Origin of the sequence: Maritimibacter alkaliphilus HTCC2654 (genome assembly GCF_000152805.1) — a bacterium.
GTDB classification, from domain to species: domain Bacteria; phylum Pseudomonadota; class Alphaproteobacteria; order Rhodobacterales; family Rhodobacteraceae; genus Maritimibacter; species Maritimibacter alkaliphilus.
The window spans coordinates 156,674-261,072 of record NZ_CH902578.1; the positions used below are offsets into that span (position 1 = coordinate 156,674).

Consider the following 104,399-nt stretch of genomic DNA (forward strand, 5'->3'; position numbering starts at 1 on the left):
CCTCCCCCGGGGATATTTCGGGACCGGAAAGACGGGGCGGGCGGAGTCAGCTGTTGCCGCCGCGGGTGAACAGGCCAGCCTCGGCCGCCGCGCGGGCGATGGCTTTGGACTTGTTCACGGTTTCCTGGAATTCGGCCTCCGGGTCGCTGTCGTAGACGACGCCGCCGCCGGATTGGATATAGAGCTTGCGGTCCTTCAGGACGGCAGTGCGCAGCGCGATGCACATATCCATGTCGCCCATCGCCGAGAAATAGCCCACGCCGCCGCCGTAGACGCCGCGCTTTTCCGGCTCGAGCTCGTCGATGATCTCCATCGCGCGCACTTTCGGCGCGCCGGACACGGTGCCTGCGGGCATCCCGGCGAGGAAGGCCGAGAGCGCATCGTGGTCTTCGCTGAGTTCGCCCACCACGTTCGAGACGATGTGCATGACGTGGCTGTAGCGTTCGACGATGAATTCCTCGGTCGGGCGCACGGTGCCGATCTTGGCGACCCGGCCCACGTCGTTGCGCCCCAGGTCGAGCAGCATGAGGTGTTCGGCCAGTTCCTTTTGATCGGCGAGCAGGTCTTCCTCCAGCGCCTTATCCTCTTCCGGCGTGGCGCCGCGGGGCCGGGTGCCTGCGATCGGGCGGATCGTCACCCCGCGCCCGAAGACGCGGACGAGGATTTCGGGGCTGGCGCCGATGACCTGAAAGCCGCCGAAGTTGAAGAAGAACATGAAGGGCGAGGGGTTCATGCGGCGAAGCGAGCGGTAGAGCGCGAAGGGGGGCAGGGGGAAATCCTGCGTCCAGCGCTGCGAGGGGACGACCTGAAAGATGTCGCCTGCGCGGATGTATTCCTTGGCCGTTTCGACCGCCGCGAGGTATGCGTCATGGGCGAAGTTCGACACAGGCTCGCCGATGTCCGCGGTCTCACCCAGATCGTGTGACGTGGCGGGCTGGCGTTCGAGGTCACGCAGCGCGTCCTGCACCCGTTCGGCGGCCTGCGCATAGGCGGCGCGCGCCGACAGGCCCGACGACTGGAACACCGGCGAGACGAGGATCACCTCGCCCTTCACACCGTCCAGAACCGCCACGACCGAGGGGCGGATCATCACCGCGTCGGGCAGGCCGATGGGGTCGGGGTTCACGTTCGGCAGGTGTTCGACCAGCCGGATCATGTCGTAGCCCAAATAGCCGAAGAGGCCCGCCGAGGCGGCGGGCAGGTCGTCGGGCAGGTCGATCCGGCTTTCGGCCAGCACGGCGCGCAGCGAGGTCAGGGGATCGTCGGCCGCGTCCTGAAACGCGTCGGGGTCAAAGCGGGCCTGACGGTTGATCCGGGCCTTGGTGCCGTCGCATTGCCACACGAGGTCCGGCTTCATCCCGATGATCGAATAGCGCCCGCGCACTTCACCGCCCGTCACCGATTCCAGCATGAAGCTGTCGGTGCGTGCCTCGGTCAGCTTCAGCATGAGCGAGACGGGTGTGTCGAGGTCGGCGGCGAGGCGGGTGTAGACGATCTGATTCGCGCCAGCGTTCCAGCCAGCCTCGAAGGCGTCGTAGGACGGGATCAGGGCCATCGGTCAGCTCACGGGAAGTTGGCGTGGACGGCGTTTATCATCGCCTGATCCAGCGTGACGCCCGCATCCGCTTCCAGTGCGGCGGCGAAGGCATCCTGCACGTCGGCGGCGATCTGCTGCGACACGCGGGCACCGAAGGTGGTCTTGATCTCCTGTGCCTCGGCGCTGTCCTGATCGGGCGCGTTGACGTCGGTGAGGCCGAGGACCACGACCTGACCATCGCCCGAGACGACCTGCCACGTGCCTTCTTCCATCTCGAAGGCGGTTTCGATCATCGTGGACGGCGTGCCCTGAATGAAGCTGGTGCGCGCGATGTCCTCTTCCAGCACCTCGGTCAGTCCGACGGTGGAGGGGGCTTCGGCGCCGCTTTCGAATTGCGGGATCAGGGCTTCGGCGCGGGCGACCAGCGCCTCGGTCAGCGTTTGCGCTTCCCAACCCGCGACGACCGCATCGCGCACCTCGTCGAGCGGCTGCAGTGCGGGCGGTGTGATCTCGTCGAGCCGCAGCGCGAAGACCGAGCCGTCTTCCAGTTCCGTGACCTCGGGGAAGTCGCTTTCGCTGGCCTCGGAAGCCGCTTCGCGGAACGGGGCGTAGGCGGCGATGCCGTCCTGGTTCCCGTCGAAATAGCCGATGGTGTCGACGGTGATGAGGCCTTCGGCCGCGAGTTCTTCGAGCGTCGCGCCCCCGGCCATCATCTCGTCGATCTCGGTCGCGCGGGTGCGCACGAGGCGGCGCGCGGCATCGGCCGCATATTCCTCGAACAACTGATCGCGCACCTCTTCGAAGCTGGTTTCCTGCGCCGAAAGGATCGCGTTCATGCGGAACAGGGCGGGGCCGAGGTCGGTTTCGATGGGGCCCACGACGCCGGGCGCGTCGAGCGCGAAGATCGGCTCCCCCGCCTGACCGAGGGCGCGGCGGGTCACGTCGCCCATATCCACGTCGGACAGCGAGAGACCGCGTGCCTGAACCTCCTGGTCGAAGGTCGTCTCACCCGCTTCGATCCGGTCCGCGGCGGCCTGCGCCTCGTCCGCCGAGCCGAACACGAGACGTTCGACGAGGCGGCGTTCGGGCACCTGAAATTCGTCGATGCGCTGGTCGTAGAGGGCCTGAAGCTGGGTGTCGTCCATCGGAATCTCGTCCAGCACGTCCTCGGGCTTGAGCCAGCCATAGGTGATCTGGCGGGTTTCCGGCGTGGTGAAATCGTCCGGGTTCGCCTCGTAATAGGCTTCGAGATCGGCCTCGGTCGGTTCCGGCAGCGGCTCTTCGAGGGCCGAGCGGGTCACCGGGGCCCATGTGAAGTCGCGGGTTTCGCGCGCCCAGCCGAACAGCGTGTCGGTGTAGACATCGGGCATTTCCAGATCGCTGGTCACGGCGCCGGCAAGGATGGTGCGCGCCACTTCGAGCCGCAGCGTCTCTTCGAACTCGCGGGCGGTCAGGCCGGATTGTTCGAGAACGAAATCGTAGGTGTCGCGGTCGAACTGGCCGTTCGGGCCCTGGAACGCCGGGATCTCGGTCACGCGGGAGGCGAGGTTCTGATCGCCCACCGACAGCCCCAGGCGGTCGGTTTCGTTCTCGACCGCCGTGATCGCGACCACGCGCGACAGAACGCGCTGGTCGAGACCGATTTCCTGCGCCTCGGCCATGGTCAGGTTCTGGCCGGTCTGCTGCTGCCAGCCCTGAAATTCGGCGTTAAGTTCGCGGAAGTAGGCGGAGGCGTCGATTTCGGTGTCGCCGACCTTGCCGATCGACTGTCCTGAACCGCCGAAATTGACCGAGCCGAAGCCGATCAGTCCGACCATGACGAGCGCCATGATGATCCAGACGAAAAAGCGCGAAATGTTCGAGAACATGCCCGTTTGCCTCCGGTTGGGTCAGTGGGTTGTAACGGTGCGATTGGGGAATGCCAACAGGGGTTTTGGGCGTTTGGAGGGCCTTGCGAAATCGGGCGGGCTGGCGCCCGCGCAGGATTTGCGCCGTCCCGGCTTTCGCCGGGTCGTCGTGGTGGAACGCGGCCGGGGGCCGCGTCCGGAGGGCCAGCCCTCCGGACCTCCCGAGGTATTTGGAGACCGAAGAAGATCAGGACAGGGTTGCGAGGCGATCCATGAGGGTCGCGATCCCGGTCGTGTCAATGTTCGCGAAGGCGATGCGCAGGTGCGCGGCGCCAGACGGGTCGCCTTCGGGCGTGAACATCGAGCCGGGGAGGGCGAGGACGGCGATGTCGTCGACCATACGGCGGGCGAGGGTGCCACTTGACTCGTCGAACGGGTGGCGGACATAGGCGAAATAGGCGCCTGCGCCGGAGAGGTGCCAGTCCGGCAGTTTTACAAAGCCTTCTTCGATCGCGCCGCGTCGTGCGAGGATTTCCGCACGTTCGCCGGCGAGCCATTGGTCGAGGTTCATCAGGCCCCAGAGGGCGGCGTGCTGGCCGAGCTGGCTGGGGCAGATCGCGACTGTGTCGAGGAATTTCTCGACCGAGACGAGGCGTTCGGGGCTGGCCACGAGCGCGCCGACGCGGTGTCCGGTCAGGCGGTAGGCCTTGGAAAAGGAGTAGAGCTGGATCAGCGTGTCCGACCATGCCGGGTCGGAGAAGAGGTCGTGCGGCGCGGAGGGGCGGCTGTCGAAGTCACGGTAGGTTTCATCGAGGATCAGGGCCAGGCCGTTGGCTCGGGCGAGGTCGGCGAAGGCGTGGACGAGGTCGGCGGGGTATTCGACCCCCGCCGGGTTGTTCGGCGTGACCAGCACGATGGCGCGGGTGCGGTCGGTGAGGCGCGCCTCGGCCTCGGCCACGGTCGGCAGAAGCTCGTCGCCCGTCGGCAGCGGCACGGTCCGGACGCCGGACAAGGAGAGCCACATCTGGTGGTTGAAATACCACGGGGTCGGCAGGATCACCTCGTCACCGGGGCCGGCGAGGGTCGAAAGCGCCGCGCAAAACGCCTGATTGCACCCCTGCGTGATCGCGACGTTGCCGGGCGTGATCGGGCCGCCGTAGGCCTGCGAAAAGCGGGCGGCGAGGGCTTCGCGCAGGGAGGGCAGGCCCAGCACGGGGCCGTAGACATGGGCTGCGGGCAGGGTGAGGGCCACATCAGCCATCGCTTCGCGCAAGGCGAGGGGCGGCGGGTCGACGGGGGCGGCCTGACTGACGTTCAGGAGCGGCAGATCAGGCGAAAACGTCTTGTCCGCGATCCATCGCTTCGCCTCGACCACCGGCGAGGGGCGGGTCGCGGCCATGTTCGGGTTCAGGATCATGCGGCTTTCTGGGTGACGGCGGCGAGGGCTTCGATCTTGGCCTTGGCGGCACCGGAATCGATGGACTCGCGTGCGATTTCAACGCCTTCCGGCAGGTTCGCCGCCTTGTCCGCGACCACGAGACCTGCGGCGGCGTTCAGAAGCACCGCGTCGCGATAGGCGCCTTCGGCCCCGGACAGAAGGGCCGCGAAGGCCTTGCCGTTCTCTTCGGGCGTGCCGCCGAGGATGTCTTCGAACGGGTGAACGGAAAGGCCCGCGTCTTCGGGATGCACTTCGCGTTCGGTGATCGTGCCGTCTTCGAGGGCCGCGAGCCAGGACACGCCCGCGATCGACAGTTCATCGGTGCCGTCGCCGCCGTGGACGAGCCAGGCCTTCTCGGAGCCCAGCGTTTGCAGCACTTCGGCCATCGGACGAATCATCGCCTTGGAGAAGGCGCCGGTGAGTTGCCGGGTGACGCCCGCCGGGTTGGTGAGCGGTCCGAGGATGTTGAACATGGTGCGGGTGCCGAGCTCGGCGCGGATCGGGCCGACATGGGCCATGGCCGGGTGATGCAGGGGGGCCATCATGAAGGCGATGCCGGTTTCGGCCAGCGCCGCCTCGACCACCTTGGGGCCGACCATGACGTTCACGCCCATCGCCCCGAGCGCGTCGGCGGACCCGGATTTCGACGACAGGTTGCGGTTGCCGTGCTTGGCCACCGGCACGCCCGCGCCCGCGACCACGAAGGCGGTGGCGGTCGAAATGTTCAGCGTGCCCTTGCCGTCGCCCCCGGTGCCGACGATGTCGATGGCGCCTTCGGGCGCGCGCACCTTGTTCATCTTGGCGCGCATCACGGCGGCGGCGGCGGCGTATTCGTCGACGGTTTCGCCGCGCGTGCGCATGGCCATCAGAAGCCCGCCGATCTGGCCCGGCGTCGCCTCGCCCGTCATGATGATGTTGAAGGCCGCCTCGGCCTCGTCACGGGTCAGGGCACGCTCGGCGGCGGCCCCGATCAACGGCTTGATCGCATCGCTCATGCAGGGACTTTCACGGAATTCAGGAAGGTGCGGATCATGGCGTGGCCATGTTCGGACCGGATGCTTTCGGGGTGGAACTGGACGCCTTCGATGGGCAGGCTCTTGTGGCGAAGACCCATGATGGTGCCGTCTTCGAGCCACGCGGTGACTTCAAGGCTGTCGGGAAGGCTGTCACGTTCCACGACGAGCGAGTGATAGCGCGTGCCCTTGAGGGGCGAGGGCAGGCCGGAAAAGACGCCCGCGCCCTCGTGATGGATTTCGCCCAACTTGCCGTGCACGATTTCGGAATGGCGCACGACCTTGCCGCCGAAGGCCTGACCGATGGTCTGGTGTCCGAGGCAGACGCCCATCAGCGGCAGCTTCGCCTCGGCGGCGGCCAGCGTGAGCGGCAGACAGATGCCCGCCTGATCCGGGTCGCAGGGGCCGGGCGACAGGATGATCGCCTCGGGGCGCATTCCCATCGCCTCCTGCACGTTCACCGCGTCGTTGCGCACGACTTTGATCTCGGCACCCAATTCGCCGAAGTAATGGACGAGGTTGTAGGTGAAGCTGTCGTAATTATCGATGAGCAGGATCATGGGCTTGCCTTGGGGCTTTCACTGAAGCTTGGTCGCGGTATACATGGTCAGAGCCGGGCGCGGGGGTCAAGGGCGGCCGGGCGCAAGACGGATCGCACGGCTTCGGATCGTGCGCGAGACTGGAGGCGGAATTGGCGAACGGAATGGTTTCGGGGGTGTTTGCCGGCGTGGTCGTGGCGGCGGTTGGCGTTGCGACGGCGGCACTGGTGATCGAGCCGGTCGAGATGGGTGAACCGGGGCCGGTCGCCGAAGCGCCGGTCGCCAGCGAGACGCCTGAGCCTGTCGAACCTGACGAGAGCGCACCCGACGGGCAGGAGCCTGAACCGGAAACTGCCGATGCGACGGAGACTGAGCCTGCGGCGCCAGCGGTCACGGCAGGCGGTGAGACGCAGGCGCCGGAAGCGGACCCGATCATGGTCGAACCGACCCCGCGACCCAGCGAAGAAGAGATGGAGCGGGACGAGGAAGCGGCGGAAGCCGAGCCTGCCATGGACCCCGAGCCGATGGTCGAGGCCGAGCCGGAGACCGTGAGCGAGGCTGCGCCTGTCCCTGCGGTGTCGGACACGCCGGACGAAGATCTGGCCGAGGCCCCCGAAGCCGATGCGCCGAAGGCGACGGACACCGAGGTGGCGCAACTGCCCATGGTGATCGCGCCGTCCAACCCGACCGAGCCTGACGTGGCGATGCCGGAGACCGGCAACGACACCGTGCGCGCCGAAGGGGCGAGCGTGTTCGACCCGCCGCCGCTGGAAGACGACACGCTCGAAGAACCCGCGCCCTCCGGGCCGGTCGTGACCGGGCGCTTGCCCACCATCGGGGAAAGCGCCGCCGACGAGGCCGCTGTCGATGCCGGACCGCAACCCGCGATCCGGCGCAATGCGGTGCCCTATGACGGGATCGCGGAACTGCCTGAAATGGCGGTGCTTCTGATGGATATGGGGCCGGGGCGCGAGGACGTGGGCGACCTTGCCGTCATGCCGTTCCCGATGTCGGTCGCCGTCGATGCCTCGTCACCCGACGCGGCCGAAGCCATTGCGTTCTACCGGGCCAACGGGGCCGAGGTGGTGCTGATCGTGCCGCTGCCCGAACTTGCCACCGCGATGGACGTGGACGTGACCTTTCAGGCCTACGATCCGCTGATGACCGACATCGTCGCGGTGATGTTCCCGCCCGAGGCCGGGTTTCAGGGGTTGGGCGACGCCGCCGCGCAGGTGGTGACGAACCTCGACGAACGGGGCCTTGGCCTCGTCACCTATCCCGAGGGGCTGAACACCGGCCACAAGGTCGCGGTGAGCGAGGACGTGCCAGCGGGCCAGATCTTCCGCGATCTCGACGGGGACGGGCAGGCCGGTGACGTGATGCGCCGGTTTCTGGACAACGTGGCATTCCGCGCGCGCAACGACGATGGCGTGATCGCCGTGGCGCGGGTGCGGCCCGAGTCGATTCAGGCGCTCTTGGAATGGTCACTGGGCAACCGGGCGCAATCGGTGAACTTCGCCCCGGTCTCGGCGGTTCTGCTGGACGAGTGAGTGTCGTCTGAAGGAGTGCGCTGACGCGCACGCATTTTCAGTTTGCGTTCAAGCCACGCGAGGCTTCGGGGGCTGTCTGCCCCCGAGCCCCCGAGGATATTTCGAGACCGGAAAGACGTTTTGCTTGATAGGTTAAGAGGCGCGCCCAAGGGTCTGGGCGCGCTTGGTTTTTCATAGGGCGGCGAGGGCCTGATCGAGGTCGGCGATGATGTCGTCGGCGTCTTCGATCCCGATGGACAGACGCACCACGTTGTTGCCGGCCCCTGCCGCCTCGCGCTGCTCGTCGGTCAGCTGGCGGTGGGTGGTCGACGCCGAGTGGATGATGAGCGAACGGGTGTCGCCGAGGTTCGCCACGTGGCTGAAAAGCTTGAGGTTCGACACCAGTTTCACGCAATCCTCGTAACCGCCCTTGAGCGCCACGGTGAACAGCGCGCCGGTGCCACGCGGGAAGATGCGCTTGCCGACCTCGTGCGCGGGCGAAGATTTCAGGCCCGCGTAGTTCACCTTGTCGACCTTGTCGTGCGCTTCGAGCCATTCGGCCACCTTCTGCGCGTTCTCGACATGCTTGCGCATCCTGAGCGACAGGGTTTCGATGCCCATCAGGGTGTAATGCGCGGCCTGCGGGTTCATCGTCATGCCCAGATCGCGCAGACCGATGGCGATGGAGTGGAAGGTAAAGGCCATCGCGCCCAGAGCGCCGTGGAAATTCACGCCGTGATAGGCCGGTTCGGGTTCCGAGAGCGACGGGAACTTGCCGGAGGCGGACCAGTCGAACTTGCCCGAATCCACGATGGCGCCGCCGGTTACCGTGCCATTGCCGGTGAGGTATTTCGTGGTCGAATGCACCACCAGCGTCGCGCCGTGGTCGATGGGGCGGCACAGATAGGGCGTGGCCGAGGTGTTGTCGACGACCAGCGGCAGGCCGGCCTTGTCGGCCACCTTGGCCACGGCCTCCAGATCGATGGGGTAGCCCACGGGGTTCGCCAGCGATTCGCAGAAGATCGCGCGGGTGTCTTCGTCGATGGCCGCTTCGATCGCCGCCGGATCGTCGAAATCGACGAAGGTGCAGGACCAGCCGAAGCGTTTGAACACTTGCGTGAACTGCGTGTAGGTGCCGCCGTAGAGCCGGGTCGAGGCCACGATGTTGCGGCCCGGCGCCATGAGCGGGTAGAGCGCCATGATCTGCGCCGCGTGACCCGACGAGGTGCAGACCCCGCCCGCGCCGCCTTCGAGTGCCACAATCCGGTCGGCAAGCGCGCCGACGGTGGGGTTCGTGAGGCGGGAATAGATGTAGCCGACTTCTTCGAGGTTGAAGAGCCGCGCGGCATGGTCGGCGTCTTTGAACACGTAGGATGTGGTCTGGTAGATCGGCACCTGCCGTGCGCCGGTGGCCGGGTCCGGGGCCGTGCCCGCGTGGACCTGAAGCGTGTCGAATCCGTTCATCTGTGCGTCTGACATAATGTCCTCCCGTAACTGTCCGCGACGACGCTACGGGGATTTTCCCCATCCATCAATTGCGCTAAGCCGTTGGGCAGACACATTCAATTCGCGCAATCCGAGGAGGGGCTCATGCTCACACCGTTTCATCTGGCGATCCATGTCACCGATCTGGAGGACGCGCGGGGGTTCTATGGCGGGGTTCTGGGCTGCACCGAAGGGCGCTCGACCGAAACATGGGTCGATTTCGATTTCTTCGGCCATCAGTTGAGCCTTCATCGCGGCACGCCCTTCGCGACGACGAACACCGGGAAGGTGGGCGAGCACATGGTGCCGATGCCGCATCTGGGCCTCGTGCTGGCACTGGACGACTGGCGCGCGCTGGCGGACCGGCTTGAGGCGGCGGGGACCGATTGGATCATCCCGCCGTCGGTGCGGTTCGAGGGCGAGCCGGGCGAACAATGGACGATGTTCTTCCGCGATCCGGCCGGCAACCCCATCGAGATCAAGGGATATGCCGACATGGCCGGGGTTTTCGCGACCTGACGCACGGGTCAGGCGTTCTGCGGACCGGCCCCGGCGAGGGTGAGAGCATGGTCGCGCAGGTCGTCGGGCCAGCCGTCCATCGCGTCCGCGAAGCCGCGTAGGTCGCCCGCGTAGAGCGCGCGGATCGCCTCTTCGAACCGCGGCAGGTTTCCCGCGATGGCGGACAGGAATCGATAGGCGCGGTCGGGTGCGCGCGGGTCATCCGTGGGGGCCGCGTTCATGGCGTCGTCCACGATGCGCCGCAAAGCCGCGGACGCGCCACCGCGCTGGCCCGCCAACCAGTCCCAATGGCGCGGCAGCAGCGTGATCTCGCGCGCCTTGACGCCCATCTTAGGCCTGCCGCGCGGGGCAGGTGCAGGCGTGCCTGACAGGTTCAGGTCGGTTTCCCGCCCGGTCAGGTCTGAGAACACCAGCAATCCCTCGGGATGCGGTCCGAGCGGGGCAAGGTCGGTTTCGAGCGCGCGGCGCGTGCCCGATGCAAGGCGTTTTGTGCCCTGAAAGGCGGTGAAGGTTTCTTCGGTCATGTATTTACACCCGGATAAAATTATGGAACGTGGATAACATCCGGGTAAAAAGGTGGCAAGATGGCTGTGTCGAAGGATCAAAAGCGGGCGGCGAAAGCGGCGTGGAGCGAGCGCAAGGCGGACTGGGCGATCTGCATCGTCCGCATCGGCGCGGCGATGTGGGTCAAGGCGGTGTCCGATGCCGCCGCACTGGAACGGCGGTTGTCGTTCATGCTGCGCACGGGCGGCGCCAACAGCGCGCCCGCCGGGATGCAGACGGCGTTTCGTGAGGAGGGGACCGTCACGGTCGAGGTGGTCGAGCGGTTGGACGACGACCTTTCCGACATGGCGCGCGAGACGCTTGTGAAGGACCGGATCGCGCACTGGGCGGACGAGCTGGGCGCGACCCCGTTCTAGCGGTCACCGCATCCAGAACCCTTCGCGTTTGATCTGGTTGCGGATCATCTTTTCCATCGGCGGCAGGTCGTCACGGTCGAACATCCCGCGCACTTTGTGGCCGCGCCCCTGATAGATCATGCGCAGCATAGGCTCATGGTTTTTCAGGACTTTCTTGACCTTGTTGGGGGCGGCGGCGATCTCCAGCGCCGTGATCGTCGCGTCCGACTCGCGGGCATAGGCCAGCGGCAGGACGCGCCAGTGGCAGGTGATGTCGCCGTCCAGCCCGGCAAGCTCCGGCCCCGGACGCCCGCCCCCCATCGCATGAATGACGAGGGGCAAGGCGATCTGGTCGAGCCAGGGATAGATCTCCTGACACACCAGCGCCTCGGGCGCGTCGTCGCGGATGGTGAGTGCGATGTCGAGATAGCGGTCGCGGAAGGCGGCGGGATCGGCCCCAAAGAACCAGCCTGCGTTGAAATACAGGTATCGGCCCCAGTATTCGTCCGGTTCCGACAGGTCGAGCGAGCTTTCGAAATCCAACCCGAAACGGTCGTAGAGCGATTTCCACGTGTCCGTGTAACCGGGGCCATACAGTTCGATCTGCGGCCACGTGCCTTCGCGGTTCATCGAGGCCGAGGGGCGGGCGAAGTCGAAGGGCACCCGCGACAGCGGGCCGGTGACCACCGTGTCGCTGTCGAAAAAGACGAAGGGCTCGCCAGCGGGCAGGGCCGCCAGACCTTCGATCTTGTTGCCGTTCGAATAGGACGCGCCGAAATGCACGCTTTCGAACGGAACGATTTCGGCGCCCTGTTCTTCGAGCGCCGCGCGCTGGTCGCCCGACAGGCGCGGGTCGTCGGGCCAGAGCGGGCCGGGCTGCGGTTCGGCCACGATCAGGCGTCCGGGGAAGTCTGGGTCGTGTTTGCGCAGGGAGGCCGCGAACAAAAGCGCCTCGTATCCGACCCGTCCCGCCTGTCCGATGATCAGCACGTTGAACGGGTGCGGCACACCGCTGCTTTTTTTCGCCGCTTTCGCCATGAACTGTCGCCTGTCTTTGCCCGGTCCCGGATTTTCTGCCACTATAGGCTCAGGCCGGACGCGGAAAAAGCGTCCATCGGGGCCGGGGCGTGAGAGACCCGAAAAACAGCGAGGGCGACAGGCAGATGAGAAAGCTCAGGACGGTGGCGCTGGCCACGGCGACGGTGGTGGCGGGCCTCGTGCCCGCGGCGGCGCAGGATGCCAAGCAGATCCTGTCGATGACCAAGGCCAACTGGGTGGCCGTGCGTGAATACGACGGCCGCGATCTCTTGTATTTCACCAACCTGCTGGCCTGGCGCTGCGGGGTCGACCGCATCCGGTTCTCGGTGAACGGCGAACGGCTGGGCGCGCTCGAACACGAGCCGTGCCATGAGGACGAGGCGTCGCCCAATGCACTCTATTCCGAAGACATCCTGCCCTATCTCACCTATCCGCTCGGATCGGTCCAAAGCGTGACGGTCGAGGTGTCGTTCCCGGATGGGAGCGAGGAGCGTGGCGAATATCAGCGCGGGTCCGTGCTGATCCGCTAGTCCTGATGCAGGAAGTTGCCCCAGTTCCCCGCCATGAACACGCGGGGGGTGGCGGGCGTGGTCGTCACCCGGTCGACATGGCCGATGATGACGGTGTGGTCGCCCGCGTCGATCCGGTCGCGGATGTGGCATTCGAACCGGGCCGGGCAGTTTTCGATCAGCGGCACGTCCTTGTCCGAGGTGATCCAGTCGAACCCTTCGAAGGCCTCGGCGGTCCTTGTGAAGCCAAGCGCGACCTCGTCCTGATCCTCGCCCATGATATGCAGCGCGAAATTCGAGGCCGAGGCCATGGCGTCGTGACGGCGCGAGGCCTTGGCCGGGCACCACAGGATAAGCGGCGGGTCCATCGAAACGCTGGTGAAGCTGTTCACGGTGATCCCCATCGGGCCACGCGGCGTCATGCAGGTGACGACCGTGACGCCGGTCGCGAACAGGCCAAGCGCCTCGCGCATCTGCCGTTGGGTGTCCGGCGCGGGAATGAAGCTGTCGATCATATCTCACCTGCTCGCGTTCGTCGCGACCCTATTCGAGATACGGACCGGATTGAAGGCCGGTTCTATTCCGCCGGCTGAAAGCCCGAGATAAGCTGGCGCAGGCCGAACGCGGCACCGGCCATGATGGCGAGGAAGGTGACGGGGGCGCCGACGTAGAGCACGGAAAAGCCCGACAGGCCCTGGCCAATGGAACAGCCGAACGCGATCACCGCGCCGAAGCCCATCAGAACCGCCCCGCCGATCTGACGTTTGAGTTCGCGCGGGTCCTCGCAGGCCTCCCACCGGAAATGACCCTTGAGGGCCGAGCCGATGAAGGCACCCGCGAGCACGCCCGCCACGCTGCCCACGCCGAAATTGAGCGAGGTGCCCGAGGCGGTCATGAGATACAGGATCGTGTCGCCCAGAGGCGCGGAATAGGTGTGGCTTTCCACCGGGATCGCCGCGAAGCCCGTGTTGGCGATCCATTGCGTCCCGCCCCAGCCGACGACGACGGCGAGGCCGGCGACGACCGACCAGACGGCCTTCATCCGGGCCTTGCGCATTTCGGGCGAGGTGAACATCGCCGCGATGACGATCAGGCCGAGCGCGATGCCGAAGGTCGGCGCGGACAGGCCGGTGAGGTGTTCGATGTAATGCGCGATCCCCGGCACGGTCTCGCCCGGATCGAGGGGGCGTACAGGGAAGGCGAGGACGCGAAGATTGGCGAGGGGGCCGGATATGGCGACATAGGCGGCCAGCCCCATGACCAGCACGATGACGAAAGACCTGAGGTCACCGCCGCCAAGGCGGGCGAGCGCCCCGAAGCCGCAGTTTCCGGCCAGCGCCATGCCATAGCCGAACACCAGACCGCCGACGACCGAGGCCCACGGCACCCAGCCGAACTGGAGGTAACTGGCCGCGCGGGCATCGAGCAGACCCATCTGCATGAGCGCGAAACTGCCCGCGATGGCCGTGCCGATCGCGATGCCCCACATCCGCATCCTGACCGTCGAGCCGGCATAGAGAATGTCCTCGATCGCGCCCAGCGTGCAGAAGCGCCCCAGCCGGGCGGCAAGGCCGAGCATGATGCCGCCGACCAGACCGACGAGGGCCGCGACGTTGGATTCGCCCAGCAGTTCGAGCATGTGGTGCCTCCCGCGAACCGCAGTCCTCCCAGAGCCGGGGGCGGTTCCTCCCCGACGTCTTCATTCAATCGAATGTGGTGGTGGGTTTGCAAGCAAATCCGTCGCTGCGGCGCAGTGACGGGTTACTCGGCGGCCTTCGACTTGCCCTGATCGACCGAGCAGAACATGTCGTAGATGACTTCCAGAACGCGCCGGGGCCGGTCGTCGGCGAGGGAGTAATAGATCGCCTTGCCGTCACGGCGCGGTGTCACCAACCCTTCGAGCCTGAGCCGGGCGAGTTGCTGGCTCACCGCAGCCTGACGGGCCGACAGGAGTTCTTCGAGCTCGGTCACGGATTTTTCGCCGGTCACCAGATGGCACAGGATCATGAGCCGGCCTTCGTGGCTGATCGCCTTGAGAAAGGCCGAAGCGTCGCAGGCGGACGTAATCATCTTGTCCATGTCCTCGTCGGACATATCAGGTGTGATTACGGGAAGGGCCATCATCGGGTCCTGATTGTTGAGCGTTTCGCTAGAAGTTAAATCCATCGGGTCTATCCATGCAAATATTAACGTTCGAGCCTGCGTTCAACCATCCGCCTGTGTTGCCGGATCGAAACCGATCTGCGCTTTCAGCATCATCCCGAGCAGGCCCCAGAAGAAATCTTCGCCCGGATAGCCTTCGATCCGGGCCAGTTCGGCACCGTCCTCGACCAGCACGAAGGTCGGCGTGAAGTTCACCGGGCGGGCGAAGTCGAACTCCGTGCGCCCCTTTTGCACATCGACCAGCTGCACGCGCACCAGCGGCGCGGCCTGTCCTTCGGGGGTCTTCGGGTAGATCTCGGACAGCTCGGTATCCCATTGGCGGCAATAGGCGCAGCCGGGCTGTTCGACCATGACGAGGTCGGCCGCCAAAGCGGGTAGGGCGGCGAAGATCGCGAAAAGGGCGGCCAGAGCACGCATCGAAATTTCCGAGTTGACCAGACGATTTCAAAAAACATAATTCGTTTATGCGATTTGTTCAAGAACGGAACGGTCGCGTGGGAGGTTCTATGTTCGGTGACATTTCCTATGGCGGGGCCGCATTGGCGGGACTGGTGGCGTTCTTCACGCCCTGCATTCTGCCGATGGTGCCATTCTACCTGAGTTACATGGCCGGGATCTCGATGGCGCAGCTGACGGGCGAGGGCGACATCCAGCCCGGTGCGCAGCGTCGTCTCGTCGTCTCGGCGCTGTTCTTCGCGCTCGGCGTGACCACGATCTTCGGGCTTTTGGGCCTGGGCGCCACGGCCGCCGGGCAGGCCTTCGCCCAGTGGAAGCAGGAGTTAAGCTGGATCGCGGCTGCCGTCATCTTCGTCTTCGGCCTGCATTTCCTGCACGTCATCCGTATCCCGTTCCTGATGCGCGAGGCGCGGATGCAGTCCAAGGCGGACCCGTCCACCATCGTCGGGGCCTATGTCATGGGTCTGGCCTTCGGCTTCGGCTGGACGGCCTGCGTCGGGCCGGTGCTGGCCTCGATCCTGATGATCGCCGCGATGAAGGACAGCCTGTGGCAGGGGGGAAGCCTGCTTATCACCTTCGGCCTCGGCATGACCGCGCCCTTCGTGATCGCGGCGGTCTTCGCCAAGCCGTTCCTCGCCTTCATGGCGCGCAACCGCAAATACATGCCATACGTGGAAAAGGTCATGGGCGTCATGCTCATCCTCTTCGCCGTGCTCATCGCCACGGGATCGGTCAACACGATCTCGAACTGGCTTATCGAAACCTTCCCCGTGTTTTCGAACATGGGCTGACGGGAGATCTGACAATGCGCTTTCTGACGACCATCGCCGCCGCCGTGTTTCTGGCGCTTCCCGCCTTCGCCGCCACGATGGGCGACGACGGGCTGCACAAGGCCGAGTGGATGCACGAGACGTTCAAGGATATGTCCGAAGATCTTGCCGATGCCGAGGCCGAGGGCAAACGCCTTTTGGTGATCTGGGAGCAGCGCGGCTGCGTCTATTGCCGCAAGATGCATGAGGAGGTGTTTCCGGTTCAGGCGATCCACGACAAGCTGATGGACGACTATTACGTGATCCAGATGAACATGTTCGGCGATGTCGAGGTGACCGACTTCGACGGCGAGGCGCTGTCGGAAAAGGAAATGGCGCTGAAATGGGGGGTGATGTTCACGCCCACCATGATGTTCTTCCCGCCGGAAGCCGAGGTGGCCGCGGGCACGACCGGTCGCGAGGCGGCGGTCGTCGTGATGCCGGGGGCCTTCGGCAAGTCGACCACCGACCATCTGCTCGATTGGGTGCTGGAAGAGGGCTACAAGGGCGACGAAAACTTCCAGAAATACCATTACGAGCGTTTCAATGCCGAACAGGCCAATGGAACGGCTTTGTCGGATTAATCGAGTCTCACTTCAAAAATAATGCGCGACATCAGTGCCTTGTTAACGAAATCATTCACAAAGAAGAATTTGTGATTGGCAAGTTGTCGCAGGTGGCATACAGTCGTATTCACAAATCGTGATGGGAGGAATCATGAAGCGGACAATGATCGCGCTCGCCGCGTTCGCGATGGGGACCGGGGCGGCTTTCGCCGAAGAGACGGCTCCCGAGAACGTGTCGTTCGACGGCTACGAAGTGGCCGAGTCGCTGACCGGCGTGCCGGGCGACCCGGAAAAAGGTCGCGAAATCATGACCAACAAATCTGCGGGCAACTGCATCTCGTGCCATGCGGCCGAGGCCTATGCCGACGTGCCGTTCCACGGCGAGGTCGGGCCGGTGCTCGACGGGGCCGGGGATCGCTGGAGCGAGGCCGAGCTTCGCGGGCTGGTCGTCAATGCCAAGATGGCGTTCGACGGCACGGTGATGCCCGCGTTCTACAAGACCGACGGGTTCACACGCCTTGGCGATGCCTTCACCGGCAAAGCCTGGCCGGAAGGAGAGCCGGTGACGCCGCTTCTTACCGCGCAAGAGGTCGAAGATGTGGTCGCCTACCTGAAGACACTCACCGAGTGAGCCGGGCGGCGGACAGACTAATCAGGAGAGACACATGAAACTCACACGACGTGATGCACTGGCCTGGGGCCTCGGCGCGACTGCCGTCGCCATGCTGCCGATGCGCGCATTCGCGGCGGCGGACGACGCCATCGCGGCATTCACCGGCGGGGCCGACGTGGGCGAAGGCGACATCAGCCTCGACGCGCCGGAAATCGCCGAAAACGGCAACACGGTTCCGGTGACGGTCGCCGCTCCGGGTGCGGTCGCGATCCGCATTCTGGCGGCGGGCAACCCGACGCCGGGCGTGGCCACCTTCAACTTCGGCCCTGCGGCGGGCAGCCAGTCGGCCTCGACCCGCATCCGGCTCGCCGGCACGCAGGACGTCATCGCCATCGCGCAGATGGAAGATGGCAGCTTCATCCAGACCGCCAAGACCGTGAAGGTCACCATCGGCGGCTGTGGCGGCTAATCAGCGGAAACAGGAGTAAAAACAATGGCATCTGGTGTTAAACCCCGCGTCAAATCTCCCAAGACCGCTGCGGCGGGCGAAGTTGTGACGCTCAAGACCCTCATCAGTCACCCGATGGAATCGGGCCAGCGCAAGGATAGCGACGGCAACGTCATTCCGCGCTCGATCATCAACCGTTTCACCTGCGAACTGAACGGAAACATGGTCGTCGACGTGACGCTGGAACCGGCGATCTCGACCAACCCCTACTTCGAATTCGAAGCCAAGGTGGATGCGACCGGCGAGTTCAAGTTCACGTGGTACGACGACGACGGCGACGTCTACGAAGACACGCAAGCCATCGAAGTTGCCTGAAACCGGCACGCAGGGAGGAGACATAATGAAAGCGAAACTGCTTACAGGTATCGCGGCGGCTGCTCTCGCGTTCGGCGCGGGGGCGGCGATGGCCGACGAGGACGCGGAGCTGGTCATCAACGGCGAGATCGAGATCGTCACCAAGACGGCGGCACCGGCCCATCTGGACGGTGCGCTGGACGAGATCATGTCGGGCTGGCGCTTCCGGGACGACACGACTCAGGCCATGCAGATGGACGACTTCGACAACCCGGCGATGCTGGCGGTCGAAGACGCGCTTGAGATCTGGGCGACCGCCGACGGCTCCGAAGGCAAATCCTGCATGGATTGCCACGGCGCGGCCGAGGATATGGCAGGCGTCAAGCCGGTCTATCCGAAGTGGAACGAGGCCGCGGGCGAAGTCTACACGCTGCAAATGCAGGTGAACGACTGTCGCGAGAACCGCATGGGGGCCGAACCGTGGAAGGTGGACGCCTCCGACGCGCTCGCGATGGAAGGTCTGTTGTCCTCGGTCAGCCGCGGGATGCCGATGAACGTCGCGATCGACGGTCCGGCCCAGTCGACGTGGGAGCAGGGCAAAGAGCTCTACTACACCCGCACCGGCCAGCTCGACCTGTCCTGCGCGACCTGCCACGAACAGAACTACGGCAACATGATCCGCGCCGACCACCTCAGCATGGGGATGGTCAACGGGTTCCCGACCTACCGTCTAAAGGACAGCAAGCTGGTGGGCGTTCAGAGCCGGTTCAAAGGCTGCGTGCGTGACACGCGGGCGGAAACCTACAGCCCGGGTTCGCCGGAGTTCATCGCGCTGGAACTGTACGTCGCATCGCGCGCCAACGGTCTGTCGGTCGAAGGTCCGGCCGTCCGCAACTAAACCTCAGACCCCGCGCGGGCAGGTCTCGCGCGGGGTTTTGTCTACCTAAATATATTCCGTTTTTAGCATACGACTAAGGTCGCAGACGGAAGCCAACGGAGAACCCAATGATTTCTCGCCGCGATTTCCTGCAAGTGGGCATGGCCGCCAGTGCGCTGGTCGGTGCCTCGGGCTTCGGGAACTGGGCGCGCCTTGCCGCGCAGCAGACCCTGACGCAGGACCAGCTTCTCGACTTCGACACGTTCGGGAACGTCACGCTGATCCACGTCACCGACATCCACGCGCAGATGAAGCCGATCTACTTCCGCGAACCCGAGATCAACCTCGGCGTCGGTGAGAACAAGGGCAAGGTGCCGCATATCACGGGTGCCGAGTTCAAGGCGCGCTACGGCGTGGCCGATGGAAGCCCGTCGGCTTACGCCTTGACCTACAACGATTTTTCGGCGCTGGGCCGCGAGTATGGCAAGGTCGGCGGGCTCGACCGCGTGGCCACCGTGGTCAAGTCGATCCGCGCTGCGCGGCCCGATGCGCTGCTGCTCGACGGCGGCGACACATGGCACGGCTCCTACACCTGCTACCAGACCGAGGGGCAGGACATGGTCAACGTGATGAACGCGCTGGCCCCCGATGCGATGACGTTCCACTGGGAATTCACGCTCGGCTCGGACCGGGTGCGCGAGTTGATCGAAGGGCTGCCCTTCGCCGCGCTTGGTCAGAACATTTTCGATGCCGAGTGGGACGAGCCCGCCGAAAGCTTCGAAAGCTACAAGATGATGGAAGCGGGCGGCGTGAAGATCGGCGTGATCGGTCAGGCCTTCCCCTACATGCCCATCGCCAACCCCGGCTGGATGTTCCCCGAATACTCCTTCGGCATTCGTGACGAGCGGATGCAGGAGATGGTGGACGAGGTGCGCGCGGCGGGCGCCGAGCTGGTCGTCTGCCTCAGCCACAACGGCTTCGACGTGGACAAGAAGATGGCGGGCCGGGTGCAGGGCATCGACGTGATCCTGTCGGGCCACACCCACGACGCGCTGCCCGAGCCGGTCGTGGTCGGTGACACGATCATCATCGCCTCGGGGTCGAACGGGAAATTCGTGAGCCGCGTGGACCTCGACGTGCGCGACGGGCAGATGATGGGGTTCCGGCACAAGCTGATCCCGATCTTCTCGGACGTGATCGAAGCCGACGCCGAAATGACCGCGCTGATCGACGAACAGCGCGCGCCCTATCTCGGCGAACTGGAAGAGGTGATCGGCACCACCGATACCGAGCTTTACCGGCGCGGCAACTTCAACGGCTCGTGGGACGATCTGATCTGCGATGCGCTGATTTCCGAGCGCGAGGCGGACATCGCCATGTCACCCGGCGTGCGCTGGGGGCCGAGCCTTCTGCCCGGCGACAACATCACGCGCGAAGATATCTGGAACGTCACGTCGATGACCTACCCGAACGCCTATCGCACGGAAATGACGGGGGAATTCATCCACACGATCCTCGAGGACGTGGCGGATAACCTTTTCAACCCGGACCCCTATTACCAGCAGGGCGGCGACATGGTTCGCATCGGTGGCATGGGCTACCGCATCGACATCACCAAGCCGCAGGGCAGCCGGATCACCGAAATGACGCTTCTCAAGACCGGCGAAGCGATTGACCCCGCCAAGACCTATCAGGTCGCGGGCTGGGCAAGCGTGAACGAGGGCACCGAAGGCCCGCCGATCTGGGACGTGGTGGAAAGCCACATCAGGAAACTGGGCACCGTGACGCTCGACCCGAATACCTCGGTCGAAGTGGTGCAGGGATAAGACGCGGATAGGAGGCGAGATGTCGATGGACGATCTGAAAACCTCACGTCGTGGGTTCCTCATGAGCAGCGCCGCCGCCGGTGGCGCGCTCCTGGCGGCCGGCACGGCGCGGGCCGAGGGGGCCGACCCCCTCATCACCGAAGTGCAGGACTGGGCCAGCGGTCTGGGCGACGGCGTGGACGCCACGCCCTATGGGATGCCGATCGAGTTTGAGGCAGACGTGGTGCGGCGCAACGTGCCGTGGCTGACCGCCGATCCGATCAGCTCGATCAACTTCACCCCGATCCACGCGCTCGACGGCACGATCACCCCGCAGGGCTGCGCTTTCGAACGTCACCATTCGGGCGCCATCGAACTGCGCAAGGAAGACTACCGGCTGATGATAAACGGGCTGGTCGATAAGCCGCTCGTGTTTGCCTATGCCGATCTCGAACGCTTCCCGCGCGAAAACCACGTCTATTTCTGCGAATGCGCGGCGAACACGGGCATGGAATGGGCGGGGGCGCAGCTCAATGGTGCGCAGTTCACCCACGGTATGATTCACAACATGGAATATTCCGGCGTGCCGCTGCGCACGCTTCTGGAAGAGGCCGGGATGGATGCCGCTGGGGATCTGTCCGACAAATGGGTCTACGTGGAAGGGGCCGATGCCTCGTCCAATGGCCGCTCGATCCCGATGGAAAAGGCGCTCGACGACGTGCTAGTGGCGTTCAAGGCCAACGGCGAGGCGCTGCGCAAGGAACATGGCTATCCCGTCCGGCTCGTGGTGCCGGGCTGGGAAGGCAACATGTGGGTCAAATGGCTGCGCCGGATCGAGATCACGGATCACGCGGTGGAAAGCCGCGAAGAGACATCGAAATACACCGACACGCTGGCCGACGGCACGTCGCGTAAGTGGACATGGGTCATGGACGCCAAATCGGTCGTGACCAGCCCCAGCCCGCAGTCGCCGATCACCCACGGCCCGGGCCCGCTGGTCATCACCGGGCTGGCGTGGTCCGGTCACGGCGCGATCACCGGTGTCGACGTTTCCATCGACGGTGGCGCGAACTGGCAGAAAGCCCGCCTCGCCAAGCCCGGCGCGAAGATGGCGCTCACGCGGTTCTACCTCGACATCGACTGGGACGGCTCCGAGATGCTTCTGCAAAGCCGCGCCCATGACGAAACCGGCTATGTCCAGCCCACCAAGGCGCAATTGCGCGAGGTGCGCGGGCTGAACTCGGTCTACCACAACAACTGCATCCAGACCTGGCATGTGAATACCGACGGGAGCGCAGAAAATGTCGAAGTTTCCTAAGTTTATCGCGGGAACGGCGCTGGCCACCCTGATCGCCGCGCCCGCCGTCGCGGACGTCTACGGCCTTGGGCGCGAGGCTTTGCCGGAAGAAATCGCGGCGTGGAACGTCGACATTTCCCCGGACGGCTCGAACCTGCCCGAAGGGTCGGGATCGGTCGAGGACGGCGAGATCCTGTTCTCGGACAACTGCGCGGCCTGTCATGGCGAATTCGCCGAAGGGGCGGGCAATTGGCCCAAGCTCGCAGGCGGCGACGACACGCTGGCCAATGACGATCCGGTCAAGACCGTTGGCAGCTACTGGCCCTATCTGTCGACCGTGTTCGACTATGTGCACCGGTCCATGCCCTTCGGCGCGGCGCAGACGCTGTCCTACGACGACACCTATGCGATCACGGCCTATATCCTGTATTCCAACTTCCTCGTGGACGACGATTTCGTGCTGTCGAAAGAGACGTTCATGGATGTCGAGATGCCCAATGCGGACGGGTTCATCATCGATGACCGGGCCGAGACGGAATACACGCAGTTCACCGAAGCCAACGCCTGTTACGAGAACTGCAAGGACAGCGTCGAAATCACGATGCGGGCCACGGTGCTCGACGTGACGCCGGAGACCGAGGAAGAAGCCTCGGTTCAGGATGCGTCGGAGGAGGCGCCGGTCGAGGTGGCCGCGGCCGAAACCGAAGCTCCGGCTGAGGAGGCCGCAGCCCCCGCTATGGCCGAACCCGACCCGGAACTGGTGGCGGCGGGTGAAAACGTCTTCAAGAAGTGCAAGGCCTGCCACAAAGTCGGCGAGGGTGCCAAGAACGGCACCGGGCCGATGCTGAACGGGATCATCGGCCACCCCGCCGGTGCCGTGGAGGGCTTCAAATATTCGAGCGGTCTTCAGGATGCGGCGGCGGGTGGTCTGGTCTGGGATCAGGCTGCGATGACGCAATTCCTGACCAAGCCGCGTGACTTCATCAAGGGGACCAAAATGTCCTTCGTGGGCCTCAAGGATCAGGAAGATATCGACGCGGTGATCGCGTATCTCTCGACCTTCGAATAGGTCGGATGTATCCTCCCGACGGTCGGCGTTGCACGGAATGTCGTGCGGCGGCGACCGTCATTTCATTTCATATTGCGATTTAAATACAGACACTTACGATCCATCGTTCATGCGAAAATCGTTGTGCGATCAAGTGTCGCAGAGTAAGCTGAGATCGTGATGAAACGATTGTCTCTTTTCTGCGCGGCGACCGCGATCCTCATCGCGACGGGCGCGCAAGCCAACGAATTCGGCGATGCCGAGGACGGGGCGAAAATCTATCGCAAATGCCGGGCCTGCCACATGGTCGGGTCCGAGGCGTTCAACCGGACCGGTCCGCAGCTGAACGGCATATTCGGGCGCGCGGCGGCGTCGGTCGATGGCTTTCGCTATTCCGATGGTCTGACCCGCATGGGCAACGACGGGCTTGTCTGGGATTTCGACACGCTGGACGCCTACATCGAGAACCCCAAGGCCTTCGCCTCGGACACGCGCATGAACTTTCCGGGGGTGAAGGACGCAGGCGAGCGGGCCGATCTGCTCGCCTTCCTGCGCCAGTATTCCGACAAGCCGCGTGACATCCCCGAAGCCGCGCCGACCGCCACCCCGCGTGAGGTCGACCTGTCGGACGAGATCCTCGCCATCGTCGGTGACCCCGAATACGGCGAATACCTCGCCTCCGAATGCACGACCTGTCACCAGCTCGACGGCGATAACGACGGGATTCCGGCGATCGTCGGCTGGCCGGAGGAGGATTTCGTGGTCGCGATGCACGCCTACAAGGAAAAGTTCAGGCCGCATCCCGTCATGCAGATGATGGCGGGTCGGCTGTCGAACGAAGAGATTGCCGCACTGGCGGCGTATTTCGGAGGGCTCGAATAGCCCTCGTTTTCAGGGAGGAGAACGAAAATGGCATTGAACAGAAGGACTTTCATGGGCGCCACGGCGGGCGCCGCCGCTGCGACACTGGCCGCGCCGCATGTCTATGCCGCGAGCCACGGAGGCAAGCCCAAGGTCGTCGTCGTGGGCGGCGGGGCAGGCGGTGCCACGGTGGCGCGCTATCTGGCCAAGGACGCGGGCGATGCGCTCGACATCACCTTGGTCGAACCGACGCGGGTCTATTACACCTGCTTTTTCTCGAACCTCTATCTGGGCGGCTTCCGCACGATGGAAAGCCTTGCCCACGATTACGGCAACATCGCCTCGGCGGGGGTCAACGTTGTGCACGACTATGCCGTGGGCGTGGACAGGGATGCCAAGACCGTCACGCTCGCCAGTGGCGATACGCTGATGTACGACCGTCTGGTTCTGTCGCCGGGGATCGACTTCATCGACGGCGCGGTGCCCGGATGGGACGTGAGCCAGCAGAACAAGATGCCCCATGCCTACAAGGCCGGGAGCCAGACCGAGCTTCTGAAAGCGCAGATCGAAGCGATGCCCGAGGGCGGCACCTTCGCCATGATCGCCCCGCCGAACCCTTATCGCTGCCCGCCGGGGCCGTATGAGCGGATTTCGATGGTCGCCCACATGCTCACCCAGATGAACCCGACGGCCAAGATCCTCGTCGCCGACCCGAAAGAGAAGTTCTCGAAGCAAGGCCTTTTCGAAGAAGGGTGGAACACGCATTACTCCGGCATGATCGAACGGATCGGGCCGGATTTCGGCGGCAACAACGTGTCGGTGGACCCGGATGCGATGACCATCGACATCGACGGGGCGGTCGAGAATGTGGACGTGTGCAACGTGATCCCCGCGATGAAAGCGGGCGTGATCTGCGAGCGGGCCGGGCTGAACGACGGCAATTGGGCGCCGGTGGACGGGGCCACGATGCAAAGCCGGATCGACGAGAATGTGCACGTGCTGGGCGATGCCTGCGCGCAGGGCGACATGCCCAAGTCGGGTTTTTCCGCCAACAGTCAGGCCAAGGTGGCGGCGATGGCCGTGCGCGCGGCCCTGACCGACAGCCGCATGTTCCCCGCCAAGTTCTCGAACACCTGCTGGTCGCTCATCGCGCCCGACGACGGGGTCAAGGTCGGCGCGAGCTATGAAGCGACCGAGGAAAAGATCGCCTCGACCGACAGCTTCATCAGCCAGACCGGCGAAGACGCGGCGCTGCGAAAGGCGACCTACGAGGAAAGTATTGGCTGGTATGCCGGTATCACTTCTGATATATTCGGATAATCGAATGTATGGCGCGGGCTGGCATCAAGCCGGCCCGCCACACAGCGGGAGGACCCCATGAAACGCATTCTGATCGCGGCCATCGCCGCCGTCTTTGCCGCCACCGCAGCGCAGGCCGAAAGCCACGCTGGCGGTCAGGCGACGACCTATACCTATGACGGCAGCTTCGACGATGCGGCCTTCGCCGTCGAGAACGCCATCGTGGGGCAGGGGCTGGTCATCGACTACACCTCGCACACCGGCGAAATGCTCGCGCGCACGGCGGTCGACGTCGGCTCGGACGTGGTGCTGTTCGAAGAGGCGGACGTCTACCTGTTCTGCTCGGCGGTGGTCAGCCGCAAGGTGATGGAAGCCGATCCGATGAATATCGCCCACTGTCCCTACGGCATCTTCGTCGCCGAACGCGAGGGCGAGGTGATGATCGGGTATCGCAACTATCCCGAAGGCCCGATGCAGGAGGTTCAGGCCCTGCTCGACAGCATCGTTCAGGACGCATTGGGCAACTGACGCGACCGGGTGCTGGCGGAACACTGTTCTCAGGCCGGGGGTTCCTCCGGCCTGATGTGGAACGGTTTTGGTTCCTGCGCGCTTACTGACGGGACGACGTTCCGTCTTGGCGGCCAAAACCACAAAATAATCATTTTTTTGAATGTTTACTTGCGAACCGCGGGCTGGCCGAATAGCTAGACCCTTCAAGACGACATGAACGAGTGAGGCGAACATGGAAGTCATCGAAACGGCCTTTACCCCCTGGGCCTCTCTCATCGGGGGACTACTGATCGGACTGGGCACCGTGCTGCTCATGGCCGTGCGCGGCAACGTGCTGGGTGCGACCGGCATTCTGGCGGGGTTCATGACGCCCTCGTCCTCGTCCGACTGGGCGTGGCGGGCGGTGATGATCCTCGGCATGATCTCGGCCCCCATCGCGATCCTTCTGGCGACCGGCAGCTTCCCGGCCATCGAGGTGCCCGTGAACCGCTGGATGATGATCGTCGGCGGCATCATCGTGGGTGTGGGCGTGACCTATGGCTCGGGCTGCACCTCGGGCCACGGGGTCTGCGGCGTCGCGCGGCTCTCCCCGCGTTCCATCACCGCCACGATCAGCTTCATGCTGACCGCCGGCATCACCGTCTACATCCTGCGCCACGTGATCGGAGGCTGACCCATGGAAAAGCTGCTTGTCTACATTTCCGGCCTGCTCTTCGGCCTCGGCGTGTCCATCGGTGGCATGGCGAACCCGGCCAAGGTTCAGAACTTCTTCGACGTAGCGGGCGCGTGGGACCCGTCCCTGATCCTCGTCATGGGCGGCGCGCTGGCCGTGACCGCGCCCGGTTACTGGTTCCTGTTCAAGCGCGGCAAACCGATGTTCGCGAGCGCGTTCAGCGTGCCGACCAACCGGACCATCGACACCAAGCTCGTCGCCGGGTCGGCGGTGTTCGGGATCGGCTGGGGGATCGCAGGGTTCTGCCCCGGTGCGTCGATCCCGGTGCTCTCGACGCTGAACCCCGACGTGCTGATCTTCACCGCATCGCTCATCGGCGGCGTGCTGATCGCCAAGGGCGCGATGAAGATGACCGCGAACCGCAAGGCCGCCGCTCAGGCCGCCTGACGGGACCACACAGACCAGACGAAAGGCCGCGTCCGCCGGGCGCGGCCCTTTTCGTGCGCCGGACCTTGGCCGAGCCGGTGCAAACGTGCCGCAAAACATGCGCCCGAGAAAAATAAATTCAAAAAAACGAATGTGAGGGGTTTACGCATCGCTCAGGTCCGCCTATCTCATCTTCAACGGCTTGAATGCGTGCATCGAACGCGTATTCAGGGCAAACTGGACCCGCCGGGGCTGGGCATGGCTCCCCCGGTCAATTCTGGAGGGAGTTATGAAGGACATGACCCAGAGCTATCCCGTGGACACCTCGGTCAAACCGGACGTGAAAGCGTTCTTCGATCCGGCGACGAACACGATTTCCTACGTGGTGAAAGATCCGAACTCGAACGCCTGTGCGATCGTCGACAGCGTCATGGACATCGACTATGCCGCCGGGCGCATCACCTACGACAACGCCGACGAGATCATCGCCTATGTGCAGGATCAGGGGCTCGACGTCGAATGGCTGATCGAAACCCACGTTCACGCCGACCACCTGTCCGCCGCGCCCTATATCCAGAGCAAGGTCGGCGGCAAGATCGGCATCGGTGAAAACATCGTCGTGGTGCAGGACGTGTTCGGCAAGGTCTTCAACGAGGGGACCGAGTTCCAGCGTGACGGCTCGCAGTTCGACCGCCTGTTCAAAGAGGGTGACACCTACCAGATCGGCGGCCTGACCGCCTTCGCGATGCACACGCCGGGCCACACGCCCGCCTGTATGACGCACGTTGTGGGCGACGCGGCCTTTGTCGGTGATACGCTGTTCATGCCCGATGGCGGGTCGGCCCGTGCCGATTTCCCGGGCGGCGATGCCGGTGTCCTTTACGACTCGATCCAGAAGGTGCTGGCCCTGCCGGACGAAACCCGTCTGTTCATGTGCCACGACTACGGACCGAACGGCCGCGATATCGAGTGGGAAACCTCGGTCGCTGCCGAGAAAGAGCACAACATCCACGTCGGTGGCGGCAAGTCGAAGGAGGACTTCGTCAAGTTCCGCACCGAGCGCGATGCGCAGCTCGACATGCCGCGTCTCATCATTCCGTCCTTGCAAGTGAACATGCGGGCTGGCCAGATGCCCCCCAAGGACGAGCAGGGCGACGTTTTCTTCAAAGTGCCCGTCAACAAGCTCTGATCGGGACATGAGGAGAACCGCGCGATGCATATGAACAAGCTCGACGACAAGGTGACCGTGTCGCCGCAGATCGCCGTCACGGACGTGGCCGAGATCGCGGCGCAAGGCTACACTGGCCTGATGTGCAACCGCCCGGATGGTGAGGATCCGGGCCAGCCGACATGGGCCGAGATCGAGGCGGCTGCCAAAGAGGCCGGTCTCAAGACCTATTTCCTGCCGGTGCAAAGCCGGCCGGAAGCCGAAAGCGCAGCCGAAGGGTTCGCCGCGGCGATGGACGAGAACGACCAGCTTTTCGCCTATTGCCGCAGCGGCACGCGCTGCCAGCTGATCTATCAGGCCGCCAAGGCGCGGGCCTGACCGGGCAGGGGCCGGATCGACCGGCCCCGCCGCACCGGGTATCCGACAAAAAGGGGGGCAGCGCATGGCGCGTCTCGCATCCAAAAGCCGGGCGGCATCGATCCGGCGTTTCTTTCCTATTCTCGATTGGGGTTCGGAGTATTCGAAGGACACGTTCCTGTCGGACTTCGTGGCCGCCCTGATCGTCACGATCATGCTGATCCCGCAGTCGCTCGCCTATGCGCTGCTCGCGGGTCTGCCGCCCGAGATGGGGCTTTACGCCTCGATCCTGCCGCTGGTGGCCTATGCCATCTTCGGCACGTCGCGGGCGCTGGCGGTCGGCCCGGTCGCGGTCGTGTCGCTGATGACGGCTGCCGCCATCGGCAAGCTGGGCCTCGCCACGCCCGCCGAATACGCCGCCGCCGCGATCACGCTGGCCTTCCTGTCGGGTCTGATCCTGACGGTGATGGGCGTGTTCCGGCTGGGCTTCCTCGCCAACTTCCTGTCGCATCCGGTCATCGCCGGGTTCATCACCGCCTCGGGCCTGCTCATCGCCACGTCGCAGATGAAACACATCCTGGGCGTGCCGTCGCATGGCGAGGCGCTATTCGACCGGCTCGCGACGCTTATCAGCCATGTGGGTCAGACGAACCTCATCACCTTCGCGGTCGGCGCGGCCTCCATCGCGTTCCTGTTCTGGGTGCGTAAGGGGATGAAGCCGCTCCTCATCAAGCTGGGGCTGAAGCCGCGTCTTGCGGATATTCTTGCCAAGGCCGGGCCGGTTGCTGCCGTGGCCGTGACGACGCTTTTGTCCTTCGCCTTCGATTTCGCGGGTCACGGGGTGTCCATCGTGGGTGACGTGCCGCAGGGCCTGCCGCCGCTGACGTTCCCGAGCTTCAACCTCGATCTCGTCGGCCAGTTGATCGGCCCGGCGATCCTGATCTCGATCATCGGCTTCGTGGAGTCGATCTCGGTCGCCCAGACGCTCGCCGCCAAGCGCCGCCAGCGGATCACGCCGGATCAGGAACTCGTCGGTCTGGGCGCATCGAACATCGCGGCCTCGCTTTCGGGCGGTTATCCGGTCACGGGCGGTTTCGCGCGTTCGGTCGTGAACTTCGACGCCGGGGCCGAGACGCCCGCCGCCGGGGCGTTCACCGCCGTGGGGATCGCGCTTGCCGCGCTGCTTCTCACGCCGCTACTTTACTTTCTGCCGACCGCCACGCTGGCCGCCACGATCATCGTCGCTGTCCTGAGCCTTGTCGATTTCGGTATCCTCAAGCGGACGTGGAAATACTCCAAGGCCGATTTCGCCGCCGTCGCCGCGACGATCCTGCTGACACTCACCTTCGGGGTCGAGGTCGGCGTGTCCTCGGGCGTCGTGCTGTCGATCGTGCTGTTCCTTTACAAGACCTCGCGCCCGCATATCGCGGAAGTGGGGCTGGTGCCGGGAACCGAGCACTTCCGTAACATCGACCGCCACCACGTGCTGACCCACCCGGAGCTTCTGAGCCTGCGTCTGGACGAAAACCTCTATTTCGCCAACGCCCGCTATATCGAGGACTACATCCTCGACCGGCTCGCCAAGGGCCAGCCCGTGAAACACGTGGTGCTCATGTGCTCGGCGGTGAACGTGATCGACCTGTCGGCGCTCGAAAGCCTCGAGGAACTCAATCGCCGGATGGACGACATGGGGATCAGGCTGCACCTGTCCGAGGTGAAGGGGCCGGTGATGGATCGGTTGCAGAAGACCCATTTCCTCGACGACCTGACGGGACAGGTGTTCCTGTCGCAATACGGGGCGATGAAGGCGTTGGGGCCGGTGGACGGGTTGAAGCCCAAGCTGGCGGCGGAGTGAGGCCGCACCACGCCATGAGGGGCGAAGGGGGACACCTCTTCGCCCCTTTGCCTGTGCCACCCCGCCACAACCTGCCAGTGGCGCGCCACGCGCCGTTGGGCTAAGGGAAGGCGAAAGAAGGGGACGGGAATGGATATTGCGACACTGGCGTTGATGGGCGGACTGCTTCTCGTGATCGGGGCGGTCGCGGGTATCCTTGCCGGGCTTCTGGGCGTGGGAGGCGGCATCGTTCTGGTCCCCGCCTTCTATTATGCTTTCGCCGGATTGGGATACGACGGGCCGGAACTGATGCAGGTCTGCCTTGCCACGTCGCTGTCCACGATCATCGTGACCTCGATCCGCTCGGTGTCTTCTCACAACAAGAAGGGCGCGGTGGAATGGCCGATCCTCAGGGCCTGGGCGCCGGGGATCATGATCGGGGCCGTGATCGGCGTGCTCGTCGCTTCCGGTCTGCGCACGCCGACGCTACAGGTGATCTTCGGCACCATCGCCATCCTCGTCGCGTTCTACATGTTGTTTTTCAAGTCCGAATGGCAGATCGCGGACCGGATGCCGGGGCTGGTCGGCAGGTCGATCCTGTCGCCTCTGGTCGGCTTTCTTTCGGTCCTCATGGGGATCGGCGGCGGCAGTTTCGGGGTGCCGATCATGTCGCTGCATGGCGTGGCGATCCATCGCGCGGTGGCGACGGCGGCGGGCTTTGGCCTTATCATCGCGGTGCCGTCTGTCATCGCCTTTCTGTTCGTCGATGTGGCGGGCGCGCCGCCCTATACCATCGGCGCGGTGAACCTGCCCGCCTTCCTCGTCGTGATCGCGATGACCACGCTGACCGCACCGCTGGGCGTCAAGCTTGCACATGCGATGGACCCGAAGCCGCTCAAGCGGGTGTTCGGCGTGTTCCTGTTGCTCGTCGCGCTCAACATGCTGCGCAAGGCGCTGATGGGCTAGGGCGCGACACCCCGGCGCATGGCGATGCCGACCGCCGGGGCGCATAGGAACCGAAGTAAGGAGTAGCCCGATGCAACCGCCCAATTTCGGTGTCCCGCCCAAGAAACCCGGCCTCTGGCGCCGCACGCCGCCCGCGCTTTTCCCGCCGGTCTTCGGCCTTTTCGGTCTGGCTGTCGCATGGCGTCGCGCGGCGGACGCTTTCGCGATGCCCTACTGGCCGGCCGAATTGCTGTTCGGCGCGGTGACGCTGCTCTACCTCTTCCTGCTGGTGGCATACGGCGCCAAGGTCATGCGTCGTCCCGGTGTGGTGGTCGAGGATCTGCGGGTTCTGCCCGGACGTGCCGGACTGGCCGCGATGTCGCTGTCGGGGATGCTGATGGCGCTGGGCCTGATCGCGCTGAACGAAACGCTCGCCGCCGTCGTCCTCACCCTTGCCGTCGGCCTCCATGCCGTTCTGCTGTTGCTGGTCGTGCGCGGGCTGTTGACGGGGCCCGCCGAGGGGCGGGTGGTCACCCCCGTCTGGCACCTGACGTTCGTGGGGTTCATCATCAGCCCCATCGCGGGCGTTCCGCTGGGCTGGGATCTATGGTCGACAGTGGTGTTCTGGGTCTCGCTCGCCATCGCCGCCGCGATCTGGGGCACGTCGCTGTCGCAGTTCGCCCGCCGTGACGTGCCTGCGCCTCTGCGCCCGCTGCTTGCGATCCATCTGGCGCCTGCAAGCGTGCTCGGCTCCGTCGCGCTGCTTCTGGGCTATCACACGCTGGCGCTGGGGCTGGGCATGCTCGCGATCCCCATCCTCGTGGCCTTGCTCGCCCGTCCGCGCTGGCTTCTGGCCTCCGGGTTCTCACCGCTCTGGGGGGCCTTCACCTTTCCCATCGCGGCCTTTTCGTCGCTCATGCAGATGCTCGGCTCGGTCGGCGACGGCGAGGTATTCCGCATCCTCGGCGGCCTCGCACTGGTGGCGGCCACGCTGGGTATTCCGGTCGTGATGTGGAAGGTCGTCCAGCTTTGGGGCAAGGGCCAGCTTGCGGTCAAGACCAACGCCGCCGAGGCGTGAGGGCTTACCCCAGCGCGGCCTGCACCTTTTTCGGCAGCTTCGCGCGGATCGTGTCATAGGACACGGCAAGGCGGTGGCGAAACTCCTCCTCGCTCGTCGCCCCGAACGGGAGAAGCACCCATGATTTATGGAAATACGCGGCCTTTTGCGCGACGCCCGCATCCTTGAGCATGTCCGCGGTTTCCACATCGGGGCATTTCACCGCGACCCCGGTGCCCATCGCGCCGATGCAGGCGAACATCTTGTCGCCCACCTTCCATGCGTCATGTCCGCCGCCCCACGGGTCCGACAATTCGGCCCCGGCGAAGCCCTTACAGATCTCGTTGACCAGTTCACGCGACATGGGGGCGAGGCTAACACGCTTGGCACACCGCGCGAAGCCTGCTATCCAGCGCGTATGAACGACAACCGCAACATCATCATTTGCTGCATTACCTGCTGACATCGTCAGGCGGGCCGTTCTTCTATTCCTCATCCAGATCGAAGCTGCTAGGTCCGCCGCGGGAGAAGTGCGCGCGAGGACGCCATGGTAGAGATCAAGTTTCACAACACCGCCACCCGGTCGAAAGAGGTGTTCACGCCCATCGACCCGGACAACGTGCGGATGTACGTCTGCGGGCCGACCGTCTACGACCGCGCCCATCTGGGCAACGCGCGCCCAGTCGTGGTGTTCGACGTGCTTTACCGGCTGCTGCGGGAGGTCTACGGGCCGAACCACGTGACCTACGTGCGCAACTTCACCGACGTTGACGACAAGATCATCGAACGCGCCAACCGCGACGGCAAGGAGATCGACCAGATCACGTCGGAGACGACGCAATGGTATCTGGACGACATGGCCGCGCTGGGGGCGTTGGAGCCGACCGCGATGCCCCGCGCGACGCAGCATATCGACGACATGGTCACCATGATCGAGGGGTTGATCGACAGCGGCCACGCTTATGCCGCCGAGGGTCATGTGCTCTTCGCGGTCGACAGCTACGACGATTACGGCAAGCTTTCGGGCCGTTCGGTCGACGACATGATCGCGGGCGCCCGCGTGGAAGTGGCGCCATACAAGCGCAACCCAATGGACTTCGTGCTGTGGAAGCCCGCCCGCGACGGCGAGCCGGGGTGGGACAGCCCGTGGGGCCGGGGTCGGCCCGGCTGGCATATCGAATGTTCGGCCATGTCCTACGGGTTGCTCGGTGAAAGCTTCGACATCCACGGCGGCGGCAACGACCTGATGTTCCCGCACCACGAGAACGAGATCGCCCAGTCGAAATGCGCTCATGCGGGGGCCGGTTTCGCGAATGTCTGGCTGCACAACGAGATGCTTCAGGTCGAGGGCAAGAAGATGTCCAAGTCGCTGGGCAACTTCTTCACCGTGCATGATCTGCTGGAACAGGGCGTGCCGGGCGAGGTGATCCGCTTCGTGTTCCTCGGCACGCATTACCGCAAGCCGATGGATTGGACCGAGAAGAAGCGGGAGGAGGCTGAGGCGACTCTCGGCAAGTGGCACCGGATGAGAGGCTCCAACAAGCCGGGAGCGGTGCCAAAGGCAATCGTCGATGCGGTCGCAAACGATCTCAATACTCCCGAGGCGATTTCTGTGCTCCATAAGTTGGCAAACATTGGAGACATTGAGGGGCTGTTGGGCGGTCTCGACTTCTTGGGGCTGAAAACTATCGACACTGAAATGCTCGATCTTATTCGAGAGGGAGAACAGGAAAGGCTTTCAGAGTTGGAGGCAAAGCTCACGCAACTGCGCATTGGGGCGATGAATACTAAGGACTACTCGCAGGTGGACGCGATGAAGTCAGCTTTGATTGCGGCAGGTGTCGAAGTGCGCATGTCCAAGGCTGGGATAGAACTTGTGCCCGGGGCCGGGTTCGACCGAGCCAAGCTGGAAGGGCTGTGATGGTAACGGTCTTCCCGACAGAGGGCAGCGCATGGCCGCGGGTGGGCGCATCTGCCGCCCGTGGTCGCCCGTTTATCTCAACGCCTCATCGAACCTCAGGCCGCGCGCTTGCGGCGACGAAGCGCCCGGCCGTTGGGGCGGCCGTGCGCTGCCCGGGCCGCTGGCGCGGCTATTCCGGGCGGAGGCTCGGCGCGACAACCATGACAACCAACGAGGCCCGTCATGACTGAACGTCTCTACCTCTTCGACACCACGCTGCGCGACGGGCAGCAGACGCAGGGCGTGCAGTTCTCGACGCCGGAAAAAATGGCCATCGCCAAGTCTCTCGACGAATTGGGCATCGACTATATCGAGGGCGGCTGGCCCGGTGCGAACCCGACCGACAGCGAGTTCTTTCACGTCCGCCCCCAGACCCGCGCGACCTTCACTGCCTTCGGGATGACCAAGCGGGCGGGGCGGTCAGCGGAGAACGACGACGTGTTGGCGCAGGTGATGCAGGCCGAGACGCCCGCCGTCTGCCTCGTCGGCAAGACGCACGATTTCCACGTGACCACCGCGCTCGGGATCACGCTCGAGGAGAACCTCGAGAACATCTCGGCGAGCGTCGCTTATCTCAAGCGCGAGAACCGCGAGCCGCTGTTCGATGCCGAGCACTTCTTCGACGGCTACAAGGCGAACCCCGACTATGCGTTGTCCTGCGTCTTGGCAGCCTATGAGGCGGGCGCGCGTTGGGTCGTGCTGTGCGACACCAATGGCGGCACGCTCCCCAAAGAGGTCGAAGCGATCACGCGGGCGGTGATCGACGCGGGCATCCCCGGCGATCATCTGGGCATCCACACCCACAACGACACCGGCAACGCGGTCGCCAATTCGCTCGCCGCCGTCGATGCGGGCGCGCGCCAGATTCAAGGGACGCTCAACGGGCTGGGCGAGCGATGTGGGAACGCGAACCTCATCACGATCATTCCCACCCTGATGCTCAAAGAACCCTACAAGTCCGTCTACGAGATCGGGGTCCCGCAGGAGGCGCTGATCTCGCTCACCCGCGTGTCGCGGCAGTTGGACGACATTCTGAACCGGGTGCCGACCAAGAGCGCGCCTTACGTGGGTGGCTCGGCCTTCGTTCACAAGGCGGGGCTTCATGCCAGCGCGATCCTGAAAGACCCGACGACCTACGAACACATCGACCCGGCGCTCGTGGGCAACGAGCGCGTCGTGCCGATGTCCAATCAGGCCGGGCAATCGAACCTGAGGGCGCGGCTGCAAGCCGTTGGTATCGCGCTTGAAAAGGGCGATCCGCACCTGTCGGAAATCCTCGACGCCGTGAAGGCGCGTGAGGATCAGGGTTACGCCTATGACAGCGCGGAAGCGTCCTTCGAACTCGTGGCGCGCGGTATCCTCGGCACCTTGCCCAATTACTTCGACGTCGAACGCTACCGCGTGATTTCCGAGCGTCGGCGCAACGCGAAGGGCCGCATCGTCGTGGAATCCGAGGCGATGGTGACGGTGCGCTACCCGGACGGGGTCGAAAAGACCTCGTTCTTCAAGAACGAGCACCCGCAGGAAATGTCGGACGATGGCCCGGTCAATGCGATCTGGCTGGCGTTGCAGGCCGACCTCGGCCCATATCAGGCGTCGATCGAGCCGGTGAAGCTGACCGACTTCAAGGTGCGCATCACCCAAGGCGGGATCGAGGCGGTCACGCGCGTCATCATCGACTTCACCGATGGCGAGAAGCGGTGGTCCACGGTGGGCGTGTCGTCGAACATCGTCGATGCGAGCTTCGCCGCGCTCCTCGATGCGCTGGTCTGGAAACTGCTGGATGACGGCGTGCGTCCGGCGTGAACGGGGGCGTCGGTCATATCGGGCAGCATCCGCGCCACGAGGTCGCTGAATGACCGTTCAGGAATGCGCAGAGATCGTCGAGCGCGGTGACCCGGATCGGCTTGTGGCCGCGATGAGCGCGCCGGTGCCGGACCGCGAGGTGCTGTTTCCGCTTTATGCCTTCAACCTCGAAATCGCGCGGGCCCCGTGGCTGACGCAGGAGCCGTTGATCGCGGAAATGCGGCTACAGTTCTGGCGCGACGTGCTGGACGAGATCGAACAGGGCAAGACCCCGCGCGCGCATGAGGTGGTGGCACCGCTCGGCGCTGCGATCCATGCCCGCGCGATCCCGCTGGCCCCGCTGCGTGCGATGATCGACGCGCGGCGCGCCGACATCGCGCGGGAGCCTTTCGTCGCCCCTGCCGACCTGTGGGATTACATCAACGCGGGCGCCGGGTCGCTCATGTTCGCCTCGGTCGCCGCATTGGGGCGCACGGACGAGGCCGAGGCGCGGGTGTTGGGTCGGGTGCAGGGGCTGGCCGCGTGGCTCGAGGCGCAGCCGGAACTTCTGGCCCATGGCTGGCGGGCCTTCGACGCCGGGTTCTATCCCGAAATGATCGACGTGGCGCTGGCCGACCTCAGGTCGGTCAGGGGGCACGACTTCGGCAAGGCGACCCCGGCCGCGCGGGCCGCGAGCCGGGCGGGCGCGATCCTGAAACGGGCGAAAGCCGACCCCGATGCGATCATCGAAGGCCGGCTTTCGGAAAGCGAATTCGCCCGGCGGGGTCGGTTCCTGTGGAAGACCCTGCGCGGGCGATGGTAACGCCTATTTGGTCGCGTTGATGTAGATCTGGCCTTCCTGCGCGCTGCCGTTTTCGCTCAGCGTCGATTGCGTGCCGAACCCGTTGAGCGTAGTGCCGCCATAGACCTTCACCCCGTCCGCATCCGCGCCGACGAACTGGCCCGCGCCTGTGCCGCCGACCTCGATCGTGTCGCCGTCCTGCGTGAGCGTGCCGGAAAACCCGACGGTGAAACGCTCGCCCGTCGAGGTGTCGGCGGTCACGTCGATCGTGCCGTCGACCGGCGAGAAATCGGCGAGTTGGGTTTCGATGTCCGCCACCGTGCCGGTGTAGATCGCCGCGTTGAACGCCTGCATGTCCACGTCCTTGGCCCCGACGAAGTTCTGAAGCGATCCGCTGACCGCTCCACCCGCCGCGCTGAAGCGCGCGTCGAGCGTCGCTTCGCCCGCCATGACGCGTTGGTTCGCATCCGTCGCGCTGTCGGCCATCTGGATCAGCGCCGATCCGGTGTAGCTGGCCGTGCCGGAGGTGGGCATGGTCGTCGTCTCGTTCTCGAACTCGCCGACCTCGGTGATCGAGTCATAGACCACTTCGGCCAGCGACCCCTGCAATCCGGTGCCCTTGAGGCAGCCGGACAGGACGAAAGCGGCGCAGAGCGTCAGGCCAGCGCGCAGCATCGGTTTGGTATTCATGGATAAATCCCTCGTTAGATGTGAGGGTTTTAGTCCCGACTCCCGGTCCGGGCGTATCCCCCAAACGGGGGGTCAGTCCTCATTCGGTCGCAGGACCAGCCAGATCAGCGCCGCACCGGCGAGCGCGAGGAACGGCACCATGGCAAGGTTCACGGCGGTCCAGCCGTCCTGCGGCGTGCCGCCCGAACAGTTCATGAGACCGCCCGAGGCCAGCGAGGCGAGCGTGACGCCACCGAACACGATCATGTCGTTCATGCCCTGAATGCGGCCCCGCTCATGCGCTTGGTGTGCGCCCGCGAGCATGGTCGTCGCGCCGATGAAGCCGAAGTTCCAACCGATGCCCAAGAGCACGAGCGCAATGAAGAAGTTCTCGAGTTCCACGCCCTGTAGTCCCACGACGCCCGCCGCGGCGAGAATGACGAGGCCGGTCGCCATGATCTTTCGCACGCCGAACCGCGCGATCAGGTGGCCGGTGAAGAAGGACGGGATGAACATGGCGAGGACGTGGGCCGACACCACGTCGGCAGCGGTCGAGCTTTCGAAACCGCAGCCCACCACCGCGAGGGGGGTCGAGGTCATGACGAGGTTCATGAGCGAATAGCTGACCATGGCGACGATGATCGCCACGGCGATGGTCGGGGTCGTCAGCATCTCCCACGTCGTGCGTCCGCGCGGGGCATCGTGGCTGGGCACCGGCGGTTTCGGGATGTCGAGCGCGAGGAAGAGGAGCGAGCCGACCACGTTGATCGCCACGATGGCGGCATAGACGCCGAGGAAGGGGATGACGCTCACGTCGACGGTGGCCTTGACCAGTTGCGGGCCGATGATCGCCGAGACGAGGCCGCCCGCCATGACGTACGAGATCGCCTTGGGCCGGAAGCTGTCCGATGCCGTGTCGGCGGCGGCGAAGCGGTAAAAACCTTGCGCGGACATATACATGCCGGTGAAGGCCGAGCCGACGATGAACAGGGTGAAGCTCGCCTGACTCAGGCCATAGGCGGCAATCGCGGCACCGATGGTTCCGCCCAATGTGCCGGTCCAGAACCCGGCGCGGCGGCCGAAGCGTTGCATGATCCAGCTCATCGGGTTGGCCGAGAGCATCGACACAAGCACGATGGCCGAGATCGCCAGCGTCGCGAAACAGGGGTTCGGGGCAAGCGACTGACCCGCCAGCCCGCCGACGGTGAAGATCATCGGCATCTGCGCGCCAAGGAGCGCCTGCGCGATCACGAGGATCGCCACGTTGCGCTTGGCCTTGCGGTCGTCGGTCTGGGAATAGGTCGCGTCAGTCATGCAAGATCGCTTATATGTTCTGCGGGCCGCAGAAAAGGGGTCATGCGATGATATGGGCGAACGACCCTGCGACGCGTCCTTGGATCAGGCCCATGGCGGGCAGCGCGACCCCTTCGGCATCCTGCGCATCGAACAGGGGCGCACCGTCGGCGGCGAGCGTGGTGGTGTAATGGAACTCATGCGCCATATGCGTGCCGGGCAGGGCGGACCAGTGGCTCGTCAGGCGTCGGTAGCCAAGGTGAAGCTTGCGTTGGGCAAAGGATGTGGCGAGGCCCAAAAGCCCGGCCATCCTGTGAACCGTGCCGTCCGCGTCGGTCAGCGTTTCGCCCAGCACCATATAGCCGCCGCATTCGCCGTAGATGTCGGTGGTGCTGGCGGCGTCGCGCAGACTGTTCAGGAAGGTCGTGTTCGATGCGATCCGGGCTGCGTGCAATTCGGGGTAACCGCCGGGAAGATAGACGAAATCCGCCTCCGGCACCGCCTCGTCCGCGAGCGGGGAGAAAGGAAGGATCGTGCTGCCTGCGCGGTCCCATGCCGCCAGTTGGTGCGGATAGACGAAGCTGAAAGCCGCGTCGCGTGCGATGGCGATGCGTTTCGGCGCGGAGGGCGCTGCGCGCGGCGGGGCGGTGGCCGTGTCGCGGGCCAGCGCCACCAGCGCGTCCAAGTCGAGGCGCGCGCGCACCACGTCGGCGGCGCGATCGAGAAACCCGGTCAGGTCCGGGTGCTCGGCGGCCTGCACCAACCCGAGGTGTCGGTCGGGCAGGGCGAGGTTCGGATCACGCGGCAAAGCCCCCAGCACCGGAAGACCGAGCGGCGACAGGGCGCGGCGCAGCATCGCCTCGTGCCGGGGGGAGCCGACGTTGTTCAGGATCACACCCGAGACGCGGACCTCGGGGTCATGGCTCGCGAACCCGCGCACGAGCGCGGCGACCGAATGCGACATGCTGGCCGCGTTCACCACCAGCACGACAGGCAATCCGATGATGCGGGCGAGGTCTGCGGTCGCCCCGTCGCCATCGGGCGGCGCGCCGTCGAACAGACCCATCGCCCCCTCGACGATGAGCAGGCCGTCACCCTTGGCCAGCGACCGGATCTGATGTTTCGGCATCGCCCAGGCGTCGAGGTTGACCGACACCTGCCCGCAGGCGGCCTCGTGAAACCGGGGGTCGATATAATCCGGGCCGGATTTGGCCCCCCGGACCGCGACGCCGCGCTGGCTGAGGGCACGCAGGATGCCGAGCGTCACGGTCGTCTTGCCGCTGCCCGAGGTCGGTGCGGCGAGGATCAGACCCTTGCCGTTCATCCGTCCTCCACCGGGCGCCCGATGGCGAGCGGGTCGAGGTTGCGCATCGGGCGACCCATCGCAAGCGATTGCCAGTCGAGCGCCTGCCGCAGAAGCGCCGCGCGGCCCACGCAGATCACGGCGGGGGCGCCGATCCCGCTGTCGCGGGCATCCGCCGCGCAGGTGGCGAGGGTGGTTTCGAGAACCTGCTGGTCGGGCAGGGTGGCCTGCGCGACGATCGCCACCGGCTCCTCCGGTCCGCGCCCGGCGGCGATGAGGTCGGCGGCGATGGCGGCAAGGTGCTTCATCCCCATGTAGATCACGATGACGCCCGACCCCTTGGCGACGCTCGCCCAGTCCACGCCGCTCGCGTTTCCGGTGCGGTCATGCCCGGTGACGAAGGTGACCGCTTGGTTCACATCGCGATGCGTGACCGGGATGCCGGCGTAGGCCAGCCCGCCGATCCCCGCCGAAATGCCTGGAATGATGCGGATCGGGACGTTGTGCTGCACCAACGTCTGCCCTTCCTCGCCGCCGCGCCCGAAGACAAAGGGATCGCCGCCCTTGAGGCGCAAGACCTTCTTGCCCGCGCGGGCGAGGTCGACCAGTTGCAGCGAGATGTCCTTTTGCTTGGCCGACGGCTTGCCGCCCCGCTTGCCCGCGTAGATCAATTCGGCCGCCGGACCCGCCCAGCCGAGGATGCGGTCGTCCACCAGCGCGTCATGCACGATCACGTCGGCCTGCCTGAGCGCATTCAGGGCATGGAGCGTCAGCAGACCCGGATCGCCCGGACCCGCGCCGCACAGCCAGACCCAGCCGGGCTGCATGTCGGGCCAATCGCCGGGGGGAAGGGGTGTCGAGTCGCTCATGCGCGCGTTATGCACCCCGTGACGCATGATGAGAAGCGGCGGGTTTCCTTGTCGGGTGTGGTGCCTATAGTCGCCGCGACCGGGGGCACGCCCGCCTCACCGAACGAAAGGCCGAGACCGCCGAGATGAAAATCCTCCTCCTTGCAGGCACCTATGAGGCGCGCCAGATCGCGCTCAGGCTCGGGCGTGACGGGCGGATCGACCTCACCGCCTCGCTCGCCGGGGCCACCCGCGCACCTTTGCCGCTGGATGGCGCGGTTCGGGTCGGGGGGTTCGGCGGGCGGCAGGGCCAGCAGGATTTCATGGCGGCGGGTGGCTTCGACGCGGTGATCGACGCGACGCATCCGTTCGCGCACCGGATTTCCTTTCGCACGCACTCGATCTGCGCCGCGCTCGGCGTTCCGTATCTTCAGGTTTTGCGCCCCGGCTGGGCGGCGACCGGGGCGGATGATTGGACCTTCGTGGCGGACGAAGCGGGGGTCGCCGCCAAGGTCGCCGCGAACATGACCGTGTTCCTCGCCACGGGGCCGGGGTCGCTCGCCGCGATTGGCCAACTGCCCGCCGCCCGCGTGCTCTGCCGGGTGATCGACGCGCCGGAGGGGCCGTTTCCGTGGGAAAACGGCGCATGGCGCCGGGGACGGCCGCCGTTTTCGGTTGAGGACGAGGTGGAGTTCCTGCGCGACGAGGGCGTCGATCTGCTTGTGACTAAGAACGCGGGCGGGCGCGGCGGCTGGGCCAAGCTGGAGGCCGCGCGCGCGCTTGGCCTGCCGGTCGTGCTGATCGACCGCCCGCCGCAACCGCCCGGAGAAAAGGCGGAGAGCGTCGAAACCGCGCTCGACTGGATCGAACGGCTGTGAGCGTCGGGCGGATCATCCACGGGCCACAGGACGTGGCCGAAGGCGCGGCATGGCTGGCCGAGTGCGACCCACGGTTCGCGCGGGCGCTGGCCGAGACCGGCGAACTGCCGCTTCGGCGCAAACCGCAGGGCTTCGACCAGCTTCTGTCGGCCATCGTGAGCCAGCAGGTCTCGACCGCCTCCGCCGCCGCGATCTGGGCACGTGTCGAGGCGGCGGGGCTGACCACGCCGGACCGGGTGGCGCGGGCGGGCGAGGACGACCTGCGCGCCGTCGGCCTGTCGCGCCCCAAGATGCGCTATGCCCGCGCGCTGGCCGAGGCGGGGATCGACTATGACGCGCTCGCGCATCTGCCGGATGACGAGGTGATCGCGACCTTGGTCGCCGTGCCGGGCATCGGGCACTGGACCGCCGAAATCTACGCCATGTTCTCGCTCGGCCGGGCCGATGTGTTCGCCCATGGCGATCTGGCCTTGCAGGAGGCCGCGCGCATCCTGTTCGACCTGCCGGAACGCCCGCGCGAAAAGGCGATGCGCGAGATCGCGCGGGACTGGTCGCCGTGGCGTGGCGTTGCGGCCCGGCTGCTCTGGGCCTATTACCGGGTGGCGAAGAACAGGGAAGGGGTGTGTTGATGGCACGCGAGTTGCAGTACAAGAGCCGACCGGCCAAATCGGGGGAGACGAAATCGGTGGTCGTGTTCCTGCATGGCTACGGCGCGGACGGGGCGGATCTTCTGGGATTGGCCGATCCGTTGTCCGATCACATGCCCGACACCGCGTTCTATGCGCCCGACGCGCCCGAGAAATGCGCGGGCAACCCGTTCGGTTTTCAGTGGTTCCCGATTCCGTGGCTCGACGGTTCGTCGGAAGAGGCCGCGCGGGCCGGGGCGGACCTGGCGCATGAGGATATCGACGCCTTCCTCGACATGGTGATGGCGCAGGAGGGGATCACGCCCGACCGCCTGATCGTCTATGGGTTCAGTCAGGGCACGATGATGTCGCTCAAAGTCATCCCGCAGCGCGACACCGAGATCGCGGGGATCGTGGCCTTCTCCGGTCGCATCCTTCAGCCCGAGACCTACGGCGAGCACGTCAAAGTGCGTCCGCCCGTCTTGCTGGTCCACGGCGATGCGGACGAGATGGTGCCGGTCGCGCATTTTCAGGAGGCCGGTCAGGTGCTGAACGACGCGGGCTTCACCGTCTACGGCCACATCCAGAAGGGCACCGGGCACGGGATCGCCCCCGACGGGCTGTCGGTCGCGCTGTCCTTCATGGCCGATCGGCTGGGAATCGCCCCGTCGGCTGGGTAGGGCCGTTTCGCCCACATCGCCTGCGTATTCGGGAGGTTCGGATCGGGTGAGCGTGACGGGAATGCCGCGCTTTGTGGAGCGACCGGCGCAAGTCTGCCAGCGGTGCGGCGATGCGCGTTCCGGCTGTAGCCACCGGTCACAAGCGAGGTGCTCAGACGGGGATGACCCTTGGTGCGGAAGTCATTTAACGAAAGGGCGGGAGTGCCGGATGCAAAGGCGCTCCTGCCGCCGAGCGTGTCTGAAAAATCTATTTATTTCAGACAGTAAGGTCGCGAGATCGGCGGGGCACTGGCGGTCGATGCGCGTCTCGGTCCGGCTTGTCACGATGGCATTGAGGCACCCGGCGCAAGGCGGTGGGCGACGAGTGAAGCGGAACTGTATTCCGTGGTCGCGCGGTCCTCAACGGGCCTCAGCAGAGAGAACGTAGAGCGAACATTCGCGGATGTTCGATTCGTCACAAGCCTGACACGTATGTCCGACAAGCTGCGCCCAGATCGTGGGGCTTGTCAGAGGTTCTGACCCATATATAGTCCTAGATTAGAAACAGACGGGGCGGGTTCCCCGCCCTGCGAGCGAGGCACAGGGCGAGGGCGGAGTCACTCCGATGGACGGCGATTTCAGGACACATTTCGTACGAGAACACAGCAACCCGAGGTCGCATCCGGCGCTCGTGTTGAACGCGGACTTCCGCCCGCTTTCCTACTACCCCCTGTCCTTATGGCCCTGGCAGGAGGCGATCAAGGCGGCCTTCCTCGACCGGGTGAACATCATCGCCGAATACGACGAGGTGGTCAGAAGCCCGAGTATGGAGATCAGGATCCCCTCGGTCGTCGTTCTGAAAGATTACGTTAAACCCCAGAAGCGCGTGGCTTTCACGCGCTTCAATCTTTTTCTAAGGGACGAATTTCGCTGCCAGTACTGCGGATCGAAGGGCGATCTGACCTTCGATCACGTGGTGCCACGGGCGCGGGGCGGGGTGACGAGTTGGGAAAACGTGGTCGCGGCTTGTTCCAAATGCAACCTGCGCAAGGGGTCCAAGCACCTGCATCAGTCGGGTCTTTCGTTGCGCAAGCCGCCGCGCCAGCCGGGGGCCGAGGAGTTGCGCAACATGGGGCGCAAGTTCCCGCCCGGCTACCTGCATGAAAGCTGGATGGATTTCCTGTACTGGGACGCCGAACTGGAGGCGTGACGGTGAGGGATCGAGGGATCGAACGGTGCGCGCCCACGGGCGCGCGCTTTCGCTTGAGCGGGGGGCTTCGGGACACGCCAAGGCCGGGATCAGGCCCGATTTGCCAGATGCGCGGGCAGGGCGCGTGGACGGTGGCGCGCGCCCGACCACGTCAGCGGCACGGGGGCCGTGGCAGGCGGGTGCAGCTGACCTGTCGCGAGGGCCGCGCGCGTCTCGGCGGTCGTGAGCATCAGGCGGGCGGGCGGCGTTCCGGTGACGCGGCCGCCAAGGGCGCCGATGCGTAACCAGTCCGCGCGTTCGATGCCATCGAGGCTCGCAAAGGCCTCCGGCCCCGGAAACAGGCTTTCGACCGCGATCCCGTCCGCGATGATGACCTCGTGCCGTGGCAGGAGCAGGTTGAAATAGGTGATCTCACGCCGCCCGGTCAGGCGCCGGACGCGCGGCAGACGGGTGAGCGCCTTGGCGGGCGCAAGGGCGCCGAGCGGGTCGTGCAGCGCATGGCAGGGCGCGGTCTGCATGAGGACGCGGTGGTTGGGGGACAGGATCAGATCGCGGGTCGGCAGGCCCGGACCGAAGGCGCCTTTGGCGATGTGCACCGGCTGCCCCGGATGCGGGCGCGGATCGAACCGAATGCGCCGTTTCCCGATCCAGCGGATGGGCTGCGGCCCGCTGTCGAGCGTCAGAACCGCGTCCCCCCGGCGCAGGCGGTCGGTGCGCACCGGGCCATCCGGCGTCGCGACCATCGCGCCCGCGGTCAGGCAGACGAAATCCAGATCGTCTTTCGAGTGTTGAATGACCCCGTCGAAGTTGGTCGAATTGACCGAGGTGAAGGTTACGCTTTCGATCCCCTGACTTGCCAGTTCCGGCTGGGTGTCGCGCACCAGCAAAAAGGCGTTTCCGGCGGTGTCCTGAACCACCAGAAGTTCCGAGGTCCATGTCGCCCCGTCATTGAAGGTCACGGTGCCGGTCAGGCTGGCGATACTGTCGATCTTGGTGGTGACCAGGCCTGATCCAAGGTCGTAGTGGATCACGTCGCCCGTCCAGGGTGTATCGGTGCTGACCACGTCGTCGAAAGCGCCCGCATCGGTCTCGATCGTGACGATGTTCTGATAAAGCGAATTCCCCGGCCCGCCGCCGAACGTCGTGAGGAGCGGAGAGGTATTCTCCATCCCCACGAACAGTTCGTCGTAATCCATGTCCGGCAATGTTCCCAGAAACAGACTCGACCAGGTTACATTGTCGGCCAAGGCCACGACCCCCAGTACACCGGTTCGGGTCGGGATAGCAGCGATTGGTTAGGATCGGGTGAAGGCCGCTCAGGCCGAGCAGGAGGCCCCGCCCAGAACGCAGAATTTCGCGCAATGGGGATGGTTCAACGCGACCGGGCGCTCGGCGTCCGCCAGTGTCGGGCCAAGGTCGAAGGCCTGTTCATAGGGCAGGAGCGTGCAGGACACGACCGACGGGTGCTGCCCTTTGCGTTTCACCACCATGCGGGACGAGGCGCACATGACGTCGCGCGGCGACTTGTCGAGGATGCCCCAGCAGGCCGTTGTGATTTCCGGCACTTCGACCGTCACGTCCATTTCCGGGAAAATGACGAGCTGGCCGGGGTTCTCGGCATCCACCGGGTATACGTGTTCGGCGAACAGGGCGCCGTAGCCTGCGCGCGCCTCGGCTTCGCTTTCCTGCCAGCGTGCGCGGCCCGCAATCGCGATGGTCGCGCCCTCGTCGCGCAGCCAGTCGAGCCCCTTGAGCGTCGCGGCGAAGCTGCCCTTGCCGCGCACCGCGTCATGGCCCTCGGCGGTCCAGTGATCCATCGACACGCGCAGGGTGATCCGGCCTGCGAACCCCTTGAGAAGCTGGGCGAGTTTCGTGCGCACGAGGGGCCGCATCATCGGGGCCATCGCGTTGGTCAGCACCAGCACCTCGTAGCCCGCCGACAGGGCGTCGCGCATCATTGCGGGGAAATCGGGGTTCATGAACGGCTCGCCGCCGGTAAAGCCGATCTCGGTCACCGGCCATCCACGCGCCTTGATCTGGTCGAGGTATCCCGCGACCTCGCCCCGGGTCATATAGGCCAGCGCATCGTTGGTGGGCGAGCTTTCGATGTAGCAGCCCTCGCAGGTGATGTTGCACAGCGTTCCGGTGTTGAACCAGAGCGTTTCGGGATGGGTCAGCGCCACAGTGGCCCGCGGGCTGCCGTCCGCCGTCACCTTGGGGTCTTCGAACTTGCCCTGATTGGCAAGCGGCACGCGTTGATCCATTCCGATACCTTTCCTTTCATTTTGGCTAAACCATCGCGTCTGAAAGAAAAAGGTCGCAGGCGCAGCGCGTGACGCAGTTGTGATGTGTGCCAACAGTGCTAGACTCGCCGCCATAGGGAGGCTATCAACCGGGCGCAGTTGGGTTAGCGCTAACAATCGGGTCTGCGGCGGGGCCGACGGACCGGAACGGAGACACAGATGGTATCGCGCGTCATTCCGGTCGACCCTTTCGACCTCGTCATCTTCGGCGGCACAGGCGATCTTGCCCGCCGCAAGATATTGCCGGGGCTCTATCGCCGGTTCTTTGATGGTCAGATGCCGGACGAGGCGCGGATCATCGGCGCGGCGCGCTCCGAGATGGACGAAGCCGGGTATCGCGATTTCGTGCGCGACGCGATCAAGGAATTTTCCGGAAAACGCAACGATCCCAATATGGTATCGGCGTTTCTTGAGAAGCTGTCCTATGTCGCCGTCGATGCCACCGGGACCGACGGGTGGAAAGATCTGGCCAAGACGATGCGCGCCGACGTGGTCAAGGCCTATTACTTTTCCGTAGGCCCGAGCCTTTTCGGTGCCATTGCCGAGCGCCTGCACAAATACAAGATCGCCGACGATGCCGCGCGCATCGTGGTCGAGAAACCCTTCGGTCACGACCGGGAGTCGGCTCGGGCGCTCAACGCCACGCTGGCCGAACATTTCGACGAGACGCAGATCTACCGCATCGACCACTACCTTGGAAAAGAGACGGTTCAAAACCTGATGGCGGTGCGCTTCGGCAACATGCTGTTCGAACCGCTGTGGAACGCGCAATACGTCGATCATATCCAGATCACCGTGGCCGAGACCGTGGGGGTCGGCGGGCGCGGCGAATATTACGACCGCTCCGGCGCGATGCGGGACATGGTGCAGAACCACTTGATGCAACTTCTGTGTCTGACCGCGATGGAGCCGCCGTCGAAATACGATCCCGACGCCGTGCGCGACGAGAAACTCAAGGTGATCCGGGCGCTGGAGCCGGTGGAGCACTCCGAAATCGTGCGCGGACAATACAAATCCAAAAGCGAAAGCTACCTGAAGGACGTCGAGAACCCGGAGTCGCTGACCGAAAGCTATGTCGCGATGAAGATCAGGATCGCGAACTGGCGCTGGAACGGCACACCGTTCTACCTGCGCACCGGCAAGAAGATGAAAGCGCGTGTGTCCGAGATCGTCGTGCGCTTCAAGGAGCCGCCGCATTCGATCTTCGAAGAGGATACCGGCCAAAGCGCCAACGAACTGACGATCCGGCTTCAGCCGAACGAGGGCATGGATCTGACCGTGACCATCAAGGAGCCGGGGCCGGGGGGTATGCGCCTGATCGACGTGCCGCTCGACATGACCTTCGCCGAGGCGCTGGGCGAAGAGGCGGCGGATGTGCCCGACGCCTATGAACGCCTCATCATGGATGTGATCCGGGGCAATCAGACGCTGTTCATGCGCGGGGACGAGGTGGAAGCGGCCTGGGCCTGGACCGACCCGATCATCGACGGCTGGACGGAACGCGAAGACCGGCCGTTTCCTTATGAGCCGGGGTCGACAGGGCCGGAAGAAGCCCTCATCCTCATGCACCGCGACGGACGACGATGGCGGGAGCTGCGCGCATGACTTACGAACTCAAGGAATACCCGGACCGCGAGTTGATGATGATGGACCTCGCCGACCGAATCGCATCGGAACTGCGGGGCACCTTGGCGCATGAGGATCGCGCCTCGCTCGCCGTGCCGGGGGGCACCACGCCGGGGCCGATCTTCGACACGCTTTCGGCCCTGCATCTCGACTGGGACCGGGTCGATGTGATGCTGACGGACGAGCGTTGGGTGCCGATGGGCAGCGACCGCTCGAACACGCGGCTTCTGCGTGACCGGCTGTTTCGCGATCAGGCCGCCGCGGCCCATCTGATCCCCCTATACGGCGAGACCGCGACCCCCGAGGACTCGCTCGACAGGTTGTCGGCCGGGGTCGAGGCGGCCCTGCCGCTTTCCGTCGTGCTGCTCGGCATGGGGGCCGACATGCATACGGCGAGCCTGTTTCCCGGTGCCGACCGGCTGGAGGAGGGGCTTTCCCCCAAAGCGCCCGCCGTGTTGCCCATGCGTGCCGACGGGGCGCCCGAACCCCGGATGACGCTGACGGCGCGGGTCTTGAATGGTGCAATGTCGAAACACCTCGTCATCACCGGCGCGGCCAAGCGCGAGGCGCTTGAAAAAGCGTCGAAAACCAAGGATGTGATGGCGGCACCCGTCAAATCCGTGCTCAAAGGGATGGTTGTTCACTGGGCGGAATAGGCGTTAGCCTGCCGAGGATGAGGCAACCATAACCAGCCGGACCGAACGGGCGGACGGCGGACACATGAGGTGGGGAATGTCCTGGACATCGCTGAAATCGCATCGCGCGATGCAGGGAAGCGTGACGATCGCGGATCTGTTGCAGGATCCGGCGCGCGCCTCCGGCTTTTCCGTCCGCATGGACGACATGCTGTTCGACTATTCCAAGACCACCATCGACGCCGAAGCCCGCGATCTGCTGCTCACGCTGGCCGATGAGGCAGGTGTCGCGCACCGGCGCGAGGCGATGTTCGCGGGCGAGAAGATCAACGAGACCGAGGGGCGGGCGGTGCTCCACACCGCTCTGCGCGATCCCGGCCCGCACGGCGCGACCGTCGACGGGGTGGAAGTCCTGCCGGGCGTTCACGACACGCTCGACCGGATGGAGGAATTCGCCGAGGGCCTGCGCACCGGCAAGGTGCGGCCCGTGAACGGCGGGCGCTTCACCGATATCGTGAACATCGGGATCGGCGGCTCCGACCTTGGCCCCGCGATGGCCATGCTGGCGCTTGCCCCGTATCACGACGGGCCGCGCGTGCATTACGTGTCGAACGTGGATGGCGCGCATATTCACGACACGCTTGCCGATCTCGACCCGGACACGACGCTGGTGATCGTCGCCTCGAAGACCTTCACCACCATCGAAACCATGACGAACGCCGAAACCGCGCGAAGCTGGCTGAAACGCGCGATCGGCGAGCAGGCGGTGGGCCGTCATCTGGCGGCGCTGTCTTCGGCCGTGGACAAGACGACGAAATGGGGCATCGACCCTTCGCGCGTCTTCGGGTTCGAGGATTGGGTCGGCGGGCGGTATTCGATCTGGGGGCCCGTGGGCCTTGGCCTGATGATCGCCGTGGGGGCCAAACGGTTCCGTGAATTCCTTGCCGGCGGACACGACATGGACTTGCATTTCCGCGAAGCCGAGGGGGCGGATAACCTGCCGCTCATGCTCGCCCTCGTGGGCATCTGGCATCGTCAGGTCTGTGGCTATCCGACACGGGCGGTTCTGCCGTACGACCAGCGGCTTTCCCGCCTTCCGGCCTATCTCCAGCAGCTAGAGATGGAGAGCAACGGGAAGTCGGTCGCGATGGATGGCACGGGGCTTGAGGTGGTCTCTGGCCCTGTGGTCTGGGGCGAGCCGGGAACGAATGGTCAGCATGCGTTCTATCAGCTCATCCATCAGGGGACCGAGGTGGTGCCGTGCGAGTTTCTTGTCGCGGCGAGAGGGCACGAGCCGGAGCTTGCGCATCAACACGCGCTGCTCGTCGCCAACTGCCTTGCGCAGTCCGAGGCGTTGATGCAGGGCCGGTCGCTGGACGTGGCCTTGGAACTGATGGCCGAAAAGGGCCTGTCCGGGGCCGAGCAGGAACGTCAGGCGCGCCACCGGGTGTTCCCCGGCAATCGCCCCTCGACGACGCTGATCTATCCGCTTCTGACGCCGCGTGTGCTGGGCCGTATCATCGCGCTCTACGAACATCGCGTGTTCGTCGAGGGCGTGATCCTCGGCATCAATTCCTACGACCAGTGGGGCGTGGAACTGGGCAAGGAACTGGCGGTCGCACTGGCCCCGGTTCTGGCCGGGGACGAGGACGCCGCGTCGAAGGACGGCTCGACCCGGGCGCTCGTGGACTATGTTCAGGCGCACCGCGACTGAGCCCGCCGCGCCGTCGCGCCCTACGCCGGTTTGACCAACCCGTCGAGCCGCGCCTTGGCTGCCGCGAACTCCCGCTCCAGACGTGCGACGACCTGGGCTGCGGGCGGCACGTCGCGGATGGCGCCGATCCCCTGACCGGCCCCCCAGATATCGCGCCAGGCCTTTGATTTCTCGCCTGCCGCGACCTTTGAGACATCGCCTTTCTCGCCGCCAAGCGCCGCCGGGTCCATCCCCGCCGCCGTGATCGACGGGATCAGGTAGTTGCCGTTCACCCCGGTGAAGTGGTCGGTGTAAAGAATGTCTTCGGCCCCGCTGTCGCAGATCATCTGCTTGTAGCCGTCCGGGGCGTTTGCCTCTTCGGTCGCGATGAACATGGAGCCCGCGTATCCGCCGTCCGCCCCCATCGCGAGGGCTGCGAGCACGGCGTCGCCGGTCGCCTGTGCACCCGACAGAAAAAGCGGCCCGTCGAACCATTCGCGGATTTCCTGCACCAGCGCGAAGGGCGACCATGTGCCCGCATGACCCCCTGCGCCCGCCGCCACGGCGATCAGGCCGTCGGCCCCTTTCTCGATCGCCTTGTGGGCGAATTTCACGTTGATGACGTCGTGCAGCACGACCGCGCCGACCGAATGCGCGGCTTCGTTGATCTCGGGCCGGGCGCCGAGCGAGGTGATCCAGATCGGCACCTCGTGCTTCATCAGGATCTCCACGTCCCGTTGCAGCCGCTCGTTCGTCCGATGCGCGATCAGGTTCACGCCGAAGGGGGCCGAAGGCTTGTCGGGGTGGGCCGCGTCGTACTCGGCCAGTTCCGTCTTGATCCGCGTGAGCCATTCCTCGAGCTGGATCGGCTCGCCGTCCTTTTCACGGGCATTGAGCGCCGGAAAGGTGCCGACGATCCCCGCCTTGCACTGGGCGATGACCAGTTCGGGGCCGGAACAGATGAACATGGGCGCGCCGATCAGGGGCAGGCGCATCGTGTCGAAGATCGCGGGAAGGGTCATGTCAGGTGCCTGTGAAGTTCGGTTTGCGTTTCTCGAAGAATGCCGCGACGCCCTCGCGCGTGTCGGCGGCGGCGGCGAGGGCCGTCTGCTCGGTCGCCTCGGCCCCGATGGCGTCGGCATAGGACATGCCGTCCATCGCCCTGAGCAGCCGTTTCGCAGCGGCGGTGGCCAGCGGCGGACCGGCGGCGATCCGGGTGGCGAGCGCGGTCGTTTCAGCGGCCAGGTCGTCGTCCGGGTGCACCGCGTTGGCGAGGCCCAGTTCGACCGCTTCCGTCGCGGGGATCTTGCGCCCCTCGAGGATCGCCTGAAGCGCACGCTTGTAGCCAAGGCCCCGGTGCAAAAGCCACGTATTGCCGCCATCCGGGATCAGGTTGATCGCGGCGAAGGCCATGTAGATGTTGGCGCTTTCCGCCATCACCATCATGTCGCAGTTCATCGCGACCGCCGCGCCGATGCCCGCCGCCGAGCCGTGGACCTGCGAAATCCAGATCTTTGGCGAGGTGGCGATCATGGCGAGGATCGGACGATATTCCTGTTCGAGGAACATGCCGGTGTGGCGCGACAGCCCTTCTTTCAGGTCGGTGCCGGAGCAAAAGCCGCGCCCGTTGCCCGACACGATGATCGCGCGCACCGCGTCGTCCTCGTGCACCTTCAGGATCGCCTCGCGAAAGCCCGCGCGTAGGCCGGGGTCCATCGCGTTGAACGCATCGGGGCGGTTGAACGTGATCCGGGCAATCGGCCCGTCGGTTTCATACAGGATCGGTTCGGTCATCTGGTCCTCTCAGGTCAGCACGCCGGCGTCGCGCAGGCGCGCGATTTCGGCGTCGTCATAGCCCAGCCCGCGCAACACCGCGACGGTGTCCGAGCCGGGGGCCGGGGGCGCGGCCACGTTGTCGGGCGTCGAGCGGCTGAAGCGTGGGGCGGGCGCCGCCTGCGTCACGCCGCCGACTTCGGTGAAGGTGCCGCGCGCGGCCATGTGGGGATGCGTCGGGGCCTCGGACCACGTCATCACGGGTGTCACGCAGGCGTCGGAGCCGTCGAAGATCGCGGCCCATTCGTCGCGCGTTTTCTGCTTGAACACCCCGGCATAGGCGTCGCGCCGGTCGGGCCAGTCTTTGGCCGACATCTGCGTGGCGAGGTGATCCTCGGGCAACCCTGCGAGCCTGACCAGCTCTGCATGGAACTGAGGTTCGAGCGGCCCGACGGCCATGAACTTGCCGTCCGCGCATTCATAGGTCCGGTAGAACGGCGCGCCGCCGTCCAGAAGGTTGGCCTGTCGGTCCTCGCTCCAGTGACCGCGCGCGATGAACGTGTGGATCAACGCCATCATCGCGCTCGCCCCGTCGACCATCGCGGCGTCCACCACCTGACCCTCGCCGGAGGTCTGACGTTCGTAAAGCGCGGCCATGATCCCGAACAGAAGGAACATGGTCCCTCCGCCGTAATCCGCCCCGATGTTGAGGGGCGGGGGCGGGCTGCGGTCGGCCTCGCCGGTCGCGTGCAGGAAGCCGGTCAGGCCAAGATAGTTGATGTCGTGGCCCGCCGTCATCGCGAGCGGGCCGTCCTGACCCCAGCCGGTCATGCGGGCAAAGACGAGCTTGGGGTTCACCGCGTGACATGCTTCGGGCCCCAGTCCCATGCGCTCCATCACGCCGGGGCGGAAGCCTTCGATGAGCACGTCCGCCGCTTCGATGAGCGCAAGCGCCGCCGCCACGCCTTCGGGCGATTTGAGGTTCAGCGCGACCGAGCGTTTGCCCCGGTTGTTGATGTCGGTCTTGTCGACGGGGCCGGATTTGCGGGTGACGAGCACCACCTCCGCGCCAAGGTCGGCAAGGAACTGGCCCGCCAGCGGGGCGGGGCCAAGCCCTTGCATTTCGACGACGCTCAGACCTTTGAGGGGTCCGCTCATGCCGCCTTGGCCTCGGTCTCGCGCAGGCGGTCGTACATGGCATCGGGCACGGCGAAGCGGTCGCCGTATTTGTCGGCGAGTTCTTTGGCCCGCGCCTTGAACCTGTCGATGCCCTCACCCTTGATGAACTGGATCGCGCCGCCCGTATGGTGCGGAAAACCGATGGCCATGATCCCGCCGAGGTTCGCCTCGACTTCGGTCATCAGCACGCCTTCGTCGAGGCAGCGCAGGGTTTCGATCGCCTGACGGTAAAGGATGCGGTCGATGGCGTCCTCGACGGAGATGTCGGCGTTGCCCTTGGCGAACTGGCCCAGACCGTCCCACAACGTGCGGTTGCCCTCACCGTCGTAGTCGTAGAACCCGCCGCCGTACTGACGCCCGCCGCGCCCCATTTCGATCATCGGATCGGTGACGGCGGTGGTGGCGGTGTTGTGGTGGCCAAAGTTGCTTTCGACCCCCAGCCGCTTGTCCAGCGCCTCATGCGTCTTGCGGACTTTCTGGCTGAGGATCAGCGACACCTCGTCGAACACCTGAAGCGGGCCGACCGGCATCCCGGCAAGCCATGCGGCACGTTCGATGGCGGACGGTTTCATCCCGTCCACGAGGAGCTGGCAGCCCTCGTCCATGAAGGTGCCGAACACGCGGGAAGTGAAGAACCCGCGGCTGTCGTTCACGACGATGGGCATGTAGCCGATCTGCTGGACGTAGTCATAGGCCTTGCGCAGCGTGTCCTGCGAGGTTTTCTCGCCCATGATAATCTCGACCACCTTCATCTTGTCGACGGGCGAGAAGAAGTGGAGGCCGATGAACCGCTCGGGCTCGGGGCAGCTTTCTGCGAGGATCGAGATCGGCAGGGTCGAAGTGTTCGAGCCGTAGATCCCGTCCTCCGACAGCATCGGCCAGGTATCCGCGATCACCTTGTCCTTGAGGTCGATGTCCTCGAACACGGCTTCGATGATGATGTCCACGCTGCCGGGGGCGGCGTTTTCCGTCGCGGGTTCGATTTGTGAAAGAAGCGCGTTTTTTGCGTCTTCGTCCATACGCCCGCGTCCGATTGCCTTGTCGCAGAGCTTTTCGGAGTAGCCCTTGCCCTTTTCGGCATTGGCCATTTCGGTGTCCTTGAGGCGCGTTTTCAGCCCGCGTTTCGCGTGGGCATAGGCGATGCCGGACCCCATCATGCCCGCGCCCAATACGGCGGCGGATGTCGCTTTCCAACGATCCCCTTCGGGGCGGACCTTGCCCGACTTGATCGCGTTCATACCGAAGAAGAAGGTGCTGATCGCCGCTTTGGATTCTTTCGACGCCATCAGCCCGATGAACCGCCGCGTCTCCATCCGAAGCGCCGCGTCGAAGTTCATCTTCATCGAGGTCACGGCCACGTCGAGGATCTTTTCAGGCGCCGGCAGCAGCCCGCGTGTCTTTTGATACAGCATGGCCGACGCGCCGATCATGGTCTGCCGGATGCGCGGGTGCAGCGCGTCGCCGCCGGGATAGCGAAAGCCCTTTTGGTCCCACGGCTGCGTATGTGCGTCGGGATTGGCCTTGATCCACGCCTTGGCAGCCGGGATCAAGTCGTCACGGGTCGCGACGATTTCATCCACCATGCCGATCTTGAGCGCCTCTTGCGGTTTGACCTGACGGCCCTCCAGCAGCAGCGGCAGAGCGGTTTCCAGCCCCAGCTTGGCGGTCATGCGGACGACGCCGCCCGCGCCGGGCAGGAGGCCAAGGGTCACTTCGGGCAGACCGACGATGGCCTTGGGGTCGTCCACCACGACGCGGTGATTGCACGACAGGCACAGCTCATACCCGCCGCCAAGCGCGGCCCCGTTGATCGCGGCCACGACCGGGACCGGAAGCTTTTCAAGCCGCCGATACGTGGCCTTGGAGTTCTCGATCAACTCGAATTCACGCTGGCCCGCTTCCATCGTCGCCAGAATGTCCTTGAGGTCGCCGCCCGCGAAGAAGGTGGATTTGGCGCTGGCAAAAACCACGCCGGTCAGACCCTCTTCGGCCTCCAGCTTGTCGCAGAGGTCGCGCATCCCCGGCTCGAACCGCGCGTTCATCGTGTTCGCGCCCTGACCCTGCATGTCCATGGTCACGGTGACGATACCGTCGGCGTCTTTTTCGTAGATGAAATCTTCCATGTCTTTCCCCCTCAGAGCCGTTCGATGATGGACGCGATGCCCATGCCGCCGCCCACGCACATGGTGATGAGCGCGCGCTTCAGGTTCCGCCGTTCCAGCTCGTCCAGCATGGTCGAGACCAGACAGCCGCCGGTCGCGCCAAGCGGGTGACCCATGGCGATGGCACCGCCCACGACGTTCAGCTTTTCGTCCGGCACATCGAGGTCGCGTTGCAGGCGCAGGGCGACCGAGGCGAAGGCTTCGTTGATCTCGACAAGGTCGATGTCGTCCATTGTCAGCCCCGCCTTGGCGAGCGCCTTTTTCGACGCGGGGCCGGGGCCGGTCAGCATGATCGTCGGGTCGGTGGCGGTGAGGGCGATGGCCAGCACGCGGCCGCGCGGGTCCAGCCCGATGTCCTTGCCGATCTTCTCGTTCCCGACCATGACGAGCGAGGCCCCGTCCACGATGCCCGACGAGTTGCCGGGGGTGTGGACGTGGTTGATACGCTCGACCTCGGGGTATTTCGACAGCGCCACGGCGTCGAAGCCCATCTTGCCCGGCCCCTCGAACGAGGCGCGCAGGCTGCCCAGCTTCTGCATGTCGGTGTCGGGTTTGATGAAATCGTCCTTTTCAAGCACGATCAGCCCGTTCTCGTCGCGCACCGGCACGACCGAGCGGTCGAACCAGCCGCTGTCGCGGGCGTGCGCCGCGCGCTTCTGGCTTTCCAGCGCGAAGGCGTCCACGTCGTCGCGGCTCCACCCTTCGATGGTGGCGATCAGGTCGGCCCCGATGCCCTGCGGCACGAACCCGGTGTCGAGCGCGGTTTCGGGGTCTTCGGCAAACGGGCCGCCGTCTGCCCCCATCGGCACGCGGGACATCGATTCGAACCCGCCCGCGCAGACCAGGTCTTCCCAGCCCGAAGCGACTTTCGCCGCCGCCGTGTTGAACGTGTCCAAACCGCTCGCACAGAAACGGTTGAGCTGCGCGCCCGGAACTTTCTCGTCCCAGCCCGCCTTTTGCAGCGCGATCTTGGGCAGCACCGCGCCCTGTTCCATGACCGGGGCCACGCAGCCCAGCATCACGTCGTCCACCAGCCCGGTGTCGAAGTCGTGGCGCGCCGTCATCTCGTTCAGAAGCGTGGTGACGAGGTGAATGGGCTTCACCTCATGCAAAGTGCCGTCCGCCTTGCCCTTGGAGCGCGGCGTGCGAATCGCATCGTAGATATAGGCCGTTTCAGCCATAGGTCTCTCCTCCCAGTATCCCGCCCGGTTCAGGCCGCGTCGAACACGGCCAGTCGGGGCAGGGGGTCCAGTTCCGTTTGAGTGATGTCTCTTGCTTCGGCCCGGTCAATACCGACGCCACGTAGAATGACCTCGGCCGTGTCGGAACCGGCCTGTCGCCAGGTCCGCCGCCCGTCGAGGACAAGGCTCATCGCGCCGAATGTCGCGCCCCCCGCCGTGGCGGTGATCGAGGCGACCTGATCGCGGTGAAAGGTGAATCGGCCCGAAATCAGGCCGCGCCGCAACTCTTCGGCGGGCATTTCGGCCCAGAAGCTGCCAAGGCTCGGCTCCATCATCGCGTAGCGCGCGATGAAGCGGCCCCAATGCGGGTCGTCGTGGACCCGCCGCACGCAAAGGCGAATCGAGGCCGACACTTTCTCGGCCGGGTCGTCCATGTGGTCTGTCGCGGCCTTGATCGAGTCGCGGAATTCGGCGGCCACGGTTTCACACACCGATGTGAACAGGCTCTGCGGGTCATCGAGGTTATTGTAGATCGTACCGCGCGACAGACCTGCTTCGCGGGCCAGATCGCTCACGGCCACGGTGGTCCCGCCTTCCACGGCGAAGATCCGCATGGCGGCCTGATGAATGCGCAGCGTGGCGGTGTTCATTTTTCCGGCGGTCCCTCGAAAAACGTTGTTGACTGAAATTGAACACGAGTGTTTAAATCGTGTCAACAGCGTTCATTGCCGATGGGAGGAGACGGCCATGAAGGACTGCATGAGGGGCGCGATTGCGTCCGGGCTTCGCTGATGGAGCTTTTGCAGCTTATTATCGGAGGGTTGGCAAACGGCTGTATCTACGGCCTCGTCGCCCTCGGTTTCGTGCTCATCTACAAGGCCAGCGAAGGCGTGAACTTCGCCCAAGGCGACATGATGATGCTGGGCGCCTTCGTGGCGCTGGGGTTTGGCAATTCGGATCAGATGGGGCTGCCCTTCGGGGTCGCCATGATCCTGGCCATGGTCGTCATGTTCGGCGTCGGCTACGGGGTCGAGCGGGTGGTGGTGCGGCGCATCTTCGGGCAGCCGCAATTCGCGCTCGTCATCCTGACCATCGCCATGGGCTTCGTGTTCCGCTTCGTCGCCGGGTCGATCTGGGGGTATTCACCGCTGGTGTTGGAAACACCCTTCGCGGGGCGCAACCTTTACCCCGGCGGGATCGTCGTGGGCCTTGCCGACCTCGTGACCATCGGCGTGACCATCGCGCTGACGCTCGCGCTCTGGGCGTTCTTCGCGTTCACCAAGATCGGGTTGGCGGCCCAAGCGGCGAGCCAGAACCAGATGGCGGCCTATATCGTCGGCGTGCCGGTGATGCGGGTGAACAGCCTGATCTGGGGTCTGTCGGGGGTCGTCGCGACCGTGGCGGGCGTGCTTTACGCCACCAAGGGCGCGATCGACCCGAACATCGGGCTTTTGGGCATCAAAGCTTTCGCGGCGGCGGTCATCGGCGGCCTCGGCTCATTGCCCGGCGCGCTTCTGGGCGGTCTCATCATCGGGGTCGTCGAACCCATCGCGGGCCGCTATGCGCCCGGTGAACTGGCCAAGATGTCGCCCTACATCATCATGCTCGTCGTGCTGGTCACGCGCCCCGGCGGGCTGTTCGCGCAGATCCAGATGAAGAAGGTCTGATCCATGCGCATCGTGTTCAAGAAAAGCTACGACCGCGACATCGACCTGCACGAACATGGCTGGAGCCGCGCCAAGATCGCGGTTCTGGCGGGGATCATGATCGTGCTGCCGTTCCTCGTGGGCGAATACTACCTCGCCGAAGCGACCAACACCCTGATCTGGGCGCTGGCGGGCATGGGCCTGATGGTCGCCGTGGGACATACCGGACAGGTGAGCCTCGGCCACGCCGCGTTCCTTGCCATCGGGGCCTATGCCGACTCGGCGCTGATGAACGCGGGCCTGCCGTTTCTGCTGAGTTTCCCGATTGCGGGCCTTATCACCGGTATCTTCGGTGCGATCATCGCCATTCCGGCGGTGCGCATGTCGGGCATCTATCTTGCCATCGCCACGCTCGCGGTTTTCGTGATCGTCGAAGAGATGGTCATCATGCTGGAGCCGATCACCGGCGGCGTCGGCGGGATCATGGCGCCCTCCATCCAGATTTTCGGGATCAGTTTTGACCGCTACGGCGCGCTTCAGAACTTCTACTGGTTGATCCTCGGTGTCGTCGCGCTGGTCGCTTGGGGGTATGCGAACCTCATGCGCAGCCCGACCGGCCGATCCTTCCTTGCCGTGAGGGACAGCGAAGTCAGCGCGCGGGCGCTGGGGATCAACGTCACGCGGACCAAGTCGCTGGCCTTCGGCCTGTCGACCGGCGTGACGGGTTTGGCGGGTGCGCTGATGGGGCACTACATCGGGTTCTATAACTACGAGCTTTTCTCGATCTTCATCTCGATCAACCTGCTGCTCGTCGTGACCATCGGGGGGCTCGGCTTCATCCAGGGGGCGTTCCTGGGCGCGATCCTCATCACCGCCGTCCCACAGGCCATCGCCATCGCGCGCGACGGGTTGAACGCGAATTTCGGCATCGACCTCGGGTCGGTTCCCGGCCTCGACACGATGATCTTCGCGGTGATCCTGATCCTGTTCATCATCTTCGAGCCGACCGGGCTTTATGGCCGCTGGCTCAAGATCCGGGTCTGGTTCGAGATTTTCCCACTCGCCCGGCGCGACATGTTCCGCCGCCAGAAGAGCTATCTGAAAACGGAGCGGATGAAATGAGCCTGCTCGACGTCAACGATCTGGCCGTTCACTTCGGCGGTGTGAAGGCGGTGGACGGCGTGTCCTTTTCGGTCGATCCCGGCGAGGTCTTCGCGATCATCGGCCCGAACGGGGCAGGGAAGTCCACGATCTTCAACCTGATCTCGCGCATCTACGAACCCACGCGCGGCACTATCCGCTTCGACGGGCAGGACATCACCGGGCTCAAGGCGCATGATATCGCGCAGCTTGGCATCGCGCGCACGTTCCAGAACATCGAGTTGTTCGATCACTCGACGGTGCTGGCGAACCTGCTCATGGGCCGGCACACGCACAAGTCGACCAACTTCGTGCAGGACATCCTGTTTCTGCCCAAGGTCCGGCGCGAGGAGCGTGAGCATCGTCACCGGGTCGAGGAGGTGATCGAGTTTCTCGAACTCGAAGCCTACCGGAACAAGATGATCGCAGGTCTTCCTTACGGCGTGCGCAAGGTGGTCGAGATCGGGCGCGCACTGGCCTTGGGGCCGAAGCTGATCCTGCTGGATGAGCCTGCAAGCGGATTGTCGGTCGAGGAAACGCAGGACGTGGCATATTGGATCGAGGACATGCGCCGGGACATGGGGCTGACGGTTCTGATGGTCGAGCACGACATGAGCCTCGTCAATCAGGTGTCCGACCGGGTGCTGGCCGTGGCCAACGGCAAACCATTGGCGATGGGCACGCCGCAGGAGGTGCAGGCGCACCCGGACGTGCAGGCGGCCTATCTGGGAACCGCTGTGGGGGATGCGGCATGACGGGTATCCAGTTCGATAAGGGACGCGCCCGACCCGTGGGTGGGCGCTTTGCCCCGATTGTGGTCGGCGCTTTATCTCAAAAGCTCCTGACGATGGTTGTGCGGCATCCAACTTTGCCATGCGCCCGCCCGGGGGGCGGGTCGGGCGCGGCCCGGGCTGGTCGCCCGGGCCAGCAAACGGTGCGGATCGCGCCCAATAAGGGGGATGCGGCATGACCGTCCTGTCCGTCCGCAACCTCGAGACCTTCTACGGCGCGATCATGGCCCTGCGCGGGGTCTCCATCGACGTCGAGCAGGGCGAGATCGTCACCATCCTCGGCGCCAACGGAGCCGGGAAAACCACGCTGATGAAGACCATCGCGGGTCTGATGGACCCCGAAAAAGGTCAGATCACCTTCATGGGCGACGCCATCGCCGGGCTCGACCCCGACCGCGTGGTGTCCAAGGGCATCAGCCTCGTCCCCGAGGGGCGCGAGGTGTTCCCCTATCTCTCCATCGAAGAGAACTTGAAACTCGGCGCGTTCACCCGCCGGGGCGACCTGTCGAACGATCTCGACCTCGTCTACACCTATTTCCCAATCCTCAAAGAGCGCAGGCGTCAAGCCGCGGGGTTCCTGTCGGGCGGGCAGCAACAGATGCTCGCCATCGGGCGGGGCCTGATGGCCGAACCCAAGCTCATGATGCTGGACGAGCCGTCGCTTGGCCTCTCGCCGCTTCTGACGCAGGAGATTTTCGGGATCATCGCGCGGCTCAATGCCGAGGAGGGCGTGACCATGCTCCTCGTCGAACAGAACGCGCATATCGCACTGGAAACCGCGCATCGGGGCTATGTCCTGGAGATGGGTCGGATCGTGATGACCGGGCCGTGCGAACAGCTCAAGGCCTCGGACGACATTCAGGAATTCTACCTCGGGCGCACCGAGGAAACCGAGCGCGGGCAGAAACGCTGGAAGAGGCGCAAGACATGGAGATGAGCCGGATCAAGACGGGCGACCCCATCGCATTCGAGGGCTTCGACACCATCGTCAAGCTCTGGGCGGACCGCTGCGCGAAGTATGGCGACCGGACCTGCCACCGCGAGAAAGAACTGGGCATCTGGAAAAGCTATTCGTGGCGCGACTATTACGAGACCACGAAGAAGATCGGCCTCGCGCTGATGGACCTTGGCGTGCAGAAGGGCGAGCCGGTGCTGATCTTGGCTGAGGACCGGCGCGAATGGATTTACTGCGACCTTGCGGCGGCTTCGATCGGCGCGATCCCGGCGGGCGTCTACACCACCGACAGCGCGGGCCAGCTTGCCTATCTCGCCAATGACAGCGGGGCGCGGGTGCTGTTTGTCGAGAACGACGAGCAACTCGACAAATGGCTTCAGGCGCGCGGCGACATGCCGGGGATCGAGCATGTCATCGTGTTCGACCGCGAGGGGCTTGCGACGTTCCGAAACGACAAGGTCATGTTCCTCGACGAATTGATCGAGATGGGGGGCAAGGCCGCCGACCCGAACCGGTTCGAGACGGCACTCGACGCGGTGAAGCCCGAAGACCCCCGGATGCTGATCTATACCTCGGGCACCACCGGGCCGCCCAAGGGCGCGATCTTGACGCATCGCAACATGGTCTATCAGCTTGTGGCGGGCGAGCAGATGCTCGACTTTCACGAGACCGACAATCAGCTTTGCTTCCTGCCGCTCTGTCACGTGCTCGAACGGCTCGTCTCGGTCGACGCGCCCATCGCCAACGGCTGCACGGTGAATTTCGCGGAAAGCCCGGAAACCGTGTTCGAGAACTTGCAGGAGGTCGCGCCAGACACTTTCGCGGGCGTGCCGCGCATCTGGGAAAAGATCTATTCCCGCGTGACCATCATGCGCTCGGAAGCCGGACCCATAGGCGCACGCGCCTTCGACGCCGCGATGGCCATCGGGCACCGCTATTCGAAGGCGGACAAGCCCGGTGTCGGGCTGAAAGTGGCGCATTGGCTGGCACAGGTCACTGTGCTCAGGAACCTGCGCCGGATGTTGGGGCTGGGCAACGCCCGGCGCGTGACCTCGGGTGCTGCGCCCATTTCGCCCGATCTGATCGACTGGTTCTGGGCGCTGGGCGTGCCGCTGGTCGAAGGCTTCGGCATGACCGAGACGGGGGGCGTCGCGACCGTGAACACGGTGGACGACAACACCATCGGCACGGTGGGCAAACCGCTCCCCGGTGTCGAGCTTCGCTTGGCCGACACGGGCGAATTGCTGGTGGGTGGGCCGTGCGTGTTCGGGGGCTACTGGAAGAAGCCGGAAAAGACCGCCGAGACCATCGACGATGACGGCTGGCTGCATACGGGCGACATCGGGCGGATTGGCAATGACGTCACGCTCACCATCACGGGCCGGATGAAGGACATCATCATCACGGCGGGGGGCAAGAACATCACGCCCGCTGAGATCGAGTCGAAGCTGAAGTTCAGCCCCTACATTTCGGACGCCGTGGTGATCGGGGATCGGCGCAAATACCTGACCTGCCTCATCATGATCGATCAGGAGAATGTCGAGAAATTCGCGCAGGACCGCCAGATCCCGTTCTCGGACTTCGCCTCGCTCACCCGCGCGCAGGAGGTGCGCGATCTGATCGGGCAGGTGGTGGCGGACACCAACAAGCAGTTCGCACAGGTCGAACAAATCAAGGATTTCCGACTGATCGACATCCTTCTGACGGCGGAGGACGAGGAATTGACGCCGACGATGAAGCTCAAGCGGAATTTCGTCAACGAACGCCACGCGGCGCTCATTGACCAGATGTACTGAAGACAACAGTTCAAACAGGGAGGAAAGACATGAATAAAGTCAAAGCCTTGGCAGCCGTCGCTGCCATGACGGTGCCGGGGGCCGCATTTGCGCAGACCGCCGGTGTGACCGACGACGAGATCAAGATCGGCGGGGCGCACGACCTGTCGGGCATCTTCGCGCCGTTCTCGGTTCCGGCCGTGACCGCCGCCAACCTCGTGTTCGAGGAAGTGAACGCGAACGGCGGCATCCACGGGCGCAAGATCACCTATATCGTCGAGGATCACGGCTATCAGGTGCCCAAGGCCGCGCAGGCCGCCAACAAGCTCATCAACCGTGACGAAGTGTTCGCGATGCTCCTGAACCTCGGGACGCCGCACAACCTCGCCATGTTCCAGCTGATGGAGCCGAAGGGCATTCCGAACGTCTCGCCCATCACGGCCGCGCGCCAGATGATCGAGCCGCCCGCGCCGTGGAAATTCGCCGGCACCTCGTCCTACTACGACGCGATCAAGGCGACGGCGGAATACATGGTGGCCGAAGAGGGCGCCTCGAAGTTCTGCCTGATGATCCTGCCCACCGACTTCGGCAAGGAAATCGAAGCGGCGGTGCATGAAATGGCCGAGGCCGGGACCATCGAAATGGGGGCCGAGATCGCCCACAAGCCCGATGAATCCGACTTCACCGGCGCGCTGGGCAAGGTCAAGGAATCGGGCTGCGACACGGTCGGCATGGCGCTGGGCGTGAGCCAGCAGATCAACGCGATCACCACGGCGAACAAGCTGGGCATGGACGTGCGCTTCATGCTGTCGGGCGCGGGCTTCCACACCGTCGTCGCCAAGGGCCTTGCCGCGCAGGGCGTCATGGGCGGCGTCTATGCCGGTGCGGGCTGGCAGGACCTCGAAGCACGGGCCGGGCAGCCGGAAGTGCAGGAGTGGATCGCCTCCTACAAGGAAGCGACCGGCGAAGACTTCCCCTCGACCGGGGCGCTGCTGGGCTATGGCGGGGCGACCACCATGGTCAAGGCGCTGGAAGCGGCCGGGCCGGACCTGACCCATGAAAGCTTCATCGCGGCGATGGAAAGCCTCGACTACGAAGACCCCATCGGGGGCAACCGGGTCGACTATTCCGCCGACGACCACGTGGGCGCCGACGAAGTCTTCGTGAGCCGCATCGAAAACGGCTCATGGGTTCTGGTTCAGACGCTCGAGTGATCTGACCCACGGCGGGGCGTCAGTCGCCCCGCCAACACATTGACCTTACAACCGAAAATCAACCAATCAGCCGGAGGGTCCGATGCTGAAACGCACGATCTATGACGAAGAGCACGAAATTTTCCGCAAGAGCGTTCGGGCCTGGGCCGAGAAAGAGGTCTTTCCGAACTCCGAGAAATGGCGCGAAGAGGGCTGCGTCAGCCGCGAGATCTGGAAGCGCGCGGGGGAAGAGGGCTTTCTGTGCATGTATGCCGACGAGAAATACGGCGGCCTCGGGCTTGAAGACTTCCGCTACGACATGATCCTGATCGAAGAGATCGGGACGCGCGAGGCGGGGTTCTTTCTTGGCCTGCACAACCGGATCGCCGGACCTTACATGCAGCACTACGCAAACGACGAACAGCGTGATCGCTACATGCCCGGCATCGTTTCCGGCGACACGATCCTCGCCATCGCCATGACCGAGCCGGGCACCGGGTCGGACCTTGCCGGGATCAAGACGCGCGCGGTCGAGATGGACGATCACTGGGTACTCAACGGGTCCAAGACCTATATTTCCAACGGTTTCCTCGCCGGGCTGGTCATCGTCGCCGCCAAGACCAACCCGGATGCGAGCCACGAGGTCGGCCTCTTCCTTGTCGAGGACGGGATGGAGGGCTTTTCACGGGGCCGGAACCTCAAGAAAATGGGGCTGGAAAGTCAGGACACGGCCGAGCTTTTCTTCGACGATGTCAAAGTGCCCAAGGCCAATGTGCTGGGCGACCCCAAGGGCGGCTTCAAGACGATGATGCTGAACCTTGCCGAGGAACGCCTGAACGGGGCCGTCGGCTTCGTCGCGCGTGCCGAGCGGGCGTTCGAGATCACGATGGAATTCATCATGGACCGCCGCGCTTTCGGCAAACCCATCGGCACCTTCCAGAACTCCCGCTTCAAGATGGCCTCGATGCGGACCGAGATCGACGCCGCGCAGGCATTGGTGGATCATTGCGTGCGCGAGCATCTGAAGGGCGAGTTGTCCGCCGAGATGGCCTCCGAAGCCAAGCTTTTCACCTCCGAGGTCGAGGGGCGCGTGGTGGACGAATGCGTCCAGCTTCACGGCGGCGCGGGGTATATGGAAGAGTATGAGATCAGCCGCCTGTATCGCGACGCCCGGATCAGCAGGATCTATGCTGGCACCTCGGAGATCATGCGCGAGATCATCGGGCGGGGACTGGGGCTGGACGACCGCAAGCGAAACTGAGGGCTTCGCCGCAGGCTTGCGCCCGCGCGGACCGGGTGGGGGAGGCCAGCCTTCCCCACACCCCGCTGCGGGGTGTTTTCGGTCCGAAGAAGGGGTCAGCGCCGGAGCGACAGGGCGACGCCGCCGATCACGAGGACGGTGGCCGCGAGATAAAGGGGCGTGAGGGGTTCGCCCAGAAACAGGATACCGCCCGCCATCGCGATGATCGGGACCGAGATTTGCGCGATGGCCGCCGTTGTGGTCGCCAGATGCGGCAGCACCGAATACCAGACGGCGTAGCCCAGACCGGAGGTGACGGCGCCCGATAGGATGGCGAGCCCGACGCCATAGTGGGTGACCAGCATGGTCTGGTCGAACAGAAGCGGGGCGAGGGCGAGGAGGATGCCCACCGGGGCGGCCAGCACGAAACTCGTCATCGTCGCGCCGAGCGCATCCGTCGCGCGCCGCCCGTTCAGGGTGTAGAACCCCCAGCCGATCCCGGCCACGACAAGCCCGGCGGCGGCAACGAGGGAAATGTCGATCGCGCCGGAAGGCCAGAGAACCAGCCCAAGCCCGAAGAGCGCAAGGGCCGCGCCGAGTTTGCGTCTGGTCGAGACCGCTTCGCCGCCCCGGATCGCGGCCGTGAAGAGCGTGATCTGCACGGTGCCGAACAGGATCAGGGTGCCGAGGCCCGCGTCGATGGACACGTAACCCAACGAGAAGCCGAAGACATAGGCGAGGAGCGCGGCGACCCCGACCCAGCGTCCGGTGCGGGTGAGCCGGACCCCGCCGCGCGTGACCGCCACGATCAGGGCCAGCATGACCGCGCCCGCAGCCAGCCGGATCGCCCCGAAGCTGAGCGCGTCGATGGACACGGCGGCCAGCGCCATACGGTTCAGGATGGAATTCGCCGCGAAAGCGATCATGGTGAGGGCGGTGGCAAGGAGAAGGCGCATGATCCGACAGGGACCCCGGCAAGCCGCCGCTGTCAATCGGACCTTTGCGCCCCTGTCGTTGCGTATGCAACGATTATTTGATAGGTGTGCCGCAGCGAACAGGAATCGGGAGGACCGCAATGACCCGTCACGACCTACCCCAAGGCATGGTGCGTGCGCCCGACCGGGCCGGCACGACCGAGGGCTACATGCCCGGTTTCGGCAACGACTTCGAGACCGAGGCGCTGCCGGGCGCTCTGCCGCAGGGCATGAACAGCCCGCAGAAGTGCAACTACGGGCTTTATGGCGAGCAGCTGTCCGGCACCGCCTTCACCGCGCATCCGCCGGAGCGGACATGGACTTACCGCATCCGGCCTTCGGTCAAACATTCGGCGCGGTATGAGCGCATCGACCTGCCGTATTGGAAAACCGCGCCGCATGTGCCCGAGGGTGTGACCTCGCTGGGCCAGTATCGCTGGGACCCGGTTCAGGCCGAGGGCGACCTCACATGGCTGACCGGCATGCGCACGATGACCACGGCGGGCGACGTGAACACGCAGGTCGGCATGGCGAGCCATGTCTACCTCGTCACGAAATCGATGGTGGACGAATATTTCTACTCCGCCGACAGCGAGCTTTTGGTGGTGCCGCAGCAGGGGCGGCTGCGTTTCGCCACCGAACTGGGCGTGATCGACGTGGCGCCGCAGGAGATCGCGATCCTTCCGCGCGGTTTGGTGTACCGTGTCGAGGTGCTCGACGGCCCCTGCCGCGGCTTCGTCTGCGAGAACTACGGCCAGAAGTTCGAGCTTCCCGCCCGCGGCCCGATCGGGGCCAACGCACTCGCCAACCCGCGCGACTTCAAGGCCCCCGTGGCGGCCTTCGAGGACCGGGAGGTGGCGTCGACCCTGACGATCAAATGGTGCGGGCAGTTTCACGAGACCAAGATCGCGCAAAGCCCGCTCGACGTGGTCGCGTGGCACGGCAACTACGCGCCCTACAAGTATGATCTCAAAACATATTGTCCGGTCGGCGCGATCCTGTTCGACCACCCGGACCCGTCGATCTTCACCGTCCTGACCGCGCCTTCGGGCGTGCCGGGAACGGCCAATATCGACTTCGTCCTGTTCCGCGACCGCTGGATGGTAGCCGAGAACACCTTCCGCCCGCCGTGGTATCACAAGAACATCATGTCCGAGCTGATGGGCAACATCCATGGCCAGTACGACGCCAAGCTGACGGGCTTCGTGCCCGGCGGCATGTCGCTTCACAACATGATGCTGCCGCATGGGCCGGACCGGGACGCCTTCGAGGGCGCGTCGAATTCGAACCTCGGCCCTCATAAGCTCGAGAACACCATGAGTTTCATGTTCGAAACCCGGTTCCCGCAGCACCTGACGGAATTCGCGGGCAAGAAGGCGCCGTTGCAGGACGATTACATCGACTGCTGGGACAGTCTCGAGAAGAAGTTCGACGGGACGCCGGGGACCAAGTAGGTTTCGCCCGAAGCGAGGCTTCGGGCGACCGGGCGGGGCCAGCCCCCGCACCCCCGAAGTATTTTTGAAACGAAGAAGAGGGCGGTGGCCCCGATGGAGGTGCCTTTTGGCATTGATGAGAAGCTGGGTGGAGAGCGCGAACTCTGCCGATTGCCCGTTTCCCCTGAACAACCTGCCATATGGCGTGTTCTCGGTCGGTGATAGCGACGAAGGTCGGTGCGGCGTGGCGATCGGGGAGATGATCCTCGACCTGACGCGGCTTGAGGAAGACGGGCATATCTCACTCGGTGAGCATCCGGTGTTCGATTGCGAAAGCTGGAACGATTTCATGGAGTTGGGGGCCGACATCTGGGCCGAGTTCCGGGTCTGGCTGATCGAGTCGCTGGGTGAAGGGTCTGAGAAAGCCGTGACGTTCGCGGACTACCTCGTGGCGCGGGCGGACGCGACCATGCACCTGCCGCTCGAGGTGATGGAATACACCGATTTCTACGCGGGCAAGAACCACGCGTTCAACGTGGGGAGCATTTTTCGCGGGCCGGAGAATGCGCTGCCGCCGAACTGGCTGTCGATCCCCATCGGCTATAACGGTCGCGCGTCCTCGGTCGTCGTTTCGGGCACCGATGTGCGTCGCCCGCTGGGCCAGTTGAAAGGGCCGAACGACGATCTGCCGCGCTTCGGTGCCTCGCAGCGCTTCGATCTGGAGCTTGAGTTCGGCGCCATCGTGGGCCGCGCCTCGGACGACATGATTTCGGTGCAACAGGCCGACGACGCGATCTTCGGCTACGTGATCCTGAACGACTGGTCGGCGCGCGACATTCAGGCGTGGGAATACCAGCCGCTCGGGCCGTTTCAGGCCAAGGCGACGGCGACCACGATTTCCCCGTGGATCGTGACCAAGGCGGCGCTGGAGCCGTTCCGCACGTCGACCCCGGAGCGCGAGCGCGAACTGCTGCCTTACCTGCGCGAACCCGGCCCCATGTCCTATGACATCGCGCTCGAGGTCGCGCTGGCCCCCGAAGGCAAGGCCGCGACCACGATCAGCCGGACCAATTACGACCGGCTTTACTATTCCGCCGCGCAGCAGCTGTGCCATCACACGACGAGCGGCTGCCCGATGAACGTGGGCGACCTGCTCGGCTCCGGCACGATTTCCGGGCCGACGAAAGACAGCCGCGGGTCGCTTCTGGAGTTGAGCTGGAGCGGACAGGAGCCGGTGAAGCTGGACACGGGCGAGGAGCGCAGCTTCCTCGAAGACGGAGATACGCTGACCCTGCGCGCCAATGCGCGGGGCGATGGATACACGATCGGGTTCGGCGATTGCGTGGGTAAAGTATTGCCCGCGAACGACATTCCCGACTGGGCGAAGGAGTAACACGCATGGCCAAGGCATTCGCGTCGCAAGGCGACATGGAAGAAAAGAAGATCAGCTTCACGCAAGTGGGCGAGGGGCTTTATGCCTTCACCGCCGAGGGCGACCCGAACACCGGCGTCATCATCGGGGACGACAGCGTCATGATCGTCGAGGCGCAGGCGACGCCGCGTCTGGCGCGCAAGGTGATCGAATGTGTGCGCTCGGTGACCGACAAGCCGATCAGCCATCTGGTGCTGACGCATTATCACGCGGTGCGCGTGCTGGGGGCGTCGGCCTATGGGGCGCGTGAGATCATCATGACCGACACCACCCGGGCGCAGGTCGTCGAGCGCGGGCAGGAGGATTGGGACAGCGAATTCGGCCGCTTCCCACGTCTTTTCCAGGGCCACGAAGAGATCCCCGGCCTGACCTGGCCGACCACCACCTTCAAAGACAAGATGACCGTCTATTTGGGCAGCCGGAAGGTCGAGATCATGCATCTGGGCCGCGCCCACACCGCAGGCGACGCGGTAATCTATGTGCCGGATCAGAACGTCATGTTTACCGGCGACATCGTCGAATATCACTCCGCCTGCTACTGCGGTGACGGGCATCTGGCCGACTGGCCCTCGACGCTCGACGCGATCCGCGCTTATGACCTCGACGCCATCGCGCCGGGGCGGGGCGATGCGCTCGTGGGGCGCGAGATGGTGAATGCCGCACTCGACAACACCGCCGATTTCGTGACCTCGACCTTCAAACCCGCGCTGAAAGTCGCGGCGCGCGGTGGCACGCTCAAGGAAACGTGGGATGCGATCCGGGCCGAATGCGACCCGAAATTCGCGGACTACGCGATCTATGAGCATTGCCTGCCGTTCAACGTGGGCCGCGCCTATGACGAAGCGCGCGGCATCGACACGCCCCGCATCTGGACCGCCGAGCGCGATCAGCAGATGTGGAACGATCTTCAGGGCGACTGATGGCCTTTGTGAACCCATGGATCGGCTTCGCGCTGAACAATGCCTACGCGAACCGGGTGCTCTTCGGGGCACTCGGCGAACTTGATAGCGACGCATTCACCGCGCCGCGTCCGGGGTTTTTCGGCAGTCTCGCGGCGACCATGAACCACATCTACGAGGTGGATCTTTACTACCTCGACGCGCTGGAAGAGGGCGGGCTGGGCTTGACCGTCTATGACCGCGATCCGGTGGAGGAGGTGGCGGCGCTCGGCCAGCTTCAGGCCGAGGCCGACATGCGGTTCGCGAGCTTCTGTTCCAAACTGGACGAAGCGGCGCTTACGCGGGAGGTGACGACTCACCGGCCCGAAGGCGCGCGGTTGGAGGCGGTGGGGGCGATCCTGCCGCATCTCGTTCAGCATCAGGTGCATCACCGGGGGCAGGCGCATGTGCAACTGTCCCATGCGGGCATCGAACCGCCGCAACTGGACGAGTTCTTCCTGGATTACGACCGTGCCGAACTGGCGCAGGCCTATCACGGGTGACGGCCGGGCCGTCAATATCGTTGCAAGTGCAATGAATTGAGATTATGGTCCGCGAGACCACGGAGGAGGTGACCATGAACGCGATTTTCGAAACGCCGCTCTACCCTTACACGCGACACGCGGATCAGGACGCCGAAACGCCCGTCCGTCGCAAGGTGGTGATCGTGGGGGCCGGGCCCGTTGGGCTCGCCATGGCGCTCGATCTGGCCCAGCAGGGGATCGAAGCGGTCATCCTCGACGACAACGACAAGGTGTCCTTCGGCTCCCGCGCGATCTGTTTCGCCAAGCGGCCGCTGGAAATCCTCGACCGTCTCGGCGCGGGCAAGCCGATGGTCGACAAGGGCGTGGTCTGGAATTTGGGCAAGGTCTTTTTCGACGAACGCAAGGTCTATGACTTCAACCTCCTGCCGGAGGAGGGGCACCAGTTCCCGGCTTTCATCAACCTTCAGCAATATTACTTCGAGCAATTCCTCGTGGATCGCCTGCGCGAGATCGAGGCCGAGGGCGCGCCGGTCGAATTGCGTGGCGGAAGCCGGGTGTCGTCGGTCGAGGACAAGGGCGACCATGTGTCCCTGACCGTCGAGACGCCCGAGGGGCCATACCCGCTCGAGGCCGACTGGCTCATCGCCTGCGACGGGGCGGGGTCGCCCGTCCGTTCGATGATGGGGCTGGATTTCGTGGGCCGGGTGTTCGAGGACAACTTCCTGATCGCCGACGTGGTGATGGAGGCCGACTTTCCGACCGAACGCTGGTTCTGGTTCGATCCGCCCTTCAACCGGGGGCAGTCCGCGCTACTGCACAAGCAGCCCGACGGGGTGTGGCGGATCGACCTGCAACTGGGCTGGGACATCGACAAGGAAGAAGAGAAAAAGCCCGAGAACGTGATCCCGCGGCTCAAGGCGATGCTGGGCGACGATGTGGATTTCGAGCTGGAGTGGGTGTCGATCTACACGTTCCAGTGCCGCCGGATGGAAGAGTTCCGTCATGGCCGCGTGCTTTTCGCAGGTGACAGCGCGCATCAGGTGTCGCCGTTCGGGGCGCGGGGCGCGAATTCCGGGCTTCAGGATGTCGACAACCTTGGCTGGAAACTCAAGCTGGTGATCGACGGGACCGCGCCCGAAAGCTTCCTCGACACCTATGATGTCGAACGGGTGCAGGGCGCGGACGAGAATATCCTGAATTCCTCGCGCTCCACCGATTTCATCACGCCCAAGTCCGAAACCAGCCGCATCTTCCGCGATGCCGTGCTGGACCTGTCCGAACATTACGAATTCGCGCGGCCCTTGGTGAATTCCGGGCGCCTGTCGGTGCCTTGCGTGCACGATGGATCGCCCTTGAACGGCGTCGATGCCTTGCCGGGCGGCCCGGCCCGCACGCGTCCGGGCGCGCCTTGCCCCGATGCGCCGGTCGGAAACGGCTATCTGCTCGCCAAACTCGGCGGTCGGTTCACGGTTCTGACATACGAGGCCGACGCGCCGGACACCTTTACGGCAGGTCCGATCACGGCGCATCGCGTCGCGCTGACCGCCGAAGACGACACCACCGGCGCGATCCGCGAACGTTTCGTGGGGACGGGCGGTTCAGCCGTCTACCTGATCCGGCCCGACCAGCATGTCGTGGCCCGGTGGGACGCCTTCGATCCGTCAGCGGTGGCCGATGCGTTGAAACGCGCCAGCGGACAGGAGGTGTGACGATGGCCGATCTGACTCTGACCCCGAACATCCCCGGTGGCGATGACTTCTACGCCGATCTCCTCGCCGCGCATGAGAGGCTGTCGAAAGAGGAAAGCGATGCCTTCAACGCCCGCCTGATCCTCATCCTCGCCAACCACATCGGCGACCGCGAGGCGCTGTCGCAGGCTTTGGACGCGGCGAAGGCCACGGACTGATCAGCCGGTCTGCATTCGGATATAGACGGCCAGAGCGACGACGAGAACCAGCGAGCTATATCCCAGCGCGACCAGAACGCCATCGCGCGCGAAGAGGCCGAAGGCGAACAGCCCGATCGGCACGCCCATCAGTGGCGTCGCGATGGGAATCGCACCGATCACGAGCAGCGACAGGCCCGACACCATCAGGATCAGCGAGATCAGGACCATCGAGGCGCGGCCGCGCGACAACAGCTCCCACCGGATACGCAGCCGGTGGCGCAGCCATTCCGCGCCGGGCCTGATCCGCTCGACCAGACCGCGCACCCGGTCGGCGGGCAGTTCGCGTTTCCCGATGAAGTCGGGCAGGAATACCCCCTCGCGCTTGGTAATCATCTGAAGGCCGACGATGGCGACCAGCAGGCCGAGCGCGCCGCCGATGCCGGGGATAAGGCCGGTGGGCAGGACCATGAACACGGCCGCGACCAGCAGCAGGGGCGCGTGACCCTGCGCGCCGATGGTGCGCGCGATGAGGTCAAGCGAGATGCGCTCGCGCCCCTCGGTCAGTGCGATCAAGCGGTCGACCAGCACGGGCATCGCGTCCGGCCCTTCAAGCCTGCGCCGCTTGCGCCGCCGATGGCGGCTCGGGCGTTTGGCCTGACCGGAATCCAGATGGGGCTGCGTCCGGGTTGCGGACACGGTCATCCGACGGACGGGCCGCCCAAGCGGGTCCGGGGTCGTTATGGGATCGGTCCCCGGGTCCGAGGCGGCCGGGATCGTCGGGCGAAACATCTGGGTCAGTCCTTGGTCGCTATGGGGCAGAAACGACGATGGGGCCGGTTTCGTTCCGTCCGGGCCGACGCGCCGAGGTTTGCCGGGAACGGTTTCGCCTGATAAGGGACGCGCTCAGACTTGGATGACGACCATGACCACCCCTTTACCCGAACTCTCCCGCGCCGCGCGCCTCTCTGTCGCTCCGATGATGGACTGGACCGACAGCCATTGCCGCGTGTTCCATCGGATGATGAGCCGCGAGACGCTGCTTTATACCGAGATGGTGACGGCGCCCGCGCTGGTGAGGGGCGGGGTCACGCATCTGCTGGATTTCGACCCGTCGGAGCATCCCGTCGCGCTGCAACTGGGTGGTTCGGACCCGGAGGAACTGGCCGAGGCGACCCGCATGGCGGTGGATCGCGGGTATGACGAGGTGAACCTGAACGTCGGCTGCCCGTCGGACCGGGTTCAGTCGGGCACCTTCGGCGCGGTGCTGTTGAAAGACCCGGACCTCGTCGCGCGCTGTACGGCGGCGATGATCCGCGCGGCAGGCCCGGTCGAGGTCACGGTGAAATGCCGGATCGGCGTCGACGATCAGGACGCGGAAGCGGTGTTGCCGGATTTCCTCGACCGCGTCTCGGACGCCGGTGTGCGCCGGTTCACGATCCACGCCCGAAAGGCGTGGCTGCAAGGTCTGAGCCCCAAGGAAAACCGCGATATTCCGCCGCTCGACTACCCGCTGGTCCACCGGATGAAGGCCGAGTGGCCCGACCTTCACCTGTCGATCAACGGCGGCATCACCTCGCTGACCCAAGCCGAGGAACATCTGGCAGCGGGGATGGACGGCGTGATGATCGGGCGGGCGGCCTATCAGCAGCCGGCCGATATCCTCCTGACGGCCGACAGCCGCATTTTCGGCGCCGCCGACCCGATGCGCGATCCGGGTGAGGTCGCCTTGGCCATGATCCCGCATATCGAGCGGCACCTGTCGAACGGCGGCAAGCTTTCGCAGGTCACGCGCCATATGCTCGGCCTGTTCGCAGGCCGCCCGGGCGCGCGCCACTGGCGGCGTGTTCTGTCCGAAAACGCCCACAGGCCCGACGCCGATGCGCGACTGATCGAGGATGCGATGGCGGAACTGGCCTGACGGTCATTCTGGGCCCATCAGTTTCTCACCCCTCCCGACACGCTCGCCTTGCCGCACCGCGGCGGCCACGATAAGCTCTGAGAGAACTGGGGTTTTCATCATTTTTTCCGACAGGCGTTGATGCCGATGTCTTTTGCTGCCTTCACGGATCTGGAATCGCTGCCGTCCACCGGCTTTTCCGTGGACGACGTGCTGACGGTCGGCACCTATGATTATGTCGTCGCCGATACCGCCGCCGCCGATTTCCACGTCGAACTTTCCAACGGATTGAAGCTCTACACCAGCCCCTCGGCGGGGGGTGTCGTGACCTCGCGCCAGTTGAACTGGCAGGCCGACGAAGACATCACGACGCGGTTCCAGCAGATCATCGACAGCGGCCTTTTGTCCGGTGGTGTCGAATTCCGGCTGGAGGACTCGGTCGTCTTCAAGTGGCACAGTCTCCAGTTTCCCGACGACTTCACCCTGTCTGCGGTGAACGGCGCCCGGTTGATCGTGGACGACTCGCTCGATTTCCTGATCGGTGACGACAACGATCTGTATCCGTTCACCTTCCATCTGGGCGCGCGAAACACGCTCAAGGATCTAGACGTGATCTGGATCGACACCGAACCCGAAGGCGTCATCTCCAACATCCACGGGTTCAGAGGCGCGTATAGCGACGACAGCCGGATCGTCGGGTCGCGGTTCGAAGGCAACATCGAAATGTTCGTCGCCTTTCACCAGACGACCAACATCACCATCGAAGACTCCGTGTTCGACGGGGCCTATTGGCAGGTGCGTCTGGGCGGCGTCGACGGGGCCAATATCAAATCCAGCGTATTCCAGAACGCGCTCGGCGACGGGATCAAGACCGCCTTGGGCGACGCGACCGGCACCCGCAACGTGACCGTGGAGGCGTCGCTTTTCATCGACAACGCGCGCGACGGGATCGATACGACGGGCGGGTTTCGCGACAGTGTCGTGCGCGACAGCTTCTTCGTAAGCAACGGCGTGTCCGCGATGGACTTCAAGACGCCCTACAAGGCGAACAGGCCGCTTCTCGACGAGCAGATGAACACCAACATCCTGATCGAGAACACGGAGTTTTACGACCACGGAAACAACATCGTTCTGACGACCACGGATTACGATGGCACGATCACGCCCGAGAACGTGGACTGGCGGACGATCCACAACATCACCGTGCGCGATTCCGTGTTCGCAGGCGACAGGGGCAAGATCTTCTTCGTCAAGGACAGCCATGGTGTTTACGGCGAGAACCTGACGCTGCTCGGTCGCTTCCATCATTTCCGCACGGAATCCTTCGGCTGGCTCGAACCTTACGACCTGAACCTCGAAGAAAGCGATCTGTCTCAGGGCGGGGTCTGGACCCCGGTGACCGATTTCCGCGCGCTCGACCTCGACAACCCGGTCACGACCTACGAAACCCTCTTCGACACCGGCGGCTCGCTACGCCTCAGCTTCGAGAACGCCCGGATCGTGGCCAGCCGGGCCGAAGACGCATCGGGCGACATACGGACCGAAACCTACGATGCCTTCGGCGAATGCGACTCCTTCACGTTCTACGACGGCAGCGACACGCAGGTCTGGACTTCGCAATCCGTGGATTTCGATACCTCGGGCAATCGGGAGCGCGTGGAGCGGCTGTTCGACGATGGGCGCCATGTCGTGAACAATTTCGACGACGGCACGATGTCGGACCGGACGGTCTCGAAGCCGACGGGGCAGGTCATCTCGACGATTTACGGGCCGGACGGAGCGCCCGTTTCGGGTGAGATCACGTGGGCCGACGGCACGCGCGAGGTGATCGAATACACCGACGGCATCGTCACGGGACGGGTCCGGACCGAGGCGGACGGGGACATCACCACCTCGGTCTTCGACGCGACCGGAACCCGGCAGAGCATCGTCCGGGAGGACATCAGCGACAGTGAAGGCTGGAGCGTTTTCAGACACGTGTTCGGGCCGGATGGGTCACGCTCGCAGCTTTCCGTGGACTACGACGACGGCAGCACCAGCGTGCTGAACTACGTGAACGGTGTGAAATCCGAACGCATCTTCACCGAGGCCGATGGCGACGTGATGACGCTTACGTTCCGAGAAGACGGAACCCGTGAGCGGATCGTGTTCGAGGACGTCAGCGACAGCCAGGACTGGGATACGCTGACGCGCACCTTCGACGCGACGGGCACGCTCATCGGCACCGATTTCGTCTGGGATTGACCGCCCCTTAGCTTCTGAGGCCGGTTTCCTCCAACAGCCCCATGCGCTTGGCTTCGTAGTAATATCCCCGGGCATACCAGCCCATCGCGCCGTCGATGTCGCCACCGGAGACGAGATAAGCGCCGCGCAGGTACTTGCCCGCGTATTTCAGGTTCACATCGGCTTTCAGAAGATCCGAGGCCGGGCCGCGATGCCCCATGGTGCGCGCCGTCTGCGGGTGGATCTGGAGCAGGCCATAGTAAGGGCCATTGCGGGCCGCCGGGTTATGCGTGCTCTCACGGATCGCCTGCCGGTGGATCAGTTCGCGGGGGATTTCGTAATGGTCGGCCCATTTGTTGATGAGCGCGCGCAGTTCCGGCGTCTCGTTCGGGTAGAGCGGCGGGTTGAAGCCCTTTCGGTTGCCGCGCGACATCGTGCCGGCGGTAATCCCGACCTGCGCACAACCCGCCAAGGCCATGAGGCCAAGACCAAGGGCCGCGCGGCGCGTGAAACTGTGCATGGTGGTCTCCGAATGTCCCGTCCGGAACAATGCGACGATTCCCCAAGCGGTGAAAGCGACCCCGCGAAAATGCCGCGATGACAGCGGTTTGGCGCCTACCTGACCGACACGGGCAGGCGGGTGAAACCCCGGAAGCGCGCCAGCGGCAGCCGTTCCCGTTCCCCGGCCTGCGCGAGGCGGGGGAAGCGTGACACCAGCTTGCCGATGGCGATGCGCCCCTCGATCCGGGCAAGCGTCGCGCCGAGGCAGACGTGGATGCCGGTGATGAAGGCGATCTGGCGATTGGGTTTGCGGCCAAGATCCGCGCGGTCGGGGTCGTCGAACTGCGCGGGGTCGCGGTTCGCCGCCGCGATGGAGGTGTGGACATAGGTGCCCTTGGGCAGCACGCGATCCGTCAGTTCGATGTCGTCGCCCGCCAGCCGGTTCCCGATCTGAAGCGGGCTTTCCACGCGCAGGAATTCCTCGACCGCCGTGGTGATGAGGTCGGGGTCGTCGATCAGGCGGCGATGCTCGCCGGGGTTGTCCAGAAGGGTGCCGACCGCGTTCCCGACAAGCGAGGTGGTCGTCTCATGCCCGGCGTTCAGAAGGAAGATGCAGTTCTGGATCAGCTCATCCTGGCTCAGGCGCACGCCGTCGTGCTCGCCGAAGATAAGCGCCTCCAGCACCTCGCCCTGCGCGGCGCCGTCGGGGTTGGCGCGGCGGCGGTCGATCAGGTCGTTCAAGACCGCCGAAAACTCGGTTACGGCGGCATTACCTGCATCCAGCCTCTCCTGCGGGACCACAGGGTCGAGCGCGCCGAGGATCGCGAGCGAGTAGCCGCGCAACTGAGGCCGGATATCCTCGGGCACCCCCAGCATGAACGAGATGATCTCGGTCGGCAGAACCTTGGCGAAATCGTCGATCATGTCGAAGCTGCCCATATCCTCGACCCGGTCCAGCAGCCGGTCCACGATCCGGTCGATCAGGGGGTCGAACTCGGCCAGCTTGCGGGGGGTGAAGGCACCGGCGAGCAGCTTGCGCACCACGGTATGCTTGGGCGGATCGTTGAAGACGAGCGAGGTGGTGTGGTGGGTGTGAAGCGGGCATTTCCCGAACTTCTTGCCGAATTCCACGGTCTTGTCCGACAGCATGTCGCGGCTTTGATAGACCTTCTGAACATCGGCATAACGCGTCAGAAAGACCGACCCGTCAGCGTTTTCATGCACCGGGCTTTCGCGGCGCAGACGGGCGAGCGTAGGGTAGGGGTCGTCGATGAAATCGCGGCCGATTTCGTTGATGTCGAACCGCAGGTCTGCGCCGTCCATGCCCGTCTCCTCCTCTGGTCCGGCGACCCTACGCGCGGGGCCACGGCCGGGCAAGGCGACTTAGCGGGCGAGCGAACGAACGATCACGGCGGACAATTCGCGCAACGCCGCGCTCGACGCGGCGGCAATAGTGCCGGGCTTGGTGTCGGCCAGCGGGACCGAGACGGCGAAGGGTTCGATCCGTTCGCGCACCACGTAGCCATAGGACGAAATCGCGAACTGGCCGCGCAGATCGAAGCTCCCGCTGGCGCTCGCTACCATTTCGGACACGCGAACATGCACGGCGGCCTGCGGCGGACTTTCCAGCGGCCAAGGCTCGGCGGCGGTCGTCGCGGTCGAGGTGCGCCCGATCTGGTCCACCAGAAGTTGCGTGATCGCGCGGCCGGGATCATCGGCCCAGAGCGCGTTTTTCACCGGCGACAGCGCCCCGTTGCCATCCTCGACCATGATCTCGGCATCCTCGGCATAGGTGGGGAGCGACACGTCCATCACCTCGAGCGTCCCGGCCTTCACGCGGGTCTTGGCGGCCTCGTCCACAGGGGCCCGGTCCAGCAGATAGCGCGGGCCATTGCTGCCACAGGCCGCCAGAAGCACGAGAACGAAGGGGAGAAGCCGATACATATACCTACCGTCCGAAGAGGATTGAGTTGGGATTGCGCTCGAGCGCACGGGCGAGTTTCGACAACGCCTCGGCGGCATTCTGGATCTCGCGCAGCGAATTGAGCGTTTCGCGGTTGAAGTTGGAGTTGGTGCCGTAGCTTGCCACGACCGACCGGGTTTCGTTCACGAGAAGGTCGATCCGGTTCGCGATCTCGGGCAGCGATCCGGCGGCTTCCTCGACCGCTTCGGCAGCGTCGCCCGCCGAGGCGAGCGTGGCGTTGATGTTCTCGACCGCGCCACCTTCGCGCAGGTCCGCCAGCGCCCCGCGTGCCTCGTCCAGCGCCGCCGTCAGGCTGGCGGGCAGGTCGCGGGTCGCATCGCTGTCGATCAGCCGGTCCGCGCTTTCCACGAGTTCACGCGCCGAGGTCAGGAATTCGTTCAGTTCCAATTCGTTGGCCTTGTCGGTCAGCGCCTGCAACCGCTTGATAAGCTCGGTCACCTCGTCTGCCGCGCCGCTCACGTCGCCCGCGAAGGCCGTGACCGAATTGGCGGCATCATCGACCGATTTGAAGGCCGACAGAACCTGATCGACCGCGCCGGCCTGTTCCATCGTCGAGATGATGGTGCGCAGATCGCTGACGGCCGCGTTGATCTCGCCCGGCAGCGCCTGAATGTCCTCGCTCCCCACCAGCCCGCGCGCGTCGTCCAGCAGCGACACGAGCGCATCGGGCGCTTCGCGCAGACCCTCGTCCGCCGCGAAGGTTTCGATGGCCGCCATGGTGGCGATGGCCTGATCCAGAACCTCTTCGACCGGAAGGTTGTCGATCCGGGCCAGAAGGCCCTCGGCCGTTGCGCCAAGGTTCGGCAGTTCCGACTGGACCGACGGGATCTGCGGCGGCAGGTCGGGCAGGAGGACGAGCGCGGCCGGCTCGGCCTCGGGCACACGCACCAGTTCGACCACGAGCGCCTGACTGAACAGGCTCTGGAACCCCAGCCGCGCGCGCAGACCTTCGCGCACCGCTTCGGATAGGAAGTCGATCACCGTCGTCTCTTCGACATCGTCGTCACCCAGACCAAGCCGGCTGGGGTCGATCGACAGGGTGGCCCGCAGCCGCACCTCGCGCCCGTTGTCGCCTTCGCGCACGATGGCGTTGATGGCCGAAACCGAGCCGATCCGCACGCCGCGCAGGTTTACGGGCGATCCGGCGGACAGGCCACTGACCGAATCTTTGAATTCGACAACCAGTTCGACCGCGTTTTCGAACGGGTTCGAGAAGGCGCTCGACCGCGCGGCATCTTCGCTTTCGTAAAGTTCGAACACCTGACCCTCGGTCACCGGCACACCGCCGGAAAAAACCGTGTCGAACGACAGGCCGCCGCGCACGAGGTTGGCGAGAGAGCCCACCGACAGGTCCAGACCGCCGGTGCCCAGGCTGAGCGAAAAGCCGGAGGTCAGCCAGAACCGCGTCGCCGAGTTCAGAAGCTCGTTGTAGGGTTCTTCGATGAAGGCGTCGAACACCACGCCGTCGCGGGTGAACAGAAGCTCGGGCTGCTCGATCCGCCCGACCTCGATCCCCTTGTGAAAGATCGGCGCGCCTGCGGTCAGTTGGGCCGCGTCGTCGGTGCGCAGAGTGATCGTGGTGCCCGCCGTGCCGGGGGCGACGAGCGGGGCCTGCTTCAGCCCCACGAACCGTTCCGCCTGCGCGCCCGGAGACGGCTCGAACGCCGCCTCGATATAGACGCCGGACAACACGGTGGTGAGGCCGGTCACGCCGGAGGTCGAGACCTCGGGCCGCACGACCCAGAACCGCGCATTCTCGGGCAGCGAATCGGCGATGGTGCGGTCCACCCTCACCGTGACCACGATAGACGAGAGATCGGCCACGAATCCGACGCGTTCGACCGACCCGATGACCACGTCGCGGTAACGCACGGTGGTTTCGTCGGCGACGACGCCGCTTGCGTTTTCGAACACGATTTCAATGGGCCGCCCGCGATCCGCCCATGTTTTCCACGCCACGCCAAGCGTCACCGCAAGGGCGGCAAGCGGCACGAGCCAGACCCACGACAGGTTCCGCCACGCCGAACGGGTCCGGGTCTCAATCTCGAGGTCGGAGGGTCCGCGATCACTCATATTGGGGTTGTTGCTCACTCATCATCTATATTTGGTGTCCCAAATCAGCCTTGGGTCGAAACTCAACGCTGAAATCATGGTAAATGCAACCGACAAGGCGAAACTGATCGCCGCAATGCCGGGGCGGATGGTCGCTGCGAAATCGAGCGTCACCAGTGACGCCAGAATGGCCACGACGAAGACGTCGATCATCGACCACCGGCCGATGAACTCGACGATCACGAAGGTGATATGGCGCGCGTGCGGCCCCATTCGGACCTTCCGCGACACCGCCAGCGCGAGATAGGCGATGGCGGCGAATTTGCCGATCGGGATCACGATCGAAGCGATGAACACGACCAGCGCGACGCCGTAATCGCCGTGCCGGGCCAAGTCGAGGGCGCCGCCGACGATGGTGTTGTCCGTGGTCTGGCCTAGCGTCGTCGTCCGCAGCATCGGATAGACGTTGGCGGGCACATAGACCACCAGCCCCGCGACGAGCCACGCCCAGACCTTTTGCAGGCTCTTGCCGTCGGGCGCATGCAGGGTCGCCCCGCACCGCGCGCACCTGTCGGTCCCGGTCCGGTGGACCTTGCCGCAGCTTGTGCAGCCGATCAGCCCCGCCTCGTGCGCGGTCAGGACGGGCGTCTGGCTTCGAGCGTTTTCCACACCGTGACCCTGCTCATGAAATTGTCCTTGAAGACGGTGACGATCACCAACGCGACGAAGGCCCAGAACGCCGGGCCGATGGTGATATGCGCAAGTCCCGCCACCTTGACCAGCGCCACCGCGACGCCGACCATGAATATCTCGATCATCGCCCACGGCCTGAGCGCCTCGACCAGCCGAAAGACCGGGATCGCGTGTTTCAGGGGCGCCCAGCCGAAGGCCATCGGCGCCAGCACGTAAACCAGCGACACGAAGCGCACGAGCGGCAGAAACACGATCAGCGCGCCCATCAGCAACGTGAGTGGTGCGGTCAGCCCGCCCGAAAAGGCGGCGATTGTGTCGAGCAGCGTCGTATGGCGCATCATCCCGGCGGCCTGGAGTTCCAGAAACGGGAAGAACAGCGCCGCGAACAGCAGGATAAGCGCCGCAAACGACAGCATGATGATCCGCGTCATGGCAAGCGGGCGCGGCGCTTCGATCACCGTATGGCACCGGGGGCAGGCCGCAATCTCGTTCGCCGCCACGTTCCGGTCGTTCAACAGCATGTCGCAGGACGGACAGGCCAGAAGGCCCTCCAGATCCTCGAACTGAGACTCAGGGTGTGACACGGCAGACATGCGGTTACCCTGACGGGTTTTGCCGGGGATGAAAAGTTACCCTTGGGGCGAGGTCGCAATTGTGAACGCCGGGGGGCGGATGGTGGACTGGCGATGGGATGGGGACGGAGCGCGGCGCCATATGCCTCGGCGCGGCAAGGCAGGTCGCCAATAGTCTGAGATATCAGGGATTTTTGGCTCCGGCGGTAGGGATCGAACCTACGACCAATTGATTAACAGTCAACTGCTCTACCGCTGAGCTACGCCGGAACACGGGGGCGCATATAGCAACGGTGTTTTGGCCCGTCCAGAGGAAATCGTCACAAAATTTTCGTCTTACGTCAGCGTGAACATCGCGCCGGGGGACAGGGTCGGGGTGGCCGTGACCTTTTGGCGTGTCCAGAGGTCGATGAGGTGGGCGAAGACGTTGCGCTCGGCGGCGGGGAGGAGCGCGGGGGGCGTGTCGGTGTAGATCGCGCGGGTGAGCGCCTCGGGTGTGGCGGGTGCGGTGGCGAGCTGGGCCAGAATGCTCGCTTCGCGGCCCTTGCGGTGCTCGATGAGCCAGCGCAGGCGCGCTTTCGGGTCATCGATGGCCGGGCCGTGCGCCGGGTAGTGGATGCGCGCGTCGCGGGCCAAAAGGCGTTCGCAGGACGCCATGAACGCCGTCAGGTCGCCATCCGGCGGCGAGACCAGAGACGAAGCCCAGGCCATGACGTGATCGCCGACGAGGATGATGTCGCCCACGGCGAAACTCAGGTGGTTCGAGAAATGGCCGGGGGTCCAGATCGCCTCGACCGTCAGACCGCCGCCGATGTCGAGCCTGTCGCCATCCGCCATCTCTTCGTCGGGCACGAAATCCGCGTCCACGCCTTCACCGCCCGATGTCATCCCCTGCGCCACGAGGTCGGCCATGACCTGCGACCGTCCGGCGAGCGAAGTGCCGAACGCGATCACCGGCGCCCCTGTCGCCCGCGACAGACCGCGCGCGAGTGGCGAGTGATCGACGTGGCTGTGGGTAACGAGGATTCGGGCCACGCGTTCGCCGGGCGCGAGACCGCCGAGAATCGCCTCCAGATGCGCCGCATGGTCGGGACCGGGGTCGACCACCGTGACATCGCCTTCCCCGAGGACGAAGGTGTTGGTGCCCCAATAGGTCATGGGCGACGGGTTCGGGGCGATGATCCGGCGCAGGCCGGGTTCCATCGCTTCCATCACCCCGTGGGCGGGCATGTCGGCGGGCATTTCCATGCCGGGCACGAAACCCCGCAACCCGGCGTTTGGCAAGGCCCCGATGCCCGAACCCGGTCGGCAATGGCCGGGCAGGGCAGGGTGGAGGTCAGAACAGGGCGGTCGGGCCCTAGTGCGGCGTAACTTAGGTGTTGACCTAACCGTGACTCCGACTTTAGTTAGCCACATGCCTAACCAAACCCGCTCCATCGAATCGTCCTTCGCCGCGCTGTCCGATCCCACGCGTCTGGCCGTGATCGCGCGGCTCTGTGCGGGGCCGGCGACGGTTTCCGACCTCGCGCGGCCCTTTGACATGGCGCTGCCGTCCTTCACCCAGCACCTCGGCGTGCTGGAAAAGGCGGGTCTGATTACCTCGCGGCGTAAGGGTCGGGCGCGCCACGTCTCGCTCAACTCCGAGGCGCTCAGGGCGGCGGAGGATTGGCTGGCACACGCAAGGCGGGAGTGGGAGGCGCGGTTCGACCGGTTCGAAGCGCATCTGGCCCGCACACAACAGGAGAATGAGGATGACTGAAGGTTTCGTTTCCGCGTGGCCCGCGGCCCAGCTCGACAAAGAGGTCATCGTGACCCGCGTGGTGGCCGCCGGCCTCGACCGTGCGTTTGCGGCCTGGGCCGATCCCGCGCAGATCGTGCAGTGGTTCGGGCCGGAGGGCTTCACGCTCGACACCCATGAGATCGACATTCGTCCCGGCGGGCGCTGGCGCTTCGACATGATCGCGCCGGACGGCACGGCGTTTTCCAACCGGATCACCTTTCTTCGGATCGAGCCGTCGCGCCTGATCGAGGCCGATCACGGCACCGATGCCGACGACGATCCCGACCGGTTCCGTCTGCTCGTCACCTTCGACGCACAGGACAACGGCAAGACCGTCGTGACCCTGCGCCAGATGCATCCCACGCCCGAACGGCGCGGCATCGTCATCGGATTCGGGGCGGTCGAGTTCGGCGGCCAGACGCTCGACAAACTCGCGCGGCACGTCGAACGCTGAAGGGTGGAGGTGTCTGGTAGGCCCGGCAGGACTTGAACCCGCAACCAAAGCGTTATGAGCGCTCTGCTCTAACCAATTGAGCTACAGGCCCACCGTGGCAATTTGAGTAGTCGGGGCGGCGCGGGGCGTCAAGCGCCGTTGCCTTTCCCGCGCCGCTGCGCTAGGCGCGAGGCAACCAGACGGGGGCTGCCATGACGGACGGGAAGAACGGGATCACCTATGCGGATGCGGGCGTCGATATCGACGCGGGCAACGCGCTTGTCGAGCGGATCAAACCGGCGGCGAAACGGACGAACCGCCCCGGCGTGATGGCCGGGCTGGGCGGTTTCGGGGCGCTCTTCGACCTCAAGGGGGCGGGCTACACCGACCCGATCCTCGTCGCGGCCACCGATGGCGTGGGCACAAAGCTGCGCATCGCGATCGACACCGGCAACGTGGACACGATCGGGATCGACCTTGTCGCCATGTGCGTGAACGATCTGGTCTGCCAAGGTGCCGAGCCTTTGTTTTTCCTCGACTATTTCGCGACCGGCAAGCTGGCGGTGGATGACGCGGCACGCATCGTCGAAGGCATCGCCGAGGGCTGTCTTCAGTCCGGCTGCGCGCTGATCGGCGGGGAAACGGCGGAAATGCCGGGCATGTATGCCGATGGCGACTTCGACCTCGCAGGCTTCGCGGTCGGCGCGATGGAGCGTGGCACGGACCTGCCCAAAGGCGTGTCCGAGGGCGACGTGCTGCTGGGAGTCACCTCGTCGGGCGTGCATTCCAACGGCTACAGCCTCGTGCGCAAGCTGGTCGAGGTGTCGGGCCTTGGTTGGGATGCCGACTGTCCTTGGGGCGACGGCACGCTGGGCGAGGCGCTGCTGGCCCCCACCAAGCTTTACGTCAAACCGGCGCTCGCCGCGATCGGGGCGGGCGGCGTGCACGCGCTGGCGCATATCACGGGCGGCGGTCTGACCGAGAACCTGCCCCGGGTGCTGCCTGCGGGCGGACAGGCGATGGTCGACCTCGACGCATGGGATCTGCCGCCGGTGTTCAAATGGCTCGCCGAGACCGGCGGGATGAGCCAGTCCGAGATCCTCAAGACCTTCAACTGCGGGATCGGCATGATCCTCGTCGTCGATGCAGCCAGCGCGCGCGCGGTGACCGAGGCGCTCGAGGCGACCGGGGAAGAGGTGGTTCAGATCGGCCGCATGGGGCTGGGCGAGGGCGTTCAGTTCTTGGGGTCCATCGTGTGAAGCGTGTCGCCATCCTGATTTCCGGCTCCGGCTCGAACATGGTGGCGCTGGCGGACAGCATGACGGGCGACCATCCGGCGCGCCCGGTGCTGGTCCTGTCGAACGTCGCCACAGCAGGCGGGATCGCCAAGGCGCAGGCGATGGGGATCGCGACCGCGGTCGTCGAGCACAAGCCGTTCGGTCGGGATCGCGAGGCTTTCGAGGCCGCCCTGATCGAAACGCTGGACGCGGCCCGGCCGGATATCATCTGTCTCGCCGGGTTCATGCGCATCCTGACGCCGACCTTCATCAACCACTACGCCGGACGGATGCTGAACATCCACCCGTCGCTCCTGCCCAAATACAAGGGCCTCGATACCCATGCCCGCGCGATCGAGGCGGGGGACGACGAAGCGGGCTGCTCGGTCCACGAAGTGACGGCGGAACTCGACGGCGGGCCGATCCTCGGTCAGGCCCGGGTGCCGATCCTGCCGGGGGATACGCCCGACGATCTGGCCGCCCGCGTGCTGCCGATGGAGCATCGGCTCTACCCGGCCGTGCTCGCCCGCTTCGCCACGGGCGACCGGACCCCGGTGGTTTTGCCCTGACCCCTTCCTATCGGGAAAATTTCCCGATAGACGGGAGGGCGACGCGCCAAACAGACAAGCAGAATGAAAACGATTACAACGACCGAAGCGCTTGCCGATTACTGCCGCCGCGCTGCAACCTTTCCCTACGTCACCGTCGATACCGAATTTTTGCGGGAACGGACCTATTACTCGAAACTCTGCCTCGTTCAGCTCGCCGTGATGGGCGACGACGACGAGGTTGACGCGGTGCTGGTCGACCCCTTGGCCGATGGTCTGTCGCTCGAACCGCTCTACGAACTTTTCCGCGACGAAGGCGTGGTCAAGGTGTTCCACGCCGCGCGTCAGGACCTCGAGATCTTCTACGTCGATGCGGGGCTGATCCCGTCGCCGCTCTTCGATACGCAGGTGGCCGCGATGGTCTGCGGCTTCGGCGATCAGGCCGGGTACGAGACGCTGGTGCGTAAGATCGCCAAGGCGCAGCTCGACAAATCCTCGCGCTTCACCGACTGGTCGCGCCGTCCGCTGACCGATGCGCAGAAGAAATACGCCATCGGCGACGTCACGCATCTGCGCGTGATCTACGAATTCCTAAAGGCCCAGCTCGAAGAGACGGGCCGTGCCAAGTGGGTGAAGGAGGAGCTTTCGGTCCTCACCGACCCCGACACCTATACCGTGGACCCGGACGAGGCCTGGAAACGGGTCAAGACCCGCACCAACTCGGCCCGGTTTCTGGCCATCGTGCGCGAGCTTGCCCGCTTTCGCGAGACCTATGCGCAAGAGCGCAACATCCCCCGCAGCCGCGTCTACAAGGACGATGCGCTGATGGAACTGGCCTCGACCAAACCAAAGGACATGGGCGAACTGGGCCGCTCCCGCCTGCTTTTGCGCGAAGCACGCAAGGGCGAGGTAGCCGAGGGTATCCTCGCGGCCGTGCAAGCCGGTCTCGACTGCCCACAAGAGGATCTGCCGAAGGTCGAAAAGGACGGGCGCGATAAACTGCAGGTGAACCCGGCGCTCGCCGATCTGCTGCGCGTGCTCCTCAAAGCGCGTTGCGAAGAAACCGGCGTCGCCCAGAAGCTCATCGCCTCCGCCGCCGACCTCGACCTGCTCGCCGCCGGAAAACGCTCGGTTCCCGCGCTCAAGGGCTGGCGGGCGGAGGTGTTCGGCAAGGACGCCCTGCGCCTGTGCGACGGCGAACTCGCGCTCGGCGTGAAGGGCCAGTCGGTTCAGGTCATCGAAACCTGATGGCTTCTCTGTTTTAGGAAACCTCGGAGGGTGAATTGCGCCTCCGGCGCAAGGGGGAGGCTGGCCTCCCCCATCGCGACGACCCGCCGCAGGCGGGACGGCGCAAATCCTGTGCGGGCGTCAGCCCGCTCCGTTATCGCGATCAGGGCCGGGCGGTGACCGAGTTGTTCGCGCCGACCACGCGGATCGACCGGGCACCGCCGAGTTTCACGTCCGACACGTAATGCGCGACGTGAATTTGCCGGGCCTGCGGGCGCGAGGTCGCGGTGGCCCAGGGCGGGGGAGCGACCATGAAATTGTAGGTCATCACGCCCTTCACCGGCACTTCGTCGTTCTCGGGGACCAGTTCGGCCTCCCAGTATCCCAGGCGCGGCGGGTTGCCGACCGCGCGGATGATGTAGCCGCCCGAGGCCCGCTCGACACTCAGTTGCGTGACCTGCGCGATGGGGCCGCGATAGTCGTAATCGACCGCATCCCAGCCGTCCTTCGGCTCGAGCGTCACCAGTTCGATATCGTCTTTGGGGCCGAACCAGTCGAGCGGGTTCAGGCTGGCGCCGGAACACCCTGTCAGAACCACCCCTAGTAGACATGCGCCGATGATGCGGAAAATCATGTGCGTCCCCCTGTGCTTGCCTTGGGTTAGCCGAATCCGCGCGCTTTGAAAACCCGGATCGTCATGTCGCGTCCAAGGGGCTGGACCTTTGTGGCATGCGCGCCTAGGTGGAGGGCAAAGGAGAGGCCGATGGCAACCGAAGCATTCGAAGACATCGTGGAAGATTTCGAGTTTCTCGACGACTGGGAAGACCGCTATGCCCATGTCATCGATCTGGGCCGCGCCATGGACCCGCTCGAAGACGCGCTGAAGGTGCCCGCGACCAAGGTCGAAGGCTGCGCGAGTCAGGTCTGGCTGATGCCCGAGATCGAAGCCGGCACGTTTCGGTTCCGGGGCGATTCCGATGCGCTGATCGTGCGCGGGATCATCGCGGTGCTGTCGGCGCTCTACAACGGTGTCGCCGTTTCCGACGTGCCCAAGATCGACGCCAAGGCCGAGCTCGGGCGGCTATCGCTGGAGGAGCATCTGTCGGCCCAACGCTCCAATGGGCTCAAGGCCATGATCCAACGGATCAACAAGCTGGCGGTCGAAGCCGCCTGACCCCCGCTCCCAAGCGGTGCGGGCTGGCGCCCGCGCAGGTTTTGCGCCGTCCCGCCTGCGGCGGGCCGGCGCGGTGGCAGGCGGCCGGGGCCGCCTCTGGAGGGCTAGCCCTCCAGACCTCCCAAAGTATTTTCGAAACAGAGAAGATCAGAGGCGCGACAGCGTGGTTGCGAGGTCGCCGTAGCCGGTGAACCGGCGCTCATAGGCGAGGCCGAGGTCTTTCGCGGCCTGTCGGGCTTTGGCGTCGAGCGCGGCGTCGTCGGTCTGGGCGAGATAGACCAGCGTTTCGTAATTGCCGAAATAGGCGTCGCGCAGTTCGGGGTGACGGTCGAGGCCCAGAGGTTTGGTCACGAAGGCGTCGAACTGGCGGGCCAGGAAATCGGTCAGGTAGAACGCCGTCACCTCGCCGCGTGCCGCGAAGGCGGCGTTGCCTTCGAAGAAGCTGTAGCAATGCGGGCCCGCGATCATCCCGATCCCTTCGCGTGCGCACAGGTCGGCCACGGCTCCGCCGGTTCCGCAGTCGGCATAGGCGACGAAGAGGTGGTCGTAGGCATTGCGATGGGCAGCGATGGCCGCTTCCAGTGCCGGGGCGATCCGGTCGGGCCGGTTGTGCAGGATCGCGGGCAGGCAGGTCAGGTCGACATGATCCATGCGGTTCAGGCGGAGGATGGCGAGAATTTCACGCGCCAGCGCGCCGCAGCCGATGATGAGCACGCGGCCCGCGCCGGTCGGGGGCAGGCCGGTTTCGGTCAGCGCCGCGTCGTCGGGGATCACCTGAATTTCACCGCCGTGCCATAGGCGAGGATTTCGCTCGCCGCCTGCGCGATGGTCGAGGTTTCGAGCCGCGCCGCGATGATCGCATCGGCACCTAGGCTGCGCGCCTCGGCGATCATCCTGTCCATCGCCTGCTCCCGCGCGCCGGCCAGAAGGGCCGCGTATTCCTTGACCTCGCCGCCGACGAGGTTGCGCAGGCCCGCCACGATGTCGGAGCCGATGTGTTTGGCGCGCACGGTGGAGCCGCGCACCATGCCGAGCGGTTCGACCTCGCGCCCCGGAAAGGTGTCGGTGGTCAGGACGATCATTTTTCGATCCTGTCGTAGTGGTCGTCGTCGGGATTGTTCAGCCGGTCCGAGATCACGCGCCAGACCACATAGCCGATCAGAGCCACGGGGATCACCGAAAGCCAGCCTGCAGGAATCTGCGCCGAGGCGGCGATCATTGTGCCGAGCCAGACGGTGACGCCTGCGGCGGCGATCACGATCACGAGGATCAGGACGAAACGGTCGAGGGGCATGGCGATCTCCTTTGACGAGAAGATGGGGGTCGGGCCGGGATCACGCAAGTTTTCGCGCGAGGATGGCGAAGCGTCCGGGCAGAAGCGGGCAGGGGCCATAGCTTGCCAGAAGGTCGCAGGAAAACCCGGCATCGGCGACGAGGCGGGTGACCGCCCTGGGGTCGAAGATCTGTTGTTCGTGGGTTTCCTGGGTCGTGCCTTGTGGCGTGGTCACGGTGATGTCGCGGATCAGTCGGGCGCCCGAGATCCGGGTCTTCGCCACGATGGTCCATCCGTTTCCGTGCCGCTCGGTTTCGCCGCCTTCGACATCGAGGCCGATCAGGTCGAACAGGAACAGACCGTTCGGGGGCAGCGCCTGTGCCGCCGCCTGTGTCGCACCGGCGAGCCCGGCCGGGGCATAGGCCAGCACTTCGCCAAGGGCCGTGATGGCGCTCGTCCCCCGCGGAACCAGTGGTCGCGCGGCATCGCCCAGAGTGACGGCGAGTTTGCGGGCGAGGGCGAGCTGCACGAAGGCCTCGGAGGCATCCAGACCCGCGCCGGGGATGCCGTGATAGCGGGCGAAATCGAGCCAAGCTCCATCGCCGCAGCCCAGATCGAACAGGCGGGCGGGGCGCGGACCGGCGTAGACCTGTTCGGTCAGCCAGTCGAAAGCTGGGCGAAACGTGTCGGAAAAGGCCTCGGCATGGATCAGGGCGAGTGCGGGGCCATACATCGGATCAGTCGCGTTTGTTGGTGAGCCCGTTCCAGGCGACGGAGAACAACAGGACGAGAGGCAGAATGGCGTAGAACACCTGCTGCGTGAGGTGATCGGTGATGATCGCCTCGACCAGCACGTAGATCGCAAGGCCCGCTGTAGCGAGGGCCATGAGGGCCAGGAAAATGCGGCGTGGGGTCATGAAGGACACTCCTTGAAGACCCTGAACCTAAGCGTGCCCGCGCCGGGTTGCCAGACCCGGCGGCGGGGTTCGTGGCAGAGCGTCGGCCAAACTCAGCCCGCGTTGGGCTGGTTGTGCTTGCGCGCCATCATCTGTTTCGCGGTTTCGACGGCCACCGCCGCGTCACGGCAGTAGGCATCGGCCCCGATCGCCTTGCCGAATTCCTCGTTCAGCGGCGCGCCTCCGACGAGGATGATGTAATCCTCGCGCACGCCCTTCGCGACCATCTCGTCGATGACGATTTTCATATAGGGCATGGTGGTGGTCAGCAGCGCGGACATGCCGAGGATGTCGGCCTTTTCGGCTTCGAGCGCGTTCAGGTATTTCTCGGCTTCGCAGTTGATACCCAGATCGACGACCTCGAACCCGGCGCCCTCCATCATCATCGAGACGAGGTTCTTGCCGATGTCGTGAATGTCGCCCTTTACCGTCCCGATCACCATGCGCCCGATGGTGGGCGCGCCGGTTTCGGCCAGAAGCGGCTTCAGGATCGCCATGCCAGCCTTCATCGCGTTGGCCGCAAGCAGCACTTCGGGCACGAACAGGATGCCATCGCGGAAATCGTGTCCGACGATGGTCATGCCCGCGACCAGCGCCTTGGTCAGGACGTCATAGGGCGCCCACCCACGGTCCAGCAGGATATGGGTCGCTTCGCTGATCTCTTCCGCGAGACCGTCGTAGAGGTCGTCCATCATCTGAGCGACGAGTTCCTCGTCGTCGAGTTCGGACAGGATGATGTCGTCGTCTTCCTCGGCCATAGGCCTTTCCTTTCAGGCGGTTCGCGCAGATTTACCGCCTGAATGCGCCATTTTCGCCGTTCGGTGCAGACCATTTGCGACATCTGGAAATATCGAAGCGACCTTTGCAGGCGCGGATTAATGTTCTACTAATGTTCTCATCATGGAAGAAAGACCGCAGATTCAACCTGACCGACGCCGGGGGCGGGCGGCCGCGACCAACGCCTCGGGGCGCTACGAACGCCATGCGCGGGTCGCGGTCGACGATGGTTGGTGGCAGGAGCCGGAGCGGGCGATCCGCACGGATGTCAGGCTGGAAGCGCCGCGCTCGGCGATCACACGGAATTCCTCGCCCGACGTGCCCTTCGACCGCTCGGTGAACCCCTACCGGGGGTGCGAACATGGCTGCATCTACTGTTTCGCGCGGCCCAGTCATGCCTGGCTCGGCCTGTCGCCGGGGCTCGATTTCGAGACTCAGCTCGTGGCGCGGCCCGGCATCGCGGGGGCTCTGGCGCGGGAATTGTCGCGCAAGTCCTACAAGCCCGCGACCATCGCCATCGGCACGAACACGGACCCCTATCAGCCGATCGAGGGCAGGTTCCGGGCGATGCGCGAGGTGCTCGAGGTGCTGCGCGATTTCCGCCATCCGGTCGGGATCGTGACCAAGGGGACGCTGATCGAACGGGACATCGACATCCTGTCCGACATGGCCCGTGACGGGCTGGTGCATGTCGGCGTTTCGGTGACGACGCTGGACCCGAGGCTCGCCCGTCGGATGGAGCCGCGCGTGCCGGCGCCCGCCCGTCGTCTCGCCACGATCCGGGCCTTGTACGAGGCCGGGGTTCCGGTGCGGGCGATGCTGGGGCCGGTCATTCCCGGCCTGTCGGACAGCGAAATGGAGCGGATCATGGAAGCCAGCGCCGAGGCGGGGGCCACGGCGGCCAGCTGGATCATGCTGCGCCTGCCGCGCGAAGTGGCCGATCTGTTTCAGGATTGGCTCGTCGAGCACTACCCGGACCGGGCCAACCGGGTGCTGGGGCACCTGCGCGACATGCACGACGGCAAACTCTACGTCAGCGATTGGGGGCGGCGGATGCGGGGCGAGGGGCCGTATGCCGAAATGCTCGACATGCGGTTCCGGGTCGCGCTGAAACGGCTGGGGCTGAACAAGCACCTGCCGGACCTGCGCACCGACCTGTTTCGCGTGCCGCCGAAAGCGGGCGACCAACTCGACCTGTTCGCCTGAGGGTTAGCCCCGGCGCCGACCGCGCCGTTCACGCGGGGCGGGGCCTTTGTCGTCGGTCCCGTCCGAGGTCGAGGAGAAGGCGCCCAAGGTCTCGGCAATCCGTTCGAGGGCGGGCGCAGCGCCCGGCGCGCGGGTTTCCAGCGCCTCGCGCATCGCGACAAGGTGCTCGGGCGTCGTGCCGCAGCAGCCACCGATGATCCGGGCACCGCAGTCGCGGGCCATCACGGCATAGTCGGCCATGAGTTCGGGCGTGCCGTCATAATGGATGTGGCCATGGACGTATTTCGGGATGCCCGCGTTGCCCTTGGCGATCACGGGACGCTCGGTTCCGGTCTGTTTGAAGCCGAGGATCGTGCGCAGCAGGTCGGACGCGCCCACGCCGCAGTTCGCGCCGAAGCCGATGGGCGGGTTGGGCAGCGTTTCGACAAGCTTGGCCATCGCGGCCGAGGTCACGCCCATCATGGTGCGTCCGGCGGTGTCGAAGCTCATCGTGCCGCACCACGGCATGTCGGCCAGCGCGGCCGCCCGTGCGGCGGCCTTGTATTCGTCGGGCGAGGATATGGTTTCGACCCACAGGACATCGACACCGCCCGCCTTCAGCGCCTCGGCCTGTTCGTGGAACATCTCGACCGCGGCATCGAAGGACAGCGGGCCCATCGGCTCCATGATCTCGCCCGTCGGCCCCATGGACCCGGCGACGATGACGGTGCGTCCGGCTTTGTCGGCCACTTCGCGCCCCAGTTCGGCGGCGATCCGGTTGAGTTCGCCCACCCGATCCTGTGCGTTGTGAAGCTTCAGGCGCGACGCGGTGCCGCCGAAGCTGTTGGTCAGGAAGATGTCCGAGCCCGCATCGACCGGCCCCTGATAGAGCGCGCGCACGCGATCCGGGTGGTCCACGTTCCACATCTCGGGCGCGTCGCCCGAGGTGAGGCCCATGTTGAAAAGCGTCGTGCCGGTGGCACCGTCGGCGAGCAGCCAGTCGCGTTCGGAAAGGAGTGTTGAAAGCGCGTCCTGCGACATGATCCGGGCCTTTGTCCGTTTGGTTCGCCGTGATGTGCCACGAAATGCGGACCCGTGCCAAGGGGGGCGCGGCGCGCTCAGGCGTCGCGAAGAATCTCCCGCGTGATGTCGAGGGCGCCGAGGGCGAGGGCCGTGCGCGTGGGGGCGGCGAGGTAAAGCGTTTCCCATTCCGGGGCGAAGGCGGACTTGAACTGGCGCAGGCCCGCGGCACCCGTGGCATGGTCGAGCAGGGCGCGCAGCCGGGTGAAAAGCGCAGGTTCGCCCGCGATGTCGCCGGTCGGCACGGCGGCGAGGGAAAAGCGCGGCACACCCGCGACAGCAGCGCCCTTGATGGCATGGGTGACGAGCAGGTGCATCAATCCGTCCACCGCATCGTCGCCTTGCCGCATCAGGTCGAGCGTATGTTCGCGCCGGTTCGCGTGGACCGTGACGAACCCCTGCATCCGCCCGTCACCGTCCCGCGCGATGTAGATGGCGGCGTTTCGCATCGTGGCCGGGCTCCAGACCCCCATGGAAAACCCACGCTCGCCGCCCCGCGCAGCGGACCATCGGGCGGCGAGCGCGTCCATCTCGTCGAAGGGGATCGGGACCGGGTCGCCGGGGGCGATGGCCGATACCGTGATTCCGGCGGCTTCCGCCTTGCGCAGCTTGCGCCTCAGTTGGCGGCGCGCCGGCCCATCGGTCGTGAAACCGCCCGGATCGACCCAACCCTCGCGCGCGACGGGGAGGAGCGCCCAACCCCTCCTGCGGGCGAGAACGCCAAGACGTGCGCCGCATTTGTAGATCACAGGGCTGGTCAGCGTGGCGCGGGCACGGTCGGCAAGGTCCGACACCACGTCGTCTGCGCGCCGATCCGGGGTCAGGGGGTCACCCAGCATGATGAGCGACTGACCGGACCGCGCGACAAGGGCAGCGGGCCAAAGACGGGCGTTGGCGAGCAATTGGAAGCGGCCATGGCGAAGCAGGGCCGCCTCCGCGCGCGGGGCGGTCGTCAATGCGGCCTCGACCACGAGGGGAAGGTGGTCAAGATCGACAGGGGCAAGTGCCACGCGGGCCGGTTCGGGGGCAGGGGCGCTGTCGGGACGACGCAGGAGGACAAGGCCGCCGATCAGCGCGGGGAGCGCGTAGTAGATCGCGCGATAGGCCAGAACCGCCGCCAGAAGCGGCTCGTCGGGTACGGTGGGCAGCAAGGCGAGTAACGCGACCTCGAACGGGCCGACCCCGCCGGGGGTGGTCAGGACCAGCCCGGCACCGAGCGCGAGCAGGTAGGCGGTGATGAGCATGCCGGGGGCGACCTGCACCCCGTCCGGCAGCATGACCCACAGCACGCCCCCCGCCGCGAGCGTGTCGATGGCGGTGAAGCCAAGGACCAGCCCCATCGCCTTCAGCGGTGGCAGCGGCCAGCGGGCGAGGCGCCCGGGACGCCATAAGGAAAGGAGCGCAAAGGCGAGGGCAGCGGCGAGCACGAGACCGGCCAACAGGCTGGAATGGGGCAGGGCCGCGCCGGCCGTCAGAACGGCAAGGGCCGTGACCACCGCCCAGGCCGCGAAGAACGACACCGTCACGATGGCCGAAATCCGTGTGGCGTCGCCAAGGCCGAGGTCCGGCAACAGCCGCCAGCGAACGAAGGTGCCGGTGAGAGCGCCCATGCCGACGGTCTGACCGACCGCAATGGCGGTCATCCCGGTGATCGCGGCGCGTTTCGGCTCCGTATCGCGCCCGATCAGCCGATGGACGACCACGTCATAGCGCCCGAGGGCCCAGAAGCTGACGGCGGTCAGCCCAAGCCCGAGCGCCCATTGCACCGGCCCGACCGTGGCGAGCGCCGAACGGATATGCGCGATGTCGAGTTCCGCGATCCTGTGGCGCAGGACGAGTGCGAGCAGGGCGAAGACGCCAAGCGGCACGAGTTGGCGCGCCAGCACGCGGCCCACGGCCAGCCGTGGTATATCCGTCGTCAGCGCGGCGGTCCGGTTTCCCGGTTCGCGGTCGTGTCCCCTCATGCCTCACCCCTCATGTTCGGAGGGGCGAGACTAGAACCCGACCCCATAAGGGGCGATTAACAGTTCAAATCGCGCGCAAATTGGGCGACCGACCCGATTTCGTTCAAGCTGGTTAACGCGTCTGCGGGATAAGGGCCGCGCCCTGCGGGGCCTCCCGGTCGTCCAGAAACAGCATGAAGTCGCAGATGAACGGGCTGATGTGATCCGGCTCTTCGGCGTGGATCATGTGGCTCGCATAGGGAATGACCCCGAGATGCGCGTTCGGTATGGCGCGGTAGATCTCGATGGTCTCGTCCACCGTTACGAGGTGGTCGTGCTCGCCGCCGAGGATCAGCGCGGGGCACCGGATCTGCCGGATGCGCTCGCCCGGATAGTTACCGTCTGCCACGTTGCGCCACATACCCGAAAGCTGGGTGAAGAACCGGTCGAAGTTGCCGTCCGGGTTCATCGCCTCGTAGTCTTCGACGCTGCCGGGGAACCTGTGGCGCCAGAGGGTCGGGGTGATCCGGCCCAGAAAGGTCTCGAACACGCGGTCGCTGGGGCGCCATGCATTCGCGCCGAGGGTGATGATACCCGCAAGCTCGGTATGTGCACGCGAGGCAAGCTCCAGCGCGACCGTGCCGCCGTCGCTGTGGCCGAACACCACCGGGCGGTCGAGGTCGAGATGATCGATCACCGCTTCGATGTCGTCGGCGAGGCGCGGATAGGACATGGTCGCGCGTCCGAGGGTCGAGCGACCGTGACCGCGCGTATCCACGAATACGCAGTGGAATTCGTCGAGCGCAGGAAAGATCGCCTCGAAATCGGCGAGGGATCCGCCCCCGCCATGAAGGAAGAGAAGCGGCCGGGCGTCGGGATCGCCCATCGTCTGGACGTGTAGCGCCGCCCCGCCGACATGTACTGTCTGGCCAGCCGTATGCATTGTTTCACTCCAATTCTCAGTTGGAGTTACAACGCGATCACCGGCCCGAGGTTTCCAAAAACCCGGTTTCGTCACGTCACATGATGCAAGAAAGGCACCCCGAAACGAGGTGCCTTTCCGTAAATTCTTCTTGGAATATGAGGGGCTTAAGCTTCGCCCATCAACTGCGACTTGGCTTCGGCCAGCATGACGACCCGCTGCGCGCGAACTTCGTCGGCCGAGCTCTTGTCGCCCAGATCGCCCGCGACCTTGCGCACCACGTCCTCATGGCCCGCTTCTTCGAAATCGGCCTTGATGACGGCGGCGATGTAGGCGTCGAGGTCCGCACCGGTCTTGCCCATCAGGCCCGCGGCCCAGATCGCGAGAAGCTTGTTCGCGCGGGCTTCCGCCTTGAACTTCATCTCTTCGTCGTGGGCGTACTTGTTTTCGAAAGCGTTTTCGCGGTCGTCGAAAGTGGTCATGTTCCCGTGGTCCCAGATATGGCCTGTTTCCTTTCATATGCCCGCTCGCCGCCCATCCCGCAACCCCTGTGCACAGAGCGCGCGCGCCGTGCGGGCGAGATCGGGATAGCGCCTTGCGCATCCTTGCGGGACAGGGGCCGATGCACTATAGCGCGACAAATGGCGGGCAGGTGGCCCGCTGCCGGAAAAGGCCCACACGCATGGCACGACGCAAGAAGCTCTACGAGGGCAAGGCGAAGATTCTCTACGAAGGCCCGGAACCCGGGACGCTCGTCCAGTATTTCAAGGACGATGCGACCGCCTTCAACGCGCAGAAGAAGGACGTGATCGAGGGCAAGGGTGTGCTGAACAACCGCCTGTCCGAGTTCTTCATGACCGGATTGACCGCGATCGGGGTGCCCAATCACTTCATCAAGCGGCTCAACATGCGCGAGCAACTGATCCGTCAGGTCGAAATCGTGCCGCTGGAAGTGATCGTGCGCAATTTTGCCGCAGGGTCGATGGCCAAACGTCTGGGTCTGGAAGAGGGCACCGCGCTGCCGCGCCCCATCGTCGAGTTCTCCTACAAGGACGACGCGCTGGGCGATCCGCTGGTGCCGGAAGAATACATCATCGCCTTCGGCTGGGCGAGCCAGCAGGATCTGGATGACATCGTGGCGCTGGCGCTCAGGGTCAACGACTTCATGGCCGGTGTCATGCACGGTGTCGGTATCAAGCTGATCGACTTCAAGATCGAGATCGGGCGCGTCTGGGACGGCGATTTCATGCGGCTGATCGTGGCGGACGAGATCAGCCCGGATTCCTGCCGCCTGTGGGATATCGAAACCGGGCGCAAGCTGGACAAGGACGTGTTCCGTCAGGATCTGGGCAGCCTGTCCGACGCCTATACCGAGGTGGCCAAGCGTCTGGGCGTGCTGCCCACCAACGTGACGCACGCCACCAAGCCCACGCTTATCAACTGAAAGGGACACCTGCGATGAAAGTGCGCGTCGACGTGATGCTGAAGAACGGTGTTCTGGACCCGCAGGGCGAGGCTGTGCGTCACGCGCTGGGCAACCTTGGCTTCGAGGGCGTCGAAGGCGTGCGTCAGGGCAAGGTAATCGAACTGGACGTGGCCGAGGGCACGAGCGAGGACACGATCCGGGACATGTGCGAAAAGCTGCTCGCCAATACCGTGATCGAAAGCTACCAGGTTCATATGGGCTGAGGCCCGTTTCACCGATTTACAGTCAGAACCGAAGTCGCGCCTGATCCGAAAGGGTCAGGCCAAGTCCTTTGTGTAGATCGTGCTGTCTGCGGACGACCGGGCCGGGTCGCGTGCGAATCCGGTCTTCTCCAGAACCCGCGCCGAGGCCGGGTTGGCCGGGTCCACGCCGCCGATCAGCCGGATCGGGGCAGAGGCCCGAAGAGATTGCACAAGGCCCGTGACCACCTCCGACGCGGCACCCCGACCCCAGGCCGATTTCGCGAACAGGTAGCCGAGGTGGACGGTCGGCAAGGCCGCGTCCGGGTCTTGGGCGAGAATGACCAACCCGATCAATTCCCCGTCCGACGCGGTCGTGACCGTCAGGACATCGCTTTCGGCCTCCCGTGCGTCGATCCAATCCGCGACGCGATCGCCGGGGCCGAGCGTGAGGGAGGGCGGCAGGTGGGCGAGCACCTCGGGTGTCAGGGTGCGCGCGAGAGCGGTTTCGAGGTCGGCGCGCGCGGCGGGGTCCGAAAGCGCGCTGCGCCAAGGGCGGACGGTGTAGCGGTCGGTCAAAAAGGATGTGATCTGCACGGCGCGGCCCTTGTCAGGATTTGCCAGCGATCATAGGGCCTTACGCGCCGGCCTCAAAGCGGAATGGTCAGGCGGGCAGCGGTGCCTGTGCGGTCGAGCAAAGGCTCCCATGCGCCGCCCAGTTGTGCGACCGAGGCTTCGATCACCGCCAGCCCGATGCCCGATGTGTGTGAGATCGGCCCCATCCCGACGCCGTCATCCGACAGGTCGATCACCAGTGACCCGCCCTTGCGTTTGCCGGAGAACCGGACAAGCCCCATGCGCCCCTCGGGAAAGGCGTGCTTGATCGAGTTCGAGGCGAATTCGTTCAGGATCACACCGATGGCCGACGCCTGTTCGGGATCGACACGGACGCGGTCGAAAGCCACCTGCACCTCGATTTCCGGCGGGCTCGTGCCGTTCAGGATCGCGCCGACCTTGCCGGCGAAATCGGCCAGATCGACGTCGTGCGTGGCCGACGAGCGATAGAGCTGTTCGTGAAGGGCCGCGACCATCTCGACCCGCGCCTGCACCTGTTTCAGCGCCTCGCGGACCGCGGGTTCCTCGGCTTTGCGGGCCTGAATACGGGTCAGCGCCGAGATCGACTGGAGCGAGTTCTTCACCCTGTGGTCGATTTCCTTGCGCAGGGTCTCGGCATTGGCGAGCGCCTGCTTCAATTCCATCTGTGCGACCACCTGATCGGCCAGCACGATCAGGGTTTCGCGTTGGATATCCGTGAGTTCGCGGGGTTTGACGTCGATGGCGCAGAGCGCACCCATGACCTGACCGTCCGACAGGCGCAGGGGGGCGCCGGCATAGAACCTGATGCCGTCCGTCTGGGCCACCAGCGGATTGCGGGCCGTTCGCGGGTCTTGCGTCAGGTCGCGGATTTCCAACAGGTCGTCTTCGAGCACCACATAGGCGCAGACCGAGCTTTCCAACGCGGTCTCGGGCTCGTCGAACCCCTTGGCAGACTTGAACCACTGGCGGTCGCGGTCCACCAGCGACACGAGCGAGGTGGGGACGTCCAACGCACGGCAGATGAAGGCGGTCACGCTGTCGAACCCCGCCTCGGCAGGAGTGTCGAGCAGGCCGAGCGCGCCGAGCGCGGCCAGCCGTTCCTCGTTATGCGCCGGGGTCGGCGGCAGCGGGGGCCTGTCGGTCATGGTGGGAGTGATCGTCCAGATACTGATTTCGGATACACGTTATGTGCGGTGGTCGTGCCATGCAATTGCGAAATGAGACTCAGGCACCGTTTCGCCTGTGCTTGACCCTCGGGGGGCCTGCGACTATGAGCGAAACCAACCGCGCCAGAGGGATTTTCCACCATGAAAGCCGCCGTTCTCGTCTTCCCCGGATCCAACTGCGACCGCGACATGGCGGTGGCCTTCGAACGGGCCGGGGCCAAGGTGACGATGGTCTGGCACAAGGACACCGCGTTGCCCGGCGACGTGGATATCGTGGGCGTTCCGGGGGGCTTTTCCTTCGGTGACTACCTGCGCTGCGGCGCCATCGCGGCCCGCTCGCCCATCACGGCCTCGCTCAAGGCCCATGCCGAACGGGGCGGCTATGTTCTGGGTGTCTGCAACGGCTTTCAGGTGCTGACCGAAACCGGCCTTCTGCCCGGCGCCCTGATGCGCAACGCGAACCTCAAGTTCGTGTGCCGGGCGCTCGACCTGCGTGTCGAGACCTCGCAGTCGGATTTCACCAGCGGCTACAATGCGGGTGACATGATCTCGATCCCGGTCGCCCATCACGATGGCAATTATACCGTCGATGACGAGACGCTGGCGAAACTGCGCGCCGAGGATCGGATTGCTTTCACCTACGACCAAAACCCGAACGGGTCCACCGCCGACATCGCGGGCGTTCTGTCGGAAAACCGCCGCGTGCTCGGCATGATGCCGCACCCGGAACGGGCCGTGGACGCGCAGCATGGCGGCACCGACGGGGTGGCAATGTTCCGCTCGCTCACCGCCTCGCTCGAAACCGCCTGACTTGAGCGCACGCCGCGCGGGGCGTAAAACCGATCCATGACGAACGACGACACCAACGGCGAGGGGCACCGCCCCCCGCGTTCTCCGGCATTCGGCCTTGTGGGCCGCGTGGTGCTGGTGCTGTTCGTCGCCGCGGCCATCGCGGTCGTGTGGATTTCGAACCAGTGGCTCACCCAACGCTACACCGAAAGCACCCGCTCGCGGGCCGAGCTTCGCATGGCGCTTTACACCGGGAACCTGATTTCCGAGTTGCAGCGAAATTCGGTCGTGCCGCTCTTGCTGTCGCGCGACCCGGCGTTCATTTCGGCCCTGAATTCAGAGGATTACGTCAATTCCTCGCAACGCCTGATCTCGTTTCGGGACGAGATCGGGGCGCAATCGCTTCTGCTTCTCGACCAGACGGGGCGTGCCGTGGCCTCGACCGACCGCGAGCGGTTGGGGTCGAACCACCGCGCGCAGCCCTATTTCGTGAATGCGCTGCGGTCGTCCGACACGGTCTTTACCGTCTCGCAGACCGAGGCGGGGGGCTATGATTTCACCTATGCGCGCAAGATCCTGAACGGGGGCGAATTGATCGGCGTCATCGTCGTCGTCGTGGATCTGGCCAAGTTCGAGCAAAGCTGGGCGCGGATTTCCGATGCGGTCTATGTGACCGACAGCGAAGGCCGGGTGATCCTGACGACCGAGCCGCGCTGGCGCGGGCTGCCGGAAGGCGATGCGATGAACACGCTGCCCCCCGCGACCGCGATCGAACGGGCGTTGGAGCGCACGGCGCAATGGGCGGCGCTGCCGTCCGAGGCGTTCTTCGCCGGCGACGACGTGATCCGCCAGACCAGCCGGGTGCCGTTCCAGGGCTGGCAGATGACCAGCTTCACCACCTATGCCTCGGTCCGCGAGCGGGTGAACGGCGTTCTGGCGCTGGAAATCATGGGCTTCGCGATCCTGCTGACGGTCGGTTTCTACGTTGTCAGCCGCCGCGCCACGACGGCGAGCCGGTTTTTCCAACGCGAAAGCGCGCAGTTGCGTGAGTTGAACGATGCCCTGAGCCGCGAAGTGGCCGAGCGGCAGAAGGCCGAGAAAAACCTTCAAGTGGCCGAGCAGACGCTGGCGCAATCCTCGAAACTCGCCGCTTTGGGCGAGATGTCGGCGGCGGTCAGCCACGAACTCAACCAGCCGCTCGCCGCGATGAAAACCTACCTCGCGGGGGCCAAGCTGCTTTTGCAACGCAAGCGGCCCGAAGAGGCGCTTTCGTCGTTCCAGCGCATCGACGACCTGATCGAACGGATGGGGCTGATTACGAAACAGCTCAAATCCTATGCCCGCAAGGGCGGCGACGCGTTTCAGCCGATGGATGTGCGCCAGTCGGTGTCGATGGCGCTGTCGATGATGGAACCGCAGCTCAAACGCCGTCAGGTGCGCATCACGCGCAACGTGCCGCGCGAGCCGGTGATGATCATGGGCGACAACGTGCGGCTGGAGCAGGTTCTCATCAATCTTCTGCGCAACGCCATCGACGCGACCAAGTCGGTGGACGATCCGCAAGTGGACATTCTGCTCACCGGCGGGGAACAAGTCGTGATCTCCGTGCGTGATAACGGGCCGGGTGTCGAAGACCTCGATCAACTGTTCGAGCCTTTCTACACCACCAAGGCACCGGGGGACGGCGTAGGCCTTGGCCTCGCCATCTCGTCGGGGATCGTCGGCGACTTCGGCGGGCGCCTGACCGCGCGCAACGGAACCGCCGGGGGGGCTGTATTCGAGGTGGAACTTCCTATCTACAAGGAAGCGACCAAAAACAAATCATCGGGCGTCGAAGCCGCAGAATAGCGACACGCGCACGACCGGACGGGATAGGTCCGGTACTGAATTGGCCCGAAAGGGGGGCCGGAGGGTACATCAAGAATGGCACAGGCAATGAAAATCGCGATCGTCGATGACGAACAGGATATGCGCCAGTCGATCAGCCAATGGCTCGCACTGTCCGGGTTCGACACCGAAACCTTTCCCTCCGCTGAAGAGGCGCTGAAGAACGTCGGCACCGACTACCCGGGTGTGGTCATTTCCGACATCCGGATGCCCGGCATGGACGGAATGCAATTCCTGAAGAAACTGATGAGCGTCGACTCGGCGCTTCCCGTCATCATGATAACGGGGCACGGTGACGTGCCGATGGCGGTCGAAGCGATGCGGGTGGGTGCCTACGATTTCCTCGAAAAGCCGTTCAACCCGGACCGGATGACCGAACTCGCCAAAAAGGCCACGCAGTCTCGCCGAGTCACGCTCGACAGCCGCATCCTGCGCCGCGAACTGGGCGACGGCACCACGATCATGAAGAAACTCGTGGGCGCCTCGCCGCTGATGGAGCGGCTGCGTGAGGACATTCTCGACCTCGGCCAATCCGATGGACACGTTCTGATCGACGGCGAAACCGGGACCGGCAAGACGCTGGTGGCCCACGCGCTGCATGCGGTCGGGGCCAAGGCCGGGCGCAAGTTCGTGGTGATCCGCTGCGCGGGGCAGGACGAAGACGACCTCAGCCGCCGCATCTTCGGCCCGATGGAAGAGGGCGGGCGTCTGCCCGCCGTCGAAGAGGCACGGGGCGGGACGCTGGTGCTCGAGGACATCGAGGCGCTGCCGGACGGGTTGCAGGCCAAGCTTCTGGGCTGGATCAACGATCAGGGCACCCCGCCCGAGACCCGCGTGATCGCGGTGTCGAACCTTCAGGAAGCCGGCAAGACCTGCGAGGACGCGCTGCGCCCGGACCTGTTTTACCGCCTCGCGACCATGACGATCACGCTGCCGCCGCTGCGCCAGCGCGGCGAGGACATCCTCATGCTGTTCACGCGCTTCGCCGACCAGTTCGCCGAGGAATACGGCTGCGCCGCGCCCAGTGTCACCGCGCAGGAGGCCGCGCAACTGTTGCAGGCCCCGTGGCCGGGCAACATCCGTCAACTCATCAACATCGCCGAACGCGCCGTGCTGCAAAGCCGTCGCGGCACGGGCACCATCGCGTCGCTTCTGATGAACGACCATGACGACGTGCAGCCGGTGGTGACGACGGAGGGCAAGCCGCTCAAAGAATACGTCGAAGCCTTCGAGCGGATGCTCATCGACAATACGATGCGCCGCCACAAGGGCTCGATCGTGGGGGTCATGGAAGAGCTGTCGCTGCCGCGCCGGACGCTGAACGAGAAGATGGCGAAATACGGGTTGCAGAGGGCGGATTATCTCTGATGTCGAATGACGCTTTTGCGTCATCCGACCGAGCGG

The 104,399-nt window shown here is 65.1% G+C and carries 107 protein-coding genes and 2 tRNA genes; 60 read left to right on the forward strand and 49 right to left on the reverse strand.

From position 1 onward, the window contains the following. Positions 1-46: 46 nt before the first annotated feature. From trpE to RB2654_RS01880, 5 genes are all read right to left on the reverse strand, one after another. A complete protein-coding gene (trpE, locus tag RB2654_RS01860) occupies positions 47-1,555 on the reverse strand; it encodes an anthranilate synthase component I (protein ID WP_008328040.1) in 1,509 nt (502 codons plus the stop codon). 8 nt (positions 1,556-1,563) lie between these two features. Next, a complete protein-coding gene (locus RB2654_RS01865; protein ID WP_008328041.1) occupies positions 1,564-3,405 on the reverse strand; it encodes a peptidyl-prolyl cis-trans isomerase in 1,842 nt (613 codons plus the stop codon). Between the two features lie 226 nt (positions 3,406-3,631). Next, complete coding sequence (locus tag RB2654_RS01870; protein ID WP_008328043.1) at positions 3,632-4,801, reverse strand: aminotransferase; 1,170 nt, start codon at positions 4,799-4,801, stop codon at positions 3,632-3,634. Continuing rightward, positions 4,798-5,817 carry an anthranilate phosphoribosyltransferase gene (gene trpD / locus RB2654_RS01875; RefSeq protein WP_008328045.1) on the reverse strand — a complete coding sequence of 340 codons (1,020 nt, stop codon included), beginning with the start codon at positions 5,815-5,817 and terminating at the stop codon, positions 4,798-4,800. Before trpD ends, RB2654_RS01870 begins: the two co-directional genes overlap by 4 nt. Continuing rightward, entirely contained in the window at positions 5,814-6,395 is a 582-nt protein-coding gene (locus tag RB2654_RS01880; protein WP_008328046.1) for an anthranilate synthase component II, read from the reverse strand. The genes trpD and RB2654_RS01880 overlap by 4 nt, the downstream gene beginning before the upstream one ends. 131 nt (positions 6,396-6,526) lie before the next feature. On the opposite strand from RB2654_RS01880, the gene RB2654_RS01885 reads away from it, so the two are divergent. Next, positions 6,527-7,924, forward strand: coding sequence for a divergent polysaccharide deacetylase family protein (locus tag RB2654_RS01885; protein WP_148912536.1), 1,398 nt, complete (start codon positions 6,527-6,529; stop codon positions 7,922-7,924). Positions 7,925-8,095: 171 nt separating this feature from the next. On the opposite strand, the gene RB2654_RS01890 is transcribed toward RB2654_RS01885, so the two are convergent. Next, positions 8,096-9,382, reverse strand: coding sequence for an O-acetylhomoserine aminocarboxypropyltransferase/cysteine synthase family protein (locus RB2654_RS01890; RefSeq protein ID WP_040884277.1), 1,287 nt, complete (start codon positions 9,380-9,382; stop codon positions 8,096-8,098). A 111-nt stretch (positions 9,383-9,493) separates the two neighbouring features. Here RB2654_RS01890 and RB2654_RS01895 point away from each other — a divergent pair, with 111 nt between their 5' ends. Further along, positions 9,494-9,907: a VOC family protein gene (locus RB2654_RS01895; RefSeq protein ID WP_040884279.1), complete on the forward strand. Its 414-nt coding sequence runs from the start codon at positions 9,494-9,496 to the stop codon at positions 9,905-9,907. 8 nt (positions 9,908-9,915) lie between these two features. Here the strand turns inward: RB2654_RS01895 and RB2654_RS01900 are convergent, their stop codons facing one another. Then, on the reverse strand, positions 9,916-10,431 hold the full coding sequence (locus tag RB2654_RS01900) for a DUF2239 family protein (protein ID WP_008328062.1): 516 nt from the start codon (positions 10,429-10,431) through the stop codon (positions 9,916-9,918). Positions 10,432-10,491: 60 nt separating this feature from the next. On the opposite strand from RB2654_RS01900, the gene RB2654_RS01905 reads away from it, so the two are divergent. After that, positions 10,492-10,827, forward strand: coding sequence for a hypothetical protein (locus tag RB2654_RS01905; RefSeq protein ID WP_008328063.1), 336 nt, complete (start codon positions 10,492-10,494; stop codon positions 10,825-10,827). A gap of 3 nt (positions 10,828-10,830) precedes the next feature. Here RB2654_RS01905 and RB2654_RS01910 read toward each other — a convergent pair whose 3' ends face one another. Beyond that, the gene (locus RB2654_RS01910) at positions 10,831-11,844 is read right to left on the reverse strand and encodes a GT-B fold glycosyltransferase domain-containing protein (protein WP_008328065.1); all 1,014 of its coding nucleotides are present in this window, start codon (positions 11,842-11,844) and stop codon (positions 10,831-10,833) included. Positions 11,845-11,969: 125 nt separating this feature from the next. Between RB2654_RS01910 and RB2654_RS01915 the strand changes: the two genes are divergently transcribed. Beyond that, entirely contained in the window at positions 11,970-12,374 is a 405-nt protein-coding gene (locus tag RB2654_RS01915) for a hypothetical protein (protein WP_008328067.1), read from the forward strand. Here RB2654_RS01915 and RB2654_RS01920 read toward each other — a convergent pair. The 4 genes from RB2654_RS01920 to RB2654_RS01935 all read right to left on the reverse strand — a co-directional run bounded on the left by RB2654_RS01920 (position 12,371) and on the right by RB2654_RS01935 (position 14,933). Then, the gene (locus RB2654_RS01920; RefSeq protein WP_008328069.1) at positions 12,371-12,868 is read right to left on the reverse strand and encodes a flavin reductase family protein; all 498 of its coding nucleotides are present in this window, start codon (positions 12,866-12,868) and stop codon (positions 12,371-12,373) included. The genes RB2654_RS01915 and RB2654_RS01920 overlap by 4 nt on opposite strands. Before the next feature lie 62 nt (positions 12,869-12,930). After that, positions 12,931-13,992, reverse strand: a complete 1,062-nt coding sequence (locus RB2654_RS01925; RefSeq protein WP_008328071.1) for a YeeE/YedE family protein — start codon at positions 13,990-13,992, stop codon at positions 12,931-12,933. A gap of 122 nt (positions 13,993-14,114) precedes the next feature. Next, entirely contained in the window at positions 14,115-14,474 is a 360-nt protein-coding gene (locus tag RB2654_RS01930) for an ArsR/SmtB family transcription factor (protein WP_040884281.1), read from the reverse strand. Positions 14,475-14,558: 84 nt separating this feature from the next. Then, entirely contained in the window at positions 14,559-14,933 is a 375-nt protein-coding gene (locus RB2654_RS01935) for a thioredoxin fold domain-containing protein (RefSeq protein WP_008328076.1), read from the reverse strand. 89 nt (positions 14,934-15,022) lie between these two features. Between RB2654_RS01935 and RB2654_RS01940 the strand changes: the two genes are divergently transcribed. From RB2654_RS01940 to RB2654_RS02030, 19 genes are all read left to right on the forward strand, one after another. Next, positions 15,023-15,763, forward strand: coding sequence for a cytochrome c biogenesis CcdA family protein (locus RB2654_RS01940; protein WP_008328077.1), 741 nt, complete (start codon positions 15,023-15,025; stop codon positions 15,761-15,763). Between the two features lie 14 nt (positions 15,764-15,777). Beyond that, positions 15,778-16,365 carry a thioredoxin family protein gene (locus RB2654_RS01945; RefSeq protein WP_008328079.1) on the forward strand — a complete coding sequence of 196 codons (588 nt, stop codon included), beginning with the start codon at positions 15,778-15,780 and terminating at the stop codon, positions 16,363-16,365. Positions 16,366-16,498: 133 nt separating this feature from the next. Beyond that, on the forward strand, positions 16,499-16,978 hold the full coding sequence (soxX, locus tag RB2654_RS01950) for a sulfur oxidation c-type cytochrome SoxX (protein WP_040884283.1): 480 nt from the start codon (positions 16,499-16,501) through the stop codon (positions 16,976-16,978). Positions 16,979-17,012: 34 nt separating this feature from the next. Beyond that, on the forward strand, positions 17,013-17,429 hold the full coding sequence (soxY, locus tag RB2654_RS01955; RefSeq protein ID WP_008328085.1) for a thiosulfate oxidation carrier protein SoxY: 417 nt from the start codon (positions 17,013-17,015) through the stop codon (positions 17,427-17,429). Between the two features lie 24 nt (positions 17,430-17,453). After that, a complete protein-coding gene (gene soxZ / locus RB2654_RS01960) occupies positions 17,454-17,783 on the forward strand; it encodes a thiosulfate oxidation carrier complex protein SoxZ (RefSeq protein ID WP_040884285.1) in 330 nt (109 codons plus the stop codon). A 25-nt stretch (positions 17,784-17,808) separates the two neighbouring features. After that, positions 17,809-18,660: a sulfur oxidation c-type cytochrome SoxA gene (gene soxA / locus RB2654_RS01965; RefSeq protein ID WP_008328089.1), complete on the forward strand. Its 852-nt coding sequence runs from the start codon at positions 17,809-17,811 to the stop codon at positions 18,658-18,660. A 107-nt stretch (positions 18,661-18,767) separates the two neighbouring features. Further along, the gene (gene soxB, locus RB2654_RS01970) at positions 18,768-20,465 is read left to right on the forward strand and encodes a thiosulfohydrolase SoxB (RefSeq protein ID WP_008328094.1); all 1,698 of its coding nucleotides are present in this window, start codon (positions 18,768-18,770) and stop codon (positions 20,463-20,465) included. Positions 20,466-20,484: 19 nt separating this feature from the next. Further along, a complete protein-coding gene (gene soxC, locus RB2654_RS01975) occupies positions 20,485-21,762 on the forward strand; it encodes a sulfite dehydrogenase (RefSeq protein WP_008328096.1) in 1,278 nt (425 codons plus the stop codon). After that, positions 21,746-22,810 (forward strand): c-type cytochrome, encoded by a 1,065-nt coding sequence (locus tag RB2654_RS01980; RefSeq protein WP_008328098.1) that lies wholly within the window; start codon positions 21,746-21,748, stop codon positions 22,808-22,810. Before soxC ends, RB2654_RS01980 begins: the two co-directional genes overlap by 17 nt. 159 nt (positions 22,811-22,969) lie before the next feature. Next, positions 22,970-23,671 (forward strand): c-type cytochrome, encoded by a 702-nt coding sequence (locus RB2654_RS01985; protein WP_008328099.1) that lies wholly within the window; start codon positions 22,970-22,972, stop codon positions 23,669-23,671. Positions 23,672-23,698: 27 nt separating this feature from the next. Beyond that, positions 23,699-24,970, forward strand: a complete 1,272-nt coding sequence (locus tag RB2654_RS01990; protein ID WP_040884286.1) for an NAD(P)/FAD-dependent oxidoreductase — start codon at positions 23,699-23,701, stop codon at positions 24,968-24,970. A 57-nt stretch (positions 24,971-25,027) separates the two neighbouring features. Next, complete coding sequence (locus tag RB2654_RS01995) at positions 25,028-25,477, forward strand: DUF302 domain-containing protein (protein ID WP_008328101.1); 450 nt, start codon at positions 25,028-25,030, stop codon at positions 25,475-25,477. 214 nt (positions 25,478-25,691) lie between these two features. Then, on the forward strand, positions 25,692-26,132 hold the full coding sequence (locus tag RB2654_RS02000) for a YeeE/YedE family protein (RefSeq protein ID WP_008328102.1): 441 nt from the start codon (positions 25,692-25,694) through the stop codon (positions 26,130-26,132). A 3-nt stretch (positions 26,133-26,135) separates the two neighbouring features. After that, positions 26,136-26,579: a DUF6691 family protein gene (locus RB2654_RS02005; RefSeq protein ID WP_008328103.1), complete on the forward strand. Its 444-nt coding sequence runs from the start codon at positions 26,136-26,138 to the stop codon at positions 26,577-26,579. Positions 26,580-26,847: 268 nt separating this feature from the next. Further along, positions 26,848-27,747 (forward strand): MBL fold metallo-hydrolase, encoded by a 900-nt coding sequence (locus tag RB2654_RS02010; RefSeq protein WP_008328104.1) that lies wholly within the window; start codon positions 26,848-26,850, stop codon positions 27,745-27,747. Positions 27,748-27,771: 24 nt separating this feature from the next. Then, positions 27,772-28,104 carry a protein tyrosine phosphatase family protein gene (locus tag RB2654_RS02015; protein WP_008328107.1) on the forward strand — a complete coding sequence of 111 codons (333 nt, stop codon included), beginning with the start codon at positions 27,772-27,774 and terminating at the stop codon, positions 28,102-28,104. Between the two features lie 64 nt (positions 28,105-28,168). Next, a complete protein-coding gene (locus RB2654_RS02020) occupies positions 28,169-29,938 on the forward strand; it encodes a SulP family inorganic anion transporter (RefSeq protein WP_008328108.1) in 1,770 nt (589 codons plus the stop codon). 129 nt (positions 29,939-30,067) lie between these two features. Then, on the forward strand, positions 30,068-30,883 hold the full coding sequence (locus RB2654_RS02025) for a sulfite exporter TauE/SafE family protein (protein ID WP_008328109.1): 816 nt from the start codon (positions 30,068-30,070) through the stop codon (positions 30,881-30,883). 70 nt (positions 30,884-30,953) lie between these two features. Further along, positions 30,954-31,940 (forward strand): TDT family transporter, encoded by a 987-nt coding sequence (locus RB2654_RS02030; protein WP_008328110.1) that lies wholly within the window; start codon positions 30,954-30,956, stop codon positions 31,938-31,940. Between the two features lie 4 nt (positions 31,941-31,944). Here RB2654_RS02030 and RB2654_RS02035 read toward each other — a convergent pair whose 3' ends face one another. After that, a complete protein-coding gene (locus RB2654_RS02035) occupies positions 31,945-32,283 on the reverse strand; it encodes an MmcQ/YjbR family DNA-binding protein (protein ID WP_008328111.1) in 339 nt (112 codons plus the stop codon). Positions 32,284-32,466: 183 nt separating this feature from the next. Between RB2654_RS02035 and cysS the strand changes: the two genes are divergently transcribed. The 3 genes from cysS to RB2654_RS02050 all read left to right on the forward strand — a co-directional run bounded on the left by cysS (position 32,467) and on the right by RB2654_RS02050 (position 36,487). Continuing rightward, the gene (cysS, locus tag RB2654_RS02040; protein ID WP_008328112.1) at positions 32,467-33,840 is read left to right on the forward strand and encodes a cysteine--tRNA ligase; all 1,374 of its coding nucleotides are present in this window, start codon (positions 32,467-32,469) and stop codon (positions 33,838-33,840) included. Positions 33,841-34,062: 222 nt separating this feature from the next. Continuing rightward, a complete protein-coding gene (cimA, locus tag RB2654_RS02045; protein WP_008328113.1) occupies positions 34,063-35,685 on the forward strand; it encodes a citramalate synthase in 1,623 nt (540 codons plus the stop codon). Positions 35,686-35,734: 49 nt separating this feature from the next. Continuing rightward, positions 35,735-36,487 (forward strand): squalene/phytoene synthase family protein, encoded by a 753-nt coding sequence (locus tag RB2654_RS02050; RefSeq protein ID WP_008328115.1) that lies wholly within the window; start codon positions 35,735-35,737, stop codon positions 36,485-36,487. A 3-nt stretch (positions 36,488-36,490) separates the two neighbouring features. Here RB2654_RS02050 and RB2654_RS02055 read toward each other — a convergent pair whose 3' ends face one another. From RB2654_RS02055 to cobA, 4 genes are all read right to left on the reverse strand, one after another. Then, the gene (locus RB2654_RS02055) at positions 36,491-37,156 is read right to left on the reverse strand and encodes a hypothetical protein (RefSeq protein ID WP_008328116.1); all 666 of its coding nucleotides are present in this window, start codon (positions 37,154-37,156) and stop codon (positions 36,491-36,493) included. Positions 37,157-37,228: 72 nt separating this feature from the next. Continuing rightward, complete coding sequence (locus RB2654_RS02060) at positions 37,229-38,449, reverse strand: MFS transporter (RefSeq protein WP_008328117.1); 1,221 nt, start codon at positions 38,447-38,449, stop codon at positions 37,229-37,231. Between the two features lie 40 nt (positions 38,450-38,489). Continuing rightward, positions 38,490-39,752 carry a cobyrinic acid a,c-diamide synthase CobB gene (locus tag RB2654_RS02065; protein WP_008328118.1) on the reverse strand — a complete coding sequence of 421 codons (1,263 nt, stop codon included), beginning with the start codon at positions 39,750-39,752 and terminating at the stop codon, positions 38,490-38,492. After that, the gene (gene cobA / locus RB2654_RS02070) at positions 39,749-40,600 is read right to left on the reverse strand and encodes a uroporphyrinogen-III C-methyltransferase (protein ID WP_008328119.1); all 852 of its coding nucleotides are present in this window, start codon (positions 40,598-40,600) and stop codon (positions 39,749-39,751) included. The genes RB2654_RS02065 and cobA overlap by 4 nt, the downstream gene beginning before the upstream one ends. Before the next feature lie 125 nt (positions 40,601-40,725). Between cobA and RB2654_RS02075 the strand changes: the two genes are divergently transcribed. From RB2654_RS02075 to RB2654_RS02090, 4 genes are all read left to right on the forward strand, one after another. Further along, entirely contained in the window at positions 40,726-41,457 is a 732-nt protein-coding gene (locus RB2654_RS02075; protein ID WP_008328121.1) for a cobalt-precorrin-6A reductase, read from the forward strand. After that, positions 41,454-42,086: a DNA-3-methyladenine glycosylase family protein gene (locus RB2654_RS02080; protein ID WP_008328123.1), complete on the forward strand. Its 633-nt coding sequence runs from the start codon at positions 41,454-41,456 to the stop codon at positions 42,084-42,086. Before RB2654_RS02075 ends, RB2654_RS02080 begins: the two co-directional genes overlap by 4 nt. Then, positions 42,086-42,763 (forward strand): alpha/beta hydrolase, encoded by a 678-nt coding sequence (locus tag RB2654_RS02085; RefSeq protein WP_008328125.1) that lies wholly within the window; start codon positions 42,086-42,088, stop codon positions 42,761-42,763. The genes RB2654_RS02080 and RB2654_RS02085 overlap by 1 nt, the downstream gene beginning before the upstream one ends. Positions 42,764-43,367: 604 nt before the next feature. Beyond that, positions 43,368-43,952: an HNH endonuclease gene (locus RB2654_RS02090; RefSeq protein WP_040884289.1), complete on the forward strand. Its 585-nt coding sequence runs from the start codon at positions 43,368-43,370 to the stop codon at positions 43,950-43,952. 89 nt (positions 43,953-44,041) lie between these two features. Here the strand turns inward: RB2654_RS02090 and RB2654_RS22210 are convergent, their stop codons facing one another. Beyond that, positions 44,042-45,148 carry a Hint domain-containing protein gene (locus RB2654_RS22210; RefSeq protein WP_008328128.1) on the reverse strand — a complete coding sequence of 369 codons (1,107 nt, stop codon included), beginning with the start codon at positions 45,146-45,148 and terminating at the stop codon, positions 44,042-44,044. Positions 45,149-45,268: 120 nt separating this feature from the next. Further along, positions 45,269-46,216 carry a radical SAM protein gene (locus RB2654_RS02100; RefSeq protein ID WP_008328130.1) on the reverse strand — a complete coding sequence of 316 codons (948 nt, stop codon included), beginning with the start codon at positions 46,214-46,216 and terminating at the stop codon, positions 45,269-45,271. Positions 46,217-46,414: 198 nt separating this feature from the next. Here RB2654_RS02100 and zwf point away from each other — a divergent pair, with 198 nt between their 5' ends. The 3 genes from zwf to pgi all read left to right on the forward strand — a co-directional run bounded on the left by zwf (position 46,415) and on the right by pgi (position 50,230). Beyond that, entirely contained in the window at positions 46,415-47,860 is a 1,446-nt protein-coding gene (gene zwf, locus RB2654_RS02105) for a glucose-6-phosphate dehydrogenase (protein WP_008328131.1), read from the forward strand. Next, entirely contained in the window at positions 47,857-48,537 is a 681-nt protein-coding gene (gene pgl, locus RB2654_RS02110; RefSeq protein WP_008328137.1) for a 6-phosphogluconolactonase, read from the forward strand. The genes zwf and pgl overlap by 4 nt, the downstream gene beginning before the upstream one ends. Before the next feature lie 76 nt (positions 48,538-48,613). After that, complete coding sequence (gene pgi, locus RB2654_RS02115) at positions 48,614-50,230, forward strand: glucose-6-phosphate isomerase (RefSeq protein WP_008328138.1); 1,617 nt, start codon at positions 48,614-48,616, stop codon at positions 50,228-50,230. Positions 50,231-50,250: 20 nt separating this feature from the next. On the opposite strand, the gene RB2654_RS02120 is transcribed toward pgi, so the two are convergent. The 6 genes from RB2654_RS02120 to RB2654_RS02145 are packed head-to-tail and all read right to left on the reverse strand — an operon-like array spanning position 50,251 to position 57,154. Then, entirely contained in the window at positions 50,251-51,231 is a 981-nt protein-coding gene (locus RB2654_RS02120; RefSeq protein WP_008328140.1) for an NAD(P)H-dependent flavin oxidoreductase, read from the reverse strand. Between the two features lies 1 nt (position 51,232). Next, the gene (locus RB2654_RS02125) at positions 51,233-52,003 is read right to left on the reverse strand and encodes an enoyl-CoA hydratase/isomerase family protein (protein WP_008328142.1); all 771 of its coding nucleotides are present in this window, start codon (positions 52,001-52,003) and stop codon (positions 51,233-51,235) included. Between the two features lie 9 nt (positions 52,004-52,012). Then, complete coding sequence (locus tag RB2654_RS02130) at positions 52,013-53,140, reverse strand: CaiB/BaiF CoA transferase family protein (protein WP_008328144.1); 1,128 nt, start codon at positions 53,138-53,140, stop codon at positions 52,013-52,015. Continuing rightward, positions 53,137-55,284, reverse strand: a complete 2,148-nt coding sequence (locus RB2654_RS02135; RefSeq protein ID WP_008328145.1) for a 3-hydroxyacyl-CoA dehydrogenase NAD-binding domain-containing protein — start codon at positions 55,282-55,284, stop codon at positions 53,137-53,139. Before RB2654_RS02135 ends, RB2654_RS02130 begins: the two co-directional genes overlap by 4 nt. Positions 55,285-55,295: 11 nt before the next feature. Beyond that, positions 55,296-56,504, reverse strand: a complete 1,209-nt coding sequence (locus tag RB2654_RS02140) for an acetyl-CoA C-acetyltransferase (RefSeq protein ID WP_008328147.1) — start codon at positions 56,502-56,504, stop codon at positions 55,296-55,298. Between the two features lie 29 nt (positions 56,505-56,533). Beyond that, positions 56,534-57,154: a TetR/AcrR family transcriptional regulator gene (locus RB2654_RS02145; RefSeq protein ID WP_008328149.1), complete on the reverse strand. Its 621-nt coding sequence runs from the start codon at positions 57,152-57,154 to the stop codon at positions 56,534-56,536. 141 nt (positions 57,155-57,295) lie between these two features. Here RB2654_RS02145 and RB2654_RS02150 point away from each other — a divergent pair, with 141 nt between their 5' ends. From RB2654_RS02150 to RB2654_RS02180, 7 genes are all read left to right on the forward strand, one after another. Further along, positions 57,296-58,171 carry a branched-chain amino acid ABC transporter permease gene (locus RB2654_RS02150; RefSeq protein WP_040884292.1) on the forward strand — a complete coding sequence of 292 codons (876 nt, stop codon included), beginning with the start codon at positions 57,296-57,298 and terminating at the stop codon, positions 58,169-58,171. A gap of 3 nt (positions 58,172-58,174) precedes the next feature. Then, positions 58,175-59,272, forward strand: coding sequence for a branched-chain amino acid ABC transporter permease (locus RB2654_RS02155; protein ID WP_008328153.1), 1,098 nt, complete (start codon positions 58,175-58,177; stop codon positions 59,270-59,272). Next, positions 59,269-60,045 carry an ABC transporter ATP-binding protein gene (locus tag RB2654_RS02160; RefSeq protein ID WP_008328155.1) on the forward strand — a complete coding sequence of 259 codons (777 nt, stop codon included), beginning with the start codon at positions 59,269-59,271 and terminating at the stop codon, positions 60,043-60,045. The genes RB2654_RS02155 and RB2654_RS02160 overlap by 4 nt, the downstream gene beginning before the upstream one ends. Positions 60,046-60,256: 211 nt before the next feature. After that, the gene (locus tag RB2654_RS02165; protein ID WP_008328157.1) at positions 60,257-61,018 is read left to right on the forward strand and encodes an ABC transporter ATP-binding protein; all 762 of its coding nucleotides are present in this window, start codon (positions 60,257-60,259) and stop codon (positions 61,016-61,018) included. Then, positions 61,015-62,832 (forward strand): AMP-dependent synthetase/ligase, encoded by a 1,818-nt coding sequence (locus RB2654_RS02170; protein WP_008328159.1) that lies wholly within the window; start codon positions 61,015-61,017, stop codon positions 62,830-62,832. Before RB2654_RS02165 ends, RB2654_RS02170 begins: the two co-directional genes overlap by 4 nt. Before the next feature lie 29 nt (positions 62,833-62,861). Next, positions 62,862-64,025, forward strand: coding sequence for an ABC transporter substrate-binding protein (locus RB2654_RS02175; RefSeq protein WP_008328161.1), 1,164 nt, complete (start codon positions 62,862-62,864; stop codon positions 64,023-64,025). Positions 64,026-64,107: 82 nt separating this feature from the next. Further along, positions 64,108-65,265, forward strand: coding sequence for an acyl-CoA dehydrogenase family protein (locus RB2654_RS02180; RefSeq protein WP_008328163.1), 1,158 nt, complete (start codon positions 64,108-64,110; stop codon positions 65,263-65,265). A 95-nt stretch (positions 65,266-65,360) separates the two neighbouring features. Here RB2654_RS02180 and RB2654_RS02185 read toward each other — a convergent pair whose 3' ends face one another. After that, positions 65,361-66,200: a DMT family transporter gene (locus RB2654_RS02185; RefSeq protein WP_008328165.1), complete on the reverse strand. Its 840-nt coding sequence runs from the start codon at positions 66,198-66,200 to the stop codon at positions 65,361-65,363. 119 nt (positions 66,201-66,319) lie between these two features. Between RB2654_RS02185 and hmgA the strand changes: the two genes are divergently transcribed. The 6 genes from hmgA to RB2654_RS02215 all read left to right on the forward strand — a co-directional run bounded on the left by hmgA (position 66,320) and on the right by RB2654_RS02215 (position 72,412). Then, entirely contained in the window at positions 66,320-67,672 is a 1,353-nt protein-coding gene (gene hmgA, locus RB2654_RS02190; RefSeq protein ID WP_008328166.1) for a homogentisate 1,2-dioxygenase, read from the forward strand. A 106-nt stretch (positions 67,673-67,778) separates the two neighbouring features. After that, positions 67,779-69,044 carry a fumarylacetoacetase gene (fahA, locus tag RB2654_RS02195; protein WP_040884297.1) on the forward strand — a complete coding sequence of 422 codons (1,266 nt, stop codon included), beginning with the start codon at positions 67,779-67,781 and terminating at the stop codon, positions 69,042-69,044. A gap of 5 nt (positions 69,045-69,049) precedes the next feature. Beyond that, positions 69,050-70,003, forward strand: a complete 954-nt coding sequence (locus RB2654_RS02200; protein ID WP_008328170.1) for an MBL fold metallo-hydrolase — start codon at positions 69,050-69,052, stop codon at positions 70,001-70,003. Continuing rightward, entirely contained in the window at positions 70,003-70,524 is a 522-nt protein-coding gene (locus tag RB2654_RS02205) for a DinB family protein (RefSeq protein ID WP_008328171.1), read from the forward strand. Before RB2654_RS02200 ends, RB2654_RS02205 begins: the two co-directional genes overlap by 1 nt. Positions 70,525-70,598: 74 nt before the next feature. Beyond that, on the forward strand, positions 70,599-72,215 hold the full coding sequence (locus tag RB2654_RS02210; protein WP_040885381.1) for an FAD-dependent oxidoreductase: 1,617 nt from the start codon (positions 70,599-70,601) through the stop codon (positions 72,213-72,215). A 2-nt stretch (positions 72,216-72,217) separates the two neighbouring features. Beyond that, positions 72,218-72,412, forward strand: a complete 195-nt coding sequence (locus RB2654_RS02215; RefSeq protein ID WP_008328175.1) for a DUF2783 domain-containing protein — start codon at positions 72,218-72,220, stop codon at positions 72,410-72,412. Here RB2654_RS02215 and RB2654_RS02220 read toward each other — a convergent pair whose 3' ends face one another. After that, the gene (locus RB2654_RS02220; RefSeq protein ID WP_008328177.1) at positions 72,413-73,183 is read right to left on the reverse strand and encodes an exopolysaccharide biosynthesis protein; all 771 of its coding nucleotides are present in this window, start codon (positions 73,181-73,183) and stop codon (positions 72,413-72,415) included. Between the two features lie 124 nt (positions 73,184-73,307). Between RB2654_RS02220 and dusA the strand changes: the two genes are divergently transcribed. Continuing rightward, on the forward strand, positions 73,308-74,312 hold the full coding sequence (gene dusA, locus RB2654_RS02225) for a tRNA dihydrouridine(20/20a) synthase DusA (protein ID WP_083783322.1): 1,005 nt from the start codon (positions 73,308-73,310) through the stop codon (positions 74,310-74,312). 126 nt (positions 74,313-74,438) lie between these two features. Continuing rightward, the gene (locus tag RB2654_RS02230) at positions 74,439-76,535 is read left to right on the forward strand and encodes a right-handed parallel beta-helix repeat-containing protein (RefSeq protein ID WP_148912538.1); all 2,097 of its coding nucleotides are present in this window, start codon (positions 74,439-74,441) and stop codon (positions 76,533-76,535) included. A 7-nt stretch (positions 76,536-76,542) separates the two neighbouring features. On the opposite strand, the gene RB2654_RS02235 is transcribed toward RB2654_RS02230, so the two are convergent. The 8 genes from RB2654_RS02235 to RB2654_RS02270 form a co-directional block, all read right to left on the reverse strand. Beyond that, a complete protein-coding gene (locus tag RB2654_RS02235) occupies positions 76,543-77,034 on the reverse strand; it encodes a lytic transglycosylase domain-containing protein (RefSeq protein ID WP_083783323.1) in 492 nt (163 codons plus the stop codon). Positions 77,035-77,129: 95 nt separating this feature from the next. Continuing rightward, positions 77,130-78,338, reverse strand: a complete 1,209-nt coding sequence (locus tag RB2654_RS02240) for a cytochrome P450 (protein WP_008328184.1) — start codon at positions 78,336-78,338, stop codon at positions 77,130-77,132. 60 nt (positions 78,339-78,398) lie between these two features. Further along, complete coding sequence (locus tag RB2654_RS02245; RefSeq protein WP_008328185.1) at positions 78,399-78,959, reverse strand: PqiC family protein; 561 nt, start codon at positions 78,957-78,959, stop codon at positions 78,399-78,401. Between the two features lie 4 nt (positions 78,960-78,963). Beyond that, positions 78,964-81,072 (reverse strand): MlaD family protein, encoded by a 2,109-nt coding sequence (locus RB2654_RS02250; RefSeq protein ID WP_008328188.1) that lies wholly within the window; start codon positions 81,070-81,072, stop codon positions 78,964-78,966. Between the two features lie 21 nt (positions 81,073-81,093). Continuing rightward, positions 81,094-81,720 (reverse strand): paraquat-inducible protein A, encoded by a 627-nt coding sequence (locus tag RB2654_RS02255; protein WP_008328190.1) that lies wholly within the window; start codon positions 81,718-81,720, stop codon positions 81,094-81,096. Further along, positions 81,687-82,337, reverse strand: coding sequence for a paraquat-inducible protein A (locus RB2654_RS02260; RefSeq protein ID WP_008328192.1), 651 nt, complete (start codon positions 82,335-82,337; stop codon positions 81,687-81,689). Before RB2654_RS02260 ends, RB2654_RS02255 begins: the two co-directional genes overlap by 34 nt. Positions 82,338-82,511: 174 nt before the next feature. Continuing rightward, positions 82,512-82,586: transfer RNA gene (locus RB2654_RS02265), tRNA-Asn, on the reverse strand. A 66-nt stretch (positions 82,587-82,652) separates the two neighbouring features. Further along, complete coding sequence (locus tag RB2654_RS02270) at positions 82,653-83,564, reverse strand: MBL fold metallo-hydrolase (RefSeq protein WP_008328194.1); 912 nt, start codon at positions 83,562-83,564, stop codon at positions 82,653-82,655. Between the two features lie 166 nt (positions 83,565-83,730). On the opposite strand from RB2654_RS02270, the gene RB2654_RS02275 reads away from it, so the two are divergent. Continuing rightward, positions 83,731-84,075, forward strand: a complete 345-nt coding sequence (locus tag RB2654_RS02275) for an ArsR/SmtB family transcription factor (protein ID WP_008328196.1) — start codon at positions 83,731-83,733, stop codon at positions 84,073-84,075. Continuing rightward, a complete protein-coding gene (locus RB2654_RS02280; protein ID WP_008328198.1) occupies positions 84,068-84,550 on the forward strand; it encodes an SRPBCC family protein in 483 nt (160 codons plus the stop codon). The genes RB2654_RS02275 and RB2654_RS02280 overlap by 8 nt, the downstream gene beginning before the upstream one ends. 14 nt (positions 84,551-84,564) lie before the next feature. Here RB2654_RS02280 and RB2654_RS02285 read toward each other — a convergent pair. Continuing rightward, positions 84,565-84,641 (reverse strand) — tRNA-Ile (locus RB2654_RS02285). A gap of 100 nt (positions 84,642-84,741) precedes the next feature. Here RB2654_RS02285 and purM point away from each other — a divergent pair. From purM to rnd, 3 genes are all read left to right on the forward strand, one after another. Next, positions 84,742-85,788, forward strand: a complete 1,047-nt coding sequence (purM, locus tag RB2654_RS02290) for a phosphoribosylformylglycinamidine cyclo-ligase (RefSeq protein WP_008328200.1) — start codon at positions 84,742-84,744, stop codon at positions 85,786-85,788. Beyond that, the gene (gene purN, locus RB2654_RS02295) at positions 85,785-86,375 is read left to right on the forward strand and encodes a phosphoribosylglycinamide formyltransferase (protein WP_008328203.1); all 591 of its coding nucleotides are present in this window, start codon (positions 85,785-85,787) and stop codon (positions 86,373-86,375) included. The genes purM and purN overlap by 4 nt, the downstream gene beginning before the upstream one ends. Positions 86,376-86,438: 63 nt before the next feature. Further along, on the forward strand, positions 86,439-87,602 hold the full coding sequence (gene rnd / locus RB2654_RS02300) for a ribonuclease D (protein WP_008328204.1): 1,164 nt from the start codon (positions 86,439-86,441) through the stop codon (positions 87,600-87,602). Between the two features lie 142 nt (positions 87,603-87,744). Here rnd and RB2654_RS02305 read toward each other — a convergent pair whose 3' ends face one another. Continuing rightward, positions 87,745-88,215: a hypothetical protein gene (locus tag RB2654_RS02305; protein ID WP_050771926.1), complete on the reverse strand. Its 471-nt coding sequence runs from the start codon at positions 88,213-88,215 to the stop codon at positions 87,745-87,747. 129 nt (positions 88,216-88,344) lie between these two features. Here RB2654_RS02305 and RB2654_RS02310 point away from each other — a divergent pair, with 129 nt between their 5' ends. Next, positions 88,345-88,755 carry a SufE family protein gene (locus RB2654_RS02310; protein WP_008328207.1) on the forward strand — a complete coding sequence of 137 codons (411 nt, stop codon included), beginning with the start codon at positions 88,345-88,347 and terminating at the stop codon, positions 88,753-88,755. Between the two features lie 147 nt (positions 88,756-88,902). On the opposite strand, the gene RB2654_RS02315 is transcribed toward RB2654_RS02310, so the two are convergent. From RB2654_RS02315 to RB2654_RS02340, 6 genes are all read right to left on the reverse strand, one after another. Then, a complete protein-coding gene (locus RB2654_RS02315; protein ID WP_008328210.1) occupies positions 88,903-89,529 on the reverse strand; it encodes a DUF1638 domain-containing protein in 627 nt (208 codons plus the stop codon). Further along, positions 89,526-89,837, reverse strand: a complete 312-nt coding sequence (locus RB2654_RS02320) for a YbjQ family protein (protein ID WP_008328212.1) — start codon at positions 89,835-89,837, stop codon at positions 89,526-89,528. The genes RB2654_RS02315 and RB2654_RS02320 overlap by 4 nt, the downstream gene beginning before the upstream one ends. Then, positions 89,834-90,049, reverse strand: a complete 216-nt coding sequence (locus RB2654_RS02325) for a hypothetical protein (protein WP_008328214.1) — start codon at positions 90,047-90,049, stop codon at positions 89,834-89,836. Before RB2654_RS02325 ends, RB2654_RS02320 begins: the two co-directional genes overlap by 4 nt. A 40-nt stretch (positions 90,050-90,089) precedes the next feature. Then, on the reverse strand, positions 90,090-90,761 hold the full coding sequence (locus RB2654_RS02330; protein WP_008328216.1) for a methyltransferase domain-containing protein: 672 nt from the start codon (positions 90,759-90,761) through the stop codon (positions 90,090-90,092). A gap of 4 nt (positions 90,762-90,765) precedes the next feature. Further along, positions 90,766-90,945 (reverse strand): hypothetical protein, encoded by a 180-nt coding sequence (locus RB2654_RS02335; protein ID WP_040884301.1) that lies wholly within the window; start codon positions 90,943-90,945, stop codon positions 90,766-90,768. A gap of 92 nt (positions 90,946-91,037) precedes the next feature. Further along, complete coding sequence (locus RB2654_RS02340; protein ID WP_008328218.1) at positions 91,038-91,742, reverse strand: corrinoid protein; 705 nt, start codon at positions 91,740-91,742, stop codon at positions 91,038-91,040. A gap of 142 nt (positions 91,743-91,884) precedes the next feature. Here RB2654_RS02340 and RB2654_RS02345 point away from each other — a divergent pair, with 142 nt between their 5' ends. Then, positions 91,885-92,967 (forward strand): PA0069 family radical SAM protein, encoded by a 1,083-nt coding sequence (locus tag RB2654_RS02345; protein WP_008328219.1) that lies wholly within the window; start codon positions 91,885-91,887, stop codon positions 92,965-92,967. A 3-nt stretch (positions 92,968-92,970) separates the two neighbouring features. Here RB2654_RS02345 and bmt read toward each other — a convergent pair whose 3' ends face one another. The 4 genes from bmt to RB2654_RS02365 all read right to left on the reverse strand — a co-directional run bounded on the left by bmt (position 92,971) and on the right by RB2654_RS02365 (position 97,373). Further along, complete coding sequence (bmt, locus tag RB2654_RS02350) at positions 92,971-93,987, reverse strand: betaine--homocysteine S-methyltransferase (RefSeq protein ID WP_008328220.1); 1,017 nt, start codon at positions 93,985-93,987, stop codon at positions 92,971-92,973. A 77-nt stretch (positions 93,988-94,064) separates the two neighbouring features. Further along, on the reverse strand, positions 94,065-95,990 hold the full coding sequence (locus RB2654_RS02355) for a phosphatidylglycerol lysyltransferase domain-containing protein (RefSeq protein WP_008328221.1): 1,926 nt from the start codon (positions 95,988-95,990) through the stop codon (positions 94,065-94,067). 112 nt (positions 95,991-96,102) lie between these two features. Continuing rightward, positions 96,103-96,912, reverse strand: a complete 810-nt coding sequence (locus tag RB2654_RS02360) for an alpha/beta fold hydrolase (RefSeq protein WP_083783324.1) — start codon at positions 96,910-96,912, stop codon at positions 96,103-96,105. Positions 96,913-97,058: 146 nt separating this feature from the next. After that, the gene (locus tag RB2654_RS02365) at positions 97,059-97,373 is read right to left on the reverse strand and encodes a DUF1476 domain-containing protein (RefSeq protein ID WP_008328223.1); all 315 of its coding nucleotides are present in this window, start codon (positions 97,371-97,373) and stop codon (positions 97,059-97,061) included. 200 nt (positions 97,374-97,573) lie between these two features. Between RB2654_RS02365 and purC the strand changes: the two genes are divergently transcribed. Beyond that, positions 97,574-98,335, forward strand: coding sequence for a phosphoribosylaminoimidazolesuccinocarboxamide synthase (purC, locus tag RB2654_RS02370; RefSeq protein ID WP_008328224.1), 762 nt, complete (start codon positions 97,574-97,576; stop codon positions 98,333-98,335). Positions 98,336-98,349: 14 nt separating this feature from the next. Next, positions 98,350-98,580 carry a phosphoribosylformylglycinamidine synthase subunit PurS gene (gene purS / locus RB2654_RS02375; RefSeq protein ID WP_008328225.1) on the forward strand — a complete coding sequence of 77 codons (231 nt, stop codon included), beginning with the start codon at positions 98,350-98,352 and terminating at the stop codon, positions 98,578-98,580. A gap of 54 nt (positions 98,581-98,634) precedes the next feature. On the opposite strand, the gene RB2654_RS02380 is transcribed toward purS, so the two are convergent. Both RB2654_RS02380 and RB2654_RS02385 read right to left on the reverse strand, forming a co-directional pair. Then, complete coding sequence (locus RB2654_RS02380; protein WP_008328227.1) at positions 98,635-99,153, reverse strand: GNAT family N-acetyltransferase; 519 nt, start codon at positions 99,151-99,153, stop codon at positions 98,635-98,637. 53 nt (positions 99,154-99,206) lie between these two features. Continuing rightward, positions 99,207-100,298, reverse strand: a complete 1,092-nt coding sequence (locus tag RB2654_RS02385) for a sensor histidine kinase (protein WP_008328244.1) — start codon at positions 100,296-100,298, stop codon at positions 99,207-99,209. A 162-nt stretch (positions 100,299-100,460) separates the two neighbouring features. Here RB2654_RS02385 and purQ point away from each other — a divergent pair, with 162 nt between their 5' ends. From purQ to RB2654_RS02400, 3 genes are all read left to right on the forward strand, one after another. Then, a complete protein-coding gene (gene purQ / locus RB2654_RS02390) occupies positions 100,461-101,129 on the forward strand; it encodes a phosphoribosylformylglycinamidine synthase subunit PurQ (RefSeq protein WP_008328269.1) in 669 nt (222 codons plus the stop codon). A gap of 36 nt (positions 101,130-101,165) precedes the next feature. Then, positions 101,166-102,956: a sensor histidine kinase gene (locus RB2654_RS02395; protein ID WP_008328271.1), complete on the forward strand. Its 1,791-nt coding sequence runs from the start codon at positions 101,166-101,168 to the stop codon at positions 102,954-102,956. A 75-nt stretch (positions 102,957-103,031) separates the two neighbouring features. Beyond that, positions 103,032-104,363, forward strand: coding sequence for a sigma-54-dependent transcriptional regulator (locus tag RB2654_RS02400; protein WP_040884304.1), 1,332 nt, complete (start codon positions 103,032-103,034; stop codon positions 104,361-104,363). Positions 104,364-104,399: the final 36 nt, after the last annotated feature.

What these genes read in the sequence shown, in the direction of transcription:
- trpE (WP_008328040.1), bottom strand. Translation starts at nt 1,555, where the DNA reads ATGGCCCTGATCCCGTCCTACGACGCCTTCGAGGCTGGCTGGAACGCT.
- RB2654_RS01865 (WP_008328041.1), bottom strand. Translation starts at nt 3,405, where the DNA reads ATGTTCTCGAACATTTCGCGCTTTTTCGTCTGGATCATCATGGCGCTC.
- RB2654_RS01870 (WP_008328043.1), bottom strand. Translation starts at nt 4,801, where the DNA reads ATGATCCTGAACCCGAACATGGCCGCGACCCGCCCCTCGCCGGTGGTC.
- trpD (WP_008328045.1), bottom strand. Translation starts at nt 5,817, where the DNA reads ATGAGCGATGCGATCAAGCCGTTGATCGGGGCCGCCGCCGAGCGTGCC.
- RB2654_RS01880 (WP_008328046.1), bottom strand. Translation starts at nt 6,395, where the DNA reads ATGATCCTGCTCATCGATAATTACGACAGCTTCACCTACAACCTCGTC.
- RB2654_RS01890 (WP_040884277.1), bottom strand. Translation starts at nt 9,382, where the DNA reads ATGTCAGACGCACAGATGAACGGATTCGACACGCTTCAGGTCCACGCG.
- RB2654_RS01895 (WP_040884279.1), top strand. Translation starts at nt 9,494, where the DNA reads ATGCTCACACCGTTTCATCTGGCGATCCATGTCACCGATCTGGAGGAC.
- RB2654_RS01900 (WP_008328062.1), bottom strand. Translation starts at nt 10,431, where the DNA reads ATGACCGAAGAAACCTTCACCGCCTTTCAGGGCACAAAACGCCTTGCA.
- RB2654_RS01905 (WP_008328063.1), top strand. Translation starts at nt 10,492, where the DNA reads ATGGCTGTGTCGAAGGATCAAAAGCGGGCGGCGAAAGCGGCGTGGAGC.
- RB2654_RS01910 (WP_008328065.1), bottom strand. Translation starts at nt 11,844, where the DNA reads ATGGCGAAAGCGGCGAAAAAAAGCAGCGGTGTGCCGCACCCGTTCAAC.
- RB2654_RS01915 (WP_008328067.1), top strand. Translation starts at nt 11,970, where the DNA reads ATGAGAAAGCTCAGGACGGTGGCGCTGGCCACGGCGACGGTGGTGGCG.
- RB2654_RS01920 (WP_008328069.1), bottom strand. Translation starts at nt 12,868, where the DNA reads ATGATCGACAGCTTCATTCCCGCGCCGGACACCCAACGGCAGATGCGC.
- RB2654_RS01925 (WP_008328071.1), bottom strand. Translation starts at nt 13,992, where the DNA reads ATGCTCGAACTGCTGGGCGAATCCAACGTCGCGGCCCTCGTCGGTCTG.
- RB2654_RS01930 (WP_040884281.1), bottom strand. Translation starts at nt 14,474, where the DNA reads ATGGCCCTTCCCGTAATCACACCTGATATGTCCGACGAGGACATGGAC.
- RB2654_RS01935 (WP_008328076.1), bottom strand. Translation starts at nt 14,933, where the DNA reads ATGCGTGCTCTGGCCGCCCTTTTCGCGATCTTCGCCGCCCTACCCGCT.
- RB2654_RS01940 (WP_008328077.1), top strand. Translation starts at nt 15,023, where the DNA reads ATGTTCGGTGACATTTCCTATGGCGGGGCCGCATTGGCGGGACTGGTG.
- RB2654_RS01945 (WP_008328079.1), top strand. Translation starts at nt 15,778, where the DNA reads ATGCGCTTTCTGACGACCATCGCCGCCGCCGTGTTTCTGGCGCTTCCC.
- soxX (WP_040884283.1), top strand. Translation starts at nt 16,499, where the DNA reads ATGAAGCGGACAATGATCGCGCTCGCCGCGTTCGCGATGGGGACCGGG.
- soxY (WP_008328085.1), top strand. Translation starts at nt 17,013, where the DNA reads ATGAAACTCACACGACGTGATGCACTGGCCTGGGGCCTCGGCGCGACT.
- soxZ (WP_040884285.1), top strand. Translation starts at nt 17,454, where the DNA reads ATGGCATCTGGTGTTAAACCCCGCGTCAAATCTCCCAAGACCGCTGCG.
- soxA (WP_008328089.1), top strand. Translation starts at nt 17,809, where the DNA reads ATGAAAGCGAAACTGCTTACAGGTATCGCGGCGGCTGCTCTCGCGTTC.
- soxB (WP_008328094.1), top strand. Translation starts at nt 18,768, where the DNA reads ATGATTTCTCGCCGCGATTTCCTGCAAGTGGGCATGGCCGCCAGTGCG.
- soxC (WP_008328096.1), top strand. Translation starts at nt 20,485, where the DNA reads ATGTCGATGGACGATCTGAAAACCTCACGTCGTGGGTTCCTCATGAGC.
- RB2654_RS01980 (WP_008328098.1), top strand. Translation starts at nt 21,746, where the DNA reads ATGTCGAAGTTTCCTAAGTTTATCGCGGGAACGGCGCTGGCCACCCTG.
- RB2654_RS01985 (WP_008328099.1), top strand. Translation starts at nt 22,970, where the DNA reads ATGAAACGATTGTCTCTTTTCTGCGCGGCGACCGCGATCCTCATCGCG.
- RB2654_RS01990 (WP_040884286.1), top strand. Translation starts at nt 23,699, where the DNA reads ATGGCATTGAACAGAAGGACTTTCATGGGCGCCACGGCGGGCGCCGCC.
- RB2654_RS01995 (WP_008328101.1), top strand. Translation starts at nt 25,028, where the DNA reads ATGAAACGCATTCTGATCGCGGCCATCGCCGCCGTCTTTGCCGCCACC.
- RB2654_RS02000 (WP_008328102.1), top strand. Translation starts at nt 25,692, where the DNA reads ATGGAAGTCATCGAAACGGCCTTTACCCCCTGGGCCTCTCTCATCGGG.
- RB2654_RS02005 (WP_008328103.1), top strand. Translation starts at nt 26,136, where the DNA reads ATGGAAAAGCTGCTTGTCTACATTTCCGGCCTGCTCTTCGGCCTCGGC.
- RB2654_RS02010 (WP_008328104.1), top strand. Translation starts at nt 26,848, where the DNA reads ATGAAGGACATGACCCAGAGCTATCCCGTGGACACCTCGGTCAAACCG.
- RB2654_RS02015 (WP_008328107.1), top strand. Translation starts at nt 27,772, where the DNA reads ATGCATATGAACAAGCTCGACGACAAGGTGACCGTGTCGCCGCAGATC.
- RB2654_RS02020 (WP_008328108.1), top strand. Translation starts at nt 28,169, where the DNA reads ATGGCGCGTCTCGCATCCAAAAGCCGGGCGGCATCGATCCGGCGTTTC.
- RB2654_RS02025 (WP_008328109.1), top strand. Translation starts at nt 30,068, where the DNA reads ATGGATATTGCGACACTGGCGTTGATGGGCGGACTGCTTCTCGTGATC.
- RB2654_RS02030 (WP_008328110.1), top strand. Translation starts at nt 30,954, where the DNA reads ATGCAACCGCCCAATTTCGGTGTCCCGCCCAAGAAACCCGGCCTCTGG.
- RB2654_RS02035 (WP_008328111.1), bottom strand. Translation starts at nt 32,283, where the DNA reads ATGTCGCGTGAACTGGTCAACGAGATCTGTAAGGGCTTCGCCGGGGCC.
- cysS (WP_008328112.1), top strand. Translation starts at nt 32,467, where the DNA reads ATGGTAGAGATCAAGTTTCACAACACCGCCACCCGGTCGAAAGAGGTG.
- cimA (WP_008328113.1), top strand. Translation starts at nt 34,063, where the DNA reads ATGACTGAACGTCTCTACCTCTTCGACACCACGCTGCGCGACGGGCAG.
- RB2654_RS02050 (WP_008328115.1), top strand. Translation starts at nt 35,735, where the DNA reads ATGACCGTTCAGGAATGCGCAGAGATCGTCGAGCGCGGTGACCCGGAT.
- RB2654_RS02055 (WP_008328116.1), bottom strand. Translation starts at nt 37,156, where the DNA reads ATGAATACCAAACCGATGCTGCGCGCTGGCCTGACGCTCTGCGCCGCT.
- RB2654_RS02060 (WP_008328117.1), bottom strand. Translation starts at nt 38,449, where the DNA reads ATGACTGACGCGACCTATTCCCAGACCGACGACCGCAAGGCCAAGCGC.
- RB2654_RS02065 (WP_008328118.1), bottom strand. Translation starts at nt 39,752, where the DNA reads ATGAACGGCAAGGGTCTGATCCTCGCCGCACCGACCTCGGGCAGCGGC.
- cobA (WP_008328119.1), bottom strand. Translation starts at nt 40,600, where the DNA reads ATGAGCGACTCGACACCCCTTCCCCCCGGCGATTGGCCCGACATGCAG.
- RB2654_RS02075 (WP_008328121.1), top strand. Translation starts at nt 40,726, where the DNA reads ATGAAAATCCTCCTCCTTGCAGGCACCTATGAGGCGCGCCAGATCGCG.
- RB2654_RS02085 (WP_008328125.1), top strand. Translation starts at nt 42,086, where the DNA reads ATGGCACGCGAGTTGCAGTACAAGAGCCGACCGGCCAAATCGGGGGAG.
- RB2654_RS02090 (WP_040884289.1), top strand. Translation starts at nt 43,368, where the DNA reads ATGGACGGCGATTTCAGGACACATTTCGTACGAGAACACAGCAACCCG.
- RB2654_RS22210 (WP_008328128.1), bottom strand. Translation starts at nt 45,148, where the DNA reads ATGGATTACGACGAACTGTTCGTGGGGATGGAGAATACCTCTCCGCTC.
- RB2654_RS02100 (WP_008328130.1), bottom strand. Translation starts at nt 46,216, where the DNA reads ATGGATCAACGCGTGCCGCTTGCCAATCAGGGCAAGTTCGAAGACCCC.
- zwf (WP_008328131.1), top strand. Translation starts at nt 46,415, where the DNA reads ATGGTATCGCGCGTCATTCCGGTCGACCCTTTCGACCTCGTCATCTTC.
- pgl (WP_008328137.1), top strand. Translation starts at nt 47,857, where the DNA reads ATGACTTACGAACTCAAGGAATACCCGGACCGCGAGTTGATGATGATG.
- pgi (WP_008328138.1), top strand. Translation starts at nt 48,614, where the DNA reads ATGTCCTGGACATCGCTGAAATCGCATCGCGCGATGCAGGGAAGCGTG.
- RB2654_RS02120 (WP_008328140.1), bottom strand. Translation starts at nt 51,231, where the DNA reads ATGACCCTTCCCGCGATCTTCGACACGATGCGCCTGCCCCTGATCGGC.
- RB2654_RS02125 (WP_008328142.1), bottom strand. Translation starts at nt 52,003, where the DNA reads ATGACCGAACCGATCCTGTATGAAACCGACGGGCCGATTGCCCGGATC.
- RB2654_RS02130 (WP_008328144.1), bottom strand. Translation starts at nt 53,140, where the DNA reads ATGAGCGGACCCCTCAAAGGTCTGAGCGTCGTCGAAATGCAAGGGCTT.
- RB2654_RS02135 (WP_008328145.1), bottom strand. Translation starts at nt 55,284, where the DNA reads ATGGAAGATTTCATCTACGAAAAAGACGCCGACGGTATCGTCACCGTG.
- RB2654_RS02140 (WP_008328147.1), bottom strand. Translation starts at nt 56,504, where the DNA reads ATGGCTGAAACGGCCTATATCTACGATGCGATTCGCACGCCGCGCTCC.
- RB2654_RS02145 (WP_008328149.1), bottom strand. Translation starts at nt 57,154, where the DNA reads ATGAACACCGCCACGCTGCGCATTCATCAGGCCGCCATGCGGATCTTC.
- RB2654_RS02150 (WP_040884292.1), top strand. Translation starts at nt 57,296, where the DNA reads ATGGAGCTTTTGCAGCTTATTATCGGAGGGTTGGCAAACGGCTGTATC.
- RB2654_RS02155 (WP_008328153.1), top strand. Translation starts at nt 58,175, where the DNA reads ATGCGCATCGTGTTCAAGAAAAGCTACGACCGCGACATCGACCTGCAC.
- RB2654_RS02160 (WP_008328155.1), top strand. Translation starts at nt 59,269, where the DNA reads ATGAGCCTGCTCGACGTCAACGATCTGGCCGTTCACTTCGGCGGTGTG.
- RB2654_RS02165 (WP_008328157.1), top strand. Translation starts at nt 60,257, where the DNA reads ATGACCGTCCTGTCCGTCCGCAACCTCGAGACCTTCTACGGCGCGATC.
- RB2654_RS02170 (WP_008328159.1), top strand. Translation starts at nt 61,015, where the DNA reads ATGAGCCGGATCAAGACGGGCGACCCCATCGCATTCGAGGGCTTCGAC.
- RB2654_RS02175 (WP_008328161.1), top strand. Translation starts at nt 62,862, where the DNA reads ATGAATAAAGTCAAAGCCTTGGCAGCCGTCGCTGCCATGACGGTGCCG.
- RB2654_RS02180 (WP_008328163.1), top strand. Translation starts at nt 64,108, where the DNA reads ATGCTGAAACGCACGATCTATGACGAAGAGCACGAAATTTTCCGCAAG.
- RB2654_RS02185 (WP_008328165.1), bottom strand. Translation starts at nt 66,200, where the DNA reads ATGCGCCTTCTCCTTGCCACCGCCCTCACCATGATCGCTTTCGCGGCG.
- hmgA (WP_008328166.1), top strand. Translation starts at nt 66,320, where the DNA reads ATGACCCGTCACGACCTACCCCAAGGCATGGTGCGTGCGCCCGACCGG.
- RB2654_RS02200 (WP_008328170.1), top strand. Translation starts at nt 69,050, where the DNA reads ATGGCCAAGGCATTCGCGTCGCAAGGCGACATGGAAGAAAAGAAGATC.
- RB2654_RS02205 (WP_008328171.1), top strand. Translation starts at nt 70,003, where the DNA reads ATGGCCTTTGTGAACCCATGGATCGGCTTCGCGCTGAACAATGCCTAC.
- RB2654_RS02210 (WP_040885381.1), top strand. Translation starts at nt 70,599, where the DNA reads ATGAACGCGATTTTCGAAACGCCGCTCTACCCTTACACGCGACACGCG.
- RB2654_RS02215 (WP_008328175.1), top strand. Translation starts at nt 72,218, where the DNA reads ATGGCCGATCTGACTCTGACCCCGAACATCCCCGGTGGCGATGACTTC.
- RB2654_RS02220 (WP_008328177.1), bottom strand. Translation starts at nt 73,183, where the DNA reads ATGTTTCGCCCGACGATCCCGGCCGCCTCGGACCCGGGGACCGATCCC.
- dusA (WP_083783322.1), top strand. Translation starts at nt 73,308, where the DNA reads ATGACGACCATGACCACCCCTTTACCCGAACTCTCCCGCGCCGCGCGC.
- RB2654_RS02230 (WP_148912538.1), top strand. Translation starts at nt 74,439, where the DNA reads ATGTCTTTTGCTGCCTTCACGGATCTGGAATCGCTGCCGTCCACCGGC.
- RB2654_RS02235 (WP_083783323.1), bottom strand. Translation starts at nt 77,034, where the DNA reads ATGCACAGTTTCACGCGCCGCGCGGCCCTTGGTCTTGGCCTCATGGCC.
- RB2654_RS02240 (WP_008328184.1), bottom strand. Translation starts at nt 78,338, where the DNA reads ATGGACGGCGCAGACCTGCGGTTCGACATCAACGAAATCGGCCGCGAT.
- RB2654_RS02245 (WP_008328185.1), bottom strand. Translation starts at nt 78,959, where the DNA reads ATGTATCGGCTTCTCCCCTTCGTTCTCGTGCTTCTGGCGGCCTGTGGC.
- RB2654_RS02250 (WP_008328188.1), bottom strand. Translation starts at nt 81,072, where the DNA reads ATGAGTGATCGCGGACCCTCCGACCTCGAGATTGAGACCCGGACCCGT.
- RB2654_RS02260 (WP_008328192.1), bottom strand. Translation starts at nt 82,337, where the DNA reads ATGTCTGCCGTGTCACACCCTGAGTCTCAGTTCGAGGATCTGGAGGGC.
- RB2654_RS02270 (WP_008328194.1), bottom strand. Translation starts at nt 83,564, where the DNA reads ATGGAAATGCCCGCCGACATGCCCGCCCACGGGGTGATGGAAGCGATG.
- RB2654_RS02275 (WP_008328196.1), top strand. Translation starts at nt 83,731, where the DNA reads ATGCCTAACCAAACCCGCTCCATCGAATCGTCCTTCGCCGCGCTGTCC.
- RB2654_RS02280 (WP_008328198.1), top strand. Translation starts at nt 84,068, where the DNA reads ATGACTGAAGGTTTCGTTTCCGCGTGGCCCGCGGCCCAGCTCGACAAA.
- purM (WP_008328200.1), top strand. Translation starts at nt 84,742, where the DNA reads ATGACGGACGGGAAGAACGGGATCACCTATGCGGATGCGGGCGTCGAT.
- rnd (WP_008328204.1), top strand. Translation starts at nt 86,439, where the DNA reads ATGAAAACGATTACAACGACCGAAGCGCTTGCCGATTACTGCCGCCGC.
- RB2654_RS02305 (WP_050771926.1), bottom strand. Translation starts at nt 88,215, where the DNA reads ATGATTTTCCGCATCATCGGCGCATGTCTACTAGGGGTGGTTCTGACA.
- RB2654_RS02310 (WP_008328207.1), top strand. Translation starts at nt 88,345, where the DNA reads ATGGCAACCGAAGCATTCGAAGACATCGTGGAAGATTTCGAGTTTCTC.
- RB2654_RS02320 (WP_008328212.1), bottom strand. Translation starts at nt 89,837, where the DNA reads ATGATCGTCCTGACCACCGACACCTTTCCGGGGCGCGAGGTCGAACCG.
- RB2654_RS02325 (WP_008328214.1), bottom strand. Translation starts at nt 90,049, where the DNA reads ATGCCCCTCGACCGTTTCGTCCTGATCCTCGTGATCGTGATCGCCGCC.
- RB2654_RS02330 (WP_008328216.1), bottom strand. Translation starts at nt 90,761, where the DNA reads ATGTATGGCCCCGCACTCGCCCTGATCCATGCCGAGGCCTTTTCCGAC.
- RB2654_RS02335 (WP_040884301.1), bottom strand. Translation starts at nt 90,945, where the DNA reads ATGACCCCACGCCGCATTTTCCTGGCCCTCATGGCCCTCGCTACAGCG.
- RB2654_RS02340 (WP_008328218.1), bottom strand. Translation starts at nt 91,742, where the DNA reads ATGGCCGAGGAAGACGACGACATCATCCTGTCCGAACTCGACGACGAG.
- RB2654_RS02345 (WP_008328219.1), top strand. Translation starts at nt 91,885, where the DNA reads ATGGAAGAAAGACCGCAGATTCAACCTGACCGACGCCGGGGGCGGGCG.
- bmt (WP_008328220.1), bottom strand. Translation starts at nt 93,987, where the DNA reads ATGTCGCAGGACGCGCTTTCAACACTCCTTTCCGAACGCGACTGGCTG.
- RB2654_RS02355 (WP_008328221.1), bottom strand. Translation starts at nt 95,990, where the DNA reads ATGAGGGGACACGACCGCGAACCGGGAAACCGGACCGCCGCGCTGACG.
- RB2654_RS02360 (WP_083783324.1), bottom strand. Translation starts at nt 96,912, where the DNA reads ATGCATACGGCTGGCCAGACAGTACATGTCGGCGGGGCGGCGCTACAC.
- RB2654_RS02365 (WP_008328223.1), bottom strand. Translation starts at nt 97,373, where the DNA reads ATGACCACTTTCGACGACCGCGAAAACGCTTTCGAAAACAAGTACGCC.
- purC (WP_008328224.1), top strand. Translation starts at nt 97,574, where the DNA reads ATGGCACGACGCAAGAAGCTCTACGAGGGCAAGGCGAAGATTCTCTAC.
- purS (WP_008328225.1), top strand. Translation starts at nt 98,350, where the DNA reads ATGAAAGTGCGCGTCGACGTGATGCTGAAGAACGGTGTTCTGGACCCG.
- RB2654_RS02385 (WP_008328244.1), bottom strand. Translation starts at nt 100,298, where the DNA reads ATGACCGACAGGCCCCCGCTGCCGCCGACCCCGGCGCATAACGAGGAA.
- purQ (WP_008328269.1), top strand. Translation starts at nt 100,461, where the DNA reads ATGAAAGCCGCCGTTCTCGTCTTCCCCGGATCCAACTGCGACCGCGAC.
- RB2654_RS02395 (WP_008328271.1), top strand. Translation starts at nt 101,166, where the DNA reads ATGACGAACGACGACACCAACGGCGAGGGGCACCGCCCCCCGCGTTCT.
- RB2654_RS02400 (WP_040884304.1), top strand. Translation starts at nt 103,032, where the DNA reads ATGGCACAGGCAATGAAAATCGCGATCGTCGATGACGAACAGGATATG.